Origin of the sequence: Pseudomonas sp. GOM7 (assembly GCF_026723825.1) — a bacterium.
Lineage (GTDB): Bacteria > Pseudomonadota > Gammaproteobacteria > Pseudomonadales > Pseudomonadaceae > Aquipseudomonas.
On the sequence record NZ_CP113519.1, the window covers coordinates 2,895,447 to 3,010,789 of the forward strand.

The window sequence follows — 115,343 nt, forward strand, 5'->3', positions numbered from 1 at the left end:
ATGGCCTCCTCTTCAAGGAGTGGGGATTGGCCGTCAGGGTTTCATTTTTCTGCCTGGCAGGGATGGGCCTGTTCATATTGATCTGCTTAGGTGTTGGGCGCTGTGGGGGTTGCTGCTTTTGCCCTTGTGTTCTGGGGCCTTCAGAAACTCCGGGGTTGGCCCTCTCGGGCAGGCCGACCCGACAAAACCCCCGCTGCTTGTTCCGAATTGCCGCGTTTTTGCTGATGTTTTTGGTTTCGCCCTCCCGGGCGAGTCACTTTTGTAGGGCAAAAGTAACCAAAACCCTCCGCCCGGTCATCCGGCCCTGGCTTCGCCAGGGTTCGCTCACTCCATCGCCGTTCCAGAGGCCCGCCGCGAAGGGCCATCCCTGGCCCATCGCGGCTCTCGCGACATCCATGTCGCTCAACCTCTTCCACGACGATTCCGTTCGCCCTCCTGGGCGGGCTCTGCACGCGCCTGAACCAGCGGTAACCCAGAAGTAGCGCAGAGTGTTTGATAGGGCAGCCGTAGGGCGGACTCAGGAGCCTAAGCGAACAGTCCGCCGGGCCATGCCGAGCTCGGCACCATGGCTCACGAAGACATCAACAAAAACGCGGTAATTCGGAACAAGCATCGAACCCCGAAACAACCGAAAACCAGCACACGGCAGCAACGCCCGGCGCCAAACAAAAAACCTGAACATATCGAGCCCGCCCGAACTCAGTGCTTACAAGGGAATTACGGTGCCTCGCGCACCCGATCCAGGCCTGTGATCGAAATTCCCCCGGGGCCGCCGCATCGTCTCCCTCCTTCTCCTTGCGGCGGCTCCTTCTTTGTCTTTCCTGCCGAGGGCGTGAAGAGGCCGCGCTCGCATCGCCTCAGGCGGCCAGCCGCCAGGTAGCCGCTGACAACCAAAGGAGGCCAGCGCATTCCATGCCGCTGCTCAAACTGCTGCATCTGTCCACTTTGATCTGCTGGTGCGGTGCCCTGCTCTACCTGCCGGCGATGATCGCCGCCGGTACCCGCAGCAGCGATGACCTGTTCTACCGCGACCACGCGCATCTCACCCGCATGCTGTTCAACCTAGTGGCCACGCCGGCCGCCTTGCTGGCCATCGGCTCGGGCACGGCGCTGTTTCTGCGCGAGCAGTTATTCGACGCCTGGCTGATCGTCAAGCTCACCAGCGTGGCCGGCATGGTGGTCTGCCATGCCTTGTGCGGCGTGCTGATCCTGCGTATCGAGCGGGTGGCAGAGCCTTCGCTGCGCCGCCAATGCGCGGTGATCGGCGTGCTGATTCTGACCCTGATCGGCTGCACGCTGTGGCTGGTACTGGGCAAACCCTTCTGAACGAGGAGCCTCCCACGCATGCCCCCAGCCCCGCTCGCGCGCCACTCACGGCCGGGTATCGACGCCCACGCCATGTTCGTACACCAGGCGTCCGCCGAGGTAGGCCGCCAGGGCGATCAGCATGGCGGTGAGCAGCGACAGATAAAGCCCCCAGCGCTCCATGCCCTGCTCCGGGCCGGCATAGCGCAGCAGCCAGTTGAGCGACGCCAGCGACAGCATCATCACGGCGATGATGGCATGGCACCAGGCGGTGACCTTGCGGCGAATGCTGGTGACGCTGAGCAGATCCACCAGCCCGGCGATGCTGGCAACCCAGCCACCGAAGGCACCGACGCCCGCCAGCCAGAGGCTGGCACGGGCCCAGAACGGGTCGCCCAGCCAGAGGTAGGCCATATCGCTGGCCACCAGGCCGAGCAAGGCGGCCACGGGGAAGTGAATCATCATCGGGTGCAGCGGGTGGCCGGCAATGGCGGCGCGGCTGACGATAGGTTCGTTGCTTGGGGGCATCGCAGTTTTCCTGAGCAGATGAATGAAGGCGCCCGACACCGGCAAAGACGCCGCCCTCGTCTGAAATTGACCGCGCTGACCCTGGCAGTTCCGCTTATCTGTGCCTGCCAGGGGCCACAGTCGATGCTCGACCCGGCCGGCCCCATGGCGCGCGAAGTGGCCGTGCTGTGGTGGGTGATGTGTGGCTTCGCCAGCCTGGTGCTGTTACTGGTGACCGCGCTCTGGGTGCATGCCATGCGCCGTGCGCCGCGCGCGATGGACGAGGCCAGGGCGCGCACCATTACCCTGCGCTGGCTTGTCGGCGGTGGCCTGCTGTTGCCCAGCCTGAGCATCGTGCTGCTGTTACTGTTCGGTGTGCCCATCGGCCAGCACATGCTGCCCTTGCCGCTGAACGAGCCACCGCTGCGCATCGAGGTGATCGGCCACCAGTGGTGGTGGGAGGTGCGCTACCCGCAAAGCGGCGTGGTCACCGCCAACCAGTTGCACCTGCCGGCTGGGCAGCCGGTGGATCTGGACGTGAGCAGCGCCGACGTCATCCATGCCTTCTGGGTGCCGCGCCTGGGCGGCAAGATCGACATGATCCCCGGCCGGCAAAACCGCATCCGCCTGCAGGCCGATGCGCCAGGCGTGTTTCGTGGCCAGTGCTCGGAGTTCTGCGGCACCCAGCACAGCCACATGATTCTCGACGTGCAGGCGCACGCGCCCGAAGACTTCCAGGCCTGGCTGCAGGCCCGCCGTGAGCCACAGATCGCGGCGCTGCCGGGCGCAGCCGGCGCCACCTTCCAGGCCCGTTGCGGCCAATGCCATCGCGTCGCGGGTGTCAGTGCGGGCACGCGCGGGCCGGATCTCAGCGATGTCGGCAGCCGCGCCCAGCTCGGTGCCGGCGTGCTGGCCAACGAGCTGGGCGCCACTCTGCGCTGGCTGCAGCAGCACCAGCAGCTCAAGCCTGGCAATGCAATGCCGCACCACGACGATCTCGACCCCGATCACCTCGGCGCCATCGCCGACTGGCTGGAGACCCTGGCACCGTGAGCCACGACAAAGCCGACGCGACACTCGACGCGCAACAGCTACACGACCAGTTCAACGAGGTCTGGGGCAACCCGCGCGGCTGGAAGGCCCTGACCATCGTCAACCACAGCACCGTCGGCGTGCGCTTCATGCTCACCGGCCTGGGCTTCTTTCTCTTCGGCGGGCTGCTGGCGATGCTGATTCGCACGCAACTGGCGCTGCCTGGGCGGGATTTCCTCACGCCGGATCTGTACAACCAGGTCTTCACCATGCACGGCACGGTGATGATGTTCCTGTTCGCCGTGCCGATGATGGAAGGCCTGGCGGTCTACCTGATCCCCAAGATGCTCGGCGCGCGCGACCTGATGTTCCCCCGGCTGTCGGCGCTGGGCTACTGGTGCTATCTGTTCGGCGGGCTGATCCTCTGTGCCAGCCTGCTGCTGGGCATTGCCCCCAAGGCCGGCTGGTTCATGTACACGCCGCTGTCCAGCGCGGCCCACACGCCGGGGCCGAACTCGGATTTCTGGCTGATCGGCATCACCTTCGTGGAGATTTCCGCGGTGTCGGCCGGCGTCGAGCTGGTGGTGTCGATCCTGCGCACGCGGGCCGAGGGCATGGCCCTGAACAGGATGCCGATCTACGCCTGGTACATTCTGGTGATGGCCATGATGATCGTGGTCGGCTTCCCGCCGCTGATTCTCGGCAGCATTCTGCTGGAGCTGGAACGCGCCGCCGGCCTGCCCTTCTTCGAGGTGGCCCGTGGCGGCGACCCGCTGCTCTGGCAGCATCTGTTCTGGCTGTTCGGCCACCCCGAGGTGTACATCATCTTCCTGCCAGCCGCCGGCATCGTCTCCACCCTGCTGCCGGTGTTCTGCCAGCGCCCGCTGGTGGGCTACCGCTGGGTGGTGCTGGCAATCCTCAGCACTGGCTTCATCAGCTTCGGCCTGTGGGTGCATCACATGTTCACCGTGGGCATCCCGCAACTGGCGCAGGCCTTCTTCTCGGCGGCGAGCATGCTGGTGGCGGTGCCGACGGCGATTCAGGTGTTCGCCTGGATCGCCACCCTGTGGCTGGGGCGCCCGCGCTATCACGTACCCATGCTGTGGCTGCTGGGCTTTCTGGTGATCTTCGTCTGTGGCGGCCTGACCGGGGTGATGCTGGCCCTGGTGCCGTTCGACTGGCAGGTGCACGACACCCACTTCGTGGTGGCGCACATGCACTACGTGCTGGTGGGTGGCATGTTCTTCCCGCTGCTGGCCGGCGTGTATTACTGGCTGCCGCACTTTTCCGGGCGCATGCCGTCGCTGCGTCTGGGCAGATGGGGCTTCTGGCTGGTGTTCAGCGGCTTCAACCTGACCTTCCTGATCATGCACTGGACCGGCCTGATGGGCATGCCCAGGCGCATCTACACCTACCAGGGCGAGCTGGGCTGGGACTTGCCGAACCTGCTGTCATCGATCGGCAGTTTCATCATGGCCATCGGCATCGCCACCGTGCTGCTGGATATCGTCCTGCACTTTCGCTTCGGCCTGCCGGCCGCCGACAACCCCTGGCAGGCCGATACCCTGGAGTGGGCGACGCACCTGCCACCGAGCCCCTACAACTTCGTCAGCTTGCCGCGCATCGACAGCCGCCATCCGCTGTGGGATGCGCCGCAACTGCCGCACAGCATCGCCCGTGGTGAACACGCGCTGACGGTGATCGACCACGGCCGCCGGGAAACCTGGGGCGTCGAGCCGCTGACCGGCAAGGTGCGCGAGATCATCCACCTGCCCGGCAACAGTGCGCTGCCCTTTCTCGCTGCCCTGGCTATCGCCGTGCTGTGCCTGGGGCTGCTGTTCAAACTGTACTGGGGCGCCCTGCTCGCCTGCCTGGTGGCGCTGGCGCTGCTGCTGCGCTGGAGCTGGGAGAACGGCGCACATCCGCGCGCCGCGCCGGATGCCCGCACCCAACCCGGCGAGCCGCCGCTGCACTCGCGCACCTGCGATGGGCCGGGCCTGTGGGGCATGGGGGTGACGCTGCTGGCCAACGGCGCGCTGTACCTGTCGTTGCTGTTCGGCTGGTTCTACCTGTGGACGGTGGCGCCACACTGGCAGGCGCCGCCGCAACCGGTCTTCGACCAGCGTCTGGTGCTGGCCAGCGGCGTGCTGCTCAGCCTTGCCGTGCTCTGGCAACGCCCGCTGCTACAGCGCCTGCGCAAGGGCCAGGGCGAGCCGACGGCGTTGCTCAGGTGCTTCAGCGGCATCGCCCTGCTCGGCCTGCTGCAATCGGCGTTGCTGCTCTGGGCCATGCTCGGTGGGCAACTGGCACCGCGCGCGAACGCACACGATGCCGTGACGCTGGTGCTGCTGGGCTACAGCCTGGTGCATGGCCTGCTGGCCTCGGTGCTCAGTGCCCTGCAGGCGCTGCGCGTGCACCACGGCTACGTGGGCCGTCAGGCACCTTACGAGCCACTGGTGGTCGCCCAGCTCTGGCACTACAACCTGGCGGTGCTGTGGATCAGCTACTGCGCCCTGGTGCTATTCCCGCCCACCTTCGGAGGCCTTTGATGCAATCCTTGCGCTCCCCCTACAACCCGCTGCACATGGTGCTCGGCCTGGTGCTCTGGAGCCTGTGGTTCGTGGCGCTGTACAGCGGGCTTTCGCTGGGCTGCGCAGCCGCTCCGCCACCTTCGGCGCAAGGCCCGTGGAACTGGCTCAATGCTCTGCTTGGGGTGATGAGCCTGCTTACCCTGCTGGTGCTGCTGTGGCTGGCGCGGCGTTTTCAGCTAGCGGCCAGGCGCAGCGCCGCGGGCTCGGCGCAGGGCTTCGTCGCGCGGCTGGCCGCCAGCGTGCATCTGGTAGGGGCGATCGCCACGCTGTTCATCGGCCTGACCACCCTGCTGCTGCCGCCATGCATCTGATCCTCGCCCTGCTTGCCCTGCTGCCTGGCCAGGTATACGCCCATGGCGTACTGACCCCCGAGTTGAGCCTGGACGAGCGCCTGCCCCTGCTGCTCGCCGCGCTGCTGCTCGGCACGGCCTGGCTGCTCTATGGCCTCGGCTCGCGCCGGGTACGCCCGCACGGGCGCGAGGCCTGGTGGATGCACCTGGCCATGCTGATCACCCTGCTGGCGGTGTTCGGCCCCCTGGACGAGTGGGCCGAAACCAGCACCAGCCTGCACATGGTGCAGCACATGCTGTTCATGATCGTCATTGCGCCGCTGTGGGCACTGGCGCGGCCCTTGCCGCAATGGCGGGCGATGCTCGGCCACTGGCCGCGCCCGGTGTTCGACGCGGTGCTGCGCAGCGGCCGTTACCCGGTGGCGCTGGCCATACTGCATGGCGCGATGATCTGGATCTGGCACAGCCCCAGCCTGTACCTGCTGGCGCTGCGAGATCCCGCCTGGCACGCCGTCGAGCATGCCTGCTTCCTGTTCAGCGCCTGGCTGTTCTGGTGGTCGTGCCTGCATGCCAGCCCCAGGCGCGTACCAGAGGCGCTGATGGCGATACTGCTGACTCTGATGCACACCGGCCTGCTGGGGGCGCTGCTCACCTTCGGCAATCGCTCCTTCTATGGCGCCGAGCGAGCCATTGCCGATCAGCAATTGGCAGGGCTGTTGATGTGGGTGCCGGGCAGCCTGGTCTACCTGGCTGCCGCCGCCTGGATCACCTGGCGCTGGCTGAGCCGTATCTGGCGTCGCCAGCCGCAGACGGGCTGAACTTCGAGCCAGTCCGAGAATGAAGTATGGCTAAATGCAATCAACTTTGGAGTTGTTTTATTGTCACTTTCCCAATCGTATTACTCGCCCTACTCAAGTGACGGAAAAAAATCAATAAAACCTTTCTCCCAGGTGTGCTTGAATTTTTTATTTGTCGACACCGTCAATTATATGCAACACAACTTCAAAGTCATTTGATATCAAATTGATAGAAATTCCGACCATTCGTCCTGCCGACTGGACGGGCAGAAAGATATCGCTATGTTTCATTGTTGTTCCCAACAAGGAGGCAACAATGAAAGCGGATATAGATAGAATCAAGTCAGCACTCTCTTGCTATGCAATCGATGAAACTCATCGCCCCGATGGCAGTGTGGTGTTGACGGTAAAACACGGAGAAAAAAAGATCGTTCGGGTCATCGAACCGAACAGTGACCCTGAACAGACCGTGCGTCTCATCAAGTTCGACATGACCTTGGACGAGACTGACGAGGCGATCAACGAAGCGGTCAAATACTGCAATTGCACTCAACTGCCGACGTACTCGCGCGAGCCCATCTTCCGGACGCGTCACGCCCGGTTATGGGCCCTCAGAAAGATTACCAATCCATGAGGAGCCGACGTTATGCCGACACCCCTAGACTCACTGTCCCATCCACGTATCCAGGCTCTGTCTCGCTGCGCCAGCCGGCATGCGGCCTGTAGCCTGCACCTCCCTGATGAATGGCCATACATGGCCTGTTCGACCTGCCTGGTGGCGCTGCTGATCCTGCATCCCTTCGGCTCGTCCTCGGCAATCGCTACGCGGCCCGATGCAAGCCTTGCGGGCCACCGCTCGCTGCAGGAGATAACCGCCGATTGCCTGCAGGATCAGGGGCGTAGCACGGTCAGCAGCGCGGAGCTCGCAGAGCCTGCGGATATCGATGACCCACGCTTCAGCCGCTCGCTTCTCACCTGCCGCAGCGACAGCGTCGTACCGGGAATGTATCCGGCACACAGCCATGTACAGAACCGGATCATCCAGGCGGCGCCCGTCAGCAGAAGCTTCTGAAGGCTCTGGCCTGGCCGCCCTTTGGCCAGGCTTGCCCGCCCCCTTTTCTTACCCACCCCAAAGGATCACCGGATCATGCCGGACGCACTCGTCTATTTCTGGATCGCGCTCGCCGTGATCATCGCGCTCATTCACCTGTGGGCCATCGTCAACGTCTTTCGCAGTGACAAGCCATTGCCCAGCAAGACTCGCTGGGCATTGTTCATCGGACTCGTACCGGTCATTGGCCTGGTTGTCTGGGGTATTGCCGGGCCGCGTGGACATGATGACGGCCCACAATCACCGGAACATAGCAAGTGATAAACAAATACTTATCACCTGATATTCTCAAGTTATCTGTTGCTGCTCATGGAGCGAGATATTAGTCGAACTATAGTGGCAATTGAATATTGCACTTCCGAAAACCTTTACACCACCTGTACAGGAGAATGGAGAGATGAAAGATGCGTATAATCATGTGAATGAAATAATGACATACAACAGTTGCGCCGATGCTTGCGAACATTGTATTGCCCTGTGCCTCAGCGAAAAGAACGCCGCCTATTTTCGCTGTATCGAACTGTGCCGTGACTGCGCCGATCTTTGTCGGCAGACGGCAACTTTCATGTTACGAAACAGTGACTACGCGGATGTCTGTGCACAACTTTGCCGGGTCGCCTGCCTGGCCTGCGCGGAAGAATGTCTCAGCCATGACGCCGCGCATTGCCAGGCATGCGCGCAGAGCTGCCAGGCCTGCGCCGACGAGGTGCTGATCAACGATCCAGGCAACGAGGATCCAGGCTCGCTGATCGAGGACGAGCGCGCGCCGTCGTGAGACCTCCGCACCCTTGAGGCAAATTCTCCCTGAACCAAGACCATGAGTTGGCCTTCTACCCCCATGAATGCATAAACACAGGAGAAACGACCATGCGTCCATTCAAACCACTGAGCTTGCTGGCCCTCCTCGCTCTGGCCCTGTTTGCCGTTGGTAGCCTGCAGGCTGCCGATCAGGTCGAGGCGATCGACACCGAGGACTTCGTCGAGGAAGCCTCGGCCAAAGGCATCGCCGAGATCGAGGCGGCCAAGCTGGCGTTGGAAAAAGCCCGTAGCGAAGACGTCAAGGGCTTCGCCCAGATGATGATCGACGACCACGGTCGGGCCAATCAGCAGCTCAAGGAACTGGCCCAGCGCAAGAACCTGGACGTGTCCGACGATGCCGAGCTGATGAACAAGGCCAAGGCCATGGTGTTGAAGATGCGTGACGAGGACAGCTTCGACAAGGCCTACATGAACAACCAGGTCGCCGCCCACCAGGAGACCATCGAGCTGTTCAAGCGTGGCGTGAACGTGGAGGATCAGGACATCGCCGCCTTCGCCCGGGAAACCCTGCCCAAGCTCGAGAAGCACCTGGAGCGGGCTCAGCGCATCAACGGTGAACTGCCCGAGAACTGATCCTGAACGGTGACTGGCTCGCCTTCCTGTCCTGGCCGGCACGCGGTGCTACTGGCGGCAGGTCTGGCGAGCCTTTTCGTGACCATCCTGCCCTTTGCCCATGCAGGCAGTTTTTCAACGTCCTGGCTCAGGTAGCACGCAGGCGCTCGTAGTAATACGGCAGTTGCAGCAGGGCGTAGCGCGCCGTTGCCGCACGCACCTCGTTGCGCTCGCCGCTGAACTGCAGCGTTTCGCTGACGATGCCTTCGTGCTGGTGCAGGCGGATGGCGCAAGCGATGCATTGCAAGCCATCGCGCTCGTCCTCGGCTTCGGCCAGCCCGGTATTGGCCAGGGCGATGTCGGCGTTGCTGCGTTGCAGCATGCCCAGGGCCATTTCCCGCGCCACTTCTTCACTGGTCAGCCCGTAGCGCTCGATGGTCTGCGCCGATATGCCGAGGCAGCGCTGCTTGGCCTCGGGCGAATAGACCACGAAGCCGCAGTCGAGCACCGCGCCGCTGCCGGGCACATCCGCCACCATGGCGGCGATCAGCCCGGCGGTGCAGGATTCCGCCGTGCTCAGGCGCAGCTTGTACTTGCGCAGAAAATTCACCACCTGCTCGACACTGTCCATCAGGCGTTCTCCTCGGTTGTGCTGGCTTGCCTAGTGGAAGCCGGTGCCGGTGGCAAAGTTCAACCTTTCGGGGTGTGTGATTGACGCTGGCGGGGGACTTCTTGGGTATTTTTGGTGTTCGGGACGCCGCTGCGGTGTTTTCTGAAACTCCGGGTTTGGCCCTCACGGGCGAAACCAAAAACATCAGCAAAAACGCGGCAATTCGGAACAAGCAACGAAGGTGTCGGCTACTTTTCCGGCAAAGCCCGAAAGCGACTCGCCTGAGGAGGCGAACCCCGGAATATCTGACACACCGCAATGGCGTCCAGAAACCCCAACGAAGCCCCCAAACTCGCTAGCCCACCACCAAGCCCATTCACCCTCAATCCCCAGCGCCCCACGCAAAAAAAGGTCGAACCTTTATCCGCCGTGCCCCGTCAGCAAAAGAGTGTGGGATGCGCCCTCTTCCGGGCTTTCCGAGATCCCACGCACCTGCCATCGGCAGGTCAAGGATCGTCTACACACCCGAACGATGGAGAAAGACATGGCAAGCGCTGCAGCCCCCGCCCGACTACAACCCGAGCCCCACCTTCCGGCAGCCGCCAAATCGCCACTGCGCATGCAGAGCCAGCATCCACAGCGCAAGCGCGTACTGTTCGTCACCTCCGAGTTCGCTGACCTGGTCAAATGCGGCGGCCTCGGCGATGTCTCCGCTGCACTGCCACGGGCACTGTCGCCCCAGCACGACATCCGCATCCTCATCCCGGGCTACCGCCAGGTGCTCGAGAGCGGTCGGCCCATTCGTATCGTCGGCCAGATGCCGGGCCTGGCGGCCCTGCCGCCGTGCCGCATCGGGCGCATGGATCTGGCGGATGGCTTGATCGTCTACGTGCTGCTCAACGCCGAGCTGTACGACCGCGAAGGCACCCCCTACGTCGACCCACAGGGCCATGACTGGGCCGACAACCACATCCGCTTCGCCCGCCTGGGCCTGGCGGCGGCCGAGATGGCCGCCGGCAATGCCGATATCCAGTGGCGACCGGAACTGGTGCATGCCAATGATTGGCCCGCGGCCATGGCACCGGCCTACATGGCCTGGCAGCAGGTCAAGGTTCCGACACTGCTCACCGTGCATAATCTGGCCTATCAGGGCCTGTGCGACATGGCCTGCAGCAGCGAGCTGGCGGTTCCCATGGAGGCCTGCGGCATGGACGGCATGGAATTCCATGGCCGGCTGTCGTTTCTCAAGGCCGGTATCGCCTATTGCAGCCATGTCACCACGGTCAGCCGGCGCTACGCCTTGGAGATCACCACCGAGCGGCTCGGCTGCGGGCTCCACGGCATGCTGCGCCGCAAGATGGCGAGCGGCCAGTTGAGCGGTATCGTCAACGGCATCGACGAAAGCTGGCAGCCACAGGGCGACCCGCACCTGGTGCAAGGCTTCGCCCCGCGCGACTGGGCCGGCAAACAGGCCAATGCCGAGCATGTGGCGCAGTGGCTGGGGCTCGAAGGCAATGGGCCGCTGTTCGCGGTGGTCTCGCGCATGGTGCAGCAGAAAGGCATCGACCTGACCCTGGCGGTGGCCGAGCATATCGTCGCTCATGGTGGCCGCATCGCCGCCATCGGCCTGGGCGAGCCGGCCCTGGAAGCCGCCATGGCTGACCTGGGCCGACGTCATCCCGGACGCATCGGCGTGCACATCGGCTTCACCGAGGGCGCGGCGCGGCGCATCTATGCCGGCAGCGACTTCTTGCTCATGCCCTCGCGCTTCGAGCCTTGCGGCCTCAGCCAGATGTATGCCCAGCGTTACGCCTCGCTGCCCATCGCCCGGCGCACCGGCGGTCTGGCCGACACCATCGACGATGGTGTCAGCGGCTTTCTCTTCGACGAAGCCGAGGTGGAGGATTACCGCGCGGCCATCGACCGCGCCCTGCAGGTGCATGCCCACCCCGAACTGCTGGAGGCGATGCGTTGCCGGGCCATGCAAGCCCCCCTGTACTGGCAGCAGGCGGTGCAGCCCTATGACCGCCTCTACCAACGCCTGCTGAGCCACACCCATGCGCGCCGGGAAGCGTGCTGATGTTCAGTCACGGAGCCCGGCCCGTGGCCGATGGTCGGGTGCGCTTCGCCCTCTGGGCACCGAGCGCGCAGCAGGTGGATCTGGAGCTGCAAGGTGGCGAGCTCTGGCCGATGGTGGCGCAGAGCGAAGGCTGGTACGTGCTGCTGTTCGACTGCCCGGTGGGCACGGCCTACCGCTACCGCATCGACGGCCAGTGGTCGGTGCCGGATCCGGCCTCGCGCCAACAGCTCACCGATGTGCATGGCTTCAGCCTGGTGGTCGACCATGCCACCCACGACTGGGCACATCCCGAGTGGCAGGGCCGGCCCTGGCACGAGACCGTGCTCTACGAGCTGCATGTCGGTCTGTTCGGCGGTTACCAGGGTGTGATCGAACACCTGCCGCACCTGGCGGATCTGGGCGTGAGCGCAGTGCAGCTAATGCCGTTGAACGCCTTTTCCGGCACGCGCAACTGGGGCTACGACGGCGTGCTGCCCTTCGCCCCGGCCAATGCCTATGGCACGCCCGAGCAGCTCAAGCAATTGATCGACGCCGCCCACGCCCTGGGCCTGATGGTGTTCGTCGACGTGGTCTACAACCACTTCGGCCCGGACGGCAACTACCTGGGCCTGTATGCGCGGCAGTTCTTCCATGAAGAGCGCATCACCCCCTGGGGTGCGGCCATCGATTTCGACCGCCCCCAGGTGCGTGACTTCTTCTGCGAGAACGCCCTGATGTGGCTGCTGGACTATCGCGTCGACGGCCTGCGCTTCGATGCCGTGCATGCCATCGACAACAGCGGTTTTCTCCGCGAGCTGGCCGCCCGCGTGCACGCGGCACTGCCCGCGCAGCGCCAGGTGCATCTGGTGCTGGAGAACGAGCACAACGCCGCGCACCTGTTGCGCGACGGCTTCGATGGGCAATGGAACGACGACGGCCATAACACCCTGCACGTGCTGCTCACCGGCGAGAACGAAAGCTACTACGCCGACTACGCCCAGGCGCCGACGCAAAAGCTGGCCACCCTGCTGGAGCAGGGTTTCGTCTACCAGGGCCAGGCCAACCGCCAGGGCCGCGCGCGTGGCGAGCCCAGCGCCGACCTGCCGCCGCATGCCTTCGTGCTGTTCCTGCAGAACCACGACCAGGTGGGCAACCGCGCCTTCGGCGAGCGCTTGACGCTGCTGGCCGATGCCGATGCGCTGAAGGCCGCCACCGTGCTGCTGTTGCTGTGCCCCATGGTGCCGCTGCTGTTCATGGGTGAGGAATGGGGCTGCACGCGCCCTTTCCTGTTCTTCACCGATTATCACGACGAGCTGGCCAATGCCGTGCGTGAGGGGCGGCGCAATGAATTCGCCGAGTTTTCCCAGTTCAGCGCCGGGCATGCCCGCGAGGCCATCGCCGACCCCAATGCCCTGGCCAGCTTCCAGCGTTCGCAGCCGGATCTGGCGCCGGCGCTGGAACCTGAACAGCGCGACTGGCTGGCGTTCTACCGAGGCCTGCTGCAGGTGCGCCGCACGCGCCTGCAGCCGGGCTTGCAGGAGGCGCGTAGCCTCGGTGCCCAGGTACTGGGGGACGGCGCGGTGCTGGCCCGCTGGCGCCTGGGGCACGGCCCGGCGTTGACCATCGCCCTCAACCTGGGCAGCAGCGCCGTGCACCTGCCCGCTTCCGATTCCCGCGCCGAACGCCTCTACACCTGGCGTATCGACGACGCCGATCTGCGCCAGGAGCAGCTACCCGCACACAGCGCCCTGGTCACCCTGGAGCCCGCCCAATGAGCGATCAATTACTGGCCGAACTGGCCCAGGCCGCCGACCTGAGCATCGACTGGGTCGATGCCCATGGCCAGGCGCAACGCGTCACCCCCGAAGCGCAACGCACCCTGCTGGAGGCGCTCGGTTATCCAGCGCAGAGCCCCGAACAATTGCGGGCCAGCCTGGCCGCTCTGGTGCAACAGCGCCATGTGCCGGAAGACGCCGCGCTGCTGTTCCAGGATCAGGGCCAGCCGCTGACCCTGACCCTGTACCCGGCCGACAGCCCCTATCGGCTGACCGACGAGCAGGGCAATACCAGCGAAGGCCGGCTGGACGCCAATGGCCATCTGCCTGCGCACCACCAGCCCGGCTACTACCAACTGGAGATCCGCGACACCCAGCACCGCCTGGCCGTGGCCCCGGCTACCTGCCTGTCGGTGCAGGAGCTGTGCGGCAAGCCGCGCATCTGGGGGCTCGCCGTCCAGCTCTACGGCCTGCGCCGCGAGGGCGATGGTGGTCTGGGCGACACCCAGGCCGTGGCCGATCTGGCCCGGCATGCCGCCGACCAGGGTGCCGATGCCCTGGCCCTGAGCCCGGTGCACGCGCCGTTCGGCGCCGAGGTGCAGCGCTTCGGCCCCTACTCCCCTTCCAGCCGTCTGTTCTTCAACAGCCTGTATGCCGCACCAGCCATGCTGCTGGGCCAGGAGCGCGTCGACCGCGCCATCCAGCGTGCCGGCCTGGCGGCGGAAATGGCACGCCTGCAAGCCCTGGAACTGATCGACTGGCCCGCCGTGGCCACGGCCCGGCAACGCCTGCTACGCCAGCTCTATGCGGATTTCCGCGAGGCGCCTGGCGAACTGCTGGGGCGGTTCGAGGCCTTCTGTCAGCAGGCCGGCGAGCCCTTGCAACAGCATTGCTGCTTCGAGGCCATCCATGCCCAGCGCCTGCGCGAGGGGGCCAGCGGCGACTGGCGCACCTGGCCCGAGGCCCTGCGCAGCCCCACCCAGGGCGCGGTGATCCGCTTCACCATGGAGCATGCCGACGAACTGCGCTTCCAGGCCTTCTGTCAGTGGTTGATCGCCCATGGCCTGGAATGCGCTCAGGCCACCGCCAGTGGCGCCGGCATGGGCATCGGCCTGATCGCCGACCTGGCGGTAGGCGCCGATTGCGCCGGCAGCCAGGCCTGGTCGCGCCAGGCCGAGCTATTGCCCTCGGTCACCGTCGGCGCGCCGCCGGATATCCTCAGCCGCCAGGGGCAGAACTGGGGCGTGGCCGCCTTCTCGCCGCAGGGGCTGCGTCAGCATGGTTTTCGCGCCTACATCGAGATGCTCCAGGCCAACCTGGCCCATGCCGGTGGCATTCGCATCGACCATGTCATGGGCCTGCAACGCCTGTGGGTGATCCCCGAGGGCGCCGAGCCGCTGCAGGGCGCCTACCTGCGCTACCCGCTGGACGACCTGCTGCGCCTTTTGGCTCTGGAGTCACACCGCCACCGTGCGCTGGTCATCGGCGAAGACCTCGGCACGGTGCCCGAAGGCCTGCGCGACAAGCTTGCCGCGCGCAATATTCTCGGCACCCGGGTGTTGCTGTTCGAGCAGGACGACCTGGGTTTCGTGCCCGCGCCGCGCTGGCCGGACAACGCCCTGGCCACCACCACCACCCACGACCTGCCGACCATCAAGGGCTGGCTCGCCGGTCGCGACCTGGAATGGCGGGTGCGCGCCGGGCATCGCGACGCCAGTTTGTTGGAGGCCGATCATGCCGAACGGGCCGGCGAGCGCGTGGCCCTGCGCCAGTTGCTGGAGCACCAGGGCATGGCTGTCGGTCTGGACGACGACGCCAGCCTGCTGGCCTGCATCGAGCACATCGGCCGTACCCCGGCGCCACTGGCCCTGTTGCCGCTGGAGGACGTCTGCGGCCTGGAGCAGCAGCCCAACCTGCCCGGCCCCGGCGACCTGCACCCGAACTGGCGACGGCGCTACCCACTGGCGGTGAACGAACTGCTGGAGCAGCCGGCCGCCCGCCAGCGCCTGGCGACTCTGGACAAGGCACGCCGGGAGGCCAGCGATGACTGAACTACGCGCCACTCAGCGCCTGCAACTGCACAAGGGCTTCACCCTGCACGATGCGGCCACCCAGGTGCCTTATCTGGCGCGGCTGGGCATCAGCCACCTGTACGCCTCGCCGATTCTCACCGCACGGCCGGGCTCGCAGCACGGCTATGACGTCATCGACCCGAACCGGGTCAACCCCGAGCTGGGTGGCGAAGCGGCACTGGAGCAGCTAGTGGCCTGTCTGCGTGAGCACGGCATGGGGCTGATCCTGGATATCGTGCCCAATCACATGGCCGTCGGCGGCGATGGCAACCCCTGGTGGCTGGACGTGCTGGAATGGGGCCAGGCCAGCCCCTACGCGGCCTTCTTCGACATCCAGTGGCAATCCCACGACCCGCTGCTCAGCGGCCAGTTGCTGGTGCCCTTCCTGCGCAGCGATTACGGCGAGGCCCTGCGCGACGGCACCCTGGAACTGGTCTTCGAGGCCGACAGCGGGCGCATCCATGCGCGCCATTTCGAGCATCGCCTGCCGCTGACGCCACCCAGCTACGGCTGGATCCTGCGTGCCAGCGAGGACCCGGTCCTGCGCGAGCTGGGTCAGCGCTTCGCGCGCCTGCGCAGCGATGCCGCCGGCCGCGCCGAGGCCCGGCGCCTGTGCGCCGAACTGGCCAGCCAGGCGCAGCAGGTGCCAGCGTTGCTCGCGCGCTTCCAGGGCCGCGACGAGGCCAGCCAGCAGCGCCTGCACCAGTTGCTCGAACGCCAGCATTACCGCGTCGCCAGTTGGCGCACCGCCGCCGACGACATCAACTGGCGACGCTTCTTCGACATCAACGAACTGGGCGCCCTGCGCGTCGAGCGCCTGGAGGTGTTCGAGCAGACCCATGCCAAGGTCTTCGAGCTGATCGAGCGCGGCCTGATCGACGGGTTGCGCCTGGATCACATCGACGGCCTGGCCAACCCACGGGCCTATTGCAGCCGCCTGCGCCGGCGCGTCACGCGGTTGCGCGGCGATGCGCACTTCCCCATCTTCGTGGAGAAGATTCTCGGCACCGGCGAGCAACTGCCGGAGCAATGGCCAGTGGATGGCAGCACGGGCTACGAATTCATGAATCAGGTGTCGCTGCTGCAGCACGACCCGCATGGTGAGCTGCCACTGGCGACCCTGTGGCAACAGCTCAGCGGACGCCCTGCGGCGTTCGCCGAAGAAGTGTTGCAGGCACGCCGCCTGGTGCTGGACGGCTCGCTGGCCGGTGATCTGGAGGAAGTGGCCCAGCGCCTGCTGCAGGTGGCGCGCCACGACATCGCCACCCGCGACCTGACCTTGGGGGCGATCCGCCGGGCCTTGCGTGAGCTGATCGTGCATTTTCCGGTGTACCGCACCTATGCCCAGGCCTGCGGCCGCTCGCTACAGGATCAGCAATTCTTCCAGCAGGCCCTGGACGGCGCGCGACAAACCCTGGCCGAAGCCGACTGGCCCTTGCTCGCGCACCTCGACGACTGGCTCGGTGGTGCTCGCCTGCGCCAGTTGCCCCCTGGTCGAGCGCGGCGCCTGCGCGCCCAGGCGCTGACGCGCTTCCAGCAACTGACCTCGCCAGTGGCGGCCAAGGCGGTCGAGGACACCGCCCTGTACCGCGCCGGGGTGCTGCTGTCGCGCTATGACGTGGGCTTCGATGCCGAGCATTTCAGCGCCAGTGTCGAGCAGTTCCACCAGGCCTGCGCGGAGCGCGCGGCTCGTCATCCGCTCAATCTGCTGGCCACTGCCACCCATGATCACAAGCGCGGCGAGGATTGCCGCGCCCGCCTGGCAGTGCTCAGCGAACGCGCCTCCTGGTACGCCGAACGCGTGCGCCACTGGCAGCAACTCGCCCAGCCACTGCACCTGAGCCAGATACGGCCGGTACCGGACGGCGGCGAAGAGGCCATCCTCTACCAGGCGTTGCTCGGCAGTTGGCCGCTGTCGCTCGAGGCGGACGACGCAGCCGGCCTCGACGCCTACCTGCAGCGCCTGCTCGGCTGGCAACGCAAGGCCCTGCGCGAAGCCAAGCTCAACAGCACCTGGAGCGCGCCGAACGATGAGCACGAGGCCGCCTGCGCGGACTTCCTGCGGCGCCTGCTGTGCGAACCCACGGGGCTGGCCATGCGCCGGGAGTTGGTCAGCGCCGTTGCCGCCGTGGCGCCGGCCGGTGCGCTGAACAGCCTGGTGCAATGCCTGCTGCGCATGACCACGCCGGGCGTGCCCGACCTGTATCAGGGCTGCGAATTCTGGGACTTCAGCCTGGTCGACCCGGACAACCGCCGGCCGGTGGATTTCGCCGCGCTCTCGGCCGCCCTGCAGGCCGAGGATGGCCCGGCCAGCAAGTTGCAGAGCTGGCAGGACGGGCGCATCAAGCAATGGCTGATCCAGCGCGTGCTCGGCCTGCGCGCCGCGCAGCCGCAACTGTTCGCCGAGGGTCACTACCGGCCACTGGGCATCAAGGGAGAACAGGCGGGCCACGCGCTGGCCTTCCTGCGCAGCCTGGGCAACCAACACCTGCTGGTGATCGTGCCGCGCCTAGCTGCCGGGCTGCTGGGCGAGCACCCCTTGCCGCACGTCCCCGCGCAGCGCTGGGGCGACACCCGGGTGGTGCTGCCTGGCGATCTGCAGGTCTGCCAGGTCGAAGGCCTGCTGGCCCCATGCGCTGCGGGCGATGGGCGCTGCATCGCCCTGAGCGCCGCGCTGGCCGAGTGCCCCGTCAATCTGCTTCGTCTTACCCCACGGTCATAGGAGTCACCTCATGAACATCGATGAACAGCGCATCCGCGAATTCGCCTTCCAGATCTGGGAATCCGAAGGCCGGCCAGAGGGGCAGCACGAACGGCACTGGCGCATGGCCTGCAAGCTGGCCGAGGCGGAGACGGCCGCCGTCCCTGCTGCGCCGGCCAAGCCCAAGCCACGGCGCATCAGCAAGCCCAAGACGGTGCCGCTCGAGGAGCCCGAAAAGCCGGCCCTGCTGAAGAAACCGCGCGCGCCGCGCACCCCGAAAACGCCGAAAGCCTGAGGTGGCCCACATGCGCAAGACTCAGCGCTCACGCATCAGCGAAGGCAGCCCTTTTCCGCTCGGTGCCAGTTGGGATGGCCTGGGGGTCAATTTCGCCCTGTTCTCCGCCCACGCCACGCGAGTGGAACTGTGCCTGTTCGACGAACAGGGCGAGAAGGAAATCGAACGCATCGAGCTGCCCGAATACACCGACGAGATCTGGCATGGCTACCTGCCCGATGCCCGCCCAGGCCAGGTCTACGGCTACCGCGTGTACGGCCCTTACGAGCCGGAGGCCGGGCACCGCTTCAACCCCAACAAGCTGCTGATCGACCCCTATGCCAAGCAACTGGTGGGCAAGTTGCAATGGTCCGAAGCCCTGTTCGGCTACACCATCGGCGACCCGGACGGCGACCTGAGTTTCGACGAGCGCGACAGCGCCCCCTTCGTGCCCAAGAGCAAGGTGATCGACCCGGCCTTCACCTGGGGCGAGCAGCCACGCATCCGCATCCCCTGGGAACGCACGGTGCTCTACGAAACCCATCTGCGCGGCATCAGCATGCGCCATCCGGCCGTGCCGGAGCGCCATCGCGGCACCTGCGCCGGGCTGACCCACCCCGAGCTGCTGCGGCACATCCGCGAGCTGGGCGTGTCCAGCGTCGAGCTGCTGCCGGTGCATGCCTTCGTCAACGACCAGCACCTGCTGGAAAAGGGCATGAGCAACTACTGGGGCTACAACAGCATCGGCTTCTTCGCGCCGCACCCGGCCTACCTGGCCAGCGGGCGCATCAGCGAGTTCAAGGAGATGGTGGCGCACCTGCATGATGCCGGCCTGGAGCTGATCCTCGACGTGGTCTACAACCACACCGCCGAGGGCAACGAACGCGGCCCGACCCTGAGCATGCGCGGCATCGACAACGCCAGCTACTACCGCCTGATGCCGGACGAACGGCGTTACTACATCAACGACTCCGGCACCGGCAACACCCTGGATCTGAGCCACCCCTGCGTGCTGCGCATGGTCACCGACTCGCTGCGCTACTGGGCCACGGAGATGCGCGTGGATGGCTTTCGCTTCGACCTGGCGTCGATCCTTGGTCGCCATCCGCACGGCTTCGACGAACGCCACGCCTTTCTCGTCGCCTGCCGCCAGGATCCGGTGCTGAGCAAGGTCAAGCTGATCGCCGAGCCCTGGGACTGCGGCCCCGGTGGTTATCAGGTGGGCGGCTTCCCACCGGGCTGGGCGGAGTGGAACGACAAGTTCCGCGACAATCTGCGCGCCTACTGGAAGGGGGATCGCGGCGAGCTGGCCGAACTGGCCAGCCGCCTCACCGCCTCGGGCGACCTGTACAACCAGCGCGGCCGGCGGCCCTTCGCCTCGGTCAACTTCATCACCGCGCACGACGGTTTCACCCTGCGCGACGTGGTGTCCTACGACCACAAGCACAACGAGGCCAACGACGAGAACAACCAGGACGGCACCGACAGGAACCTGTCGTGGAACCATGGCTGCGAAGGCGCCACCGACGACCCCGCCATACGTAGCCTGCGCGTGCAGCAGATGCGCAACCTGCTGGCCACCCTGATGTTCGCCCAGGGCACGCCGATGCTGCTGGCCGGCGACGAGTTCGGTCGCACCCAGCATGGCAACAACAACGCCTATTGTCAGGACAACGAACTGAGCTGGGTGGACTGGAGCCTCGACGATGAAGGCCGTGCTCTGCTGGCCTTCGCTCAGCACCTGATCGCCCTGCGCCACAACTACCCGATCCTGCGTCGTCAGCGTTTTCTGGTCGGCCATTACAACGAGGAGCTGGACGTCAAGGACGTCACCTGGCTGGCCCCCGACGGCGAGGAGATGACCGAGCAGCACTGGCACGACGAGGAAGCCCGCTGCATGGGCATGCTCATGGACGGCCGCGCACAGCCGTCTGGGCTCAAGCGCAGCGGCGCCGACGCCACCCTGCTGCTGTTGCTCAACGCAGGGCACGAGCCATGCGAGTTTCAGCTCCCTGAGGTCAATGGCGGGCGCCATTGGTTGTGTTTGGTCGATACCCACAGCGGGCAGACCCGGCCCTCGCCGGTGCAGTTCGAGGCGGTGGAGTTGGCAGGAAGGTCGTTGCAGTTGTTGGAGTTGCAGAGGTGATTGGCAGAATGGGGTGTTTTTCTCGTTTGGGTGTGTTTTCGCCCCTGTGTCCTCGACTGCAAGAGCCAAAGAACCGCACCACAAAACAGGCATCTGCCAAGCAAGCAATGCTCAACGCACAAAAACCATCACTAGCAGCACCATGCTCAGCAATAGCAGGTACACCCTGGCATGAAGACGGTCAGGAATGCGCCCAATCCAGGTCGACGCCAAGCGGATACCGAGCCATGAGCCCACGGCAAGTGCCAGCAAGGCACGCAGGTCCACATAACCGGCATACCAGCCCCCTAACGCTGGATGATTTGCCGACAGCAACACATACGTCGCGGTGCCACTCACCGCCATGGGCAACGACAACGGATTGGCCATGGCAGTGGCCGCCGTCATGCTCGCGCCTCTACGGCGCATGAGCGGTACGGTCATCACGCTGCCGCCTACGCCCAGCAAAGCGGCCACTGCACCAATCAATGTCCCCGTCATCGCCGTTACCCCACGCCCCATAGGGCACACCTCACTCCCCGCCTGGCGCAGAAAACCGGGCCGCAGAACACCATCCGCAATCGTGATGCCCAGATAGCCGATAAACGCCCAGCGCACCCACTCGCCACTCAACGACACAGCAGCCGCCGCGCCCAGCACAGCGCCCACGGCGATATAGCCCACCAGCGGACGCACCAAATGCCACTGCACGGTCTGCCGTTGGTGGTGGCGCCATGTGGACAGGGAAGCAGCAAACACCATCAACGCCGTCGAGGTGGCCACTGCAATATGCATGGCTGCCTGACCGATACCACTATCCGGCCCATGGACGGCAATCAGCAGGGTATACAGCAAGGGAACTACCACGAACCCGCCACCGAAACCGAACAATACGGTGGTCACTCCCGCCCCCACGCCACAAAGCAGCAATACGCTATACACCGGCACGCTCCTGATGAAACCAAACAGCAGGGACTATATGCTGGCGAGGTTTGGCCGACATTCGTCATTCGGACAACCATCAACGCGTTTCAGCCAGGTTCACGCTAATGCTCAATACGCTCCTGTCAGAGGTGGATCACGTTGCACGTCCCGTGGTGGCCATCGGCACTGACTACCGCCCCGGCACCCTCCTCGACTTTCATACCCATCGCCGTGCCCAGTTTCTTTATGGGATGACAGGTCTTATGGAAGTCGACACGGATGACGGTACCTGGATGGTGCCCCCCTATAGCGGCGTCTGGCTACCTTCGGGCAAGCGCCATCAGGTACGCATGAACGGGGTGAGCACCCGCAGCCTGTATATCGAGCCCCACGTTGCGCCACGTACTTCGCGCAACTGTGAGGTGCTGGTCGTGACGCCTCTCCTGCATCACTTGCTGCTGGCTTCCGCCCACATCCCCGCGCTCTATGAAGAAAACGGCCGCGACGGTGCCCTGGCTCAACTACTTCTATACGAACTGGAACAGGCTCAGGCCCTGCCACTATTTGCGCCACTGCCCCATGACCTTGCACTTGCCAGCCTGTGCAGAGAGTTTCTCGGCCAGCCGAGCATTCACACTCTTCCGGAGGAGTGGGCGCAGCAGTTGCATTGCAGCCAGCGCACCTTCAATCGCCTGTTCCGTCAGCAGACCGGACTCTCCTTTGGTGTATGGCGCCAACAGGCCTGCCTGATGGCGGCTATTCCCAGGCTACTCTCGGGCAGTCCCGTTACCCAAACCGCGCTGGAACTCGGCTATGACAGCCCAGCTGCTTTCTCCAGCATGTTTCGCAAGGTACTCGGCCAATCTCCAACGGCCTTCATTCGGGCGGCGAGTCGCCAAAAGGAATAACGACCTCAACATAGCGGCGTCCAGAAACCCAATATAGAGCCCCCAGCCTGCCCCCTCCGAAGCCCCCCAAAAAATACCCTGAACCCTGTTTTCCCCCACCCACTCGAACAGTAAAGGCCTGGGGGCTGGCCTGCGGCCATGTAGCGTCCCCAGCGATAACCCATGCGCGCCGGCCCGCTGGCCGGCCACCGGGAGGCAAACATGAAAGCAGTGGTTTTCCACGATATCGGCGACATCCGCCTCGACGATGTACCCGAACCCGAGGTCGAAGCCAGCACCGATGCGGTCATCCGCATCACCGCTTCGGCCATCTGCGGCACCGACCTGCACTTCGTGCGCGGCACCGTGGGTGGCATGCGCAAGGGCACCATCCTCGGCCACGAGGCCGTGGGCATCGTCGAGGCGCTGGGCAGCGACGTGCGCAACCTGAACATCGGTGATCGCGTGGTGGTGCCCTCCACCATCGCCTGCGGCAACTGCGCCTACTGTCGCGCCGGCTACTACGCCCAGTGCGACGAGGCCAACCCCAATGGCAAGGAGGCCGGCACCTCCTTCTATGGCGGCCCGGAAATCACCGGTGCCTTCCATGGCCTGCAGGCCGAAATGGCGCGCATTCCCTTCGCCAATATCGGCCTGGTCAAGCTGCCCAGCGAGATCAGCGACGACCAGGCCATCCTGCTTTCGGACATCTTTCCCACCGGCTACTTCGGCGCCGAGCTGGCCGAGGTGGGCCCCGGCGACAGCGTGGCCGTGTTCGGCTGCGGCCCGGTGGGCCAGTTCGCCATCGCCAGTGCCAAGCTGCTCGGCGCCGCGCGGGTGTTCGCCATCGATCATCTGGATGATCGCCTGGACATGGCCCGCCGTCAGGGCGCCGAGGTGATCAACTTCGACCGCGAAGATCCGGTCGACACCCTGCGCCGCCTGACCAATGGCATCGGCGTGGATCGCGCCATCGACGCAGTCGGCGTCGACGCCCAATGCCCGGCCCACGGCCATGCGCACTCGGCCCGGCAATGGCAACCCGGCGATGGCCCCGAGCAGGCCCTGCAATGGGCCGTCGATGCCCTGGCCAAGGCCGGCACGCTGTCGATCATCGGCGTCTACCCGCAACAGGCGCGCGAGTTTCCCATCGGCCAGGCGATGAACAAGAACCTCACCATCAACATGGGCAACTGCAACCACCGCCGCTATATCCCGAAACTGATCGAGATGGTGCAGGCCGGGCGCATCGACCCGGCGAAGATCCTTACCCAGGTCAAACCCATGAGCGACGCCATTGAGGCGTTCAAGGCCTTCGACCGGCGCGACAGCGGCTGGATCAAGGTAGAACTGCAACCGGCTCGCCAGCCCGGTGACGGTGGCAGCGAGGAGCGGGTGCGTGGTGGCGAGGCGCTGGATCGCGTGATCGCCGAGGCCGATCCACTCAAGGAAGCCCGCTCCAAACGACCGGGCGACCTGTGATGTCGAGGCAATGGAGGGCGAGCCAAGCGTGAACACGACCATCCCCAACCCCGAGGTGATCATCGACCGGGTAACGCCGATCAAGTCCCTGCGCATGCTCACCATCAACACCCACAAGGGCTTCACGCTGCTCAACCGGCGTTTCATCCTGCCCGAGATGCGCCAGGCGGTGCAGGCCACTGGCGCCGATCTGGTGTTCCTGCAGGAGGTACTGGGCAGCCACGCGCTGCATGCCAAGCGCTTCAGTGACTGGCCGAGCATGCCGCAGTACGAGTTCCTCGCCGACAGCATGTGGCCGCAGTTCGCCTACGGGCGCAATGCCGCCTACCCGGCCGGTGACCATGGCAATGCGCTGCTGTCGCGCTTCCCCATCGTCGAGCAACGCAACCTCGACGTGAGCGTCAGCGGCACCGAGCAGCGCGGCCTGCTGCATTGCAAGCTGGAGATTCCCGGCAACCGCGAGGTGCATGCCGTGTGCGTGCACCTGGGCTTGCGCGAAGCGCACCGGCGGCAGCAGCTCGGCCTGCTGCTCGACCTGCTGGCCACCTTCGACGAGCAGGCGCCGGTGATCGTAGCCGGGGATTTCAACGACTGGCGGCAACGGGCCGATGCCCTGCTCGCCCCGCATGGGTTGGTGGAGGCGTTCGGCCAACACCTCGGCAAGCCGGCGCGCAGCTTCCCCGCACGCTACCCGTTGCTGCGCCTGGATCGCATCTACACGCGCAATGCCACGGCGCAGAAGCCGCAGGTACTGTCCACCCGGCCCTGGTCGCATCTGTCCGACCATGCGCCCCTGAGCGCGGAGATCCACCTATGAATGGTGCCTGGCGAGAGGGCAACCAACTGCGCCTGTTGATCAACGGCGAAGGCTTCTACACGCGCGCGTTCGAGTGCATCAGCCAGGCTCAGGTGGAAGTGTTGCTGGAGACCTTCATCATCTTCGAGGACAAGGTCGGCCTGGAGCTGCAGCGGGTGCTGGTGGACGCCGCCCGGCGCGGCGTGCGCGTGGTGCTGGCGGTCGATGGTTACGGCACCGCCGATCTCGGCCGCGACTACGTGGCCGCGCTGACCCGTGAAGGCATCCAGGTGCAAGTCTACGACCCCAGCCCCAAGCGCCTGGGGGTACGTACCAATCTGTTCCGCCGCCTGCACCGCAAGCTGCTGGTGATCGATGGCGAACGCGCCTTCGTCGGCGGCATCAACTACTCGGCCGACCATCTCGGCGATTTCGGCAAGATGGCCAAGCAGGACTATGCCGTGGAGGTACGCGGCCCTGTGGTGGCCGACCTGCATGCCGCCATGCTGGATTTCTTCAGCCCGGCCATCGCCGAACCCAGCCCGGCGCGCCCCGTCTTGGCACCAGCCGGTAAGGCGCGGGTCAAGCTGGTGGAACGCGACAACGAACGACATACCACCGATATCGAGGACGAACACCTGGCGGCCTTCGATGCCGCACGCCAGCGCGTGGTGGTGGCCAATGCCTATTTCTTTCCCGGCTATCGCGTGCTTCGCGCTCTGCGCAATGCCGCACGACGTGGCGTGGCGGTGACACTGATCCTCCAGGGCCAGCCGGACATGCGTTGGGCCCAGGCCTTCTCGCGCCTGCTCTACAACTACTTGCTGCGCGAAGGCGTGGCGATCCGCGAATACTGCCAGCGCCCGCTGCACGGCAAGGTAGCGCTGGTGGACGACGACTGGGTCACTGTGGGCTCCAGCAACCTCGATCCGCTGAGCCTGGCCTTGAACCTGGAGGCCAACCTGATCATTCGCGACCCTGATTTCAATCAGCAACTGCACGAGCACCTGCAACAGCTATCGACCCAACATTGCCGGGCGGTGACCCAGGAACGCGCGGTGCGCGGCTACTGGTGGCGAGCGCCGCTGATCTTCCTCTGCTTCCACTTCATCCGGCGCTTTCCGGCCATCGCTGGTTGGTTGCCGGGCCACAGCAAGAACCTCGAGCCCCTGCAGCCCGACGATGAGATGGATATCTACGAAAAGGAACAGCCACGATGAAGTTTCCCGTCCAAGGCCCCTGGCTACGCTGGGGCAAGCGCCTGCTGACCCTGTTTTTCCTGATCCTGCTGGCGGTGCTGTTGTACATGCTGCTGCGCAACCAGGACTGGGGCGAAGTGCGCCAGGCGCTGACCGCCTACAGCGGGCAGACCCTGCTCGTGGGTGTGCTGCTGGCGGCCGCCAGCTATCTGCTGTTCGCCTGCTACGACCTGCTGGCGCGGCGTTACAGCCGCCATCGCCTGCCCACGCAGCAGGTGCTCGGCGTGGCCATGGTGTGCTACGCCTTCAACCTCAACTTCACCACCTGGATCGGCGGCATGGCCATGCGTTATCGCCTGTACATGCGCCTGGGCCTGAGCGCCTCCACCGTGACCCGTATCCTCAGCCTGGGCCTGCTGACCAACTGGATCGGCTACATGGCGCTGGCCGGCAGCCTCTTCGCCCTGCGTCTGGTGCAGTTGCCGGAGAGCTGGGCGCTGGGCATGAGCGGCCTGCAACTGTTGGGCTTCGCCATGCTGGTGCTGGTCAGCGCCTATATCGGCATCTGCGCCTTCGCCCACCAGCGCGTCTGGCACTTCGGCGAACGCTCCATCACCCTGCCGTCGGCGGGCATGGCGCTGCTGCAACTGTGCCTGGGGGCGGCCAACTGGTCGCTGATGGCGGCGCTGATCCACTGGCTGCTGCCGGAGGGCGCCACCTACGCCTCGGTACTGGGGGTGCTGCTGATCAGTTGCATGGCGGCGGTGGTGGCTCACATCCCCGCCGGCCTGGGCGTACTCGAGGCGGTGTTCCTCGCCCTGCTGCAGCACCAGTACAGCCACGCCAGCCTGATCGCCGCCCTGCTCGTCTACCGTGTGCTCTATTACCTGCTGCCACTGGCGCTGGCCAGCATCAGCTACCTGGTGCTGGAAAAGCGCGCCCGCACGTTGCGCCAACAGGGGCAGCAGAGCGGAGCCAGGGAGGGCCTGCCGGGTTAGCCGCCGGGCCTGAGCGCCGCGGGTGCGCTACCGCCCGGCGGATGGTCGGAACTCGCAAGCGCCTGGCATGGGTCTATCCCACGTCACCCTTGAAACCTGGAGACACGAGATGGCCAAGCCCCTGCACCTGATCAGCTACATCCTGCACAACCAACCTCACAGCGTGGAGGTGGAGTCGAATCGCGAGCAGATCACGCCCGAGCAGGCACGCGTCTACCTGAGCGCGCTGCACACCTTCGAGTGGCCGAACGAATTCACCGACATCCAGGTCACGCGCATCCAGCACCCGAAGAAGCGCGGCACCACGCCGGCGCATCGCGTGCAGCGCTGAGCCGCCGCCCCCTAATTAATGGTTTTCTTCGCATTTTTTGGGGGAATGCTTGGTTGACACCGGACTGGCAAGTTTGTGTGTTGGTTTGGTGGCTTGTTGGGTGTTCTGGACGCCGCTGCGGTGTTTGCGGGGGACTCCTTGTTTCGCCCCCTCGGGCGACTCACTTTTCTTTGAACTGCGCAAAGAAAAGTAAGCAAAAGAAACGCACCCCCGCCATCCGGGTCTCGCTGCGCTCGACTTCCCTCACTCCGGCACCGCTCCGGGGTCGGCTTACAAGGGCCATCCCTGGCCCTTTAAGCCTCTCGCGGCATCCATGCCGCTCGCCCCCTGCGCAATGCCTACGTTCGGCCTCCTGAAGGGGGCATTCGCGCGCCTGAGAGGACAGATATGCCAGGTTAGTCCTGCGTGCTCTGGCGGCTGTGAAGTCACGATGTAGCCGCCGAATTAAACCGATAGTTTCATTCGCGTAGTTTCAGCGTGCCGGCCTGTGGCCGGCATCTCGGTCAGCCCTACGGCTGACCTCGTGTTCAAGCACTCCGCGCTAATTCTGGGTTACCTCGGGCTCAGGCGCGTGCAGAGCCCGCCCAGGAGGGCGAACGGAATCGTCGTGGAAGAGGTAGAGCGACATGGATGTCGCGAAAGCCGCGATGGGCCAGGGATGGCCCACCGCGGCGGGCCTCTGGAACGGCGATGGAGTGAGCGAACCCTGGCGCAGCCAGGGCCGGATGACCGGGCGGAGGGTTTTGGTTACTTTTGCCCGTCAAAAGTGACTCGCCCGGGAGGGCGAAACCAAAAACACCAGCAAAAACGCGGCAATCCGGAACAGGCATCAGAACAACCAACACACAAACTTGCCAGTCCAGTGTCAAGACTGACTTCCCCACGACTCCACGAAGAACCTAATTAATCGCGCGCGAGCAATGGCACCTGCCAGATATCGCGCGCGTATTCGCTGATGGTGCGATCGGAAGAGAACCAGCCCATGCGCGCCGTGTTCAGTACCGCGGCACGCCACCAGCGTTGCGGTTGCCGCCAGAGATGGTCGACCTCGCGCTGCGCGTGCCAATAGGCGTCGAAATCGGCGCACACCATGAAGCGGTCGTGGTAGTACAGCGCGTCGATCAGATCTGTGTAGCGTGTGGGATCCTCCGGTGAGAACACCCCGGCACGAATCGCTTCGAGCGCGGCGCGCAGGCGCTCCGAGGCGGCGATCTCCTCGCCCATGTTCTGCCCCTGGCGCAGGCGCCGCTGCACCTGCTGCGCGGTCATGCCGAAGATGAACATGTTGTCCTCGCCGACCCGCTCGCTCATCTCCACATTGGCGCCATCGAGGGTGCCGATGGTCAACGCACCATTGAGCGCGAATTTCATGTTGCTGGTGCCGGACGCCTCCAGGCCGGCAGTGGAAATCTGCTCGGACAGATCGGCCGCCGGGATGATCGCCTCGGCCAGACTGACGTTGTAGTTGGGCATGAATACCACCTTGAGCAGGCCACGCACGGTGGGGTCGTCATTGATGGTGCGGCTGATGTCGTTGGCCAGTTTGATGATCAGCTTGGCCTGGCGGTAGCTGGCCGCGGCCTTGCCGGCAAAGAGCTTGACCCGAGGCACCCAGTCGGTGGTCGGGTCGTTGCGGATGGCCTGGTACAGCGCCACGGTATGCAGCAGGTTGAGCAACTGGCGCTTGTACTCGTGGATGCGTTTGACCTGCACGTCGAAGATCGCCGTGGTATCCAGGGTGATGCCCAGTTGCTGCTGCACCCGTTCGGCCAGTGCTTCCTTGCTGCGCTGCCGACACAGGGCGTATTCGTCGCGGAACGGCTGTTGCTCGGCATAGGGCTGCAGTGCCTCGAGCGATGCCTCGGGGCGCTGTAGCAACGGCTCGCCCAGCACGTCCACCAACAGGTGGGTAAGCGCCGGGTTGACCTGGAACAGCCAACGGCGGAAGGACACGCCATTGGTCTTGTTGTTGACCCGCCCCGGGTATAGCCGATGCAGGTCGCGGAACACCGTCTCGCGCATCAGCCGCGTGTGCAGCGCCGACACGCCATTGATGCTGTGCGCGCCGATGAATGCCAGGTTGCCCATGCGCACCCGGCGGCCATTGTCCTCGTCGATCAGCGACACCGCGCGCAGCAGTTGGAAGTCATGGATGTCCTTGGCGCGCAGCGCATCGATATGCTCGGCATTGAGCAGGTAGATGATCTGCAGGTGCCGGGGCAGCAAGCGCTCCATCAACGCCACTGGCCAGGACTCCAGGGCCTCGGGCAAGAGCGTGTGGTTGGTGTAGGCCGTGCAGGCCACCGTCAATGACCAGGCCTGCGCCCAGGGCATGCGGTGCTCGTCCACCAGCAGACGCATCAGCTCCACCACGGCGATGGCCGGATGGGTGTCATTGAGCTGGATCGCCACCCGCTGCGGCAGTGCTTGCAGGTCGCCGTGCAGGCGCAGGTGGCGCTGCAGCAGATCCTGCAGCGAGGCCGACACCAGGAAATATTCCTGGCGCAGACGCAGTTCCTGCCCGGCCTCGGTGTCGTCGGCCGGATAGAGCACGCGGGAGATGCTTTCGGCCCTCACCTCGCCGGCCACCGCGCCGAAGTGATCGCCGGCATTGAAACGGTCGAGCTGCAGGTCTTCCTCGGCGCGCGCGCGCCATAGGCGCAGGGTATTGACCGAGGCGGCGCGCCAGCCCAGCACGGGGGTGTCGTAGGCGATGGCACGCACGCTTTCCTGGGGTTGCCAGAACTGCCGTGAGCCGCCTTCGTCTTCCAGGGTCACCACGCCGCCGCCGAAGCCGATGCGGTAGGCCACCTCCGGGCGCTCGAACTCCCAGGGGTTGCCGAAATCCAGCCAGGTTTCGGTCTGCTCGGCCTGCCAGCCGTCGACTATGGCCTGGCGGAACAGGCCATGTTCGTAGCGGATGCCGTAGCCATGAGCCGGCAGCCCCAGGGTGGCCATGCTCTCCATGAAACAGGCGGCCAGGCGGCCGAGGCCGCCGTTGCCCAGCGCCGCGTCCGGCTCCACCTCTCGGATGCGCTCCAGCGTCACCCCCAGCTCGGCCATGGCCTGGCGTGCCACGTCGAGCAGGCCGAGGTTGCTCAGGTTGTCGATCAGCAGGCGGCCGATGAGAAATTCCAGCGACAGGTAATAGACCCGCTTGCTGTCCTGGCGCGTGACCTGAGCACTGGATTCTTCCCAGTGATCGATCAGGTGGTCGCGGGTGGCCAGGGCCAGGGCCTCGAACCAGTCGTGGTCGAAGGCATTGGCCGGATCCTTGCCCACGGCATAACGCAGTTTGGCCAGGATCGCCGCCTTGAAGCCGGCAACCACGCCTTCGTCTCGTACTTGTGATTCGCTCATCTCGCCCTCCCTCTTCTCATCCTTCTGGCCGGCACGGCGAGGCCGGGCCCTACTCTTGTGGCTCCGGGAGGCGGTGCGAGTTCAGGGTTTTTCTGGAGGGCTGTGGTACCGAGCTGTGGCATGGACTGGCGGGAGTATTGGGCGTGAGTCGTGGTACCGAACTGGGCATGACCCGGCGGACTGTTCGCTTAGGCTCCTGAGTCCGCCCTACGGCTGCACCCATCAAGCACGCAGAGTCACTGGGAATAACCGTAGTTTCAGGCGCGTGCAGAGCCCGCCCAGGAGGGCGAACGGAATCGTCGTGGAAGAGGTTGAGCGACATGGATGTCGCGAAAGCCGCGATGGGCCAGGGATGGCCCACCGCGGCGGGCCTCTGGAGCGGCGATGGAGTGAGCGAACCCTCGCGCAGCGAGGGCCGGATGATCGGGTGGAGGGTTTTGGTTACTTTTGTCGGGCCGGCCATCCGGGGCAAAAGTGACTCGCCCGGGAGGGCGAAACCAAAAACACCAGCAAAAACGCGGCAATCCGGAACAAGCAACGGAGGTGTCGGCTACTGTCCCGCAAAAACCCGAAAGTGAGTCGCCCGAGGGGGCGAAACCCGAAATATCTGAAATCACCCAAAGCTGCGCCCGGAACATCAAAGCAAGCACAGAGCCCAGCCTCCATCCCAGTCATCCAAAACCCTGAACTTCCCCCGACACCCTGGCCTCCCTAGTCATGAAAGCCAATGTCGAGGAGAGCATCATGCAAGCTGCCATTCCCATTTTCGTGCTGGCTTGCCTGGCCGCCAGCGAGGCGCTGGCCGAGGCCTGCCATGTCATCGCCGAGCCCTCGAGCACGGCGGTGCCGGCCGTGGCCGAGGAGCTGTGCTACGAGTTCAGCGGCGTCGACGAAGGCACCATCGACTGGGCCTGCGGCGATCAGGGCGGCACGATGATCGACCAGCGCCAAGAGCGCGTGGCCAAGTGCGCCACAGGCAGCGTCGGCCGCTGCGAGGCGGCGCTGACCCAGGAAACGCTGAGCAACTACCGCTCCTTCGACGAGAATCAGGGCAAGCCGCGCCCGGCGGTGCCCAACGACGCCCGGGTGATCACTCACTACTACCGCGGCGACGATCTGAAGCAGGTGCGCATCGATTGCCAAAGCAGCGGCGGCACCTGGCGGGAGGAGCCATGAGCCTCTATCAGGGTCTGGCCCTGCTGCCAGGCACGGGGCGCCACATGGCCCACGAACGCGCCGTGCAGCGCCTGCTCGGCGAGAAGCTGGCAGTGCTGCTTGGTTGCCCCTTTCTCGGCCTCTACCAGGCCGACGAGCATGCCGCGAGCCAGTGCTATTTCCTCCCCGAAGACACCTTGGTGGGCGATCAGTCCGCGCTGGGCATCGCCGGGCCCGAAGACTTCTTCGGCGGCCAGGTGGGCCAGGCGTTCATGGCCACAAAGGCCATCAGCCATCCCTTGCCCGAGGGGGCCCGGTGCATGCCCAAGGGCTGGTCGCAGGCCTTGGGCGAACAGATCGCCAGCGTCACCCTGCCCGGCTTCAGCGTCTTCCACACCGAGGATGCTCGGCAAGCCGGGCTGCGCCTGCTGCGCGACGGCCCGCTGCGGCTCAAGCCGGTGAATGCCACGGCTGGCCGTGGGCAACAGGTGGTGCGCACGCTCGGTGAGCTGGAAGCGGCGCTGGCCAGCCTCGACGAGCAAGCCCTGGAGGCAGGCGGCCTGGTGCTGGAGGAAAACCTGCAGCAACCGACCACCTACAGCGTCGGGCAGATCCAGGTGGCGGGTACCACTCTGAGCTACTACGGCACCCAACAACTGACCCGCGATAATGCCGGGCAGCCGGTCTATGGCGGCTCCAGCCTGACCCTGGTGCGCGGCGACTACCTGAGGCTGATGAGCCTCGACCTGCCACGCGATGTACGTCTGGCGGTGCAACAGGCGCGCATCTTCGAGCTGGCCGCCATGGACGCCTACCCGAGCATTCGCGCGTCGCGGCGCAACTACGACGTGGCCCAGGGCCTGAACGCTATGGGGCGACCGCGCAGCGGCGTGCTGGAACAGTCCTGGCGCATCGGCGGGGCCAGCCCTGCGGAGATCTTTGCCCTGGCAGCCTTCATCGAGCAGCCCGAACTGCAACAACTGCAGGCCTCCACCCATGAGTTCTACGGCGCGGGGCTGCCGCCGGCAGGCGCCATCTGCCTGTACGAAGGAGAAGGCAGCGAACTGGGGCCGATCAGCAAATACGTGAAGGTGAGCCAGGCATGAGCGCCGTCAGCGAAAGCATCGAGATCAGGGTGGATGGCCAGGCCATCGCCGGCACCCTGCTGGAGCCGGCAGCCAAGGTACCCGGCGTGCTCTTCGTGCACGGCTGGGGCGGCAGCCAGCAACGCGATTTGGCGCGGGCCAAGGGCATCGCCGCATTGGGTTGCATCTGCCTGACCTTCGACCTGCGCGGCCATGAAAAGACCATCGCCGCGCGCGAAAGCGTGACCCGCGAACACAACCTGGCCGACCTCATCGCCGCCTACGACCGGCTGCTCACCCATCCGGCGGTGGACACTGCCAGCATCGCGGTGATCGGCAGCAGTTACGGCGGCTACCTGGCCACCCTGCTCAGTGCCTGCCGCGCCGTGCGCTGGCTGGCCCTGCGCGTGCCGGCGCTGTACTGGGACGAGCAATGGCACCTGCCCAAGCGCCAGCTCGACGTGGCGCGGCTGGCCCAGTACCGCCAGCGTGCCTTGAGCCCAAGGGACAATCGCGCGCTGGGCGCCTGCGCGCAGTTCACTGGTGATGTGCTGCTGGTGGAATCCGAACACGACGATTACGTGCCGCACGCCACCCTGATGAGCTACCGCGCCGCCTTCGAGCGCGCGCACTCGCTCACCCACCGCATTCTCGACGGCGCCGACCACGCCCTGAGCCAGGATCACGACCAGCAGGCCTATACACGGCTGCTGATCAACTGGGTCAGCGAAATGGTGATTGGCGCGCGCGTCGGCAACTATCCGCACCATCAGGTGCGTTATTCCTGAGCCGGCTCAGTGCCGGCGGCAGGTCATCGGGCATTCGCCCTTCACTCACGAGAGGGCACTTATAAAAACGTAGACGAGGCGGCAGCCAGCGCAAGGCAAAAACAGGCGAAAAAGCGCAGTTTACGCAGTGTAAATGAGCATTTTGATCGGACTCGCGCACGAGCCTGTTTTTAACGCAGCGATGGCAACGCAGGTAGTTTTTAGATGTGCCCTATAGGAGCGCAACCATGAAAATCAGCAAACTAATGACCCGTAACGTACAAACCCTGGAACCCGAGCGCAGCATCCGCGAGGCTGCCACGCTGATGGCGGACATCGACAGCGGCGCGCTGCTGGTCAACGAAGGTGATCGTCTGGTCGGCATGATCACCGACCGCGACATCGCCATCCGCGCCGTGGCCGCCGGGCTGGACGGCGACACGCCGGTACGCCAGGTGATGAGTGGCCAGGTGCGTTACTGTTTCGACGACGAGGATGTCGAGCATGTGGCGGCCAATATGGCCGACATCCAGGTACGGCGCTTGCCGGTGCTCAACCGTGAGAAGCGTCTGGTGGGGGTGGTGTCGCTGGGGAATATTGCCTCCGGGCATAGTCGCCAGGCCAATGACACCTTGTTGCGTGGGGTGTCGAGCGCGCATTGAGGTAGGCCCATGCCCCTTCCACAGATCTCGGGGTAATCGGTTTTGGCACCGGGCTGGCAAGTTTGTGTTTCGGCTTGCTGTTGTTCGGTGCCTGTTCCGAGTTGCCGCGGTTTTGCTGATGTTTTTGGTTTCGCCCTCCCGGGCGAGTCACTTTTGCCCCGGATGGCCGGCCCGGGAAAAGTAACCAAAACCCTCCGCCCGGTCATCCGGCCCTCGCTGCGCGAGGGTTCGCTCACTCCATCGCCGTTCCAGAGGCCCGCCGCGGTGGGCCATCCCTGGCCCATCGCGGCTCTCGGCTTTGGCATCCTGCGTCGCTCTACCTCCTGCATCCATGCAGTCGTCGCGACATTCATGTCGCTCGACCTCTTCCACGACGATTCCGTTCGCCCTCCTGGGCGGGCTCTGCACGCGCCTGAACTTCCGGTAACTCAGGTGTAGCTAGGAGTGCTCTGGCAAGAGCGACAGCGAACGACAGACCCGTCGAGTTAAACCGATAGTTTCAGGCGCGCGAATGGCCCCTTCAGGAGGGTGAGTGGAATCGTTGCGCAGAGGGGCGAGCGGCATGGATGCCGCGAGATACCGATGGCGGCCCCGCTTAAAGGGCCAGGGACGGCCCTTGTAAGCCGACCCTCGGAGCAGCGATGGAGCGAACGAACCCCGGCGAAGCCGGGGCCGGATGGCGGGGTCAAGCCTTTTTGCCTTCTTTTGTGGCGTTTGACAAAAGAAGGTCGCCGGGGGGCGAAACAGGAGACATCAGCTAAACACCGATAAGCAGCTTAAACACAGTTCATCCCAGCCCCAGCACCAAACTCCCCAACGGCGGCAATTGCAGGTTCAACGAATCCGCCTGGCCGTGGGCGGCCACCTGCTCGCTGTGCAGTTCGCCCTGGCTGCCCGCCCCCGACCCACACCAGCGACCTTCGTCGCTGTTGAGCAGCACCTGCCAGCGCCCCGCCTGCGGCACGCCGATGCGGTAGTCACTGAGTACCTGCGGCGTGCCGTTATGCACCACCAGCAGCGGCCGGCCGTCTTCGCCCCGGCGCAGCCAGGCGAACACGCTGTTGTGCGCGTCGTCGCCGATCAGCCACTGGAAACCCTCCGGCCGTTCGTCCCACTGGTGCAGCGCCGGCTCCTGGCGATACAGGCGATTGAGTTCGGCAACCAGCGCCTGCACGGCCGTGTGCTCGGGGTATTGCAGCAGATACCAGTCCAGTTGCTGGTCGTGGTTCCACTCACGCCACTGGGCGAATTCGCAGCCCATGAACAGCAGCTTCTTGCCCGGGTGCGTCCACATCAGGGCGAGGAACAGGCGCAGGTTGGCGAACTGCTGCCAGCGATCACCGGGCATGCGGCCGATCAGCGAGCGCTTGCCGTGCACCACCTCGTCGTGGGAGATCGGCAGGATGTAGCGCTCGGAAAAGGCATAGTGCAGACCGAAGGTGATCTGCTGGTGGTGATGGCGGCGGTACAGCGGGTCGTTCTGGAAGTAACGCAGGGTGTCGTTCATCCAGCCCATGTTCCATTTGTGGCTGAAGCCCAGGCCGCCTTCGCTCACCGGCCGGCTGACGCCCGGCCAGGCGGTGGATTCCTCGGCGATCACCAGCGCCCCCGAGACTTCGCTGCGCACCACCTCGTTGAGGTGCTGGAGGAATTCGATGGCCTCCAGGTTCTCGCGCCCGCCATGGCGGTTGGGGATCCACTGCCCTTCCTCACGGGAATAGTCGCGGTAGAGCATCGAGGCCACGGCGTCCACGCGCAGGCCGTCGATGTGGTACTCGCGCAGCCAGTACAGCGCGCTGGCCAGCATGAAGCCGTGCACTTCGCTGCGGCCGAGGTTGTAGATGCAGGTGTTCCAGTCCGGGTGGTAGCCCTCGAAGGGGTGCGCGTATTCGTACAGCGCGGTGCCGTCGAATTCGGCCAGGCCGTGGGGGTCGTTGGGAAAGTGCCCCGGCACCCAGTCGAGGATCACCCCGAGGCCGGCGCGGTGGCAGCGGTCGACGAAGGCGGCGAAGCGCTCCGGATCGCCCAGGCGCGCGGTGGGCGCGAACATCGACAGCGGCTGATAGCCCCAAGAACCGCCGAAGGGGTGCTCCATGATCGGCATGAGCTCGATATGGGTGAAGCCCAGGTGCTGCACGTAGGGGATCAGGCGCTCGGCCAGCTCGTCCCAGTTCGGCGTGCGCTCGTCCTGCCATTGCCAGGAACTGGCGTGCAGCTCGTAGATGGCCAGCGGCGCATCGGGCCGGTGGCGCTGCGCGCGCTCCTCCATCCACTGCGCGTCCTGCCAGGCGAAGGGCTCGCCGCGCGGCACACGCGAGGCGGTGGCCGGCGGCGCCTCGCTGGCCTGGGCCAGGGGGTCGGCCTTCTGTGGCAGCAGGCCGTGGGGGCCGAGAATCTCGTACTTGTAGCGCTCGCCCGCCGCCAGGCGCGGGATGAACAGTTCCCATACCCCCGCCGGGTAGCGCAGGCGCATGGGGTGGCGACGGCCGTCCCAGCTGTTGAAGTCGCCGACCACCGACACCCGCCGGGCATTCGGCGCCCATACGGCGAAGCTCACGCCGGGCACCCCCTCGTGCTCGCAGGGGCGCGCCCCCAGGCAACGCCACAGCTCGCGGTGGTTGCCCTCGGCGAACAGGTACAGATCCAGCTCGCCCAGAAGCGGCCCGAAGGCATAGGGGTCTTCCACTTCCTGCACGGCGCCGGGCCAGTGGATGCGCAGACGGTAGGCCTGCGGCTCGGCCAGCAGCCGCTCGAACAGGCCGTCGTCGTCGCGGCGGGTCATGGGGCCCAGCAGTTGCCCGGCCGCATCGAGCAGTTCGACAGCCTCGGCGCCGGGCAGCCAGACGCGCACCAGGGTGCCGTCGGCCTGCGCATGGGGGCCGAGCACGGCGAAGGGGTCGCCCTCCTCGGCCCGTCTGAGACGTTCGATTGATGCTTCGTTCACGGGGTTGCCTCGATCAGTTGGCGGGCCAGTCTTGCCAGCCCGTTGAGGGGAACGTCGATCCAGTCGGGGCGGTGCCCACTCTCATAGACGATTTCATAGGCGGCCTTTTCCAGGCAGAACAGTGCCAGGGCGGCGGACTCACCGTCGCGCGCGTGCCATTCGTGGGGCAGCCCGGCAGCGGCCAGGCGGTAGGCGTCGAGGAAGGCTTCGCAGGCCTGCTGGCGGTAACGGGCCAGTAGCTGCGCCGTCTGCTGCGATTCGGCGTTGCCGTCCAGGCCCCCGGCGTTGCGCTGCGCCACGGCGGCGGCGTAGTCGAAGGAGCGCAGCATGCCGGCGACGTCCTTGAACGGGCTGTGGCGCTGGCGGCGCTCCTCCAGAGTGCGGTTGGGCTCGCCCTCGAAGTCGATGATGTAGGCATCGCCCTGCACCACCAGCACCTGACCCAGGTGCAGGTCGCCGTGCACGCGGATGCGCAGGCCCCCGGCCACGCCCCGGCTCAGGCGCGCGACGGCCTGCTGCAGGGCCTCGGCGCGGGCCAGCAGCCAGTCGGCCAACTCGCGGCTGGCGGCCGGCAGGGCCTCGCGCTGGCGTTCGAGGGCCTGCAGGGCCTGCTGCAGTTGCGCGCCGATGGAGGCCTGCCAGGCGGCGCAGTCCGGCGTGTCGCTGAGCTGGCTGCCAAAGGCCGGGTTGTCCACCGGCCGGGCCAGCAGCGCATGCATCTCGCCGACGCGCTTGCCAAGCACCGCGCAGAAGGTGGCCAGTTCGCCCAGGGCATCCACCTCGGGCTCGCTCATGCCGGCGTTCAGCTCGTCGCGCAGCGCCCGCTCCAGGGTGTTGAGCGTCCACTGCCAGGCATCGCCCTGGTTGTCCAGGTAGCCTTGCAGCACCAGCAGGGTGTGCGGCTGGCCCTGCTCGTCGACCCGCAGCACTTCGCCCAGCAGCGGCGCGACATGGGCGAAGCCCTGCTCGCCGAGGAAGCGGCTCATCTCCACTTCCGGGTGGATGCCGGCGAAGCCGCGCCGCAGCAGCTTGAGCAGCACCTGCTCGCCCAGCAGCGCCGAGCTGTTGGACTGCTCGGCCGAGAGCAGCTTGAACGCGCTTTCATCCAGCACCTCCAGGGCCAGCAGCGCCGGTTCGGCGCGGAACTGGATCTCCCCGGCGGCGCTGTGCAGCACCCGTTGCTCGCGCAGCAGGGCGAGGATCGCCTGGCTGAACTGCGGCAGGCTGAAGGCGTCGGTCAAGAGTTCCACCCGACGGCCACGGCGCAGGCGCGCCAGGGCCATCTGCTGCGGCAGGTCGTTGCCGGCGGCGCGTTCCGGTACCGCGGCCAGCGGCAGGCGATAGTGCTCCACGCCGGCCTCCCCCTGCACTTCCAGCTCGGCCAGCATCGGCGCGTCGGCCTGGGCGCCCAGGGGCACGACGTACAGCAGCCGCACCGCGCCGGCCGCCAGGCGCCCGGCGGCGTACCAGCGCCGCTTGGGCAGGTACAGCGGCAGCGATTCGCGTTCGAGGATCTGCCGCGGCCGGCCTTCGAGCACCTCGCTCAGGTTGCGGCTCAGCACCAGGGTCTGCAGCTCGGGCATGCGCTCTACCGGTTTGAGGTGCCAACTGGGCATCTGCGAGGCATCGGCCAGGTAGAACCAGTAAAAGCCGTAGGGCGGCAGCGTCAGCAGGTAAGGCAACTGGCCGATGGGCGGAAAGGAGGCGCCGCCGACCATTTCCACCGGCACCCGGCCGTGGTAGTCGGCCAGCTCCAGTTCCACCGCCTGCGCCGCGCTGGACAGGTTGGCCACGCAGAGGATGCGCTGCTCGAGGCCATCGTCGGTGGTGTACAGGCGCAGGTAGGCGAGGATGCGCCGGTTGCTCGGGGTCAGCATCTCCAGGCTGCCACGGCCGAAGGCCTTGTGCTGGTTGCGGATGGCGAGCATGCGCCGCGTCCAGTTGAGCAGCGAATGCGGGTCGCGTGACTGGGCCTCGACGTTGATGGTCTGGTAGCCGTACAGCGGGTCCATGATCGGCGGCAGCACCAGGCTGGCCGGGTCGGCGCGGGAAAAACCGCCGTTGCGGTCCACCGACCACTGCATCGGCGTGCGCACGCCGTCGCGGTCGCCGAGGTAGATGTTGTCGCCCATGCCGATCTCGTCGCCGTAGTACAGCGTCGGCGTGCCGGGCATCGACAGCAGCAGGCTGTTGAGCAGCTCGATGCGCCGCCTATCGCGCCCCACCAGCGGCGCCAGGCGCCGGCGGATGCCTAGGTTGAGGCGCGCGCGACTGTCGGCGGCGTAGTAGTTCCACAGGTAGTCGCGCTCGTCGTCGGTGACCATCTCCAGGGTCAGCTCATCGTGGTTGCGCAGGAAGATCGCCCACTGGCAGTTGGGCGGGATCTCCGGGGTCTGGCGCAGGATGTCGGTGATGGGAAAGCGATCCTCCTGGGCGATGGCCATGTACATGCGCGGCATCAGCGGGAAGTGGAAGGCCATGTGGCATTCGTCGTCTTCGCCGAAGTACGGGCGAGTGTCCTCCGGCCACTGGTTGGCCTCGGCCAGCAGCAGGCGGTCGGGGTAGCGCGCGTCCAGTTCGGCGCGGATGCGCTTGAGCACCGCGTGAGTCTCCGGCAGGTTCTCGCTGCTGGTGCCGTCGCGCTCGATCAGGTAGGGGATGGCATCCAGGCGCAGCCCGTCGACGCCCATGTCGAGCCAGAAGCGCATCACCCCGAGCACCGCTTCAACCACCCTGGGGTTGTCGAAGTTGAGGTCCGGCTGGTGCGAGTAGAAACGGTGCCAGAAGTACTGCCCGGCCACAGGATCCCAGGTCCAGTTGGACTTCTCGCTGTCGATGAAGATGATCCGCGTGCCGGCGTACTTGTCGTCGCTGTCGGACCACACGTAGTAGTCGCGCGCCTTGGAGCCCTTCTTGGCACGGCGGGCGCGCTGGAACCAGGGGTGCTGGTCGGAGGTGTGGTTGATCACCAGTTCGGTGATCACGCGCAGGCCGCGCCGATGGGCCTCGGCGATGAAGCGACGGGCGTCGGCGAGGCTGCCGTAGTCCGGGTGCACGCCACGGTACATGGCGATGTCGTAGCCGTCGTCGCGCCGTGGCGAGGGATAGAACGGCAGCAGCCAGAGGGTGTTGACGCCCAGTTCGGCGATGTAGTCGAGCTTGTCGATCAGCCCCTTGAAGTCGCCGATGCCGTCGTTGTTGGCGTCGAAAAAGGACTTCAGGTGCACCTGGTAGATCACCGCGTCCTTGTACCACTGCGGGTCGTTGAGGAAGGTCTTGGCGGCTTTGCGTCTGGCCATGTCGGCCGCTCCTTGTTCAGTGAAGGGCGCGGATGCGCCAGATGCCGAATGGCAGGTGCCAGGGTTCGATGCGCATCCACTGCACCTTGCCGTGCCAGGTCCAGCGGTGGCCGTTCATCAGGTCCTCGCCGTCGAGCGCGGCATCGTCGGGCAGGCCCAGTTCCCACAGCGGCAGCTCGAAGTGCGCCTCCTGCGCGTCGTAGGGGTCGAGGCTGACGGCCACCAGGATGAAGTTGCGCAGATCCTCGGTGCGCTTGCCGAAGTACAGGATGTTGTCGTTCCAGGCGCTGTAGGCGGCGAAGCCCAGGTGGCTGTGCAAGGCCGGGTTGTCGCGGCGGATCTGGTTGAGCCGGGTGATCTCGGCGTTGATGTTGCCGGGGGCCTGGTAATCGCGCGGGCGCAGTTGGTACTTCTCCGAGTCGAGGTATTCCTCCTTGCCCGGCACCGGCGCCGCCTCGCACAGCTCGAAGCCCGAATACATGCCCCACAGCCCCGAGCCCATGGTGGCCAGGGCGGCGCGGATGAGAAAACCCGGGCGCCCGCTACGCTGCAGGAAATAGGGGTTGATGTCCGGCGTGTTGACGAAGAAGTTCGGCCGGTAGCAGTCGCGCCATGGCGGCTGGTTGAGCTGCTCGAAATAGGCCTGCAGCTCGGCCTTGGTATTGCGCCAGGTGAAGTAGGTGTAGCTCTGGCTGAAACCGAGCTTGCCCAGGCGCGCCATCATCGCCGGGCGGGTGAAGGCCTCGGCGAGGAAGATCACCTCCGGGTGGCGTGCGCGCACATCGGCGATCAGCCATTCCCAGAACGGCATCGGCTTGGTGTGCGGGTTGTCGACGCGAAACAGCGTCACGCCCTGCTCCACCCAGCCCAGCACCACGTCGCGCAATGCCAGCCAGAGGTCGGGGATGGTCGCCTCGGCGTAGAAGTCGACGTTGACGATGTCCTCGTACTTCTTCGGCGGGTTCTCGGCATGACGGATGCTCCCGTCCGGGCGCCAACTGAACCAGCCGGGGTGCTCCCTGAGCCAGGGGTGATCCGGCGAGCACTGCACGGCGAAATCCAGCGCCACCTCCAGGCCATGCTCGCGGGCCACGCGCACCAGCGTGCGGAAGTCTTCCAGGCTGCCCAGCTCGGGATGCACGGCGTCGTGGCCGCCCTCCTCGCTGCCGATGGCGTAGGGGCTGCCGGGGTCGTCCGGCCCGGCGCTCAGGCTGTTGTTCGGCCCCTTGCGATGGCTGCGGCCGATGGGGTGGATGGGCGGAAAATACAGCACGTCGAAGCCCATGGCGGCGATCTCGGGGATGCGCGCCTGCACATCGGCGAAGGTGCCGTGGCGCCCCTCCTCGCCCAGCGAACGGGGAAACAGCTCGTACCAGCTAGCGAATTCGGCCAGGGTGCGCTCCACGTCCAGCGGGTAATTGGCCGTGCGCAGCAGGTGGGGGCGGTATTCGGCGCGGCGCATCAGCTCGTTGACCGCCGGGTCGATCAGCACCGCCTCGCGCTCGGCCTGCGATTGCGCGGCCTCCATGCGCTCGACCAGCGCCGCCACCTCGCCACGCAGGTGTTCCGGGGCCTGGGCGCAGATGCGCCTTACCAGGTGCGCGCCTTCCTGCAGTTCCAGCTCCACCGGTACGCCAGCACCGAGCTTCTTCACCAGCTCCTGGCGGAAGCTGGCGTAGACGTCCAGCCAGGCTTCGATGGCGAATTCGGCGCGGCCCGGCTGGTCGATGCGCAGCGTGGCGCGCCAGTGGTCGTTGCCCAGCGCCTGCATGGGCACGCGCTGCCAGGAAGCCTGCCCGGCGCTGCGCCAGAGGAGATCGGCGGCGAGCTGATCATGGCCGTCGGCGAAGATCACCGCACTCACCGGCAGCGCCCGACCGCACAGGCACTTGGCGGCGAAGCGGCCATGTTCGAGCACAGGTTGCACGGCCTCGATGGCCAGGCGTGGTTGGGTCAGCGCCTTGGCGAGGGTGTCGTCGATGGAGTGCGGGGGCAGCATGAATCCTGGCTCCTCTGCGCCTGGCAAACGGCGTGTTCGCGCGGTGGAAACGAGCGCCCCGGAAAACCCGGGGCCTGAAATTCCGAGGCGGCGCCGAGGCCTAAAGTTCAGGGATTTTTTGCGGTTCTTCCCATTCTTTGGGGGGAGTGCTTGGTTGGTACCGGACTGGCAATACGGTTGTCGTTTTTTTGGGGGGCTTGTTCCGAATTGCCGCGTTTTTGCTGATGTTTTTGGTTTCCCCTCACGGGCGAGTCACTTTTGACGGGCAAGTAACCAGCGTTTCTTTTACTTACTTTTCTTTGCGCACTTCAAAGAAAAGTGAGTCGCCCGAGGGGGCGAAACAAGGAGTTTCCGAACACACCGAAGCGGCGTCCAGAACACCAACACAAGCCAACACACAAACTTGCCAGTCCGGTATCAACCAAAGCATTCCCCCTAAGCTGCAATCAACCCAAAATAATCCCTCACGGGGGGGATTGGCAGAATCTCGACTCGACGCTAGTCTTCGCCACGCGTGACGCCGGGCCCCTCTGGCGGTGAGCCTCTCACCGTGATGTCGGAGTCACTGAGTGAATTCTTTCGACTCAGGCAGACATTGGGAGAGCTCATGGACGCTCCACTTGCCTTTTTCACATCCCCCATCTTCGGCACACCTGGCTGGTTCTGGCTGGCCTTTCTGCTGCTGATCATCTTCCTGTTGGTGCTCGATCTCGGCGTGCTGCATCGCGATCAGCATGAGATCGAGATGCGCGAAAGCCTGCTGCTGTACTCAGGCTATTTCAGCGTCGGCGTCGCCTTCGGTGGCTGGATCTGGTGGCAGCTAGGCGCCATCAAGGCCATGGAGTACTACACCGGTTTTCTGGTGGAACAATCGCTGTCGATGGACAACGTATTCGTCATGGCGATGATCCTCGGTTACTTCAACATCCCTCGCCGCTATCAGCACCGTGTGCTGTTCTGGGGCGTTCTCGGGGTGATCGTGCTGCGCGCCATCATGATCGGCCTAGGCACGGCTCTGGTGCAGCAGTTCGACTGGATCCTCTACCTGTTCGGCGCCTTCCTGCTGTTCAGCGGCATCAAGATGCTGCGCAGTGGCGACGAGGAGAGCCATCCGAACCTGGCGCAGAACCCAGTGATGCGCTTCGTGCGCAAGCACGTCCGCGTCAGCGACGAGCTGCATGGTGGCCGCTTCCTGGTGCGTCTGCAGGATCAGGCCAGCGGCAAGGCGTTGCTCTATGCCACACCGCTGCTGTTGGCCCTGGTGCTGATCGAGCTGGCCGACTTGGTGTTCGCCGTGGACAGTGTGCCGGCGGTACTGTCCATCTCGCAGGATCCGTTCATCGTCTACACCTCGAACATCTTCGCCATCCTCGGCCTGCGCGCACTGTACTTCGCCCTGGCGGCGCTGATGCACCGCTTCGTCTACCTCAAGTACGCACTGGCCCTGGTGCTCATCTACATCGGCGGCAAGATCTTCCTCCACGATCTGTTCAAGGTGCCTGCCCTGCTCTCCCTCGCCGTGACCCTGGGCCTGCTGGGCGGTGGCGTGCTGCTGTCCCTGCTCAAGACACGCGACCAAGGGCAATCGCCCCAGCACTGACCCTAGCGAAAATGGCGAGGCCCGCAATCGCGGGCCTCGTCCTGTTCAACGGCTGGCTTTCATCATCTCGCGGGGCACGTACTTGCCGATCTCGTACTTGCCGATGGCCGCGCGGTGCACTTCGTCCGGGCCGTCGGCCAGGCGCAGGGTGCGCTGCATGGCGTACCAGTAGGCCAGCGGGAAGTCGTTGGAGACGCCGGCCCCGCCGTGCATCTGGATCGCCCGGTCGATCACCTTGAGCGCGACGTTGGGCGCCACCACCTTGATCTGGGCAATCTCGCTGGCGGCGATCTTGTTGCCCACGGTATCCATCATGAACGCTGCATTGAGCGTCAGCAGACGCGCCTGGTTGATTTCCATGCGCGAGTCGGCGATATGGTCGATATTGCCGCCCAGGCGTGCCAGCGGCTTGCCGAAGGCGGTACGGCTCACGGCGCGCTTGCACATCAGCTCCAGGGCACGTTCGGCCATGCCGATCGAACGCATGCAGTGGTGGATACGGCCTGGGCCGAGGCGGCCCTGGGCAATCTCGAAGCCGCGCCCCTCGCCCAGCAGCACGTTGTCGTAAGGCACGCGCACGTTCTCGAACAGCACCTCGGCATGGCCATGCGGGGCGTCGTCGTAACCGAACACCGGCAGCGGGCGCAGCACGGTGACGCCAGGGGCATCCATCGGCACCAGGATCATCGAATGCTGCTGGTGACGGGGGGCGTCCGGGTTGGTCAGGCCCATGAAGATCATCACCTTGCAGCGGGGGTCGCAGGCGCCCGACGTCCACCACTTGCGGCCGTTGATCACCCATTCGTCACCCTCGCGACGGGCGTTGGCCTGCATGTTGGTGGCGTCAGAGGAAGCCACACCCGGCTCGGTCATGGCGAAGGCCGAACGGATGGTGCCGTCGAGCAACGGCTCCAGCCACTGCTGCTTCTGCGCCTCGTTGCCGTAGCGCACCAGCACCTCCATGTTGCCGGTATCCGGCGCGGCGCAGTTGAACGGCTCCGGACCGATCAGCGATCGCCCCATGATCTCGGCCAGCGGCGCATACTCGGTATTGCTCAGGCCGGCGCCATAATCCGACTCGGGCAGGAACAGGTTCCACAGCCCCTCGGCCTTGGCCTTGGCCTTGAGCTCTTCCATGATCGCCGTGGGCTGCCAGCGATCCCCTTCGGCCACCTGCTGCTCGAACAGCGCCTCGGCCGGATAGACATGCGCCTCCATGAACGCCGTGACGCGCTCACGCAGTTCTTGAACCTTGGGGGAGTAAGCGAAATTCATGGCGATACCTTCCGAGAGAGCTGTAGGTGAAGTCGTGAAAATCATGCTAGAGCAGCATAGAAAATTTATCGAACCTATTTTCAGCGTGTATGAACATTCATAACCGATATATGATCGCCCCATAACAAGACCCTCTGGAGCGCTTTCGGCATGAACCTGACCAAGGTGGATCTCAACCTTTTCATCGTATTCGACGCCATCTACACCGAAGCCAATCTGACCCGAGCCGGACAGATCGTCGGCATCACTCAGCCGGCCGTCTCCAACGCCCTCGCCCGCCTGCGCGAAACCTTCAACGATCCGCTGTTCGTGCGTACCGCCCAGGGTATGGTGCCCACCCCCATGGCGCAGAACATCATCGGCCCGGTGCGCAACGCGCTGCAGCTCCTACGCGTGTCGGTGCAGGAAAGCCGAACCTTCAACCCGCAGCAGGCCGGCAAGACCTACCGCATCAGCATGACCGACCTCTCCGAGCAGATTCTCCTGCCGCCGCTGTTCCAGCGCCTTCGCCGCCTGGCGCCGAACGTGTGCATCGAGAGCTTTCTCGCCAAGCGCCGCGAAACCACCAAGGAGCTGGCCGCCGGGCGGCTGGATTTCGCCGTCGACGTGCCCCTCAACACCGACCCGCAGGTGCGGCATGTCAAGCTGCTGGAAGATCGCTACGTCTGCGCCATGCGCCTCGGTCACCCGCTGGCCAAGGAAAGGATCAGCCTCGACGAGTACCTGTCGCTGACCCACATCCACATCTCCAGCCGGCGCAGCGGCCTGGGTTACGTGGATCTGGCCCTGGGCAAGATGGGCATTCAGCGCCGTATAGCCCTGCGCTCACAGCACTACCTGATGGCTAGTAGCGTGATGCAGCAGACCGACATGGTCATGACCGTGCCATCGCGCTTCGCCCGCCGTCACAACCTGCACCACGTCGAGCTGCCGGTGAATGATGTGCCCTCTCTGGAAACTCACCTCTACTGGCATGAAAGCACCGACCAGGATCCGGCCAACCGCTGGATGCGCGAGCAGATGATCGAGCTGGCCCAGCACGTCACCGCCCAGGAGAAAAAGGCCGAACAGGCGTAGGGTGCGCTATGCGCACCGCACATCTACGCCCTCACCATCCCCTCCTGAACGCAAGAGGCCCGCACAGGGCGGGCCTCTTCGCAGCATTAGGCTTTGTACGAAAAGTGCCTGCGCTCGGTGATGCTGCGTTGAAATCGCTCTCAGAATGCTCATTTACAACGCGTAAACTGCGCTTCTTCGAGTGATTTCGCCTTGCCTGACCTTCGCTCGACGACTCTTCGTACAGAGCCTAGGGAAATCAGCGGGCCAGCTTGCCATCCAGCGACAGCTTGCCAGCGCCCTCGAACACCAGCGCAACGCTGATGGCCAGCAGCGCCAGGGCGAATTCGTAGCCGTTGTTGCTCATGAAGAAGCCATTGGCCAGGTGCACGCTGAAGATCGCCACCAACATGGTCACCCCCAGCACCGCCGCCGCCGGGCGTACCAGCAGGCCGATGATCAGTGCCAGGCCACCGAAAAACTCGGCACTACCGGCCATCAGCGCCATCAGGTAGCCCGGGGCCAGGCCGATGCTTTCCATCCACTGCGCCACGCCCGCCAGGCCGTAGCCGCCGAACCAGCCGAAAAGTTTCTGCGAGCCGTGAGCGGCGAAGATGAGGCCGGTGACGATACGCAGCAAGGTGATGCCAAAGCCGGCCTGGGTCGCGGTGATGTTCTTGAGCAGTGCGTTCATTGCGGGAGTTCCTTGGTGGATGGGGTTGACGGAGCCTAGAATCATCCAACTCTATCGATAATAAAAACGGAAAATACCGCTAAAAAATATCGATAAATTAGATTCTTACTTGGCCGTGACTCGCCGCCCCTGCGGCTCCAACGAATAACGCTCCCGGTCATAGGCCAAGTAGTACTTGTTGACCGCATTGACGTAGCTCACCACGCCCATGCCCATCTGCTCCATGGCCACCCGCTCCACCTGGAAGAACCACTGGTTGGGGTTGAGGCCGCGCCGCCGCGCCTCAGCGCGCAGTCCCTGCACCCGCTGCGGACCGAGGTTGTAGGCGGCCAGGACGAAGGCCATGCGTTCGCGCTCATTGAGCTGAGCACTGTTGAAGAAGTTGCGCCGGATCTTCGCCAGGTACTTGCTGCTGGCCTGGACGTTGCCGGCCAGGCTCTGAATATTGCTGACACCGACACTGCGCGCCGCCGCCGGAGTTATCTGCATCAGCCCCGTGGCGCCGCTGGCACCACGGGCCGCCGGGTTCAGGGTCGACTCCTTGAAGGCCAGCGCTGCCAGCATCAGCCAGTCGAGATCGTTCTGCTGAGCATGATGCTGCAACACCGGTCGCACTTTCTCCAGGCGCTGCCGCTCGGTGCGACCGAACGGCGAATGCACCTTGTACAGACGACGATAGACACGCTGGAAGGTGGCGTCCTGATCGGCCGGCGCCTGATAGCCAGCGAGGAAACGGTCGATGCTCGCGCGCAGCATGGGCGCATCCGGGCGCACGAACCACTTCATCTCCCCCTCACTGGCAAACACCAGATGGCGGTCGACGCGCAGCTTGGGCATCACCTTGGCCCAACGTTCTGCGATCGGCAGCTCCACGGCGGTACGCTCGAAGATGCCCGCCTGCACCATCTCCAGCACGTCCTCCACCGCCAGGCTGGGGTCGACCCACTCCACCACGATAGGCGGCAACTTGCGCTCGACCAGGCGCTGATTGATCTCGCGCAGCGACTCGCCCACGGCGCTACCGGCAGGCAGCGACAGGCTGCGTCCGGCCAACTGCTCGAAGCTGCGGTAATGCCGGTTGCCCTGTTTGGATACCAGCACCAGCGGTACCTCGCGACGAATCGCCTTACTGGCACTGACATCATGCCCGGTACGCACGCTGAGCAACTCGCCGGGCGCGACCAGATCGCCTTCGCCTCGCTGCAAGGCGGCCAGGAGCTGATCCTTGGCCTTGGGTATCACCTTCAGGGTCAGGCTGCGTCCATCGCGCGCATTACGGTTGAGGTACTGCTCGAAGGCCCGCAGTCGATGGTACTCGACGCCAATGCTCTGTCCCTTGACCGAACCCGAGCTGTTGCGGCTCTGGTTGACCAGCACACGCAACTCGCCGCTGCTGCGAATCGCCGGCAGATCGCGACTCTGGCTAGGCTGACGACTGACCTCTGGCGGCCCGGCCAGGCGCGCGCTGGCGGGCAGCGGCAAGAGCGCCAGAAGGCAGAGGATCAGCAGCAGGCGCAATAGCGGTCTCCATGGGTGCCGACGAAGGCTTCGCCGGCCAGCGAAAAGGTGGCGGAGGGTCGCACAGCTTGGGTGAACTGCGCCACCTCGAAGCTCTCTCCAACCTTAAAAACACGACACAAGTTCCTGTAAATGATGGCTTTTCTGAGCGGCGGAGGAGATCTGTTATGCTCCGCCCAGGTAATGCTCAGGTGGCACCATGCAGCTCATCGATATCGGCGTCAATCTCACCCACCCCAGCCTGGCTCCGCAGGCCGAGGCCTTGTTGGAACGCGCGCAGGCAGCCGGTGTCTGCCAGTGGGTGCTGACCGGCACCAGTGTCGCCGAAAGCGAGGCCAGCCTGGCGCTTTGCCGACAGTTGGACGCTGGCGGCCAGCGCCTGTTCAGCACCGCCGGGGTGCACCCGCACGATGCCAGTAGCTGGAACGCCGCGACCGCCAATGCCCTGCAGGATCTGCTCGCCGAACCCCAGGTGCGCGCCGTTGGCGAATGCGGCCTGGATTTCGACCGTGACTTCTCACCCCGCCCCTTGCAGGAAAAGGCCCTGGAGGCGCAACTGGCGCTGGCGGCACAGTTGCGCAAGCCGGTGTTTCTCCACGAGCGTGCTGCTAGCCAGCGTCTGCTGGAGATACTGCGCGACTACCGCGACCATCTGCCGGCTGCCGTGGTGCATTGCTTCACCGGAGAGCGCAAGGCGCTGTATGCCTATCTCGACCTCGACCTGCACATCGGCATCACTGGCTGGGTCTGCGACGAACGGCGCGGCACGCACCTGCACCCACTGCTCAAGGACATACCCGGCGCGCGCCTGATGCTGGAAACCGATTCGCCCTTCCTGCTGCCCCGCACGCTGCGGCCCAAACCCAAGAGCGGGCGCAACGAACCGGCCTTCCTCACCGAGGTGCTGCGCGAGGTCGCCCTGCACCGCCAGCAAAGCCAGGAAGCACTGGCCAAACAAACCAGCGCAACCGCTCGCGACTTCTTCGCATTACCGACCATACTTGAGGTTGCCGCAGCCGACCTTTGATTGACGTCAAGCCGCCGACAGATGCCTGAGGCATAATGATGGCAAATAGCTAGGGTCTGTTGCCGTTTCGCGCACGGCCGCGACGGAGCCAGTTTTTGCGTGGGGCTAGGCGCGAGACGCGAAGTTTGGTCGCCCAAATGAGCCGTCGAGTAACGACGCACCACGCAAAAACTGGCCCGTCCCTGCGGGTTGCGCGGTAAATTGCGCCATGCGTCGTTGTGGGATTTGGCAAGGGAACGACCATTACCTGCATCCCACGCCTCGCGGAACGCCGCCCGGCCATGGCGCAATTTGGCGCAGCAACGCGGCTCGCGTCGAAACGGCAACAGACCCTAATAATCATCGCAAGAAAATGGACTCTATGAGCATGGGCGCCTGGATCAGCAATCTTTCCCTCAAATACAAGTTCTGGGCGGTGAACGCCGTCGCCTTCGCCATCACCCTGATGCTGGTACTGTTCGCCTTGCATATCGAACGATCGGCCCGCATCGACGACGCCCGTCAGGCCGCCAGCCAGCAGGCACGCCTGCTGCAGCAATGGCCAGCGCAAAGCCCCCTGCCGCAACTGGCCGAACTGAAAGTCCTCGACCAGGCCACTGGCCAAGCCGATACCAGTGGCTGGCAAGCGCTGCAGCATGATGCCTGGTTCAGCGACTCACCGAGCATTGGTACGCAGCGGTTCAAGTTGGCCGACGGCCGCCAGGCTGCGCTGCAGGTCAAGGCGCCAAGTCTGCTGCAACTGTTCGGCGAGCATGCCGCCAGCTATGCACTGGCCGTCGCCCTGCTGATGCTCCTGCTGCTGGCGGCCTCGCAACTGCTGATCCGCTTTCTGCTCAGCCACCTCAACACGCTCAAGGACGTCATGCTGCAGGCCGAGCGCAGTGGCGACCTGTCCCTGCGTGTACCGCTCTCCAGCCGCGACGAAGTAGGCCAGATGGCCGCCGCCTTCAACGCCATGCAGGCCGGTTACCAGCGCGTGGTCGGCACCGTGGGCCAGGTGGCTGGTGAACTGGACAGCGGCACCAGCAGCCTGGCGCGACACATGGGTAGTGTGCGCCAGGGCATGCTCGCCCAGCAGAGCGAAACCGACCAGGCCGCCACCGCGATCAACGAGATGTCCGCCACGGTGCAGCACATCGCCGAACACGCCAGCACCACCCGTGACCAGTCGCTCAGCGCCGATCAGCTCGCCCGTGCTGGCCAGCAGGTGGTCGAGCGCGTCGAGCAATCCATCGACGCCCTGTCGCAAGGGGTACGCCAGAGCGCCGGCAGCATCGAGCGCCTGGCCGAGGACAGCCAGCGCATCAGCCAGGTGGTGGCGGTGATCCATGGCATCGCCGAGCAGACCAATCTACTGGCACTCAATGCTGCCATCGAGGCGGCGCGGGCTGGCGAAATGGGTCGCGGCTTCGCCGTGGTGGCCGATGAGGTGCGTAATCTGGCCAAACGTGTGCAGAGCTCAACCGATGAGATCACCCAGATGATCGGCAACTTGCAAGGCGGCACCCGCGATGCCGTGGAGTTCATGCGCGAGAGTTCAGAGAACGCCACCCATTGCGTGCAGCTTGCTCAGGAAGCGGGCGAGTCGCTGGCTGCGATCACCGCGGCCGTTGCGCTGATGCGCGAAAGCAACACGCAAATCGCTGTGGCGGCCAACCAGCAGAGCCAGGTGGCCGAGGAAATGAGCCGCTCGGTGGTGGGCATCCGCGACGTCACCGAGCAGACCGTGGGGCAGACCCTGGAGTCCGCCGCCACCAGCCAGCAACTGGCCGAACTGGCGGGCCAGCTCAGCCGCGCCATCGGTCAGCTCAAGCTGTGATCAGCCGAACACCGTGACCGTCTGCCGGCTCAGTGCGATCAACTCGCCGCTCGGGCTCCACAGCCCGGCAGCGACATGGCCGTAACCATCGCGCGCGTGCTCGATCTCAGCGTGGTACAGGCACCATTGCTCGGTGCTCAGGTCATGCAGCGGCTGGACGAACTCGATGGTCCAGGTCAATGAACTACCCGGAGCCGGGCTCTTCAGATGCTGCAGCACGGCAGGTGGCCAGGCGTCGACCAGGGCCAGCAGGTGCGCCTCGGTAAGCGCTTGCGCTTCGGTTTCGCCCTTCAGACGCACCCAACCGCCCATCTGCCGTGAGGGGTTGTTGCTGAAGGGCATGCCGCCGATCCCCCAGCGCATGGCCAGGTAACGGGTGAATTCGGGGGTGACATTGCGGATGTAGGGCAGCTCCTGGCACTGCTCCACCGCCTTCATGCTCGGTGCCGATAGCGGCGCCACTTCGATTGCAGACTCTCTCGCCGCACCGAAGCTGCCCTGCACCAGGGTCACCACCTGCCCCTCCTGGGTCGCGCGCAGGGCCATCTGGCTGACCGCCTTGCCCTCACGCAGCACCTCGGCCTCGAAGCATACCGGCACCTCAGGCACCACCGGTCCAACGAAGGTGATGGCCAAGGAACGCACAGGGCGCCCTACCGGCACCTTGGCGCACATCACCTCGTAGGCCAGCGCGGCGACCAGGCCGCCGAAACCGGCACGGCCCTGGGCCCAGGTAGCGGGGATCAGCAATGCGTCGGGTTGGTTGCGCACAGCTTGCAGCAACTCGGAAAAGGTCATGAATACCTCGAATACGGGAAAGGCTCTGATCTTAGGGCATGTGATGCCCTGGCCAGCAGGCCACATCGGCCAAACAGACGGGGAAAATATCACCGTCGCGCCCAGTGCGAACCCAGCCTAGGTTCGGCGCTCAGTCGGCCAGAACAAAGTCCACCCGCAATACCAGGAGGCTGTCGTCGGCTTGCTGCTCGGCGGCCTGCATCGCCGCTTGCCAGACTGCCCGGTAAGGCGCGAGCGCAGATTCCGTTTCCGCCAGGGCCAGCCATTGCAGGTTGTCGTGCCAGTCACCCAGCGCGCCCTGCGCGTGCTTCAAATGCGCCAGTGCACGGCGGCTCAGCCCAGACTCCCGCGGGTAGGCCTCGGCGGCGTAGCGTACCCGCTTGATCAACAGGCGCAGCCGATGGCGGTCGTGCGCCGGGTCGCGCAGGGCCAACGCCAGACGCTGCTGCTGGCGCTGCAAGCGGCGCTGGATGCGACGCGGCAGGTGATCCAGCTCGGCATTGGCAGCGGCCTGGCGCCAACGCTGTGGCCAGGCATCGAGCAATGCCAGCAGATCCTCCAGTTCCCGGGTAAGGGCCACCTCGGCCCGCCGTGGCGCCAGCTCGCGGACCATGGCATCGGCCGGGGCGCCCGCGCCGAGCTGGCGCAACTGCGCCTGCAGCACCTCGCGGTCACGCAATGGCCCGGTCAGGCGCCCCAAGGCGGCAGCGGCCTGTTCCAGGGTGTCCACCGTGGGCAGGCCACGCAAGGGCCTGAGCAGGCTGCGCATCCGCCGCAAGGTAACCCGCAGATCGTGCAGGGCCTCATCGTCGGTGGCCTCTACCAGGCGCGCACGACAGGCATACAAACGCACCTGCAGCGCCAGAAGCTGCTCGACAGTGCTATCGACGAAAGCGCTCATCACCTCACTCCCTCTCTTTGGCTACAACACGGCGACGCCATGGCAAGGCCCGCCTCAGCTCACGCAAGATCCGTCGCAACACCGCAGCCGGTATGGCCTGCCCGGCATAACGCTGGCGCTCGTATTGCTCGGCGAAGGTGCGAATCAACACCGCCTGTTCGGGTAGAGCGCGCTCGGCACGCGCAGCATAGCTGCGCATGCCCTCGCCCGCAGTTGGCATCACCCCGTGGCGCGCCAGCATACGCTGGAAGCGACGCCAGAGCTGGCGCTGCGGATCCTCCCGGCGCTGCCAGGGCTTCAGCAGCCAGAGTGCCAGAAGCCCGACGAGCAAGGCTCCGCTACCGACCAGCGCCAGTGCCAGGCGCTGCCAATCCAGGCTGCCGAACCAGCGCTGCAACACCTGCACCTGCTGCTCGCCCTGGTAGCCCAGCACCCAGCGCTGCCAACCATAGTTGAGGCTATCCCATTGCAGGCGCAACTGATTGAGCCAGGTCAGGTTGCGATAGCGCAATGGCGAGAAGGGCTGATCCTCGAGAAAGGCTTCGTCTTCTCCCAAAGCCTCTGCGAGCCCTTGCTCGACCCGCTCCGGCGCCACCTGGAAGGTCGGGTCGACGCTGCGCCAGCCCTGCCCTGGCTGCCAGTACTCGACCCAGGCGTGGGCATCGAGCTGACGCACCAGCAGGTAATTGCCGCCGGGGTTCAGCTCGCCACCCTGATATCCGGCCACCACCCTTGCGGGAATACCGGCGGCGCGCAGCACGAAGGTCATGGCCCCGGCATAGTGCGCGCAGAAGCCGGCACGAGTGTCGAAGAGAAAAGCGTCGATGGCATTCTGGCCCAGGGGTTGCGGGCGCAGGGTGTAGTGATAGGGCTGGCGCTTGAAATGCTGCAACAGCGCCGCGACCAGCGCATCGTCCTGCGGATACTGGCGCCTGAGCTGCTCGGCCCATTCACGGGTGCGCGGCTCCCCCTCTGACGGCAGTTGCAGGTCGCGCCGCAACAGTTGCGGATCGGCCTGTGCCTCGCGCAGCGCCTGTGGCCAGGAGCGCGCCTGGTAGAGCAAGGGACGATCCACCGGGCTGCGCCGCTGCCAGCGAAAATCGCTCATCATGCGGCTGTCTTCCGGATTGATCTGGGCCACGTCCAGAGTGAACAGCCAGGGCCTGTTGCTCGGCTGCATGACGATACTGTACTCGACCGTCTCACCACGGGCCTGCCACTGCGGGGCACGAGGGATGGCCGCCTGGCCGGACTGCGACCAGCGCCGACCGTCGAAATGCTCCAGGGTCAGGGCGCGCCAGTAGAGTTCGCTGCGTGGCGGCATGGGGCCGTCGAAGCTGGCGCGAAAGGCCAGCGCCGGGGAGCGGCTGAGCTCGGCGATATCCCCTGGTGTCATGCTCTCGGCCAGCCCGGTGATGCCCTTGTCGCTGGGCATTGGCAGTGACCATAACGGCCCCAGGCGCGGGAAGAACAGGAACAACAGCAGCATCAGAGGCACGGCCTGCAGCATCAGGCTGGCCGCCAGGCGCAAGGTGGCCCAGGGGCGCCGGGCAAAGGCGCTCTGCTGCAGGCCAAGCAGCGCCGCCAGCAATGCCAGAACCGGCAGCAGGCTGTACAGGGCGGCAACAATACCGTCCTCGAACAGGTAGGAGGTCACCACGCAGAAGAAACCGAGGAAGATCAGCACCAGGGCATCGCGCCGGCTGCGCATCTCCACCAGCTTGAGGATGAAGGTGCAGATCAGCAGCACGGTGGCCGCTTCCATGCCCACCAGCGTCCCCCGTGAGGCGAAGATGCCGCCGATCACCGCAGCCAGCAACAGGCCCTTGGCCAGATTGTCGGGATGGCGCAGGCGCATGCGAAAGATCTGCACCCGCCAGAATGCCGCGACCAGCCACAGCCCCGCCACCCACAGCGGCAGATGCAGCAAGTGCGGGGCGATCACCAGCACCTGTGCCACCAGCAGCCAGGTCAGGGCGATACGCGGGATCAGTGGCTGGCTCATCACTTGCTCCCAAACAGCGCCAGGGCACGCAGACAACGTTCGCGGTGCGCGTCACCCTGCCCAACTTCGATCACCTGCCCGGGCAGGTGCAGGCCGAACGGCTGCTGCCGAGCACTGAGCTGCAGCACCCAGTGGCAGAGCAGCGACAGGCGCCTTTCCAGGTCGCCGCCCAGGCTGTCGAAGTCCAGCCATGGCTCGCGCCCGCTGAGCGTGGCGAACTCCTTGACCTGCAAGCCATGGCCACGGGAATAGGCCTTCCACGCCAGGCGGCGCTTGGAGTCACCCGGCTGATAGCTGCGCAGCCCTTGGAAGTCGTCGGCACCCTGGCCGCGCACCTGCTGCCCGTCCTCTTCCTCTTCGGCCAGCCCTGCGGCCAGCGGCAGCTCACCTTCCAGCGGGCGCGGGTAGACCAGCACCGGCTGATCCAGGTCGACCCAGCTCCAGGCCACCAGCAGCCCCAGCGGAAAGCGACTCTCGACACGCAAGCGCGGCGGTCGTAACCAGCCGCGCCGTTCGGTGGCGAGGCTCAGTTCCAGCTCCACCTGCCCCTGCGCCGGCACGTCGGCCAGTTGCAAGGCGGCCGGTGGCCAGCCCAGGGCCACGGCCTGGTGCTCACGGCCCTGGCTGTGCAGGCGCAGGCGAAATGCGGCCTGCTCACCGACGAATGCCGCCGCCGCGCCACCGGCTCTGAGCTCCAGGCCGGCCAGATTGCGATAGGTATGCAAGATGGCGACGACGAATACCGCCGCCAGCAGAAAGGTCAGGCCATAGGCCAGGCTGTTCTGGTAGTTGATCGCCACCAGCAACATCAGCAGCAGCACCAGGGCGAAAATGCCGCCCACCGCGCTGGGCAGAATGAAGATACGCCGCTGATCGAGACGCACGCTGGCTGCCGGCGGAATGCGCCGGGCCAACCAGCGTGACCAATACGGTTTGAGCAGGCGGCGCATCAGAGCGCAGGCACTTCACGCAGCAGCCATTGCACCAGGCTGCCGCCGCCATGCCCAGTTGGGTCGGCGCGCTCGCGCAGGCGGTGCCCCGCCACGGCCGGCAATACCGCCTGCACATCTTCGGGGATCACGTAGTCGCGCTCGGCCAGCAACGCCCAGGCCCGTGCCGCCGCGAGCAAGGCCAGGCTGGCGCGCGGCGACAGGCCCCAGGCGAACTGCGGCTGACTGCGCGTTGCCTCGACCAGGCGCAACACGTAATCCACCAGGGCGTCACTGGCACGCACCTTGGGCACCTCGGCCTGCAGGCGGGCCAGTTCGGCATGATCGAGGATAGGTTCAAGGCGCGGCAGCAGATCCCGCCGTGCATCCCCCAGCAACAGCGCCCGTTCGGCAGCCTGCGCCGGATAACCCAGCGACAAACGCATGAGGAAGCGGTCGAGCTGCGATTCCGGCAGGGCGAAGGTGCCGCCGCTGCTCACCGGGTTCTGCGTGGCGATGACGAAGAACGGCTCGGGCAAGGGCCGGGTGGCACCTTCGATGGTGACCTGGCCCTCCTCCATGGCTTCAAGCAGCGCGCTCTGGCTCTTGGGCGTGGCGCGGTTGATCTCATCGGCCAGCACCAGCTCGGCGAAGATCGGCCCGGGGTGGAAGACGAACTGGCCGCTTTCCTTGTCGAACACCGAGGTGCCGAGAATGTCGCCGGGCAACAGGTCGGAGGTGAACTGGATCCGCTGAAAGCTCAACCCCAGCACGCGCGCCAGGGCGTGGCTGAGGGTCGTCTTGCCCATCCCGGGCAGATCCTCGATCAGCAGGTGGCCACGGGCCAGGAGGCAGGCCAGTGCCAGGCGCACCTGCCCTTCCTTGCCCAGCAGCACCTGATTGACCGCATCGAGACAGGCATCCAGTTTACTTCGCATCATCGGCTCCTCGCGTCCAGGCTGCCGATGCTACTGGGCTGCCCGAGCCGGGCAAAGCGCCATGTAACCTTTGCTCACGAAACTGTGACGGCCCAGTCCTTTGCCGCCCGTCACCACCATTCAGAGCCTGAACTGCCCGGCCATGCCCTGCAGCTCGCGGCCCAGCTCGGCCAGTTGGGTGCTGGCCGCCGCCGTCTCGTCCATCGCCACGGCCGACTGGTCGGCGATGTCGCGGATGGAGGTGACGCTGCGGTTGATCTCCTCGGCCACGGCGGTCTGCTCCTCGGCGGCAGCGGCGATCTGCTGATTCATGTCGAAGATCTGCGCCACCGCTTCGGAAATGGCCGACAGCGCGCTTTCGGTCTGGTTGGCATCGGTCACCGCGTGGGTTACCAGGCTGGCGCTCTGCTGCATGTCCTGCACGGTACGCTGGGTACCCTCACGCAGCGTGGCAATCAGCGTCTCGATCTCGGCGGTGGATTGCTGGGTACGCCGGGCCAGGGCACGCACCTCATCGGCGACCACGGCGAAACCACGACCCTGTTCGCCCGCTCGCGCTGCCTCGATGGCCGCATTGAGCGCCAGCAGGTTGGTCTGCTCGGCCACGCTCTTGATCACGTCGAGCACCGCATCGATGCGCTGCGCATCCTGGCTCAGGCGCTCGATGCTGGCCGTCGTGGTATTCATCGCCTTGGCCAACTGGTCGACACGCTGCAGCGTCTGCCCGACCACCTGGTTGCCCGCGCCAACTCGCTCCTCGGCGTTGCGCGTGGCGGCGGCCGCCACCTCGGCGTTGCGCGCCACCTCATGCACCGTGGCCGCCATCTGACTCATGGCAGTCGCCACCTGGTCGGTTTCCGCTTTCTGCCCATTGACGCCCAGACGCGTCTGCTCGGTGACACCGGAAAGCGCCTGGGCCGCCGCGGAGATCCGCTCCACCCCGCCCTGCAGGCGCCCCACCATGTTGCGCAGATTGCTGGCCATGCTCTGCATCGCGGCGAGCAGTTGACCCACCTCATCGTCACGCGACACATCCAGTTGTACGCTCAGATCACCGGCGGCAATGCGCTCGGCCTGGGTGATCACCTGGCGCAGCGGACGCACGATCAGCTTGCTGATCAGCAACGCGGCACACAGCCCCAGCAGCAGGGCCAAGGCCGCCACCAGGATGATCAAACCACTGCTGGTGCGTTGCTCGCCGTGCATCACCTCGCGCTGTAGGCTCTGTACGCGATCGAGCTGGGTAAGCATGGCCTCGGCGGTGCTCACCAACTGCTGATAGACCTTTTTCTGCTGCAGCAGCAGCGTGGAATATTCCTTGAGGCGTTCGGTGAAGGAATCGACGTTGACCACCACATCGGCCAACACCGCTGCATAGCCGGGATCCTCCAGGGCGTCGCGCAGGCTGGCCGCGAGTTGCTGTGCCTCGACGGCCTCGGCAATCTGCTCGTCGGCGGCCTCGCCATCACGACGACTGGCCTCCAGGCGTTTGCGCGCCTCCCCCATCGCCTGCAGCAGCAATTGATGGATCTTGCCCACCTGCACGGCCTGCTGCACCGAAAGACCGCCTTGCTGCCCCTGGCTCGACTTGAGCAGATCGACGCCGTCCTCGGTCATGCCCTCCTGCAGCAGATCCAGGCTGTTGGCGGCGCTGACCACCAGCCAGTCGGCGGCATCCAGCGCGAGCTGCATGCCATCGGTCTGCTCCACGTAATGCTGAAAGGCGGTGCGGTACTGGTCGAGCAGCGGCTCGAGTTGCGTCAAAGCCTCGGCGCTGTCGCCCCCCAGTTCGCTGCGCAGCGCCTGGCTGCTCTGCAGGATGCTCTCGACCTGCTGCTGCAGGCGCTCGGCCTGCGCCTTGTCGCCGTTCAGGGCGAATCCCTGCTCCGTGGTGCGCATGCGCAACACCTGATCGCCCAGCACAGCCATGCGTTCCAGGCGCTCGGCCCCAGCATTGACCTCCCGCAGGGCCAGCAGGCCGGTCAGCGCCACCAGTACGGTGAGTGCCAGCACCAGAGAAAATCCCAGCATCAGTTTGGTGACCGTGCTAAGACTGGCCAAACGACCACTCAACGACCTTGCCATCGACCACTCCCCAGAACGAACGTCCAAACGTTGACAGTAGGAGTGTAGACCTGCAAGCGACAAGCCAGCCGGCAGGCGATTGGCCTGAACAGCTAAGAAGATGTCGCTTTTGTGCTATCAGGGGCGCTGCAGATGGAACAGCTCGGTCGTACGGCAGTAAGCACTGCCGCCCAGGCGCCCCACCAGGTCGAGCCGCAGTGGGTCGATGCGCCCCTGCTCATTGAGCACGGCGTCGTCGATATGTGCCAACAGCACTTCGGCGAAGATCAGGTGGCAGTTGGGCCGTTCAGGCGGATACGGCTGGATCTGCGCCACACGGCACTCGAAGGTCACCGCTGCTCCCGCGACGCGCGGCACGTCGATACGTTCGCAAGGCAAGCTGGCAATGGCGCCGTGCGCGAACTCGCTGACCTCGGGCGGCAGAACCGCTGCGCTGGCATTCATCGCTTCGGCCTGCGCGAAGCTGACCAGTTGAATCGCCAGTTCACCGCTGGCCTGGGCATTGCGCAGGCTGTCCTTGAGGCTGCCATCGTCACGGGTATTGACGTTGACCAGCACGGTGGCGGGATTGTCGCTGATGATCTGGAAGAAGCTGAACGGTGCCAGGTTGGCCACGCCCTCGGGCGAGCGGGTGGAGACCCAGGCGATGGGTCTGGGCGTGATGCTGGAGGCCAGCCAGCGATAGGCCTCCAGCGGGCTGAGCGAAGCGAAATCGAGCTGCATCAGCGCCCTGCTCGCGATTCGCGAATATAGAAGCGCGCCCGCTCGGCCTTGCTGACGCAGCCCTCATAGGCCTCGAACTGCTGCTGAGTCTTGGCCGCAGTCAGCAACGACAGCGCCTTGGAGTAGCTCACCGTACCGGCGAAGCCCTCGGCCTCGGCGATGCTCAGTTCCTTCCAGGCGGCATCCAGTTGGTTGGCACAGGTATCCCGGTAAACGGTCTTGCCGGCGCAGCCACTCAGCGCGACCGCCAGCAGCGGCAAACAGATCCAGTGTTTCATCGACCACACTCCTCGAACGGATATGACTACGGACTTGGCCCAGCCTATGACGCTGCAACACAACGAAAGTGCCCGGCTCACTCGCCGTTTCGTTCACGCAAGTATTGCACCACGGCTTGCTGCTCACCGGCGAATTCGATACGCCCCGCCTTGCTCTCGCGCTGGAACACGTACATGGGATCGTAATACTCCACCAGCAGAGCTTCGATCCAGCCACGGTGAGTGTCTACCTGGCCGTCGGCTTCCTGCTCGACCAAGGCCTGATCCATGATCGCGGCGAGGCGCTGGTAACGCTCGCCGCCCAGGCGCCGGGTGATGTTGGCCAGGCTTTCGCGCAAGCGCGCGGCATAGGCGGCAAAGCCCGCCTCCTCGCCCTGTTGCGCGACGAACTCCGCGCACAACTCCACCACGTAGGCCTGGAGGATACGCTCGATGCGATTCTGCAGACTGTCTTCCAGCCATACCAGCGGGTAATGCTGCATACCCTGGTGCAGCGGCAACGGCAAGGAGCAACGGCCGATCAGGCGCGCCTCGTCCTCCAGCACGAACTGCTGCTGGCCGCGAGCACGACGCTTGAGCAGGTCGATGGCCAAGGCATTCTCGAAGTCGATCTGCGCCGGCTGGGCGCTGGCCCGCTTGCCGAAGCTGGAGCCACGGTGGTTGGCGTGGCCTTCCAGATCCACGGCATTGGCCAGTTGCGCGATCACCTCGGTCTTGCCGGTGCCGGTCATGCCGCCGACCAGCACGAAAGTGCACTCCTGCAGCGCCTGTTCGGTGGTATGCAGGAGGAAGCTGCGCAGCGCCTTGTAGCCGCCGACCACGCGCGGGTAGTCGATGCCGGCCTCGCTCTTGAGCCACTGCTGGACGATCTGCGAACGCAGACCACCGCGGAAGCAGTACAGATAACCCTCGGGATTGGCCTTGGCAAACGTTACCCAGGCCTCGATACGCTCGGCCTTGGTGCGCCCGCTGACCAGTCGGTGGCCCAGTTCGATGGCCGCCTGCTGGCCCTGCTGCTTGTAGCAGGTGCCCACCTTCTGCCGCTCGATATCGGTCATCAGCGGCAAGTTGATCACCCCCGGAAAGGCGCCTTTGGCGAACTCCACGGGAGCACGCGTATCCATCAGCGGCCGGTCATGCAGGAAAAGTTCGCGGTAGTCGGTGCAATCGTCGCGCATCAGTACACCTCGACCGCGTGACGCTGTCGCTCCACCAGCTCGCCGATGGGCGACAGCTCCAGCCCCAGCTCGGCAGCCGTGGCGAGAAACTCGGCCTCGCCTTCCGGCATCACCGCGATCAGCAGGCCGCCACTGGTCTGCGGATCACACAGCAGCAACTTGACCAGCTCGGGCAGCGGTGCGATGCGTTCACCATAGCTGTCGAAGTTGCGCAACGTGCCACCAGGGATGCAGCCCTGCTCCAGGTAATGTTCCACGCCGGCCAGACGCGGTACGCGAGCGAACTCGACGCGGGCGCTGAGGCCGCTGCCATCGGCCATTTCCACCAGATGGCCGAGCAGGCCGAAACCGGTCACATCGGTCATGGCGCAAACCCCTTCGAGCTTGCCGAAACGGCTGCCGGGCTTGTTCAGGGTGCACATCCAGTCACGGGCCAGGCCGACATCTTCGGCACGCAGCCTGGCCTTCTTCTCGGCGGTGGTGAGAATGCCGATGCCCAGCGGCTTGGTCAGGTACAACTTGCAGCCGACGCTGGCGGTATCGTTGCGTTTGAGGTGGCGTTTTTCCACCAGGCCGGTCACGGCCAGGCCGAAGATCGGCTCCGGGGCATCGATCGAATGGCCGCCGGCCAAGGGGATGCCGGCTTCGTCGCAGATGGCGCGGCCACCCCGAATCACCTCGCGCGCCACTTCCGGGGCCAACACGTTGACCGGCCAGCCAAGGATGGCAATGGCCATCAGCGGGTCACCACCCATGGCGTAGATGTCACTGATGGCGTTGGTGGCGGCGATACGGCCGAAATCGAAGGGATCGTCGACGATGGGCATGAAGAAATCGGTGGTCGAGACCACCCCGCGTTCCTCGTCGATGGCGTAGACCGCCGCGTCGTCACGCGAGGCATTGCCGACCCACAGACGCGGGTCGAGATGCTGTGCGCCGCTGCCGGCCAGTATCACTTCCAGCACCTTGGGGGAAATCTTGCAGCCGCATCCGGCACCATGGCTGTATTGGGTCAAACGGATCGGCTCGCTCATTGCATGCTCCGGCAGGGACGACTTGGCGGCGAATTCTAGCAAAAGGTGCCTTGGCGCCGCACACGGCGAAGGGTAAGGTCGGGGCTGAATTCGGGGGAAACAGTGATGAGCAAGAGAGTCGCACTGGTACTGGGCTCCGGTGGTGCGCGTGGCTACGCACACATCGGCGTGATCGACGAACTGCAAGCACGCGGCTACGAAATCGGCTGCATCGCGGGTTGTTCCATGGGGGCGGTGGTCGGCGGCATTTTCGCCGCTGGCAAGCTCGACCAGTATCGCCAATGGATCGAAAGCCTGGATTATCTCGACGTGCTGCGCCTGCTCGATGTCAGCTTCCGTCTCGGCGCGATTCGCGGTGAACGGGTGTTCGGACGCATCCACGAGATCGTCGGCGACATCGATATCGAACAGCTATCGATTCCCTTCACGGCCGTGGCCACCGACCTCACCAACCAGCAGGAAATCTGGTTCCAGGAAGGCTGCCTGCACCAGGCCATGCGCGCCTCGGCCGCCATCCCCAGCCTGTTCACGCCGGTGATCCAGGGCAAGCGCGTGCTGGTCGATGGTGGCCTGCTCAACCCGCTGCCGATCGTGCCGGTGGTGTCCAGCCATTGCGACCTGATCGTGGCGGTCAACCTCAACGCCACCAACCAGTTGCGCTACAGCCTGCCGGTGATCGAGCGCCCGCCTGCACTCAAGGGGCGTATCGACCTGTTGATGGCCTCGCTCGGTGCCCGCCTGCCCAGTTTCAAGCGCAAGGACGATGACAGCCTGCTGCTGGCCGACGAACAGCGTCAGGCCAACGCCACCAGCGTGCCGGCAGCCCCCAGCCAGACCGAGGACAGCCCCGCGCCCAAGTCTGCCAGCGGCTCGCGCATCGCCGAGTTCAGCGGCCCGGCGTCGTTGCTCGAGCTGATCAACCAGAGCGTCGAGGTGATGCAGACCTCGCTGGCGCAATACAAGATCGCCGGTTACCCGCCGGACATCCTGGTCAACGTGCCCAAGCGCGTCTGCCGCTTCTTCGAGTTCTACAAGGCACCGGAGCTGATCATGCTCGGCCGCCAGATCGCCCGGGACACGCTGGACAAATACGAACGCGAGCAGGGCTGATCAGCCACGCGACTCCTCGCTGGGCAACGCCTTTTCTGTCATGGCCTCGCTGGTTGGCGCCTTGTCCGCCACCCAGTCGCTGAGCAGGCTGTAGGCCACTGCCAGCAGGGTCGGGCCGAGGAACAGGCCCATGAAGCCGAAGGCCAGAATGCCGCCGAACACGCCGAGCAGCACCACCACCAAGGGCAGGTTGCCGCCACGGCTGATCAGATAGGGCTTGAGGATGTTGTCCACGCCGCTGATCACGAAGAAGCCCCAGATGCCGAGGAAGATCGCCATGCCGATCTCGCCCTGCCACACCAGCCAGGCCACGGCTGGCCCCCAGATCAGCGGCGGCACCATGATCAGGCTGCAACCGAAGGTCAGCAGCCCCAACAGCAGTGCGCCCGGTACGCCTGCGATGAGAAACCCGACATAGGCCAGCAGCGCCTGCGCTGCGGCGGTGCCGATCACGCCGTTGACCACGCGCTGCACCGTACCGGCTACCAGCTCCAGATAATGATCGGCGCGTTCGGCGATCAACCGCTCCAGCAGGCTGCGCACGAACACCGCCAGACGCGGGCCGTCACGGTAGAAGAAGAACACCAGCACCAGGCTCAGGGCCAGCTCGAGCATGCCTCCGCCGATTCGTGCGCTGCGCGCCAGCAGCCAGTTACCGACCTGCCCCAGATAAGGGCGCAGGGTATCGAGGAAGGCCACCCCCTGCTGATCGATGGTGCGCCATAGCTCCGCCAGGCTCTGGCCCACCAGCGGCAGGCTGTCCAGCCAGCTAGGCGGCGGTGGCAGGCCGTCGACCTGCAGATCCTTGATCAGGGCATTGGCATCCTTGATGTGGTCGGCCAGATTGAACCCCAGCAACACCAACGGCACCGCCACCAGCAACACCCAGCAGCCGGTGAGAATACCGGCTGCCAGGGACAGACGCCCACCCAGCAGCAGGCTCAGCCTACGCATCAGCGGCCAACTGGCAAACGCCAGCAGCGCGGCCCAGAACAACGCCGACCAGAAGGGTGCGAGCACCCAGAGACTGGCGGCCAGCAGGCCAAGCAGCAGTATCTGCACCAGCAGCCGATCATTGGTGGCCATGGCGACGAACTCCTCGATTGATCATATCAACGACAGAGCGCCCGACTCGGGCGCTCTGGGGGGAACCTGGGAAACGAACCTGGCGATATTAGCAGGCCGTTGAAAAAAGTAGGCGACGACTGCATGGACGCAGGAAGCCAAAGCCGAAGTAGTCTTTCAACGGCCTGCTAGCGCAATAGCCTGACCTGCAATGTACCTTCCTGCCCCTCGCCCAGTTCCAGGCGGGCCTCACGTACGCGCTGAGCAATCAGCGCCTCACGCCAGTCCTCAGCCCGGGCGCCGCTGAGACTGACGCGCAGGGTGCTGTCGAGATTGAGGGTACGCGCCAGCAGGCGGCTCCACTCGGCATCGGGTGTGGCGTCTTGCGACAGACTCAACACGCCCTCGCTGCGTAGCTGACGCAGCAAGGTGGCGGGCGTCGACAACAGCCTGCCCAGAGCGCTTTTGGCGTCGAGCTGCTCGGCATGCAGGTAGGCGCGGCGATTGCCGCGGGTGATGCTGTACAGCGCCACCAGGCTTTCATGCCGAGGTTCGGCCAGGCGCAACAGGGCATAGGCCTGCTGGTTGTCCGAGCCGTACAGCGTGGCATCGCCGAACACTGCATTGGCCCACAGGCTGCTCGACCCGCATTCACGGCCCTGACACCAGTACAGCAGCTCGGCACCGCCTGCCAGCAGAGCCTTGCGCGCCTGGTCAAACACCTGGTCAGCACTGTGGGTACTCGGCAGTTGGTAGGTCACGGCCTGTAGCTGCCCTTCCGCCAGCACTTCACGCTCGTAGCGCAAACGACCGCTGATACGGCGAACGGCGCCTTGCGGATAGATACGCTCTACGTCCGGGGTACTCCGATAGGCAACGATCTGGCTCGCCGGGAAGCGTGGCAACACCTCGAGATCCTGGCTGCCCGGCACGTCCGCCGCCCAGATCCAGCTACTGCAGAACATGGCGATCGCCGCGGCCAGCCAAGCTAAAGGTTTCGTGGAGGCCCGCGCGCCGGATGCTACAGCCAGGCGCTGCGTGTGGCAGATGAAGGGGCTGACGATCATGCAATTCTCCATGGCAGACCGCCACACCTTTCCTCAAGGGCCTCCATCAAGTCAAGGCGAGCCCAGGAATGGATTGAAACAATCCGCTACACGCTGGGCCCCGGTTTCATCGTTCAGATGCAGGTGATGGCCGCCAGGCAGACGATGGATGTCGAATGGCAGACTTGCCAGCAAAGTTTCCAGTTGCGGCTGGGCCAGCACCATGCCCTGCTCGGCCAGCACCAGGCTCACCGGACACTGCAGCGCACGCACGAAGGCCTCGGCATGGGCACGACTCAGGCGCAGCGGCGAAGGCAGGGTCAGCCGCGCATCGCTGCGCCAGGTATAGCCACCCGGCACCGGCATCAGACCGCGGCGGGCGAGCAGTTCGGCGGCCTCGTAGCTGACCGCTCCGATGCCGGTCATGCGCGCCTTCACTGCACGCTCCAGGTCGGCATAAACCGGTTTGCGCTTGCCTTCCAGAGCCAGCTTGGCACGCAAGGCGTCACCCAGTTTGGCCGGCGCTTCATCCGCCTCGCTGGTATAGGGCAGCAAGCCGTCGATCAGCGCCAGGCGCTCGATGCGCTCGGGCACGGCAGCGGCCAGCAGTACGGCGGTGATGGCGCCCATGGAATGACCGAGCATGGAGAAACGCTGCCAGCCGAACTGTTCGGCCACCATCAACACGTCATGGGCGTAAGCCCAGAGCGCGTAATCCGTCCCTGCTGGACGATGGTCGGAATGGCCGTGCCCGGCGAAGTCCAGAGCGACGATGCGCACCCCGTGCAGGCGCGGCGCCAGGTGCGCGAAGGTGGCGGCGTTGTCCAGCCAACCGTGCAGGGCGATCACCGGCCTGCCATCCTCCGGGCCATACAGATGGGCGGCCAGCTCGATATGCGGCAGGCTCAGACGCACTTCCTCGAATGCCAGGCTCATGCGCACACCTCCTCGGCGGCGCTCCAGCGCGCGAACAACTGGCGCAGCAGCGCTGCGGTGTCCTGCGGGCGCTCCAGGGGAAACATGTGCCCACCCGGAAGCTGGTGGTATTCGGCGCGCGGCATGCGCCGTACCGCGCGGGTATGGTGCGGCAACACCACACGGCTATGCCGGCCTCGCACCATGGCCAGCGGCACGGCGAGATGACGCGGTTTGCCCGGTGCAACGTGCGGCACACTGCGGTAGATGCTGATTTCCGTCGCAGCGTCGAAACGCAGGCGCAGGCCCTGCTCCACCGGCTGCAGGCCATGCTCGACATAGGCATCGAGGCACTCGGGGTCGAAACGTCTGAACAAGGTCTTGCCAGCGAAATAGGCGCGGGCCTCGGCCAGGTCGGCGAACGCCTCGCGCCGGCCCAGGGTTCGCCCTGCCGGGGTGATGCGATCGATGAAGCCGAAGCGCTTGGCCGCGCGGATCACCACGCGATCGGCCAGGGTCAGGATGGGCGAGTCGAGCATCACCACGCCGCGGTACAGCTCCGGGCAACGCAGCGCGGCATGGTAATGCAGCACGCCACCGAGCGAGTGGCCGACGCCCCAGACCCGCTCGCCGCCCTTGCGCAGATGGTGGATCAGCTCCTCCACCAGATTGCTCCAGTTGTCATCCACCGGAAACGCCGGGTCGTGACCATGCTGCTGGAGATGCAGCACCCGGTAGTCCGGTGCCAGCGCGGCGAACAGCTTGCCGTAGGTGGCAGATGGAAAGCCATTGGCATGGGCGAAGAAGATCGGCTGCGACATGCGCGATTCCTGCAAGAGAACATGCGGCAATTCTCCAGCAGCCTCGCCAGGCCGGCAATGAGCGTAACCGCCATGGATGACGGCGCAATGGCCAGGCCTATGACGCCAGGTGTCCGACGATGCTCGCGGCCACCAGTAGAAACACCAGGCCACAAACGAAATCGACGGTCGGCGCCACCTGCAGCAGCCGCTGACGCATCGCCGGGCGACTCAGGGTCAGGCCCAGCAAGCTGAACCAGAACAGACTGAGGCCGAACAGGAGCGCGGCACAGGCCATCTTGCCTGGCAGCGACATGTCCGCCGGCACCAGGCTGCTGAGCAGCGCCAGGAAGAATACCAGCGCCTTGGGATTGCCCAGGTTGGTCAGCACTCCGCGCAACCAGGGGCCGAATGCCGAAGGGGCCAGCTCGCCGTCCAGGCGCCGGCTGCCCGTGTCGCCGCGCCACCAGGCCTGTACCGCACCGATACCCAACCAGCCCAGGTAGAGCGCGCCAGCGACCTGCACCAGCTCGAACAACCAATGGGTGCGGCTGAGCAGCAAGGCCACGCCGCTGAGCACCAGGGTGCCATGCAGGAGAATGCCGCAGGCCAGCCCCAGGGCACTGAGCAGACCGGCCCGGCGACCCTGGTGCAAGGCGGTACGCACCACCAAGGCCACGTCCGGCCCGGGACTGACAAGGGCCACCGCGAAGACGGCAGCGAGCGACAGCAAGACGGATGTCTCCTGCATTGTGTTCTCCAGATGAGAGGAAGGTAGCGCAGCGTTTGCCGGTATCAGCCCTGGCGCAGGCGCGCCGGCGGCAGCCCATAGGTACGACGGAACAACCGCGAGAAATGCGCCTGATCGTAGAAGCCCAGGCGCAGGGCGATCTCGCTCAGTGGCTGGCCTGCCAATACCAGCGGCAACGCACGTTGCAGGCGCAGCTGGGTGAGCCACTGGTGCGGTGGCAGACCGGTGTGCTGACGGAAACGCCGCAATGCCTGCCAGGGACTCATGGCGCAGAAGGCGGCGAGTTCTTCCAGTGATGGAGGATCGTCCAGGCGGCTCTCCAGCCAATCGCGCAGACGCTGCCAGGTTTGCCTGTCGAATGCCCGATTCGGCTCACTGATGCGCAAGCTCGAACCCATTTCCAGCAACTGCGCCAGGGCCTGCCAGAGCGCGCTTTCCTGAGCCAGTGGCGAGCCCCCGAGCATGGCGGCATGAAAGTGCTGCAGGCGCTGCGCCAGCAAGGGATGACGCAGACTCGTGGTGGTCAGCCTCGGCGCGCCCTGGCGCCCTTCGCTCAGGCTGCGGCTGGCCTCGTCGAGCCAATGCGGATCGAACGCCATGACCCGAATGCGATAGCCCGCACCATCCAGGCAGGCACCGTCGTGGATGCCCTCCGGCGCCATCAGCAGCACATCCCCTGCCCCGGCCTGACGCCGCTCGCCGCCATAGACATAGCGGTGCTGCCCCTGCACCAGCAGGCCGACGTGATATTCGAGGTGGAAATGCCGGGGAAAGGCGAAGCGATGGTACTCGGCGTCGATCAGGCGGACGCCGGGCAAACTGCTCTGGATGTGAGTGATCTGTTCCATGGCGCCCACTCTAGCGCCATGGCTCGGCTAAAGCTTGGATGAAATTGCAGCCTTACTCAGCGCCCTGGCGGCTGCTCACCCAGCGGCACGATGGCCACGGTCAGGCGTGAGATGCAACTGGGTTTGCCATCATCGCCATGCAGGCGAATGTCCCAGACATGGGTGCTGCGCCCCAGGTGCACGGCGCGCGCGACCGCATGAACACGCCCGCTGCGCAAGCCACGCAGGTGATTGGCGTTCACCTCCAGACCCACGCAATAGAAACGCTCGGGATCGATGCACAGGTAGCTGGCCATCGAGCCCAGAGTTTCGGCAAGCACCACCGAGGCGCCGCCGTGCAGCAGGCCATAAGGCTGATGGGTACGAGCATCGACCACCATGCTGGCGCTGATCGAGTCGTCGTCGAAGGCCTCGAAACGGATGTCGAGTACTTCGCCGATGGTATTGCTCAGGCTTGCATTGAGTGCGTCGAGATCAGGCGTACGCTGCCAAAGGCTCATGGAAATATCCTTGCGCTGGAAATACCGGGCCAGCATGCGCCAGCCCACCACAGGCTTCAATCGTGCCAGAGCACCACTTCGCCACGCTGCTGCCATTCGCCGAAGCGCTCGCCGTAGATGCCTTCGATCACCGCACGCTTGATCTTCAGCGTCGGCGTGAGGAAGCCGTTATCCACGCCCCAGACCTCCTTGACCAGCACCAGCCCCTGCAGGCGCTCGTGTTGGTCGAGACGCCCGTTGATCTCCTCGACCAGCGCACGCAGACTGCTTTCGAGGCCTGCGCGTGCCTCGTTGGCCGACTCCTGGCGACCGATATCCGACAGCACGCAGAGCGCGATGGGCTGCGGCAGGCCATCGCCCACCACGCACACCTGTTCGATCCGCGGGTGCTCGCCCAGACGGTTCTCGATGGGCGCTGGCGCCACGTACTTGCCCTTGCTGGTCTTGAAGATCTCCTTGATCCGCCCGGTCAGACGCAGATTGCCCTCGGCGTCCTGCTCGCCCTTGTCGCCGGTACGCAGGAAACCATCGTCGGTGATGGCTTCAGCGGTCTTCAGCGGCTCCTTGTAATAACCCTGCATATTGGCCCCACTGCGCACCTGCACCTCGCCGTCCTCGGCGATGCGCACCTCCACGCCCGGGTTGTTCTGACCAATCCAGCCCTGCTTGAAACGACCGGGCCGGCATACATGGGAGTAACCACAGTTTTCGGTCATGCCGTAGACCTCCTGGATTTCCATACCCAGGCGGCGATACCAGTTGAGCAGCGCCTCAGGCACCGGCGCGGCGCCGGACAGCGCGTAGCGCACGGCATCGAGACCCAGGCCGGCCAGCACCTTGCGCCCGACGATGCGGCCGATGATCGGCAACCTGAGCAGACGCTCGAGCTTGTGCGCCGGCATCTTGGTGTACACGCCCATCTGGAACTTGGTCCAGATCCGCGGCACGCCGAACATCACGGTGGGGCGCGCCCGCTTGAGGTCATCGAGGAAGCTGTCCAGGCTCTCGGCGAAGAACACCGTCTGCCCGCCATAGAGCGAGGCCAGTTCGACGAACATGCGCTCGGCCACATGGCACAGCGGCAGGTAGGAAATCACCCGGTCGTCTTCGTTCACGCCGAACAGGCCGGTGGCATTGCTGGCGGCGAAGCCCAGATTGGAGAAGCTGTGCATCACCCCCTTGGGCATACCGGTGGTGCCGGAGGTGTAGATGATGGTGGCCAGTTGGCCGGGGGCCGGCTTGGGGTCGTCCTGGATCGGCGCACTGCACTGCAGGTCGTCCCAGCGGTAATCGAAGCTGCCCAGCGGATGCAGCGGCAGGCTGATGGTCGGCACACCTTCGGGCAGGCCCGGCGCCATGCTCGGCCAATCATCGAGCTTGCCGATGAAGGCCAGGGCCGCCTCCGAGTGCACCAGCACCTGACGCAGCGAATCCGCGGTGAGGTTGGGATACAGCGGCACCGAAACATGCCCGGCCATCCAGATCGCCAGGTCAGCGATGATCCAGTGCGCGCAGTTCTTGGAAACGATGGCGATACGGCTACCAGGGGGCAGTTCGCGGCTACGCAGCCAGTTGGCCGCGCGTCGCGCCTGCTCCCCTACATCCGCCCAGCTCAGCTCGAGCAGTTGACCGCCGGGCAGCGGTTGAACCATGTAGCGTTTGTTCGGGTGCCTTGCTTCACGCTCATAGAACAGCTCGAGCGGCAAACGGATCGCATCAGCCACAGGGCGTCCTCCTTGTTGTTTTTGTAGGGGTCAACCAAGCACTTGCTTGGTTGACTATTCCACGCACATCGAGGAGGCGCAAGTTAAGAAATGTTTCTGCTTCAGGCGGCAGGCGGATCAGCCTGTGCGAGACCCAGTGCCCCTAAAGGCTTTTGCTTGCAGCTTGTGGCTTGCAGCTTGAAGCTGCTCAATACGGATGAATCAGCGCCAACAGCTCCATCAGCCCGGCTGCCGGGATATCACCTTCCAGTTCCGCCAGGCTGGCCGTACGCATGGGCAGCGGCTCCTGACAGTGGCCGTGCACCAGCAACCCACCCAGAGCACCGATCAGCGGCTGGTGACTGACCAGCAACACCTCGACACCCTCTCGTCCATCGAGGTGTTTCAGGACATCCCGCGGGTCATTGTCCGGTGTCAGCCAGGGCACGGTATCTATCTGGCCGGCGAAGGCCAGCTCGCTGCGCACCAGCTCCGCCGTCTGCTGCGCACGCACGTAGGGGCTGGCGATGATGGCGCTCAGCGGCCGACCGGCCAGTTGCGCGGCAGCCTGCCGCACTTCCTTGCGACCGTGGGCGGTGAGCTCGCGGGCGGCGTCGCTGGCCGCCTGCGGCTCGGCCTCACCATGGCGCAGCAGCCACAGCCTCACAGCTTGGGCTCCTCGTCACGCACCGGGTGCGGCGCTGGCGGGATGCTGTGCGCCACCTCGCCTTCCGGAGCGCGCGGCGTCGGCCAGTCGGCGAAAGGCCAGGGTTTTTCATCGGTATTGAAGGTGCCGAAGCGGCCGATCTGCGCCAGGTACTGGCTGAGGCTGTCGCCAAACCCGAGCAGGCTGGCGTTCGGTGCGCCGTAGAACAGGCGATAACCCAGTTGCAGCAGCACCACGGCCCCCAGCAGCAGCTCCGCCAGTTGCCAGACGATGACGAAAATCACCATCCAGAGGATGCGCAGCAGTATCGATTCGCGCGCCAGTTCCCGTTGTTCGTCGCTCATGCTCTGCTCTCCTTCAGAAACCTGCGGTGGGGATGAAATCGACATCGGTTTTCGGTTCGCCGGTCATCAGCAGCTCGATCACCTGGGCCAGGGTGCGCCCCTCGAACAGTACGGCATGCAGCCCGGCGACCAGGGGCATATAGACGTCCAGCTCCTCGGCCCGAGCCTTGAGTACGCGCAGGGTGTTGACCCCTTCGGCCACCTCGCCCAGGCGCTCCACCGCCTCCTCCAGGCTCAGCCCCTCGCCCAGGGCGAAGCCGACCTGATAGTTGCGGCTTTTCGGTGACGAACAGGTAACGATCAGGTCGCCCACCCCGGCCAGACCAAGGAAGGTCATGGGGTTGGCGCCGAGCTTGACCGCGAAACGGGTCATCTCCGCCAGGGCACGGGTGATCAGCATGCTCTTGGTGTTCTCGCCCATGCCCAGGGCGGCAGCCATGCCGGACATGATGGCGTAGACGTTCTTCAGCGCGCCGCCGAGTTCGACGCCGAAACGGTCGGCACTGGCGTAAACGCGGAAGGTTCGACCGTGCAGGGCCTCCTGCACACGCAGGCAAAGCGCCTCGTCCTCGCTGGCGATGACCGTCGCGGTCAAGGCGTGATCGGCCACTTCCTTGGCCAGGTTCGGCCCGGACAGCACACCGATGCGCGCCGCCGGGGCGATTTCCTCGAGAATCTGGCTCATCAGCTTGAAGCTCTTGGCCTCGATGCCCTTGGTGGTACTGATCAGCATCTTGCCAGCCAGGAGCCCGGCCACTGGCTGCAGGGCCTCGCGCAGCGCGCTGGAAGGCAAGGCCACCAGCACCAGTTCGGCCTGCTCCAGGGCCATCTGCATGTCGCTGGTCGGCTCGATGCCGGGATGCAGCTTGACCCCCTTGAGGTAGCGTGGATTCTCGCCATTGCGGCGCATCTGCTCAGCCTGCTCGGGGTCGCGCATCCACTGCAGGACACGCTGACCGTTTTCCGCCAACAGGTTGGCCAGAGCAGTACCGAAGCTGCCGCCACCGAGCACGGCAATGGGAAGGGACTCAGTCATAAATCATCCGATTGAAGCCATCTAGGCTGGCGTTTTACAGGCATTATACGGAGCCGAGAGCCATCGGCCAGGGGCAAAAATGCCCAGGCCGGCCAGCCGACGAGGCGCAAGACTGTCGAGGCCGGAGCTTGAACCGGTTCTCAGACGCATTCGGCAAATGCAGGGCACCACTGGCAAAGACCTGCAGGTCGGTTACCATGCACGTTTGACGTTCATCGCCAAGGACGGAATCGTGCCTGCCGGTACTGCCCTGCTCCCCACCCAGAGTCTTCAGCCATGAGCCAACGCCGTGGTTGGAACATCCATACCCGGACCCAATTGATCAGCGTCGGTCCGGCCCTGTTGCTGACGTTGCTATTGACGGGTTTTCTCACTTTCACCCGGCTGCAGGATCTGCGTCAGGAACTCAACCACACCGGCCAGTTGATCGCCAATCAGCTCGCCCCTGCCACCGAGCAGGTGTTTCTCAGCGGCAATCTCGACGCCCTCGACCGCCTGCTGAGGGCCACGCTGGATACCCCGGACGTACGCTTCGCCGAGGTACGCGATCGCGACGACAATATCCTGGTCTACGTCGAGCGGCCCAAGCCGCATGGCCAGGGCACGGCGCACGTGGAGGTGTTCCAGGCCGCCATTCGCCTGCAGCGCCCGGCCGCCAACGTGCTCGGCACGCCAACCAGCCACAATGGCTATCTGGGCCGCGTGGTGGTGGCCATGTCCAACGACACCTTCAACGCCCGGCAGCAGGAGATCCTGCTCAAGGCCGCCGTGCTGTCGCTGCTCGCCCTGCTTCTTACCTTTCTCCTTGCCCGCCGCCTCGCCAGGCGTCTGGCGCAGCCGATCAGCGCCATGGGCCAGGCGCTGGAGCGTATCCAGGGCGGCGACTATAGCCAGCCCCTGCGCGAGGTGGGCAACGACGAGCTGACCGACCTCGCGCGGCATATCAACAACCTGGCCAGCACTCTGGATCGCAGCGGCCGTGAGCAACGCCTGGCCATCGAAGCGCTGGTGCAGGCGCGCGAGGAGTCGGAGCAGGCCAACCGCGCCAAATCCGATTTCCTGGCCATGATGAGCCATGAGCTGCGCACCCCGATGAATGGCGTGCTGGGCATGCTGCAACTGCTGGAGACCACCGAGCTCAACGACGAACAGGCCGAATACGCCGCCCTGGCTGCCGAATCCACCGAACACCTGCTCAAGGTGATCAACGACATACTCGATTTCTCGCGCATCGAACGCGGCGCCCTGGAGCTGGAGAGCATTCCCTTCAATCTGCCGGAACTGCTCGAAGGGTCAGTACAGGTGTTCCAACACAGTGCCCAACAACGCGGCCTGGAGCTTTCCCTGGAAATCCAGCCGGGCCTGGAACACCTGGAAATCAGCGGCGACCCCACGCGCATCCGGCAGATCCTGGTCAATCTGATCGGCAACGCGCTGAAGTTCACCGAAGAAGGCAGCATCGCCCTGCACGCCCAGTGGCAGATACTGGACGAGCAGGTGCTCTGGTTCACCTGCTCGGTACGCGACTCCGGCATCGGCATCGACAGCGAGCACCTCGGGCGCATGTTCGATGCCTTCGCCCAGGCGGACAACTCGATTTCCCGCCGCTATGGTGGCACGGGCCTGGGCCTGCCCATCGCGCGCACGCTGGCCGAACGCATGGGCGGCACCCTGAACGTGGAGAGTCAGGTAGGCAGCGGCTCGGTGTTCACCCTGGAGATTCCCCTGCCCTTCCGTCCAGCACAGGAACATCCGGCTGACATCGAGGGTCAACCTCTGGGTACAGGTGATGGCCAGCAGGTTCTGCTGGTGGAAGACAACCCGGTCAACCAGACCGTGATCGAAGCCATGCTGCGTAGTCTAGGCTACCGAGTCAGCCTGGCAGCCGATGGTCAGCAGGCCGTGCAACGCTTTGCAGAGCAGCCTTACGCGGCGATTCTCATGGATTGCCGCCTGCCGCTGATGGACGGCTACGAAGCCACCCGGCAGATTCGCCAGCAGGCACAAGGGCATGCGGTGCCGATCATTGCCCTGACCGCCAACGCGTTGCAGGGCGACCGCGAAACCTGCCTGGCCGCGGGCATGAACGATTACCTGGCCAAACCCTTCAAACGGGCGGATCTGCAGCGCATTCTGCAACGTTGGCTGCACCCTTGAGAGGGCAGGAACGGGCAAGACACAACGTACGCCGTTACATGCCGTGATGGCAGCCCTGTGACAAGCGCAGGCGAGCGGAGTACAACTGTACTCATCGCACTGTGACTTTCACCACAACGCAACAGTCTATGACTAGGCTGCCGGCATACACCCAGCGTTGGTGCCGGCCAGGACGATTCGCCCAGCCTTAGATGCATGGGGACAATTGAGGAGCTCGCATGACAAAACCAAACGCCTACTCTCGGGAAGATCTGCTCGCCTGCGGCCGCGGCGAACTGTTCGGCCCGGGGAACGCGCAACTGCCCGCCCCGAACATGCTGATGATCGATCGCATCGTTCATATCAGTGAAACCGGCGGCAAGTATGGCAAGGGCGAAATCGTCGCGGAGCTCGACATCAACCCGGACCTGTGGTTCTTCGCCTGCCACTTCGAGGGCGACCCGGTGATGCCAGGCTGCCTGGGCCTCGACGCCATGTGGCAACTGGTCGGCTTCTATCTCGGCTGGCAGGGCAACCCCGGCCGTGGCCGCGCGCTGGGCAGCGGCGAAGTCAAATTCTTCGGTCAGGTACTACCGACCGCCAAGAAAGTCACCTACAACATTCATATCAAGCGCACCATCAACCGCTCGCTGATTCTCGGCATCGCCGATGGCAACGTCAGCGTCGACGGCCGTGAAATCTACAGCGCTGAAGGCCTGCGTGTCGGCCTCTTCACCTCCACCGACAGTTTCTGAAGGACTTGCATATGCGTCGTGTCGTGATTACCGGTCTGGGCATCGTTTCCTGCCTGGGTACTGACAAAGAAACCGTTGCCAGCAGCCTGCGCGAAGGCAAATCGGGTATCCGCTTCAACCCGTCCTACGCGGAAATGGGCCTGCGCAGCCATGTTTCCGGCTCCGTTAACCTGAACCTGGAAGAGCTGATCGACCGCAAGATCATGCGTTTCATGGGCGACGCGGCCGCCTTCGCCTACCTGTCCATGGAGCAGGCGATCAAGGACGCCGGCCTGACTCCGGAGCAGGTTTCCAACCCGCGTACCGGTCTGATCGCAGGCTCCGGCGGCGCTTCCACCTTCAACCAGATGGAAGCCCTGGACATCCTGCGCGAGAAAGGCGTCAAGCGCATCGGCCCATACCGCGTCACCCGTACCATGGGCAGCACCGTTTCCGCCTGCCTGGCCACGCCCTTCCAGATCAAGGGCGTGAATTTCTCCATTTCTTCGGCCTGTGCCACCAGCGCGCATTGCATCGGCCAGGCCATGGAACAGATCCAACTGGGCAAGCAGGACGTGGTCTTCGCCGGCGGCGGAGAAGAGGAACACTGGAGCCAGAGCTGCCTGTTCGACGCCATGGGCGCCCTCTCCACCCAGTACAACGAGACACCGGAAAAGGCCTCGCGTGCCTACGACGCCAAGCGTGACGGTTTCGTCATCGCTGGCGGTGGCGGCATGGTGGTGGTCGAGGAACTGGAACACGCCCTGGCCCGTGGCGCCAAGATCTACGCCGAGATCGTCGGCTACGGCGCCACCAGCGACGGCTACGACATGGTCGCCCCGAGCGGTGAAGGCGCGGTGCGCTGCATGCAGCAGGCGCTGGCCACCGTCGACACCCCGATCGACTACCTCAACACCCACGGCACCTCGACGCCGGTGGGCGACGTGGCGGAAATCCGCGGCGTGCGCGAAGTGTTCGCGGACAAGGCGCCGAAGATCAGCTCCACCAAGAGCCTCTCCGGCCACAGCCTGGGCGCTGCCGGCGTGCAGGAAGCCATTTACTGCATGCTGATGATGGAAAACAACTTCATCGCCGGCTCGGTCAACATCGACGAACTCGACCCGGAAGTGGCCGATATGCCGATCGTGCGCAAGACCGAAGAAAACGCCAAGATCGACACCGTGATGAGCAACAGCTTCGGTTTCGGCGGCACCAACGCCACCCTGGTGCTCAAGCGCTGGGCTGGCAAGTAACGGCTATAGCTGTGAAGAGAAACGGCGCCTGCGGGCGCCGTTTTCATTTAAGGGTTATTGCATTTTAGGGGGAATGCTGGTTGACACTGGACTGGCAAGTTTGTGTATTGGTTTCGGTCGTTTTCGGTGTTCAAGCTGCTTATCGGCGTTCTGCTGATGTTTTTTGGTTTCGCCCTCCCGGGCGAGTCACTTTTGTAGGGCAAAAGTAACCAAAACCCTCCGCCCGATCATCCGGCCCTGACTGCGCCAGGGTTCGCTCACTCCACCGTCGCTCCAGAGGCCCGCCGCGGTGGGCCATCCCTGGCCCATCGTGGCTCTCGCGGCATCCATGCCGCTCAACCTATTCCACGACGATTCCGTTCGCCCTCCTGGGCGGGCTCTGCACGCGCCTGAACCTGCAGTAACCCCCTGATCCAACGGCGTACTTAGCGAGTACGCCCTACGCGCTGCTGTATAGAAAACGGCGCCTACGGGCGCCGTTTTCGTTTGTCGCATCCGAGCTGTCAGACCTTGAAGCGCGCCACCAGGCTGTTGAGATCCACCGCCAGACGAGACAGCTCCTGACTCGCAGCAGTGGTCTGGTTGGCCCCAGCCGAAGTCTGCATCGACAGATCGCGGATATTGACCAGGTTGCGATCCACCTCTCGCGCCACCTGCGCCTGCTCTTCAGAAGCACTGGCGATCACCAGATTGCGCTCGTTGATCGAGGCAATGGCCTCGGTAATCTGCTCCAGCGCCCCGCCGGCGGCCTGCGCCACCTCCAGTGTCGAGCGCGTGCGCCCATTGCTGCTTTGCATGGCGCTGACAGCGCGCTGAGTACCACTCTGGATGCCGCCGATCATCTGCTCGATTTCCTGGGTCGATTGCTGTGTGCGCTGCGCCAGCAGGCGTACCTCATCGGCCACCACGGCGAAACCACGGCCCTGTTCGCCGGCACGAGCGGCCTCGATGGCGGCATTGAGCGCCAGCAGGTTGGTCTGCTCGGCGATGGAGTGGATCACGTCGAGCACCTTGCCAATCTCCTGCACCCGTTGCGCCAGTTGCTCCACCTCGCCGACGGTACTGGCCACATCAGTCGCCAACTGACTGATGGACTCCACCGTCTGACGCACCTGTTCGCGACCCTGGTGGGCAGTCTGGGTGGAAGCGCGCGAGGCTTCCGAGGTGCTCACGGCATTGCGCGCCACCTCCTCCACTGCGGCGGTCATTTCATTGACCGCCGTAGCCGCCTGTTCGATCTCGGTGTTCTGCTGATGCAGGCCACGGGTGGCGTCTTCGGTGACGGCATGCAGCTCTTCGGATGCCGAAGCCAATTGATTGGACGAGTCGGCGATGCTCTGAATGGTGCTGCGCAGGCTACCCTGCATTGCCTTCAGGGCGTTCAGCAGACGCGCCGGCTCGTCCTTGCCTGCAGCATGAATGGCCTGCGTGAGATCGCCAGACGCAACGAATTCGGCGGCCTGTACCGCCTCACCAAGCGGCGCGACGATGCTGCGGGTCAGCACCACGGCGAGCAAGATGGTAATGCCGAGCGCCAGGGCAATGGCGACGAAAACACCGTAGCGGGCCTCGCTATTGGCACGCGCGATGGACTCGGTTGCCGCCTTGACCCCCTCGTCGTTCAACTTCGCCAGCGCGGTCAAGGACGTGGCCAGCGCATCGGCATGGCGATTGAGCACATCCGTCTCGAAGCGGGCCATGGCCGCATCGAAATCGCCCGTCTGCGCCAGACGTAGCACCTCGGCGCGCTCTGCCAGGTAGCTTTTCTCGGCCGTGCGGAACTGCTCGAATAGCTGCCGCTCCTTCGTGGAAGAAATACGCGACTCATAAGCCTCATAGACATTCTGGACATAGTTCAGCAACTCGTCCGCCCGCTTGAGGGTCAGTTCGGACTTGGCCACGTCGCGGTCGACCAGTACGCGCAGGGTCAGCGCGCGTACCCGCAGCACCGTCTGCGACAGATCGTTGAGTGCCAGAATGCTGGGTACCCAGTTGTCTTCCACCTCCTGTGACTGTTGATTGATGTTTTGCAGCGTGACGAGCATCCATATGCCCATCAGCAAGACCAGCAACGCCACCAGACCGAACCCCAGACCTGCACGGGGAGCAATGGACATATTGCGCAGCGACATTCGATTCACCTGTTTCGGTTGTGCGCCGCCCCTGGCGATTCTGTGAATGCCCGAGGCGCTCGGCGCGTTTGTGCCTGAGTTCTCGAACGGTCACATGCACAGCTTCTACAGCATGACGACTGACCCCTTCAGGAGCCTAGTTCAGATATCCGGAGTTTGGACGAAGGTACGAAAAAGTGATCGGCACGCTGCGGAAAGACCCTAGCGATTCAGCGCCTTGGCCATCGCCTGATCGACGTGGTGACGCCATTCGCGATCGCGCCAGTCCTGCTCGCTGCTCACATGCCAGTCGTCACGTTGCTGGCTCTGCTCGCACTGGCGAAAGCCATCGTCCCACCCTTGCGTGTACAGAGGCTCGGACTGATAGCGGCTGAGCGCCTTGGTGTAACCGCCCAGCGGGCCGGCGGCTGCCCGTCCACTCTGGCAGCCCGCCTCGAAACCATCGACGAAGGCTGGCGGGTAGTCGGCGGCCAGCATGCTCTCACGCAGGCTCTGGCAGGCCACGAGCGTGACCAGCACCCCCCCCAGCAGCATCCGTCGGTACAGGTTCATGTCAGGCACCGGCCATCCAACCAGACAACGCCGCCTTGAGCTGGCACAGCGCCCAGGGGCTGGTGCTGCAGGCACCGCTCTCCAGAGCGGTGCGCAACGCGCCGATGTCGGCACCGCGAATGTAGCGTTCGGCATCGCCCATGCGATCCTCACCACCGAAGCCGCCGCCGGCCATCTCGGCCAGCGCCTGCTCCTTGCTCCAGTCCTGATAGATGATTCGATACATCGCGGCGATCAGCCCCGTACGGTTCTGTCCGTGCTTGCAATGGATCAGCACCGGGCCTTGCGCCTGGGCCTGGCGGATGCTGCGCATCACCTCGATCACGTCGCTGTCGTCGATACGGTCGGTGTGCAACGGTAAATGAACCTGGCGCACACGCGGGTCGCGCAGCCATTGCCCGTCACCCTGCTGATAGAAGTTGATCACCGTGGTAACGCCGAGGTGCTGCAGTTGCGGCCAGTCCTGCGCCTTGGGCAAGGCGCTGCGATACAGATCGGACGCCATGCGATAGAGGTTGATGTGCTTGTCCAGCGGCTGCGCCCAGCCGGCCGGCCGCACCGGCATGGCCGGCGCAGCGGGATTGCTGGCGCCCCAGGCCATGCTCAGGGGCAACGCCAACAGAGCACCCAGGAATACAGCAGCGGCGATAACCACGCGTAACATCTGCAACAAACCTTTCATTACCCCTGCCCTCCCCATGCCAGTTGTTCTTGCTGCGCCTGTACGGCAGGTGCCCGATACAGCACCAGACGGTAGGTCACCAGGCAGATGACCCAATCGATCAATAGCGTCCACAGGTTGTGTGAAAGAAAATGCGCGCCCTGCAGCATGCGCCCCAGCGAGAACAGCGAGCCGAGACCGAGCGCCACCATCAGCGCGACACGGGCGGCACGCGGCCTGCGGTCGCGCAAAACGAAGAACAGCGCGATCAGCGAGAACCCGGCCGAGGCGTGGCCGCCCGGCCAGCAGCGCCCCGGATTGGCAGTGGGCGCGCGCTCGGCGAGCAGCGCTGTGAACTGCTCATGGCCGCCGAACTCGCTGAGACTCCAGGGGCAATGCATGCCGGTCAGGGTCTTCAGCGGCGTGACTACCGAAGTGGAAAGCCCCAACGCCAGCACCAGATAGCCCAGCGCACGGCGCCAAGGCCGCAACCGCGTCGGCAACAGGCTGAGCAGGAAGCCGGCGATGGCCAGCACACCGACGACGATGACCGCCTGCTTGGCGCGGTCATGCAGGATGTCTTCCAGCCAGAAACTGTGGCGACCGATAAAGCCCTCGCCAGGCTGGTAGAACAGATGCTCGATGGCAAAGTCCAGGGGGCTGGGGTCAATCGCCAGCAGCAAGGCCATCATCAGCAGCGGGACGCCCAGAGCCAGCGGGAAGTTGAAGTAACGTGACCTCATGCTCGGCTCCTCAGCGCTGGCTCAGTTGAGAATCGGACTGCCCGCCGGGATGCCAGGCGATCAGGCGCTTCTGAAAGGCGTGGCTGGCACCCTGGTAGTAGGCGATGTCACGACGCATCAGCGGATCATCGCTGTCGACGCGTGTCTCACGGCTGAGCCCCAGGGCATCCACGTGGCGGCGCATGCCCTGGCGCGGACTGAGAATGGCCAGGTCGTGGCCGTCGAACAGCCCCAGATGCTGGTAGTTACCCAGCAGCGCACGGCCTTGGGCGTGATCCTCGCGCAGCAGGTTGCGGCCGAAGAAGGTGGACACGTAGTCCATGTTCATCAGCCCCAGCAACGTCGGCGCCACGTCGATCTGGCTGGCCACGTCGGCGTATTCGGCCGGGTTGATGTGTTTCGGCGAGTAGACGAACAGCGGGATGTGGTAGTTGGCCACCGGCAGGTCTTCGCGCCCGGCGCTGCCGGCGGTGTGGTCGGCGACGAAGACGAACAGGGTGTCGTCGAACCAGGGCTTGCTGCGCGCCTCGGTGAGGAACTGGCCGATGGCATAGTCGGTGTACTTCACCGCCCCCTCACGCCCCTCGCCCGACTTGATGTCGATACGACCATCGGGATAGGTGTAGGGACGGTGGTTGGAGGTGGTCATCAGTTGCAGGAAGAAGCGCTTGCCGCTGGCATGGTCGGCATCGGCCACCTTCAGCGCCTGGCGGTAGAGATCCTCGTCGGCCATGCCCCAGGCGTTCTGGAAGCTCATGTCGGCGTCGGCGACGCTGCTCTGGTCGACGATGCGATAGCCATTGCCGCCGAAGAACGCATTCATGTTGTCGAAATAGCCACGACCGCCGTAGATGAACACGCTGTCATAGCCCTTGGCAGTCAATTGCTGACCCAGGCTGGCATAGCCGGCCTCGCGACCGATGCGTTTGACGATGGAGCGCCCCGGCGTCGGCGGCATGGACAGGGTGATCGCCTCCAGGCCACGGTCGGTACGGGTACCGGTAGCGTAGAAATGGGTGAACACCAGGCTGTGCTTGCGCAGCTCGTCGAGGTTCGGGGTCAGTCCACGGCTATCGCCGAAACTGCCCAGGTACTTGGCACTGAGGCTTTCGATGGTCACCAGCACCACATTGAGCGGCTTGGGCTGGCCCGGGTTGTCGATCACCCGGCGGATGTCCTCCGGATCGCTGCCGATGAAGCGCGCATTGGGTTCGCTCACTTCCTCACGCAGCAAGCTGGCCACGGCCTGATCCGGCAAGGTGGCGTAGAACTGCCGATAATCCAGCTCGTTGTTACGGAAGGCGGCGAAGAACTGGTACGGCCCGTTGCTCGCCAGTTCGCGCTGATAGGTGTTGCCCCCCAGCCCGCGTGGCGCATCCTGGCCGACCAGGGCAAGACACAGGCCCACCAGCAAGGCCAGCAGCATCACGCCAGGCACCGCGCGCTTGAATGGCAGACGCGGCGCCTGCAGCGCATCATGCAGGGCACGCCGCAGGACGAAAGTCAGGCCAATCGCCAGGGCAGCCAGCAACGCCAGCAGCGGGTAGATCGGGTAGGACTCGAGGATGTTGTCCACCACCTCCTTGGAGTACACCAGGTAATCCACGGCGATGAAATTGAAGCGAACCCCGAATTCGTCCCAGAACAGCCACTCCGCCACGGCGGTGAAGAACATCACGAAGATGCTGACGGCGGCCACGCCCAGCAGCAGCCGCTGATGCCAGCGCCGCTGCCACAGCCAGGACGGGCACAGCAGCAGGTACAGGGTCATGGGCGTGGCGGCGTAGAGCAGAAAACTCAGGTCATAGACCAGGCCGACCCCGTACAGCCCCAGCAGATTGGCCGGCGTGACGCCGGCATCGCCCAGGTGGCTGACCAGCAGCACGCTACGGGTGAGGAAGAACACTGCCAGCCAGACCAGCAGAATGATCGACAGATAACGAAGTTGCGCGTAATGAAGCCGAGGCATCGTATGATCCTTTCAGGATGAAACGTGCCTCAGTCTGCTCAGGGCTGCGTGAGCCGCTCGTCAAAGCCATGTGAAAAAATCGTCAAACCCGGGACACCACCAATGCGCATTCTGGTCATCGAAGACAATCGGGACATCCTCGCCAACGTGCTCGACTACCTGCAGCTCAAAGGCTTTACCGTGGATTGCGCCCAGGACGGTTTGAGTGGCCTGCACCTGGCCAGCACCGGTCATTACGACCTGATCGTGCTGGACATCATGCTGCCAGGCATCGACGGCTATCAGGTGTGCAAGCGCCTGCGCGAGGATGGCCGCAACGAGGTGCCAATCCTCATGCTCACGGCCCGCGATGCCCTCGATGACCGCCTGCAGGGCCTCAATGCCGGCGCCGATGACTACCTGATCAAACCCTTCGCCCTGTCCGAGCTGGTGGCGCGTATCGAAGCCATCCTGCGCCGCAGCCAGGGCAGCCGCAAACGCCAGTTGCAGATCGCCGACCTGATCTACGACCTCGACACCCTGCACGTCAGCCGCGCCGGCCAGCCGCTCAAGCTCAATCCGCTGGGCCTCAAGCTGCTGGCCATCCTCATGCAACGCAGCCCGGCCGTGGTGCGCCGCGAGGCGCTGGAGGAGGCGCTGTGGGGCGACGATTGCCCGGACAGCGACAGCCTGCGCAGCCACGTCCACCAGTTGCGCCAGGTGCTCGACAAACCCTTCCCCGCCCCTCTGCTGCATACCATCCACGGTGTCGGCTATCGCCTGGCGGAGACTGCCCATGCTGGCTAAGCAACCCTTCGAGCGGCGCATTCTCATCGCCTTCGTGCTGATGACCGTGGTGGTCAGCGGCCTGTTTTCCCTGAGCATCGTCGCGGTGGTGCACTTCATCGAAGAACACCTGGTCTCCCAGGAGCTGAGTCGTGAGCTGAGCGAAACCCTGAGGGAGGACATCAGCCAGGGCCACGCGCCACGCCTGGACAGCAGCACCCGCTTCTTCTCTTCGGCTCACCCCGAGTACGCCATTCCCCAGGCGTATGAAGGTCTACGAGAAGGCTTCAACGAGTTGTTCAGCGGTGATGAGGCGTATTACGTCTACGTGCAGCAGATCAACGGCCAGACCTACATGCTGGTGGAGGATCAAGAGGAGTTCGAGGCCCGCGAGAATGCCCTGTTCAACGTGGTGCTGGCCGGTTTTCTGCTCACCGTGCTGGCAGCCTGGGGCCTGGGCCTGATCACCGCCCGCAAGGTCATGGCACCGATCACCCGCCTGGCACAACAGGTGCGCCACCGCGACCAGTTGCACCCGCTGGCGCCGCCACTGGCACCGGATTACCCGGATGACGAGATCGGCCAACTGGCGGCAGCCTTCGACAGCACCCTTGGTCAGGTACGCCAGTCACTGGAGCGCGAGCGCCTGTTCACCAGCGATGTCAGCCATGAGCTGCGCACCCCACTGATGGTCATTGCCTCCTCCTGCGAACTGCTCGCCGAGGCGCCGCTGGCCCCGCGCGAAAAGGAACAGGTGGCACGCATCGCCCGTGCCTGCGAGGAGATGCGCGAACTGGTGCAGACCTTCCTGCAACTGGCACGCGACAAGAGCAACGCGGCGGCGTTCGTCGGCGATCGCTCGCTGGCCAGTGTCGCCGAGGAACAGGCCACGCGTTGGGGAGCACTGATGCAGGAGAAGGGTCTGGACTTCCAGATGCGCATCGAAGGCCAGGACGAGGGCCAGTACAACGCCACCTTTCTCGCCACGGTGATGGCCAACCTGCTGCGCAATGCCCTGCACTACACCGAGCGCGGCAGCGTGCGCCTGATCCTCGAACGCGGCGCCTTCCGCATCGAAGACAGCGGTGCGGGGATTCCTGTCGAACAGCACGAGCAGATCTTCCAGCCCTTCGTCCGCGGCCCTCAGGCCCGTGGTGAAGGCCTCGGTCTGGGCCTGTCGCTGGTCAAGCGAATCTGCACCAAGCAGGGCTGGAAGGTCAGCCTGCAGAGTGAACCTGGGGGGGGCACCCGTTTCCGGGTGGAACTGGCGGCCGCGTCTTGACGAAATTTTCACAGCCCTTTGACGTGAACTTGATGCCCTGACCACTAGGGTAGCGAACGTAACCCATTGCCGGACGTTCGCCATGCACAAGCCAAGCCCCATCGAACTGGAATTCTCCCGCAAGTACGACCTCGACCACGCCCAGCAGTACCTGCACAAGCATCAGGACGGCCTGGCCAGGCGCCTGTCGCATTGGCGCGACATCCAGGTGGCACGACGCGCCCTGAAGCTGGCCGAGCAGCCCAACCTGGTACTCGACCTGCCCTGCGGCGCCGGGCGCTTCTGGCCCATGCTCTGCGAACAGCAGAACCGGGTGATCCTCGCTGCCGACAATTCCGCCGACATGCTCGCCACCGCCCGCGCCGCCCAAGCACGCGAAGTCGTGGCACGGGTCAACAGCTTTCGTACCTCGGCCTTCGCCATCGACCTGGGTGCCAACGCGGTGGACTGCATCTTCTGCATCCGCCTGCTGCACCATATCGAGTCGAGTGAGCATCGCCTGGCCATCCTGCGTGAATTCCATCGGGTCAGCCGCGACAGCGTGATCGTCTCGCTGTGGGTCGACGGCAATTACAAGGCCTGGAAGCGCCGCCGCCTGGAAGCGCGTCGTGCCGCCGCTGGCCGCGCCACGCAGAACCAGAATCGCTTCGTGGTGCCGCGCGCGGTGATCGAGGGGGAGTTCCATCAGGCCGGTTTCGATATCGTCGGTCACCTGGACTTCCTGCCCGGCTATGCCATGTGGCGCACCTACGTGCTGCGCAAGGAGGTCTGAACATGGGCATCCTCAGCGAAAAAGCCTTCGTCGCCCTGCCCTCCAGCGAATTCGAGCGCTGGTGGCACAGCCCAGGTGAATGGGTCGAAGAAGCCAACCAGCGTCGTGGTGGCGAAAGCGGCGTGCGCCTGCTGCAAGCCTGGGACAGCAGCCGCCCGCCGCTATACTGCAAGCGCCAGACTGGCCACCTGCACCGCTCGCCACGCCATCCGCTCGGGCGGCCGACCATCCTGCGCGAGCTGCAGGCCTACCGCGCCTTCGCCCGGCTCGGCATCCGCACACCCAATATCATCTACTGCGCGGCACGCAAGCAGGCCGGCCAATGGCAGGCCCTGCTGGTCACCGAAGCGCTGAGCGGCTTCGTCAGCCTCGAAGACTGGTATGCCCAGCCTCATGCGCAGGCGCTCGAGCATGCCGTGCTGCAACAGGTGGCCGTGACCCTGGCGCGCCTGCACCTCGGCGGCTGGCAGCATGGCTGTTGCTACCCCAAGCACCTGTTCGTCAAGGTGCGCAGCGACGGTGACGTGGATGTGGCCCTGCTCGATCTGGAAAAGAGCCGACGGCGCTGGTTGCTGCGTCAGGCACAGCGCGACCTCGGGCAATTGCAGCGGCATCGCGGCGCCATCCCGGAAAGCGCCATCGTCTACCTGCAGCAGGCTTACCAGCATGCCCTGCACAACCCCTGGGGAGTGCTGCAGCCGTGAATCCCAGCCCGCGACTGGATGCCCTTGACCTCAAGGGGCGCCGAGGCCTGCGCCGCATTCTCGATGCCAGCGGCTATTCGCTGGCTGGCCTGCGCGCGGCTTACACGGGTGAAGCCGCGTTCCGCCAACTGGTCTGGTTGAACCTGCTATTGCTGCCGCTGGCCTGCCTGGTGGACGTGAGCCGCACCGAACGGGCGCTGCTGATCCTGGTACCCATGCTGGCGCTGGTAGTGGAGCTGCTCAATTCCGCCATCGAGGCGGTGGTCGATCGCATCTCCCTGAGCCTGCATCCGCTGTCCAAGCAGGCCAAGGACATGGGCAGCGCGGCCCAGATGGTCGCGTTGCTGATGATCGCCCTGACCTGGGCGATCATCCTGCTCTGATCAGCGCACCTCGAAGCGCTGTTCGGCCAGCTTGCGATCGCCCTGATAGACGATGAAGTGCCACTCGCCGGGCACCACCTCATGGTGCTCGGTGAACTCGAAGGCCATCACGTCCTGCGGCGCGCCGGGCACCAGCTTCTGCACCACCTCGAACTTGTCGTGGCGCTGGCCGTCCGGGGTGACCACGCCTGGGGTGAGATAGAGCAACGTCAGCGGCGTATCCCCCTCGCGCTTGCCAGCCAGGCTGTAGCGCATGCCGAACTTGGTGCCGAGCTTGGCGGGAATCCGGTCGGTGACCTGGATATCCTGACTGCTGCGCGTCAGTACGCGTTCGCCGGGCTGGAAGTCCTGATAATCCGTGGTGAAGATGCCGTACTCCACCGGCCCTTCAACCCGTACGTCCGCCTGAACCAGGCCGGTGAAAGCGAACAGACCGGCAAGCAAAACCTTGGAAATATGCTGCATGACGCGCTCCTCGTTGAGATGAGCGCGAGCCTATGACCCTGCGGTGACAAACTGATGACAGCTCTACTGCGGTAGCTCCGCCCTTACCTTGCGCGGCAGCACCGAGAGGAAGTTGTCCCGCGCCACCTTGTGCGCCACGTCCTCGGGCAAGGCGTCGAGGAAGGGGTCGAAACCATGCATGTACTCGCCCAGGCTGCCAAAACGGCCGACCACGTCCGAGCCGATCATGAAACGCTCGGGATAGCTGCTGACCAGGTGCACCCAATCCGGGTCCGGTTTACCGTTTTCGTCCAGCAGATAGGGGCGCAGTACAGTCCAGGACAGGTCGATATACAGGTTGGGGTAGTCGCCCAGCATGCGTTCCAGGGTCGGCAGGAGGAAGTCCAGTTTTTCCTGGTGGCGATGAATTTCCGCGCTGGTGCCGGCATGTGCCCAGATGAAGCGCACATGCGGATGATTGCGCAGCGGTTTTTCGATCTCCTGCAGATAGAGCGGATTGCGCTCGCGCTTGGAAGTGATGTTGGAATGCAGCATCACCGGCAGGTCGTATTCGGCGGCCAGGTGGAACACCCGCGCCAGCGCCTCGTTGTCAGCCCTCGGCGCACGGCCGTGGATCAGTGCGGTGAGATCGTCGTGGCGAGTGAAGATTTCGCCGATGCCCTGCCATAAACCCGGATCGAGTTCGAGCATGCGCCGGATGTGCGCGTCGGCATTCTTGTCATTGGGGTTGAAGCCGGACAGGAAGGGGTGAAAACGACGGCGCTGCTCGGCTGGCAGCCGCTTGTAGGCCTCGGCAACGAACACGTCGGTGGCGCTGTACCAGTAGGCATTGGCGTCGTCGCCGGCATAGTAACGTGGGCGCTTGGGTTCGTCCTCGTCCCATTTCTTGACCACCGGAATGCCGGAGAACATCACGTGATCGACGTTGTTCTGCGCCATCTTCTCCAGCAGCTCATCCATGCCGGCGCTTTCCTGGAAGAAATCCACGTAGTGCAAATGGGCATCGCTGTAGCGGTATTCACGGGCCTGGGCGGCGCCGTGGGCGAGCATCGCGCCGAGGGCCAACAGCAATGGCATCGAACGAAGAGTGAGCAAGGCGAGTCCTCCTGACGGTATGGCAGCATAGACCGCCGCGGCAGGCGGCAAGTTCGCCGCCTTCGCCCTGCGCTGGAGCGTGAAGAGCATGACTGCACCAACACTGCACGGCAGACGCTCGCTCGATGCCCTGCCAGTGCAATGGCTACGCCGGAGCGGTAATGGCACTTGGCTTGCAACACTCCAGGCAAAACAAAGGGGGAACAGCCATGATGCAGTTGCTGCGCAAACCAACCCGCAAAGCCCAGAATGAGGCCGCTCTGGAGGCCCTGTTCCAGGCACACGATCTCACCATTCGCCTGCCAGAACAGCAGCAATGGATGACCCGCCTGAATCTGTTCAGCGCCGGCCTGCAGCAGCGCATCCGCAGCAGCCTGACAGCCGCCGTCGGCATCGCTGCCCATGCGCCGCAACTGGCGAGTATCGCCGCCGCCAATCAGCAGAGCGGGCAAACCCTGGCGCAGTCTTCGGAGTTGATCGCCAGCGCCAGTGAACAGGTCACCACCACCCTCGATGCCGAGCTGGTACCCGGTGCCGGCGAGGTCGCCCGGCTGTCCAGCGAAGTTTCCGCCACCCTGCATCGCTGCCAGGAAAGCGGCAAGGCCGTGCTAGACCAGGTCGAGGTGATCGATGCCAGCGAGGCACAACTGATCCAGGTGATCGGGCAACTGACCGCACAGCTCGACGAGGTGAGCAAGGTCATCGGCGTGATCGCCAGCATTTCCCAACAGACCAATCTGCTGGCCCTCAATGCCGCCATCGAGGCCGCACGGGCCGGCGAGCATGGCCGTGGCTTCGCCGTGGTCGCCGAAGAGGTACGACGTCTGGCGGGCCGTACCACCGAAGCCACTGGCCAGGTCAGCGATATCATCGAAGGCTTCCGCACGGGCATGCAACAACTCAGCGATGCCAGCCAGCAGATGCACCAGGCCGTGGCCGATGGCCGTTGCGGCATTCTCGCCGTCAGTTCAGGGCTGGACAGCACGCGCCAGGTCATGGATCGCCTGGACGCTCAGGTCGGGCAGATCGCCGCCGGCACCGAACAGATCGGCCAGGCCGTGCGCTCCATCAATGGCGACGTGCAAGACATCGCCCGTGTGGCCGGCGATCTGCTCGGCAAGGCTGGCCAGGTGCTGCACCATAGCCAGGCCGTGCGCGAAGACGGTGACCATCTGCTCGCCGGGCTCGGCGACTTCCGCCTGGAGATCCACAACGCCGTACGTGCCAGTGTCGAGCAACTGGCGCAGCGCCCCGAACTGGGCGGCGAGGTGGCCGCCGCCGAACGCCTGCTCGAGAGCACTCTGGCACGCGACAATCGCTTCGAGCTGTTCTACCTGGTCGACCAGCGCGGCGTGCAGATTTCCGAGAACATCTTCGCCGCCGACCTGGCTCACGAGCAGCAGAGCAGTTGCCGAGGCTGCGACTGGAGCCAGCGCCCCTGGTTCCGCGCCGTGGCTGAACAGAAGGCCAGCCATATCACCCAGGTCTACCGTTCTTCGGCCACCGATGATTTCTGTTTCACCGTATCGGTGCCCATCCTCGATGGCCAGGGGCGTCTACTGCGCGTTCTGGGTGCCGACGTGCGCCTGTCGGCACTGGTGTGAAGGGCCCTGCCTGGGCTAGGCTTGCGACCATTGCCGTCACGCCTTCCGGGAAGCGCCATGATCCGCATTCATAGCAGCAAGGGTCTGCAGCAACAGATCAGCATCGACGCCCACCAACTGCTCGGCGACGTAGCTCCCGAACTGGGCGGCGACGGCGCCGGGCCTGATCCTCACGATCTGTTCGACGCCTCGCTCGGCACCTGCAAGGCCATGACCCTGCTGCTCTATGCGCGCCAGCGCGGCCTGCCGCTGGAGGGTATCGACGTCAGTGTCGAGCGCGACGACAGCGAAGAACGCGAGGGCAACTACCACCTGATCGTCGAGCTGTCGCTCAAGGGCCCTCTGGACGAGGCCCAGCGCCAGCAACTGCTGCGCATCGCCGACAAGTGTCCGATCCACAAGCTGATGACCAGCACCGATATCCAGATCGAAACCCGCCTGACCGGGGCCTCGGCATGAGCGGCCTGCAACTGATCCAGCCGCGCGCCGAAGACATTTCCGGCCAGCCGATCCTGCGTCCGCTGCCCTCGGCGCGTGCCCGCAGCATCGGCCCCTTCGTCTTCTTCGACCATATGCTGGAACAGGACTACCCAGCCGGCAGCGGCATGAACATCGCCCAGCATCCGCATATCGGCCTGTCCACCCTCACCTACCTGTTCGAGGGCCAGTTGCAGCACAAGGACAGCCTTGGCTCGGATCAGTTGGTCGAACCCGGTGACGTCAGTTGGATGACCGCTGGGCGCGGCGTCGCCCATGTCGAACGCACACCGCCCGGGCAACGCGGGCAGCACAAGCGTCTACATGGCTTGCAGGTCTGGCTGGCCCTGCCACAGTCGGAGGAAGACTGCGCCCCCAGCTACAAGCATCATCCCGCCGTCTCTCTGCCACGCAGCGAGGCCATGGGCGTAGGCATTACCCTGATCGCCGGCAGAGGTTTCTGCCTCGAATCACCCGTGCCGGTACGCTCCCCCACCCTCTACGCCGAGCTGCGTCTGACCGCCGGCGCCAGCCTGCTGATCCCGACCGAGTACAGCGAGCGTGCGCTCTATCTGATCGATGGCGAGGCCGAACTGGACAGTGAAGCCCTGCCCACCCATACCATGGCCGTCATTCCGGCCGGCGAGACACCGCTGCTTCGCGCCTGCGGCGAATGCCACCTGGCGCTGATCGGCGGTGAGCCCATCGGCCCACGGCGGATGAACTGGAATTTCGTAGCCAGCACCCCGCAATTGATCGACCAGGCGCGCCGACGCTGGGCCGCTGGCGACTGGCCGCAGGTGCCGGGAGAAACCGAGCGGATCGAGTTGCCCGGCTGAAATCCATCCCTAAACACCGGTACCAGGCGGTGCCTTTCATAGCAAAGGACTGCCATCTTGCCCTCGTATCGCACCCTCTCAGGCCTTCCGTTGTTGCCCGCGTTGGCCCTGGCCGATCTACCCAGTTTCAAACCTGAGCCCAGGCAGCACGCTCAGGTACAACAGCAAGGCGAAGGCTATTTTCTGCAGCGCGTACGGACTGCGGCAACCCTGAGACGCGCGTCGCAAGCACAAAAAAGGCTGCAGCCAAGGGATGCAGCCTTTGAGGAAAGCCCGTATCACTGCTCGGCAAACACCTCATCGAACAGATCGTTCATGGCCCTGAAGGCCCGCGCGGCCACCACCGGATGGTACTGATTAGAGCCCGGCACGTTGGCCTTAGGGTTGGTGAACGAGTGCACCGCACCGCCATAGCTGACCAGTTGCCAGTCGGCCTTGGCCGCCTTCATCTCGGCGATGAAGCCGTCGACCTGCTCCTGTGGCACGGCCGGGTCGTCCGCGCCGTGCAGTACCAGCACCGGCGCCTTGATGTTCTTGGCATCGGCAGGATTGGGGGTATCCAGATTGCCATGAAAGGAGACGAAGCCCTTCAGCGGCGCGCCCGAACGCGCCAGCTCCAGCACGGTGCCGCCACCGAAGCAGAAACCGATGGCACCCAGCTTGCTGACATCCAGCGCCACCTCGCTGCTCTGCGCCTTGAGCACCTCGACCGCCGCCTGGGCGCGCTTGCGCATCAGCGCGCGGTCGCTGCGCACCGCCGTGGCGGCCGCCTTGGCTTCGTCGGCATTGCTCGGGCGAATGGACTTGCCGTACATGTCGGCAAGAAACACCACGTACTTGTCCCCGGCGGCGCGCGCCGCCTTCTTCACCGTGTCCTCGTTCACCCCCATCCAGTTGGGCACAGCCAACAAACCGGGGCGTGGGGTGCTGACCGAATCGTCATAGACCAGCACGCCCTCGAAGGCTTCACCGTCGATTTCGTAGGGTATGGGCTTGGCCACGACCGCCGCCTCTGCCAGGCCACCGAGCGTGGCGCACAGGAGCGGAGCCAGGGTTTTCTTCTGCATGGGTAAGCATCCTCAGTGGTGAATGGATGAGCCACATGGCCCGTCGGCCACGCCTTGGCCGAGTAACCTTGTACAAAATGATCAGGCACCCTGTTCGGCCCAACGTTCCTTGATCTGCAGGATTTCCGGCAGACAGCCGATGAACAGCTCCACCAGGCGCGGGTCGAAGTGGCGGCCGCTCTGCTCGCGCAGGAAGGCAACAGCCTCTTCCACCGGCCAGGCCTGTTTGTAGGGACGCACGCTGGTCAGGGCATCGAAGACATCGGCAATGGCGACGATACGCCCCTCCAGCGGGATGTCCTCGCCGCTGAGGCCGTTGGGGTAGCCAGTGCCGTCCCATTTCTCGTGGTGCGACAGGGCGATGCGCTGGGCGGTGCGCAGCAAGCCGGAGCTGTGTTCGCCGATGATGCGCGCGCCGATCTCGACGTGCTGACGCATGATCTGCCATTCCTGTTCATCGAGCTTGCCCGGCTTGCGCAGCACCGCATCGGGTATGCCGATCTTGCCGACATCGTGCATGGGCGCGGCGTTGAGCAACTCCTCGGCCGCGCTCTCGCTGAAGCCGGCGGCCAGGGCCAGAACCTTGGAGAAATGACTCATGCGGATCACATGCAGCCCGGTCTCGTTGTCCTTGTATTCGGCCGCCATGCCCAGGCGCTGGACGATCTGCAGGCGCGTGCGCTTGAGCTCGTCGAGGCGCACCAGGGACAGGTGCGTGCGCACCCGGGCGCGAACGATCGAGGGGCTGACCGGTTTGGTGATGTAGTCCACCGCACCCACCGCAAAGCCATGGGCCTCGTCGTCGATATCGGCCAGGGCGGTGACGAAGATCACCGGGATCGACTGCAACAAGGGGTCGGCCTTCAGGGTTTCGCACACTTCATAGCCGGTCATGCCGGGCATCATCACATCGAGCAGGATCAGGTCAGGCACTTCCCGCGCCGCCATTTCCAGTGCACGCGCCCCTTCCTTGGCGAACAGCAGGCGGTAATCGTCCTGCAGGATATGGCGCAGTACCTGCAGGTTGGTCGGCTCGTCATCGACCAGTAGCAGCAGCGGACGGGTATCGTTGGTCTGGGTCATGATTCGGGTATTTCCTCGTCCTGCAGTTGCAGCAACAGTTCATTCAGCTCGGCAAGTGCCAGATCGAAGTCGAAATCGTCCAGGGCCTGGCGGATGCGCGCCACGCTCGCCACATCGCTGCAGCCGCTCTCCAGTATCTGCATGGCGGCATCGTTCAGACCGCCTCGCAGCATGGCTTGACGCAATTGCAGGCCAGCCAGGTGCAAGGTGGCGCTGTCGAGTGGCTGCACAGGGGTGACCGGTGCCAGACCTCCCGGCGGCAAGGGTACGGCAGCGGCGATGGCCTGCAAGGTCTGCTCGACACGCCCGGCCAGCTCCCGCAGCGTTGCCTCGTCCTCGGACTCGAAACCCTGTTCGAGGCGCAGTGCCAGCTCCGCCAGGCCGGTCAATGCCAGGTTGCCGGCCACACCGCGCAGACGATGCGCCAAAGCCCGACCGGCCTGCCAGTCTTGAGCGCCGAGCACCTCTTCGAGCCGTGCAGGCAGGTCTTTCTGTTCGGCGACGAAGGCATGAATGGCCTCAGCCATGCGCAGCGCACCGCCCCAACGCAGGCTGCCCCGTGCCCAGTCGAACAGGCCATCGCCGTTGTGCAGATGGCTGACGCTGGCCGGTACCTGGGTCAGGCCGCGCACCCGGGCAATTTCCCAGAGCAGTGCCTGCATGTCCAAGGGCTTGGCGGCGAAGGCATTCATGCCGGCATCCAACGCCGCCTGGCGGTCATGGTCGAGCACACTGGCAGTCAGGGCGATGATCGGTACTGCCGGGCGTGCCTGCTCGAGTTCCAGCGCACGAATGCGCCGCGAGGCTTCCAGCCCATCCATGCCGGGCATCTGCACGTCCATCAGAATCAGGTCGAAGCTGCCTTCGGCGAATGCGGCGAGCACCTGTTCGCCATCGCCAACACAGTGCACGCGGTGCCCCAGGCGTTGCAGGTTGATTTGCAGCAGCTCAAGGTTCTGCGGCACGTCATCGGCAGCAAGGATGGACAGGCGCCCCAGCTCCGGCAATGCCACGTGCTGCGGCGATATCCTCTGCTTGCCGGCACGCAGTGGCAGCTCGACACTGAAGCAACTGCCCTGCCCCTCGATGCTCTCCACGCGCAATCGACCGCCCATCAGCTCGACCAACTGTCGCGAGATGGTGGTACCGAGGCCATTGCCACCGAAGCGACGGCTCATCGAGGCATCGGCCTGGGCGAAGGGCTCGAAGATCCTTTCCAGGCGATCAGCGGCGATGCCGATGCCGGTGTCTTTCACCGCCAAACGCATCGCTTCTGGCTCACCGGAAACCGTCAGGCACACTTCGCCCTCGAGGGTGAACTTGACCGCATTGCCCAGCAGGTTGGTCAGCACCTGCTGGATGCGCAGCGAGTCGCCGCAGAAGAATTCAGGCACCGTTTCCGGGTAATCCAGATGCAATCGCAAGCCCTTGCTCTCGGCCGCCAGGCGCTGGGTGGCGCAGACCTGCTCGCATAACTCGCGCAGGGAGAAATCTAGGGCCTCCAGCTCGACGGCGCCGCGGTCGAGCTTGGCCGTATCGAGAATGTCGTTGAGCAGCCCCAGCAATGAGCGCGACGCGTCATGCACGGTTTTCAGGTGACGCCGCTGCTCGCTGGACAGCGAGGTGTTCAGCAGCAGCTCGGTAAACCCGATGATGGCGTTCATCGGGGTGCGGATTTCGTGGCTCATGTTGGCCAGGAAGCTGCTGCGTGCGGCGGCAGCGGCCTCGGCGCGGTCACGGGCAGCACGCAGTTCCTGCTCCATCAAGCGCCTTGGGGTCAGGTCGGTGGCCAGCTTGACCACCTTGAAGGGTTTGCCATCGCTATCGAGAATCGGGTTGTAGCTGGCCTGGATCCAGCATTCGCGCCCGCCCTTGCCAAGCCGCCGGTACTCGCCCATACGGAAATGCCCGGCACGCAGTTCCTCCCAGCCCTGCCGGTAGGACTCGCTGGCCACCAGCTCAGGGTCGCAGAACATGGCATGGGGCTGGCCAATCACTTCTTCGCGCGCGTAACCGAACAGCGCCAGAGCATTGTCGTTGATCTCCAGCACCCGGCCATCGAGGTCGAACTCCACCATGGCCATGGCCTTGCTGATGGCCGTGACCTTGCCCTCGTACTCGGCGTTGCGCTGCTTGGTTTCGGTCTGATCGAGCAATACGCCATCGATCCAGCGCGTCACACCCTCCGCGTCGCACACCGCACTGCCGCTTTCCCAGATCCAGTGCTCACGGCCATCGCGGTCGAACAGGCGGTACTCCACCGTGTAGTTGCGTTGCTGCTCGATGGCTCGGTTCACCTCATCGGCCACACGCTGGTAGTCATCCGGGTGATACAGATCGGCGATGGAGCAACGCCGGGAGATGAAATCCTCGGCACTCCAGCCCGTCAGCGTCTGCACCGCATCGCTGATGAACAGCATGCTCCAGTCGCGATCGAGCAGGCAGCGGAACGACACCCCGGGAATGTTGCCGATCAGCGAGCGGTATTGCAGTTCGCTCTCGCGCAGCGCCTTCTCCATGTGTTGCCGCTCGCTGATATCGCTGACGAAGACCACGAACAGGGGGCGATGACCGGCATGGGTGATGCCGACGCTGATCCGCACCGGTTTTTCCTCGCCGTCATGGCTCAGGCAAATCAGTTCCCGTTCGCCGTTGGCCATGGAGAGCTGCCCGCAGCGCAGATAATCGGCGAGCAGTTGCTCGATCTCTCCCACCAGGCGCTGGGGCACCAGAGTACTCATGTGCATGCCCACCAAGCTCTGCGGCGCCCAGCCGAATAGACGCGTGACCGAGCGATTGGCCGAACGCACGATGCCCCGATGATCGACGGTGACGATGGCATCCAAAGCCGTATCGAAGATCGAGCGCAGATGCTGCTCGCTGGCCTTGAGCTGCTGACTCATGCGGCGATAACGCAGCATGGTATTCACGGCCACCACGCAGACGGTCAGGGTGACGGTCAGCAGGGTGATGGCTACGGCGATATAGCCACTGTCCATCACCCCCGTGGGTTCGGCGAACTCGGGCGTGCCGACAAAACGCGCAGCCGCCATGCCGGTATAGTGCATGCCGCTGATGGCCAGACCCATGACCAGCGCGCTGATGGCCAGGGTCCAGAATGCGGGTAGCCGCCCCTCCAGGCCGAAGCGTATCCACAAGGCGAGTATGGCCAGAGCAACGGCCACGATGATCGACAGTGCGAACATCCAGGGGTCGTAACGCAACAGCGGCGCCATCTCCATCGCGGCCATGCCGCTGTAGTGCATGGCGCCGATGCCCGCACCGACCAGCACGCCCCCTACGCAGAGTTGCAGCAGGCTCAGATCACGCCGTGCCAGCAGACTCAACGCCACCCAGGAAGCCCCCAGACTGGGCAACAGGGACAGCAGGGTGATGCCCAGGTCGAAATGCACGGTGGCGCAAAGCTCGAAGGCCAGCATGCCGAGAAAATGCATGGCCCAGATGCCACCACCGAGCGCCAGTGAGCCGGTGAGGATGGTGACGTGGCGGGCCATGGGCTGGGTACTGTTACGCGCCTCGCCAGCCAGTTGCAGGGCCATGCCGGCAGTGAACACGGCGATGGTCAACGACAGCAGCACCAGACCGGGGTCGTAGTTGCTGAGAACCAGAACGGCAGGATCCGCGCCCATGATGAAGAGTAGATCGAAGAGCGCCATAGAACCCCGAAGCACGCAATTGAAGGCAAAGCGCCACCATCACAGCCGACAACCCTCTCCCTGTCAATCTATGGGGCTGATAGCAAAGCCTCGCGCACACGGCGCTGGAGCTGCCCTGGGTAATGGGCAAGTGCGGCTGACGAAGCGGTCTTGCGGATAAACCTAGACAATAAAAACGCCGCGTTCCAATACGGAGCGCGGCGTTTCTTGAAACGGGCTGGGAGCAGGCTCCCAGCATTCGGAGTCAGGCGGAAAGCTCGACCAGCAGCTTGTTCAGGCGCTGCACGTAGGCAGCCGGATCCTTCAGGCTGTCGCCGGCCGCCAAAGCCGCCTGATCGAAGAGGATATGCGAGAGGTCGGCGAAGCGGTCTTCGTCGGGCTCGGCATCCAGACGCTCGATCAGCGGATGCTCCGGGTTGAACTCGAAGATGGGCTTGGAGTCCGGCACCTTCTGCCCGCTGGCCTCGAGGATCTGGCGCATCTGCAGGCCGAGATCCTGTTCGCCAATGGCCAGGATCGCCGGCGAATCAGTGAGGCGGTGGGACACGCGCACCTCGGCCACCTGCTCGCCCAGCGCACCCTTGAGGCGCTCGATCAGCCCCTCCTTGGCCTTGGCCACTTCCTCCTGGGCCTTCTTGTCCTCTTCCGAGTCCAGCTTGCCCAGATCCAGGTCGCCACGAGCCACATCGACGAACTGCTTGCCGTCGAACTCGGTCAGGTAGCTCATCAGCCACTCGTCGATGCGATCGGTGAGCAGCAGCACTTCGATGCCCTTCTTGCGGAAGACTTCCAGGTGCGGGCTGTTCTTGATCTGCGCGTAGGATTCGCCGGTGAGGTAGTAGATCTTGTCCTGGCCGTCCTTGACGCGGCTCAGGTAGTCGGCCAGCGACACGCTTTGCTCGTCGCCCTCGCCAGCGGTGGAGGCAAAGCGCAAGAGACCGGCGATCTTCTCCTTGTTGGCGAAGTCTTCCGCCGGGCCTTCCTTGAGTACCTGACCGAAGGCTTTCCAGAAGGTCTTGTAGTCGTCCGGTTTGTCCTTGGCCAGCTTCTCCAGCATGTCCAGCACACGCTTGGTCAGTGCCGACTTCATCGAGTCGATCACCGGATCTTTCTGCAGGATCTCGCGAGAAACGTTCAGCGACAGGTCGTTGGAGTCCACCACGCCCTTGATGAAACGCAGGTACAGCGGCAGGAACTCATCGGCCTGATCCATGATGAACACGCGCTGCACGTAGAGTTTGAGGCCCTTGGGCGCTTCGCGGTGGTACAGGTCGAACGGCGCACGGCCCGGCACGTAGAGCAGCGAGGTGTACTCCAGCTTGCCCTCGACCTTGTTGTGGCTCCAAGTCAGCGGGTTCTCGAAGTCGTGGCCGACGTGCTTGTAGAACTCCTGGTACTCCTCGTCCTTCACTTCGCTGCGTGGGCGGGTCCACAGGGCGCTGGCGCGGTTGACGGTTTCCCACTCGGGCTCGGCGGGCTTGTCCTTCTCATCGCCATAGTGCTCTTTCGGCAGCTCGATGGGCAGGGCGATGTGGTCGGAGTATTTCTTGACGATGTTGCGCAGACGCCAACCATCGGCGAACTCTTCCTCGCCCGCCTTCAGATGCAGGACGATACGGGTGCCACGCTCGGCTTTCTCGATAGTGGCCACCTCGAATTCACCCTCGCCCTGCGATGACCAATGCACGCCCTCGGCAGCCGAAAGACCGGCGCGACGGGTGAACACCTCCACCTTGTCGGCGACGATGAAGGCCGAGTAGAAGCCCACACCGAACTGGCCGATCAGGTGCGAATCCTTCTTCTGATCACCGGAGAGGTTCTTGAGGAAGTCGGCGGTGCCGGACTTGGCGATGGTGCCCAGGTGCGCGATGACCTCATCGCGGCTCATGCCGATGCCGTTGTCCTCGAGGGTAACGGTCTTGGCCTCCTTGTCGAAGGACAGGCGGATCTTCAGCTCGGCGCCGCCCTCGAGCAGCTCGGGCTTGGCCAATGCCTCGAAACGCAACTTGTCGGCGGCATCGGAGGCGTTGGAAATCAACTCGCGCAGGAAGATTTCCTTGTTCGAGTACAGGGAATGGATCATCAGGTGAAGCAGTTGCTTCACCTCGGTCTGGAAGCCCAGGGTTTCTTTTTGAGTTTCCACACTCATGGTCGTCTAACTCCACATGCTGGTCTGAGCCGCCGGGCGGCGGATGACCTACAGATGGGGCCAGTACGATGGATTTCAAGGGCTTAGGGTCTGTTGCCATTTGGCGCAGCAACGCGGCTCGCGTCGAAACGGCAACAGACCCTAGCGTGCAGCTAGGGCTCCAACAGTTCCAGGCGGCCGATTTCCTCCGGCGCGAAGCTGAAACTGGCCTGCCCGCCGCCGCTGCCCATCTGCTGGCTTAGACGAATGCTGCCGTCGCTGTCGATGCCGACGAAGCGCCCCTCCACCGTACCGCCATTGGCCCGAACCAGGCGCATACGCAGGTTACGGTACAGCTCCGGGCTTCGCTGCAGGCGCGTCAGACTGAAGCGTTCACGACGATCCAGCGGCCGGCTGACTCGGGGTTCCTCGACGACCTGGGGGTTCTCGGCCACCGGCTGGGCATCCGCCGCCGGCAAGGGTGGGAAGTGATCGGCCTCGACCACCCAGCCCTGCGCGCCCTTGTTCAGCGTGACCGGCAAACGCTCGAGCCGCGTACCGATCCGTGCCTCGACCTCCAGCTCCAGGCGTTCACCCTTGAAACTGAAGGTCGGCAGCCTGGACAGCTCCACCGCCTCGGTGGCGAAGCGTCGCTGCACGTAATCACGGAGCACGTAGGCAATGGTGTCACGCGAGTCGAAGCTGCGATCCACCCGGCCGTCACGGTAGCGCAGGCGATCTGTGTACAGTTCCACGCGGCCACTCAGGCTGGTCTTGAAACGCGGCGGCAGCACCAGATGAAAGTCACCGATCAGGCGGTTCGGCGCCTCTGGGCGCAGATCCAGGTGCAGGGTATAACCACGAGCGAGGCGGCGAGCCTCGGGCAGATCCTGCTCCGGCAGCAACCAGCTCAGTTCCACCTCCGGCAAGTTGCCGGTGTCTTGCGGTAGCACATCGACGCGCACCGGGCCGCTCACAGGCTGCGGCAGGCGAATGGTCAGCTCGCGCAAGGCGAAGAAATCCATGCCCTCACGCAGCCGCAGCACACCCTCGATCAACTCGCCCTGTTGCGGCTGGAACGGCAGGCCGTTGAGTTTGCCACGCAGATCGATGGCCAATTCGCGCGGTGCCTGTACCTCGGGCTGCAACCAGTCCAGACGCAAGATGGCCGCGAGCCGGTCAGCATCCTTGCTGGCCAACAGCGTCATGCCCACCACCAGCGGGATGATGCCCAGCCCCACCAGCATCAGGGCGCTGCGCGCCTTGGCCCAGTGCCGCAGGATATACAGCAGCGTCAGGAGGGGGATCAGGCTGCCCCAGCCCCACAGCAAGCTGGTGGAGAAAGCGCGCATGACCAGCCAAACCAGGCCTGCCAGGATCAACAGCAAGCCCCCGATAATCAGTAACGCATCCATCCAGCAGTTCCTTGTCTTCTATAGCGTGCGCAGGCAAAGCGCATCATCGCCGCAAGCCGTCGTGCGACCGTGCACCACGATAATGGCCGCTCCCCGAGTAATCCACCAAGGAGTCGATGATTTTCAGCAAATCTGTGCACCCTCTCATCCGGTGCGCCCCTCAACCTTGGATAGGGCCAGCGCCGGGAACTTCGTGGTGCTCGGTTGGCTCCAAGCAATGCGTATGGGCCCTGCCCCGCACCATAACTCTCAGACATGGAGTGCTATCGTGAAAAAACATCTGACTTACGTCCTGCTGCTTGCCACCGCTCTGGGTCTGGCCGCCTGCGAGAAGAGCCCGGAAGACAAGATGGAGTCGGCCAAGGAGTCAGTCTCCGAAGCCATGGACAACCTGGGCGATGCCGCCAAGGAGAGCGGCGAGGCCATCGAACAGAAAACCAACGAAGCCCTGGGTAACGAACCCACCACTGGCGAAAAGATTCAGAACGCTGCCGATGATGCAGCAGACGCCGTCGAGGATGCCGGCGATGAAGCCAAGGATGCCGTCGACGGCAACTGATCGCCCTCTCGAGCACGCAACGAGGCCCGCTCTGCGGGCCTCGTTCGTTTCATAGCGCCGGGCTGAGCATCAGCAGCAGGCTGCTGGCCAGACCGACGATCCATACCAGGCTGCGCTGCCAGTGCAGATCCCACCAGTACAGCAGCAGATAGAGCACGCGGCTGACCACGAAGGTAATCGCCAGAACGTCCACAAGTAGCCCATTGGTCTGGCTGACGTGAGCCATCAGCACTCCGGCGACGAACAGCGGAAAGGCCTCGAAGCTGTTCAGATGCGCTGCCAGGGCACGCGCGCCGAAGCCGGTCAGGCGTGCCTGCTGAGCGCGCGGATGATGGTTGTCGTAGCGTCCACTCCCCTCCTCGGCCATGGCCTTGGCCACCGGCGCCTTGGCGATGAAGATCAGCAAGGCACTGATGAAGATGCACCAGAACGGTATCGTCATTCGCTTTTCTCCTTGGCCGCCTCGGCGGCCGGTGTTGGGGTGTAGACCATCACTTCCAGCACGTCCGAGTGGAATTCGCGGTGATACAGCACCAGCACCACACCGGTGGTGACCAGCATGAAGAACCAGGGGTTGATGAACCAGGCCAGGGTGGCCATGCCGAAATAGTAGGCACGCAAGCCGAAGTTGAACTGGTTGGCGGCCATCGAAATCACCCGTGCAGCTCGTTCGGCGAAAGCCCTGCGTTCCGGCTCGGTGACGTGCCGCTCACCCACCATGGGCGCCGAGCCCACCAGCACCGCAGCGAAGTTGTACTGGCGCATGCACCAACTGAAGGTGAAGAAGGCGTAGACGAAGATGATCCCCAGGCACAGCAGCTTGATCTCGGACAGGCCACGGCTGACCGGCTGCACGAAGGGAATGTCCGCCAGCAACGACAGGGCGCGGTCGGAGGCGCCCAGCACGGTGAGAATACCGGCGAGGATGATCAGTGTGCTGGAGGCGAAGAACGAGGCGTTACGTTCCAGGTTGCCGATCACGTTGGCATCGGCGATGCGGTTCTCGCGTAGCAGCATGCGCCGCATCCAGTCCTCGCGATAGAGGTGCAGGACACTGGCCAGGCACGGTGTGGTACGGCCCTTCCAGGAAGCATAGCGGGTATAGCCGCCCCAGCACAGAACGAACCAGAGCGCGGCGAGAAAATGGGGCAAAAGTGTGTTGCTGGTGGGCATGCCAACTCCTTGTATGACTGCCGCGAATTATAGCCGGAGCGCAGGCTTGCTGGTTCGACAAAAGGCAAAGAGAAACGCCGCGATTTCGCGGCGTTTCGTCGATTCAGGCGGCGCTGGTCTGCCGGCTGCCAAGGATGCGGTCGAGCAAGGCGACCAGTGCCAGGGTGACGAGTACCGGCACCAGCCAGCCCAGGCTCTGCCCAGCCAGCGGCAATTGGCCGAACCAGGCTGGTACATGCTCAGCATAGGCCGATGCGGCCAGACCGTCGGCCACACCGAAGACCAGGGTCACGGCCATCACCGGCACGAACACCAGCGCTTGCGAGCACCACAGGCGGTTGGCCAGGCTCAGGGCGACCAGAACGATGGCCAGCGGATACAGCCCCACCAGCACCGGAACGGAGAAGCTGATCAACTGGGTCAACCCCTGGTTGGCGACCACCAGGCTGAACAGCCCGAACAGGATCACCACCAGACGATAGGAAACCGGCAGCAGCTTGCTGAAGAACTCGCCACAGGCCGTCAACAGCCCCACCGCGGTGGTCATGCAGGCCAGGGTAATGACCACGGCCAGCAGCAGGCTGCCGGTGATACCGAAGGTATGGTTGACGTAGGTGGTCAGCACCTGCACACCATTTTCCGCATCACCGGCGATGCCCTGGCTGGTGGCGCCAAGATAGAACAGCGCCAGATACACCAGCGACAGGCCAATGGCCGCGATCATCCCGGCGATCATCGAGTAGCGTGTTACCAGAGCGCTGTCGCTGACACCGCGATCACGAATGGCACTGGCGATGACGATGCCGAACACCAGCGCACCCAGGGTATCCATGGTCAGGTAGCCCTGCAGGAAGCCCTGCACCAACGGTGCGTCACGGTAGCTGTCGCTGACCACACCGATCTCGCCGGCCGGCGCGAACAGCGCCGCACCACCGAGCACCAGCAAGGCACTGAGCAGCACCGGGGTGATGAATTTACCGATGCGATCCACCAGGCGCCCCGGATTGAGCGAGAGGAACAGCACCACGGCAAAGTACGCCAGGGTGTAGAGCAGCAGGGACAGCGCCTCGTCGCCCGTGAAAGGCGCGACGCCCATCTCGAAAGACACCACGGCGGTGCGCGGCGTGGCGAACAGAGGGCCGATGGCCAGATAGACGGCGACCGCCAGCAGCGTGCCGGCGACCTTGCCCAGCGGCGCGGTCAGGCTGTCCATGCCACCGCCGACACGGGCCAGCGCCACGACGGTGAGCAACGGCAGACCCACGCCCGTCAGCAGAAAGCCCAGGGCGGCAGGCAGTAGATTGGCCCCGGCGGCCAACCCGGCACTGGGCGGGAAGATGATGTTGCCGGCGCCGAGAAACAGCGCAAAAGTCATGAAACCAAGGGCCAGGACATCCAGGCCTTTCAAACGAGTCATAGCGGGAAATACCACAGGCAGGAATTCAGAAAGTCGCGCAGGTTTCCTTCAGGGATCAAGGGAAACGTCGCCCGAGCGTTTGGCTCGAACCACTGGGGGCGTCGCCCGGCGCTTGTGGCGCCACGGACAGGGTTAGCGGGCCATGGTAACGAAAACGGCCCTACAGCAGCTCAGGATGGGGCAAAGCTGTCGAAATGCCGCAATTCGCTGTCGCATGCGTGATAGTTGCAGGACTCCACATGACGACCACCCTGCCCCGTATACCTTCCCACCCTCATGGTTTGGCAGCTCCCGCAAAACAAAAAAGGCCACCCGAAGGTGGCCTCTCTCGATCCGCCAAGAACGCTTAGGCGTTCTTGACTTCCCAGCCGGTCAGCTCGGCCAGGGCCTTGCCGATGTCAGCCAGGGAACGCACGGTTTTCACACCAGCGTCCTGCAGGGCAGCGAACTTCTCGTCTGCAGTGCCCTTGCCGCCGGAGATGATGGCGCCAGCGTGGCCCATGCGCTTGCCGGGCGGAGCGGTCACGCCAGCGATGTAGGAAACCACCGGCTTGGTGACGTTGGCCTTGATGAAGGCAGCCGCTTCTTCCTCGGCCGAACCGCCGATCTCACCGATCATGACGATCGCTTCGGTCTTCGGGTCTTCCTGGAACAGCTTGAGGATGTCGATGAAGTTGGAGCCCGGGATGGGGTCACCGCCGATGCCCACGCAGGTGGACTGGCCGAAGCCGGCGTCGGTGGTCTGCTTCACGGCTTCATAGGTCAGGGTGCCCGAACGGGACACGATGCCGACCTTGCCTGGCAAGTGGATGTGACCCGGCATGATGCCGATCTTGCACTCGCCGGGAGTGATCACGCCTGGGCAGTTCGGGCCGATCAGGCGTACGCCCAGCTCGTCGCACTTGACCTTGGCTTCCAGCATGTCGATGGTCGGGATGCCTTCGGTGATGCAGACGATCAGCTTGATGCCGCCGTTGGCCGCTTCCAGGATCGAGTCCTTGCAGAACGGAGCCGGAACGTAGATCACCGACGCTTCGGCGCCAGTGGCTTCCACGGCTTCCTTGACGGTGTTGAACACCGGCAGGCCGAGGTGGGTGGAACCGCCCTTGCCGGGGGTCACGCCGCCAACCATCTTGGTGCCGTAGGCGATGGCTTGTTCGCTGTGGAAGGTGCCCTGCGAGCCAGTGAAGCCCTGGCAGATGACCTTGGTGTCTTTGTTGATCAGGATGCTCATTACTTACCCTCCGCGGCCTTGACGACCTGCTGGGCAGCGTCGGTCAGGCTGGTTGCCGCGATGATGTTCAGACCGCTTTCGGCCAGGACCTTGGCGCCCAGCTCAGCGTTGTTGCCTTCCAGACGGACGACGACCGGGACTTTCACGCCGACTTCTTTCACGGCGCCGATGATGCCTTCGGCAATCATGTCGCAACGAACGATGCCGCCGAAGATGTTCACCAGAACGGCAGCCACGTTGCTGTCGGACAGGATGATCTTGAACGCTTCGGTCACACGCTCTTTGGTAGCACCGCCGCCAACGTCGAGGAAGTTGGCCGGCTTGCCGCCGTGCAGGTTGACGATGTCCATGGTGCCCATGGCCAGGCCAGCACCGTTGACCATGCAGCCGATGTTGCCTTCCAGCGCGACGTAGTTCAGCTCCCACTTCTGCGCATGGGCTTCACGAGCGTCGTCCTGGGACGGGTCGTGCATGGCGCGCAGCTTGGGCTGACGGTACATGGCGTTGGAGTCGATGTTGATCTTGGCATCCAGGCAGTGCAGGTTGCCGTCGGCCTTGATCACCAGCGGGTTCACTTCCAGCAGGGCCAGGTCGTAGTCCTGGAACAGCTTGGCCAGGTTGACGAAGATGTGGGTGAACTGCTTGATCTGATCACCTTCCAGGCCTAGCTGGAACGCCAGCTCGCGACCCTGGTACGGCTGTGCGCCAACCAGCGGATCGATGGTGGCCTTGAGGATCTTCTCAGGGGTTTCGTGAGCCACTTTCTCGATGTCCACGCCACCTTCGGTGGAGGCCATGAACACGATACGACGGCTGGAACGATCGACGACCGCGCCCAGGTACAGTTCCTTGGCGATGTCGGTGCAGGATTCGACCAGGATCTTGCTGACCGGCTGACCATTGGCGTCAGTCTGGTAGGTCACCAGACGCTTGCCCAGCCAGTTGGCGGCGAACGCCTTGGCGTCGTCCTTGCTCTTGACCAGCTTTACGCCACCGGCCTTGCCGCGGCCACCAGCGTGGACCTGAGCCTTGACGACCCACTCGCTGCCGCCGATTTTTTCGCAGGCCTCTGCGGCTTCTTCCGGGGTGTCCACCGCGAAGCCCTTGGATACAGGCAGGCCGTATTCAGCGAACAGCTGCTTACCCTGATACTCGTGAAGATTCATGCTTGTCTACCGTCTTCGTTTAGGTATTGCGCATTCGGCGCTGTACTTGTGATACCGCGCCACCTGTGACTGCCGGAGCAGTCCGCCGGGCATTCCGCAACCGGTTGAGCAACCGGCTGCGGGCCTTCCGACGTGGTTCTGCATTGCAGGGCCGACAGGATGAAGGGGCGAGAAGCCCCATCTGTCGATGACCCTGCACGAAACTCGAAGTGGCCGAACCAGTCGGCCACTGTCACGCTTAGCGCTTCTTGCGGTTGGCGATATGAATCGCGCCACCGTTGACCGCCAGGGCAGCTTCGTGCAGCGCCTCGGACAGGGTCGGGTGGGAGAAGACCATCATGCCGAGGTCTTCGGCGCTGGTGCCGAATTCCATGCCGATCGCGCCTTGCTGTACCAGCTCGGCAGCGCTCGGGCCAATCACGTGAACGCCCAGCACGCGGTCGGTGTTGGCATCGGCGATGACCTTGACCAGACCACCGGTATCGTTGGCAGCCATGGCACGGCCGCTGGCCGCGAAGGGGAAGGTACCGATATTGACGGCAACGCCTTCGGCCTTCAGTTGCTGCTCGGTCTTGCCGACCCAGGCGATTTCCGGGTGGGTGTAGATCACCGACGGGATCAGGTCGTAGTTGATCTGCGCCTTGTGCCCGGCGATGCGCTCGGCCACCATCACGCCCTCTTCCGAGGCCTTGTGCGCCAGCATCATGCCACGCACCACGTCACCGATGGCGTAGACGCCCGGAACGCTGGTTTCGCACTGGTCGTTGACGTAGATGTAGCCACGCTCGTCCAGATCCACACCGCTGTCGGCGGCCAGCAGATCGGTGGTCACCGGGCGACGCCCCACAGCCACGATCAGCTTGTCGAATACCATCTTCTGCTCGCCATTGGCGTCGGTGAAGGTGACGGTCACCTGCTTCTTCTTGACTTCGGTAGCCGTGACGCGAGCGCCCAGGCGGATGTCCAGGCCCTGCTTGGTCAGGGTCTTCTGGGCTTCCTTGGCGATCTGCTCGTCGGCGGCGACGAGGAACTTGTCCATGGCCTCCAGCACGGTGACTTCCGAACCCAGGCGGGCCCATACCGAGCCCAGCTCCAGGCCGATCACGCCAGCACCGATCACGCCCAGCTTCTTCGGTACGGCCTGGAATTCCAAGGCGCCGGTGGAGTCGACGATCACGTCCTGATCGACCGGGGCCGGCGGGATCTCCACCGGCTTGGAGCCGGAAGCGATGATCACGTGGGCGCCTTCGACCACCTGGGTCTTGCCGTCGCTGCCGGTGACTTCCACCTGCTTGCCAGCCAGCAGCTTGCCGTGGCCTTCGAGCAGGGTCACGCCGTTGGCCTTGAACAGCGCGCCGATACCGCCAGTCAGGTTCTTCACGATGTTGGCCTTGCGCCCGATCATCGCCGGCACATCGATGGTCACGCCCTTGGCCTCGATACCGTGAACGGCGAAGCCTTCCTTCGCTTCGTGATACTTCCAGGAGCTGTCCAGCAGCGCCTTGGAGGGAATGCAGCCGACGTTCAGGCAAGTGCCGCCGAGGGCGATCTTGCCGTCCTTACCCTGATACTTCTCGATGCAGGCGGTTTTCAGACCGAGTTGCGCTGCCTTGATGGCGGCGACGTAGCCACCTGGGCCGGCACCAATGACTACCACGTCGAATTTCTGGGTCATAAAAGATTCCTTTTCAGCTTCAAGCTTCAGTTTCAAGCTGCAAGGCGAAGGCTTCTACTTGAAGCTTGGCGCTTGCAGCTCGAGGCTGGTGTATTAGATGTCCAGCAGCAGGCGGGCCGGATCTTCGAGCAAGTTCTTGATGGTCACCAGGAAGGTCACGGCTTCCTTACCATCGATCAGGCGATGGTCGTAAGACAGCGCCAGGTACATCATCGGGCGGATCACCACCTGACCGTTGATCGCCATCGGGCGCTGAATGATGTTGTGCATACCCAGGATGGCAGCCTGCGGCGGGTTGACGATCGGCGTCGACATCATCGAACCGAAGGTACCACCATTGGTAATGGTGAAGGTGCCGCCGGTCATTTCCTCGATCGACAGTTTGCCGTCACGGGCCTTCTTGCCGAAGGTGGCGATGCCGTTCTCGATTTCCGCCAGGCTCATCAGCTCGGCATTGCGCAGTACCGGAACCACCAGGCCACGATCGCTGGACACGGCCACGCCGATGTCGGCATAGCCGTGGTAGACGATGTCGTTGCCGTCGATCGAGGCGTTGACCGCCGGGAAGCGCTTCAGCGCCTCGGTGGCGGCCTTGACGAAGAAGGACATGAAGCCCAGGCGCACGCCGTTGTGGGACTTCTCGAACAGATCCTTGTACTTCGAGCGCAGGGCCATGACTTCGGTCATGTCCACTTCGTTGAAGGTGGTCAGCATGGCCATGGAGGACTGCGCCTCGACCAGACGCTCGGCGATCTTGGCGCGCAGGCGGGTCATCGGCACGCGCTTCTCGGTGCGGTCGCCAGTGGCGACTACCGGAGCAGCGGCAGCAGCCGGAGCAGCGGCAGGCTTGGCAGCCGGAGCGGCCGGGGCACTCTTCTTGGCTTCTACGGCGGCGACCACGTCTTCCTTGGTCACGCGGCCACCCTTGCCGGTGCCGGCGATGCTGTTCGGGTCGATGCCGTTCTCTTCGGCCAGCTTGCGCGCGGCCGGCGAGAGAATGGCGTCGTCGCCAGCAGCGGCAGCCGGAGCAGCAGCCTGGGCCGGAGCAGCGGCAGCGGCCGGAGCGGCAGCCGGAGCAGCGGCGGCAGCGCCACCTTCGGTCAGCTTGCCCAGCAGCTCGTTGGAGAGAACGGTGTCACCTTCGTTCTTGATGATCTCGGCCAGAACGCCGTCGGCCTCGGCCAGGACTTCGATCACCACCTTGTCGGTTTCGATGTCGACGATCAGCTCATCACGTTTGACCGCTTCACCCGGCTTCTTGTGCCAGGTAGCGACGGTGCCGTCGGCAACCGATTCCGGGAAGGTTGGGGCTTTGATCTCGATAGCCATTGTGTGCGTTTCCTTAAATTCGGTTTAACCGGGAGGTGGCACCTGCCACCTCCCGGATGAAGGCGTTAAACAGTAAAGGCGTCCTGCAGCAGTTTTTCCTGCTGCTCGGCGTGCATCGACGCGTAACCGCAAGCAGGGGCTGCCGAAGCGTCACGGCCGGCATACTCGAGGAACAGGGTTCTCTTGTGTGCGGAGGTCACGCGACGCATGTGGTGCTGGCTGCAGTACCAGGCGCCCTGGTTCATGGGCTCTTCCTGGCACCAGACCACGTGCTTGAGGTTCTTGTACGGCGCCAGGGCCTCGGTCAGATCTTCTTCCGGGAACGGATAGAGCTGCTCGATACGCACGATGGCGATGTCTTCGCGACCTTCGGCTCGACGCTTCTCCAGCAGGTCGTAGTAGACCTTGCCGCTGCACAGGATCATGCGCTCGACCTTCTTCGGATCCAGCGAATCGATCTCGCCGATCACGGTCTGGAAGGAGCCTTCGGCCAGTTCTTCCAGGGTCGACACGGCCAGCTTGTGGCGCAGCAGCGACTTCGGCGTCAGCACCACCAGCGGCTTGCGCAGCGGGCGGATCACCTGGCGACGCAGCATGTGGTAGACCTGCGCCGGGGTGGTCGGCACGCACACCTGCATGTTGTGCTCGGCGCACAGTTGCAGGTAACGCTCCAGACGCGCCGAGCTGTGCTCGGGGCCCTGGCCTTCGTAGCCATGCGGCAGCAGCATGGTCAGGCCGCACAGGCGGCCCCACTTGGTCTCGCCGCTGGAGATGAACTGGTCGAATACCACCTGGGCGCCGTTGGCGAAGTCGCCGAACTGGGCTTCCCAGATCACCAGCGCGTTCGGCGTGGTGGTGGCATAGCCGTACTCGAAGGCCAGCACCGCTTCCTCGGAGAGGTAGGAGTCATACAGCTCGAACCTGGGCTGACCCTCGTAGAGGTTCTTCAGCGGAACGTAGGCCGATGCGTCCTTCTGGTTGTGCAGCACCGCATGGCGGTGCGAGAAGGTGCCACGGCCGATGTCCTGACCGGTCATGCGGATCGGATGGCCCTCGAACAGCAGCGTGGCGTAGGCCATGGTCTCGGCGAAACCCCAGTTGATCGGCAGGCCACCGGCCCCCATCTTCTGGCGATCTTCGAGAATCTTCGAGACCTGACGCTGCACCACGAAGCCTTCCGGTATCTCTAGCAGCTTGGCGGACAGATCCTGCAAGGTCTTCAGATCGAAACGGGTGTCGTGACGCGCGGTCCAGGCGTGGCCCAGATACGGGCGCCAGTCGACGAACAGCTCCTTGTTCGGCTCCTTGACCAGGCTCTTGACCACGTGCTGGCCATTGTCCAGCGCGGTACGGTACTCATCGACCTTGGCCTGCACGTCATCACTGGTCTGCACGCCGGCAGCCACCAGAGCATCGGCATACAGCTCACGAGTGGTGCGCTGCTTGGCGATCTGCTGATACATCAGCGGCTGGGTGCCGCTCGGCTCGTCGGCCTCGTTGTGGCCACGGCGGCGGTAGCAGACCAGATCGATGACCACGTCACGCTTGTATTGCATGCGGTAGTCGACGGCTAGCTGAGTGACGAACACCACCGCTTCCGGGTCGTCGCCATTCACATGGAAGATCGGCGCCTGGATCATCTTGGCCACGTCGGTGGCGTACTCGGTGGAGCGCGAGTCCAACGGGTTGCTGGTGGTGAAACCGACCTGGTTGTTGATCACGATGTGGATGGTGCCGCCCGTCTTGTAACCACGGGTCTGCGACATCTGGAAGGTCTCCATGACCACGCCCTGCCCTGCGAAAGCGGCATCACCGTGAATGGAGATCGGCAGTACCTTGTCGCCGGTGGCGTCGTTGCGACGATCCTGACGGGCACGCACGGAACCCTCGACCACCGGGGAAACGATCTCCAGGTGCGAGGGGTTGAACGCCAGCGCCAGGTGCACTTCGCCGCCCTGGGTCATGACGTTGGAGGAGAAACCCTGGTGGTACTTCACGTCACCGGAGGACAGGCCTTCGGCCTTCTTGCCCTCGAACTCGTCGAACAGATCACGCGGGTTCTTGCCCAGGGTGTTGACCAGCACGTTGAGGCGGCCACGGTGGGCCATGCCGATGACGATTTCCTTGGTGCCGTAGGAGCCCGAACGCTGGATGATCTCATCCATCATCGGGATCAGGCTTTCACCGCCTTCGAGGCCGAAACGCTTGGTGCCAGGGTACTTGGTGCCCAGGTACTTCTCCAGCCCCTCGGCCGCGGTCACGCGCTCGAGGATGTGGCCACGCAGCTCAGGCGAGAACTGCGGACGACCGCGCACGCTCTCCAGACGCTGGGCGAACCAGTTGCGCTGGCCGGAATCGACGATGTGGGTGAACTCGGCACCGATGGTGCGACAATATGTCTGCTGCAGCGCATCGCGGATTTCGCGTAGCGTTGCTTCTTCCTTGCCGATATACAGCTCGCCGGTACGGAAGGTGGTGTCCAGATCGGCGTCGGTCAGACCATAGTGATTGATCGACAGGTCGGACGGCGCAGTGCGCTCCCACAGCCCCAGCGGGTCGAGCTGAGCTGCCTGATGACCACGCATGCGATAGGCCTGGATCAGGCGCAGCACTTCCACCTGCTTCTTTTCGTGCTCGCTGCTCACAGCCCCGGCGGAAACCGGCTGAGCACGGCGCGAATTCTTGGCGAGCAGAACGAAATGATCACGGATGGTCGAGTGCGATACGTCCGTGGTACCGCTGCCATCGGTCGGCAGTTTCTGGAAGTAAGTGCGCCACTCTTCTGGCACAGCGTTGGGATCGTGCAGGTAGAGCTCATAGAGCTCTTCCACGTAGGCAGCGTTACCACCGGATAGGTGGGCGCTTTCCCACATGCGCTGCATCACGCTTTCTTGCATGCTTGGTCACCCTCGGTAAGGGGACACCACCGGCGTGAATACCGCATGGCTCCAATCAAAGTCACGTTGACTGCGACTCGAATAAAGCCACTCGGGTTCCCGCAGATAGTCCGGGTACCAGCCCGGATGCCCCTGCTGGTCGTCATGTTTTTCAAAATGTGAATCACGGCTTTTTGGGCTGTGATTCCGGCTTTTGCTGCAATACCGGCCGAAGCCGGTACTGCAGGTGCTACAGGTACAGCGATTTGCGAATCAGGTGCCGCTCTGCAGCAGCATGTTACGCACGTGACCGATGGCCTTGGTCGGGTTCAGACCCTTGGGGCAAACGTTCACGCAGTTCATGATGCCGCGGCAACGGAACACGCTGAACGGATCATCCAGCGACGCCAGACGCTCGGCGGTCTTGGTGTCACGGCTGTCGGCCAGGAAACGATAGGCCTGCAGCAGCGCAGCGGGACCGAGGAACTTGTCCGGATTCCACCAGAAGGACGGGCAACTGGTGGAGCAGCACGCGCACAGGATGCACTCGTACAGCCCGTCGAGCTTCTCGCGATCTTCCGGGCTCTGCAGACGCTCGATGGCCGGAGCCGGGGTATCGTTCTGCAGGAACGGCTGCACCTTCTCGTACTGCTTGTAGAAGATGCTCATATCGACGACCAGGTCACGAATCACCGGCAGACCCGGCAACGGACGGATCACCAGCTTGCCGCCTTTCAGCCCCGCTGCGGACAGCGGGGTGATGCAGGCCAGGCCGTTCTTGCCGTTGATGTTCATGCCGTCGGAGCCGCAAACGCCTTCACGGCAGGAGCGACGATAGGAGAAACCTTCGTCCTGCTCCTTGATCAGCGCCAGCACGTCGAGAACCATGACGTCCTTGCCGCCGGTATCAACCTGGAAGTCCTGCATGAAGGGCGCAGCGTCCTTCTCCGGGTTGTAGCGATAAACACTGACTTGCAACATATCGGTCACCCTTAATAAGTCCGAACCTTGGGTTCAAATGCCGGAACGGTCTTCGGCGCGAAGTTCACGTCACGCTTGGCTACGCGCTTCTCGCCCGGGAAGTAGAGCGAATGGCACAGCCAGTTCTGATCGTCGCGCTCCTCGAAGTCTTCGCGAGCGTGCGCACCGCGCGACTCTTTGCGAGCCTCGGCAGCCACAGCGGTCGCTTCGGCGACTTCGAGCAGGTTTTGCAGTTCCAGCGCCTCGATACGCGCAGTGTTGAACGCCTGGCTCTTGTCGGAGATCTTCACCTTGGCGATACGCTCGCGCAGGTCGGCCAGTTGTTGGATACCCTTCTGCATGTACTCGCCAGTGCGGAACACGCCGAAGTAGTTTTGCATGCACTGTTGCAGCTCGCGCTTGAGCGGAGCGACTTCTTCGCCCGTGCTGCGCTCGTTGACGCCAGCCAGGCGAGCGAGCGACTGCTCGATGTCGGTTTCGCTGGCGCCACGGACTTCCACGCCTTCTTTCAGCGCTTTTTCCAGGTGCAGGCCAGCGGCGCGACCGAACACCACCAGATCCAGCAGCGAGTTGCCGCCCAGACGGTTGGCACCGTGTACCGACACGCAAGCCACTTCGCCCACGGCGAACAGGCCTTCGATGATGGTGTCCTTGCCGTTGGCATCCTGGGTGATGGCCTGGCCATGGATGTTGGTGGCAACGCCGCCCATCATGTAGTGGCAGGTCGGGATGACCGGAATCGGCGCGACCACCGGGTCGACGTGCGCGAAGGTCTTGGACAGTTCGCAGATACCCGGCAGGCGACTGTGCAGCACTTCTTCACCGAGGTGATCGAGCTTGAGCAGCACGTGATCCTTGTTCGGGCCAACACCGTTGCCGGCGATGACTTCCTTGACCATGGAACGGGCAACCACGTCGCGACCGGCCAGGTCCTTGGCGTTCGGCGCGTAACGCTCCATGAAGCGCTCGCCATGGGCGTTGATCAGGTAACCACCCTCACCACGGCAACCTTCGGTGACCAGTACACCGGCACCGGCGATGCCAGTCGGGTGGAACTGCCACATCTCGATGTCCTGCACCGGCACGCCGGCACGCAGGGCCATGCCCACGCCATCGCCGGTATTGATCAGGGCGTTGGTGGTGGAGGCGTAGATACGACCGGCACCGCCAGTGGCCAGAACCACGGCCTTGGAGCGGATGTAGACGGTTTCGCCGGTCTCGATGCAGATGGCGATGATGCCGACGATGGCGCCATCCTGGTTCTTCACCAGGTCAACGGCGTACCACTCGTTGAGGAACGAGGTGCCAGCCTTCAGGTTGGCCTGGTACAGGGTGTGCAGCAGCGCGTGACCGGTACGGTCGGCAGCGGCGCAGGTACGGGCAGCCTGGGTCGGATTGTCCGGCCCCTTGGACTGGCCACCGAACGGACGCTGATAGATGCGGCCCTGCTCGGTACGGGAGAACGGCAGGCCCATGTGCTCGAGCTCGAACACCGCTTCCGGGCCGACGGAGCACATGTATTCGATGGCATCCTGGTCACCGATGTAGTCGGAGCCCTTGACGGTGTCGTACATGTGCCAGCGCCAATCGTCGTTCGGGTCGGCCGAGGCGATGGCGCAGGTGATGCCACCCTGAGCGGAAACGGTGTGCGAACGAGTCGGGAACACCTTGGTGACCACGGCAGTCTTGTGACCGCCCTGAGCCAGTTGCAGCGCGGCACGCATGCCGGCGCCGCCGCCACCTACGATGATGGCGTCATAGGAAAGAGTACGGATGCTAGCCATGAATCAGAAACCCCACAGAATCTGCACGCCCCAGACGAAAAACGCGAACATGGCGATGCCAC

General features: G+C 64.5%; 97 protein-coding genes and 1 pseudogene (1 of these 98 only partly in view). 44 read left to right on the forward strand and 54 right to left on the reverse strand.

Annotation, left to right across the window (positions count from 1 at the left end; all coding sequences use genetic code 11):
- The first annotated feature begins 912 nt into the window (after positions 1–912).
- The gene (locus OU800_RS12680; protein ID WP_268177637.1) at positions 913–1,326 is read left to right on the forward strand and encodes a CopD family protein; all 414 of its coding nucleotides are present in this window, start codon (positions 913–915) and stop codon (positions 1,324–1,326) included.
- A gap of 45 nt (positions 1,327–1,371) precedes the next feature.
- Here the strand turns inward: OU800_RS12680 and OU800_RS12685 are convergent, their stop codons facing one another.
- Positions 1,372–1,833, reverse strand: a complete 462-nt coding sequence (locus OU800_RS12685; protein ID WP_268177638.1) for a DUF2231 domain-containing protein — start codon at positions 1,831–1,833, stop codon at positions 1,372–1,374.
- A gap of 144 nt (positions 1,834–1,977) precedes the next feature.
- Between OU800_RS12685 and coxB the strand changes: the two genes are divergently transcribed.
- The 9 genes from coxB to OU800_RS12730 all read left to right on the forward strand — a co-directional run bounded on the left by coxB (position 1,978) and on the right by OU800_RS12730 (position 9,025).
- Positions 1,978–2,865 carry a cytochrome c oxidase subunit II gene (coxB, locus tag OU800_RS12690; protein ID WP_268184306.1) on the forward strand — a complete coding sequence of 296 codons (888 nt, stop codon included), beginning with the start codon at positions 1,978–1,980 and terminating at the stop codon, positions 2,863–2,865.
- Complete coding sequence (gene ctaD / locus OU800_RS12695; protein ID WP_268177639.1) at positions 2,862–5,393, forward strand: cytochrome c oxidase subunit I; 2,532 nt, start codon at positions 2,862–2,864, stop codon at positions 5,391–5,393. Before coxB ends, ctaD begins: the two co-directional genes overlap by 4 nt.
- Positions 5,393–5,746: a hypothetical protein gene (locus tag OU800_RS12700; protein WP_268177641.1), complete on the forward strand. Its 354-nt coding sequence runs from the start codon at positions 5,393–5,395 to the stop codon at positions 5,744–5,746. Before ctaD ends, OU800_RS12700 begins: the two co-directional genes overlap by 1 nt.
- Positions 5,737–6,543: a cytochrome c oxidase assembly protein gene (locus OU800_RS12705; RefSeq protein WP_268177643.1), complete on the forward strand. Its 807-nt coding sequence runs from the start codon at positions 5,737–5,739 to the stop codon at positions 6,541–6,543. Before OU800_RS12700 ends, OU800_RS12705 begins: the two co-directional genes overlap by 10 nt.
- Before the next feature lie 295 nt (positions 6,544–6,838).
- The gene (locus tag OU800_RS12710) at positions 6,839–7,156 is read left to right on the forward strand and encodes a hypothetical protein (protein ID WP_268177644.1); all 318 of its coding nucleotides are present in this window, start codon (positions 6,839–6,841) and stop codon (positions 7,154–7,156) included.
- Between the two features lie 120 nt (positions 7,157–7,276).
- Positions 7,277–7,594: a hypothetical protein gene (locus tag OU800_RS12715; protein ID WP_268177645.1), complete on the forward strand. Its 318-nt coding sequence runs from the start codon at positions 7,277–7,279 to the stop codon at positions 7,592–7,594.
- 75 nt (positions 7,595–7,669) lie between these two features.
- Entirely contained in the window at positions 7,670–7,894 is a 225-nt protein-coding gene (locus tag OU800_RS12720; protein ID WP_268177646.1) for a PLD nuclease N-terminal domain-containing protein, read from the forward strand.
- Between the two features lie 136 nt (positions 7,895–8,030).
- Entirely contained in the window at positions 8,031–8,408 is a 378-nt protein-coding gene (locus OU800_RS12725; protein WP_268177647.1) for a four-helix bundle copper-binding protein, read from the forward strand.
- A gap of 92 nt (positions 8,409–8,500) precedes the next feature.
- Complete coding sequence (locus tag OU800_RS12730; protein ID WP_268177648.1) at positions 8,501–9,025, forward strand: DUF4142 domain-containing protein; 525 nt, start codon at positions 8,501–8,503, stop codon at positions 9,023–9,025.
- Positions 9,026–9,152: 127 nt separating this feature from the next.
- Here the strand turns inward: OU800_RS12730 and OU800_RS12735 are convergent, their stop codons facing one another.
- Positions 9,153–9,635, reverse strand: a complete 483-nt coding sequence (locus OU800_RS12735; RefSeq protein ID WP_268177649.1) for a CinA family protein — start codon at positions 9,633–9,635, stop codon at positions 9,153–9,155.
- 523 nt (positions 9,636–10,158) lie between these two features.
- On the opposite strand from OU800_RS12735, the gene glgA reads away from it, so the two are divergent.
- Genes glgA through glgX form a run of 6 tightly spaced genes read left to right on the forward strand, consistent with a single transcriptional unit; the run spans position 10,159 to position 20,641 of the window.
- Complete coding sequence (glgA, locus tag OU800_RS12740; protein WP_268177650.1) at positions 10,159–11,694, forward strand: glycogen synthase GlgA; 1,536 nt, start codon at positions 10,159–10,161, stop codon at positions 11,692–11,694.
- Positions 11,694–13,448 (forward strand): malto-oligosyltrehalose trehalohydrolase, encoded by a 1,755-nt coding sequence (gene treZ, locus OU800_RS12745; protein WP_268177651.1) that lies wholly within the window; start codon positions 11,694–11,696, stop codon positions 13,446–13,448. Before glgA ends, treZ begins: the two co-directional genes overlap by 1 nt.
- Entirely contained in the window at positions 13,445–15,499 is a 2,055-nt protein-coding gene (malQ, locus tag OU800_RS12750; RefSeq protein WP_268177652.1) for a 4-alpha-glucanotransferase, read from the forward strand. Before treZ ends, malQ begins: the two co-directional genes overlap by 4 nt.
- Entirely contained in the window at positions 15,492–18,242 is a 2,751-nt protein-coding gene (locus OU800_RS12755; RefSeq protein ID WP_268177653.1) for a malto-oligosyltrehalose synthase, read from the forward strand. The genes malQ and OU800_RS12755 overlap by 8 nt, the downstream gene beginning before the upstream one ends.
- Before the next feature lie 10 nt (positions 18,243–18,252).
- Entirely contained in the window at positions 18,253–18,516 is a 264-nt protein-coding gene (locus OU800_RS12760) for a DUF2934 domain-containing protein (RefSeq protein WP_268177654.1), read from the forward strand.
- A gap of 10 nt (positions 18,517–18,526) precedes the next feature.
- On the forward strand, positions 18,527–20,641 hold the full coding sequence (glgX, locus tag OU800_RS12765; RefSeq protein ID WP_268177655.1) for a glycogen debranching protein GlgX: 2,115 nt from the start codon (positions 18,527–18,529) through the stop codon (positions 20,639–20,641).
- 111 nt (positions 20,642–20,752) lie between these two features.
- Here the strand turns inward: glgX and OU800_RS12770 are convergent, their stop codons facing one another.
- A complete protein-coding gene (locus OU800_RS12770; protein WP_268177656.1) occupies positions 20,753–21,562 on the reverse strand; it encodes a sulfite exporter TauE/SafE family protein in 810 nt (269 codons plus the stop codon).
- 107 nt (positions 21,563–21,669) lie between these two features.
- Here OU800_RS12770 and OU800_RS12775 point away from each other — a divergent pair, with 107 nt between their 5' ends.
- The 6 genes from OU800_RS12775 (at position 21,670) to OU800_RS12800 (ending at position 27,237) form a co-directional block, all read left to right on the forward strand.
- A complete protein-coding gene (locus OU800_RS12775; RefSeq protein ID WP_268184308.1) occupies positions 21,670–22,452 on the forward strand; it encodes an AraC family transcriptional regulator in 783 nt (260 codons plus the stop codon).
- A gap of 201 nt (positions 22,453–22,653) precedes the next feature.
- A complete protein-coding gene (locus OU800_RS12780) occupies positions 22,654–23,913 on the forward strand; it encodes a zinc-dependent alcohol dehydrogenase (RefSeq protein ID WP_268177658.1) in 1,260 nt (419 codons plus the stop codon).
- Positions 23,914–23,941: 28 nt separating this feature from the next.
- Positions 23,942–24,730 carry an endonuclease/exonuclease/phosphatase family protein gene (locus tag OU800_RS12785; RefSeq protein WP_268177659.1) on the forward strand — a complete coding sequence of 263 codons (789 nt, stop codon included), beginning with the start codon at positions 23,942–23,944 and terminating at the stop codon, positions 24,728–24,730.
- The gene (gene clsB, locus OU800_RS12790) at positions 24,727–25,929 is read left to right on the forward strand and encodes a cardiolipin synthase ClsB (RefSeq protein WP_268177660.1); all 1,203 of its coding nucleotides are present in this window, start codon (positions 24,727–24,729) and stop codon (positions 25,927–25,929) included. The genes OU800_RS12785 and clsB overlap by 4 nt, the downstream gene beginning before the upstream one ends.
- On the forward strand, positions 25,926–26,906 hold the full coding sequence (locus tag OU800_RS12795) for a lysylphosphatidylglycerol synthase domain-containing protein (RefSeq protein WP_268177661.1): 981 nt from the start codon (positions 25,926–25,928) through the stop codon (positions 26,904–26,906). The genes clsB and OU800_RS12795 overlap by 4 nt, the downstream gene beginning before the upstream one ends.
- Positions 26,907–27,015: 109 nt before the next feature.
- Positions 27,016–27,237, forward strand: coding sequence for a hypothetical protein (locus tag OU800_RS12800; protein WP_268177662.1), 222 nt, complete (start codon positions 27,016–27,018; stop codon positions 27,235–27,237).
- A 903-nt stretch (positions 27,238–28,140) separates the two neighbouring features.
- Here OU800_RS12800 and OU800_RS12805 read toward each other — a convergent pair.
- The gene (locus OU800_RS12805; protein WP_268177663.1) at positions 28,141–30,597 is read right to left on the reverse strand and encodes a glycogen/starch/alpha-glucan phosphorylase; all 2,457 of its coding nucleotides are present in this window, start codon (positions 30,595–30,597) and stop codon (positions 28,141–28,143) included.
- Between the two features lie 744 nt (positions 30,598–31,341).
- Between OU800_RS12805 and OU800_RS12810 the strand changes: the two genes are divergently transcribed.
- The 4 genes from OU800_RS12810 (at position 31,342) to OU800_RS12825 (ending at position 34,266) form a co-directional block, all read left to right on the forward strand.
- Complete coding sequence (locus OU800_RS12810) at positions 31,342–31,773, forward strand: hypothetical protein (RefSeq protein WP_268177664.1); 432 nt, start codon at positions 31,342–31,344, stop codon at positions 31,771–31,773.
- Positions 31,770–32,858 carry a DUF3182 family protein gene (locus OU800_RS12815; protein WP_268177665.1) on the forward strand — a complete coding sequence of 363 codons (1,089 nt, stop codon included), beginning with the start codon at positions 31,770–31,772 and terminating at the stop codon, positions 32,856–32,858. The genes OU800_RS12810 and OU800_RS12815 overlap by 4 nt, the downstream gene beginning before the upstream one ends.
- Positions 32,855–33,625 carry an alpha/beta hydrolase family protein gene (locus OU800_RS12820; protein WP_268177666.1) on the forward strand — a complete coding sequence of 257 codons (771 nt, stop codon included), beginning with the start codon at positions 32,855–32,857 and terminating at the stop codon, positions 33,623–33,625. The genes OU800_RS12815 and OU800_RS12820 overlap by 4 nt, the downstream gene beginning before the upstream one ends.
- 227 nt (positions 33,626–33,852) lie before the next feature.
- Positions 33,853–34,266 carry a CBS domain-containing protein gene (locus OU800_RS12825; protein WP_268177667.1) on the forward strand — a complete coding sequence of 138 codons (414 nt, stop codon included), beginning with the start codon at positions 33,853–33,855 and terminating at the stop codon, positions 34,264–34,266.
- Positions 34,267–35,053: 787 nt separating this feature from the next.
- Here the strand turns inward: OU800_RS12825 and glgB are convergent.
- Genes glgB through OU800_RS12840 form a run of 3 tightly spaced genes read right to left on the reverse strand, consistent with a single transcriptional unit; the run spans position 35,054 to position 42,508 of the window.
- Entirely contained in the window at positions 35,054–37,210 is a 2,157-nt protein-coding gene (glgB, locus tag OU800_RS12830; protein ID WP_268177668.1) for a 1,4-alpha-glucan branching protein GlgB, read from the reverse strand.
- Positions 37,207–40,509, reverse strand: a complete 3,303-nt coding sequence (treS, locus tag OU800_RS12835; RefSeq protein WP_268177669.1) for a maltose alpha-D-glucosyltransferase — start codon at positions 40,507–40,509, stop codon at positions 37,207–37,209. The genes glgB and treS overlap by 4 nt, the downstream gene beginning before the upstream one ends.
- 16 nt (positions 40,510–40,525) lie before the next feature.
- On the reverse strand, positions 40,526–42,508 hold the full coding sequence (locus OU800_RS12840) for an alpha-1,4-glucan--maltose-1-phosphate maltosyltransferase (RefSeq protein ID WP_268177670.1): 1,983 nt from the start codon (positions 42,506–42,508) through the stop codon (positions 40,526–40,528).
- A 607-nt stretch (positions 42,509–43,115) separates the two neighbouring features.
- Between OU800_RS12840 and OU800_RS12845 the strand changes: the two genes are divergently transcribed.
- Entirely contained in the window at positions 43,116–44,108 is a 993-nt protein-coding gene (locus OU800_RS12845) for a TerC family protein (protein ID WP_268177671.1), read from the forward strand.
- A gap of 45 nt (positions 44,109–44,153) precedes the next feature.
- Here OU800_RS12845 and OU800_RS12850 read toward each other — a convergent pair whose 3' ends face one another.
- Positions 44,154–45,383 (reverse strand): acyl-CoA dehydrogenase, encoded by a 1,230-nt coding sequence (locus OU800_RS12850; RefSeq protein ID WP_268177672.1) that lies wholly within the window; start codon positions 45,381–45,383, stop codon positions 44,154–44,156.
- Positions 45,384–45,533: 150 nt separating this feature from the next.
- Between OU800_RS12850 and OU800_RS12855 the strand changes: the two genes are divergently transcribed.
- Entirely contained in the window at positions 45,534–46,460 is a 927-nt protein-coding gene (locus OU800_RS12855) for a LysR family transcriptional regulator (RefSeq protein WP_268177673.1), read from the forward strand.
- A gap of 238 nt (positions 46,461–46,698) precedes the next feature.
- Here OU800_RS12855 and OU800_RS12860 read toward each other — a convergent pair whose 3' ends face one another.
- Together OU800_RS12860 and OU800_RS12865 are read right to left on the reverse strand one after the other, a co-directional pair.
- Positions 46,699–47,133, reverse strand: a complete 435-nt coding sequence (locus OU800_RS12860; RefSeq protein WP_268177674.1) for a DoxX family protein — start codon at positions 47,131–47,133, stop codon at positions 46,699–46,701.
- A 105-nt stretch (positions 47,134–47,238) separates the two neighbouring features.
- Positions 47,239–48,651 carry a transglycosylase SLT domain-containing protein gene (locus tag OU800_RS12865; RefSeq protein ID WP_268177675.1) on the reverse strand — a complete coding sequence of 471 codons (1,413 nt, stop codon included), beginning with the start codon at positions 48,649–48,651 and terminating at the stop codon, positions 47,239–47,241.
- A gap of 199 nt (positions 48,652–48,850) precedes the next feature.
- Here OU800_RS12865 and OU800_RS12870 point away from each other — a divergent pair, with 199 nt between their 5' ends.
- Together OU800_RS12870 and OU800_RS12875 are read left to right on the forward strand one after the other, a co-directional pair.
- Entirely contained in the window at positions 48,851–49,678 is an 828-nt protein-coding gene (locus OU800_RS12870) for a TatD family hydrolase (RefSeq protein WP_268177676.1), read from the forward strand.
- 787 nt (positions 49,679–50,465) lie between these two features.
- Complete coding sequence (locus OU800_RS12875) at positions 50,466–51,497, forward strand: methyl-accepting chemotaxis protein (protein WP_442964779.1); 1,032 nt, start codon at positions 50,466–50,468, stop codon at positions 51,495–51,497.
- Here the strand turns inward: OU800_RS12875 and OU800_RS12880 are convergent, their stop codons facing one another.
- The 10 genes from OU800_RS12880 to selD all read right to left on the reverse strand — a co-directional run bounded on the left by OU800_RS12880 (position 51,498) and on the right by selD (position 62,366).
- Positions 51,498–52,295 carry an acyl-CoA thioesterase gene (locus OU800_RS12880; RefSeq protein WP_268177678.1) on the reverse strand — a complete coding sequence of 266 codons (798 nt, stop codon included), beginning with the start codon at positions 52,293–52,295 and terminating at the stop codon, positions 51,498–51,500.
- A 130-nt stretch (positions 52,296–52,425) separates the two neighbouring features.
- Positions 52,426–53,196, reverse strand: coding sequence for a CHAD domain-containing protein (locus OU800_RS12885; protein WP_268177679.1), 771 nt, complete (start codon positions 53,194–53,196; stop codon positions 52,426–52,428).
- A 4-nt stretch (positions 53,197–53,200) separates the two neighbouring features.
- Complete coding sequence (locus tag OU800_RS12890; protein WP_330221387.1) at positions 53,201–55,204, reverse strand: transglutaminase TgpA family protein; 2,004 nt, start codon at positions 55,202–55,204, stop codon at positions 53,201–53,203.
- Positions 55,201–56,151, reverse strand: coding sequence for a DUF58 domain-containing protein (locus OU800_RS12895; RefSeq protein WP_268177681.1), 951 nt, complete (start codon positions 56,149–56,151; stop codon positions 55,201–55,203). Before OU800_RS12895 ends, OU800_RS12890 begins: the two co-directional genes overlap by 4 nt.
- Positions 56,151–57,068 (reverse strand): AAA family ATPase, encoded by a 918-nt coding sequence (locus tag OU800_RS12900; RefSeq protein WP_268177682.1) that lies wholly within the window; start codon positions 57,066–57,068, stop codon positions 56,151–56,153. Before OU800_RS12900 ends, OU800_RS12895 begins: the two co-directional genes overlap by 1 nt.
- A 120-nt stretch (positions 57,069–57,188) precedes the next feature.
- Entirely contained in the window at positions 57,189–59,153 is a 1,965-nt protein-coding gene (locus OU800_RS12905) for a HAMP domain-containing methyl-accepting chemotaxis protein (RefSeq protein WP_268177683.1), read from the reverse strand.
- A gap of 117 nt (positions 59,154–59,270) precedes the next feature.
- Positions 59,271–59,876, reverse strand: coding sequence for a flavin reductase family protein (locus OU800_RS12910; protein ID WP_268177684.1), 606 nt, complete (start codon positions 59,874–59,876; stop codon positions 59,271–59,273).
- Positions 59,876–60,154 carry a hypothetical protein gene (locus OU800_RS12915; protein ID WP_268177685.1) on the reverse strand — a complete coding sequence of 93 codons (279 nt, stop codon included), beginning with the start codon at positions 60,152–60,154 and terminating at the stop codon, positions 59,876–59,878. The genes OU800_RS12910 and OU800_RS12915 overlap by 1 nt, the downstream gene beginning before the upstream one ends.
- 77 nt (positions 60,155–60,231) lie before the next feature.
- Positions 60,232–61,332, reverse strand: a complete 1,101-nt coding sequence (mnmH, locus tag OU800_RS12920) for a tRNA 2-selenouridine(34) synthase MnmH (RefSeq protein WP_268177686.1) — start codon at positions 61,330–61,332, stop codon at positions 60,232–60,234.
- The gene (gene selD / locus OU800_RS12925; protein ID WP_268177687.1) at positions 61,332–62,366 is read right to left on the reverse strand and encodes a selenide, water dikinase SelD; all 1,035 of its coding nucleotides are present in this window, start codon (positions 62,364–62,366) and stop codon (positions 61,332–61,334) included. The genes mnmH and selD overlap by 1 nt, the downstream gene beginning before the upstream one ends.
- Positions 62,367–62,471: 105 nt before the next feature.
- Here selD and OU800_RS12930 point away from each other — a divergent pair, with 105 nt between their 5' ends.
- The gene (locus OU800_RS12930) at positions 62,472–63,476 is read left to right on the forward strand and encodes a patatin-like phospholipase family protein (RefSeq protein ID WP_268177688.1); all 1,005 of its coding nucleotides are present in this window, start codon (positions 62,472–62,474) and stop codon (positions 63,474–63,476) included.
- Here the strand turns inward: OU800_RS12930 and OU800_RS12935 are convergent, their stop codons facing one another.
- The 11 genes from OU800_RS12935 to OU800_RS12985 all read right to left on the reverse strand — a co-directional run bounded on the left by OU800_RS12935 (position 63,477) and on the right by OU800_RS12985 (position 73,151).
- Positions 63,477–64,562: an AI-2E family transporter gene (locus tag OU800_RS12935; protein ID WP_268177689.1), complete on the reverse strand. Its 1,086-nt coding sequence runs from the start codon at positions 64,560–64,562 to the stop codon at positions 63,477–63,479. It abuts the gene before it with no gap.
- A gap of 167 nt (positions 64,563–64,729) precedes the next feature.
- The gene (locus OU800_RS12940; protein ID WP_268184311.1) at positions 64,730–65,506 is read right to left on the reverse strand and encodes a DUF4892 domain-containing protein; all 777 of its coding nucleotides are present in this window, start codon (positions 65,504–65,506) and stop codon (positions 64,730–64,732) included.
- A 153-nt stretch (positions 65,507–65,659) separates the two neighbouring features.
- Positions 65,660–66,523, reverse strand: a complete 864-nt coding sequence (locus tag OU800_RS12945) for an alpha/beta fold hydrolase (RefSeq protein WP_268177690.1) — start codon at positions 66,521–66,523, stop codon at positions 65,660–65,662.
- Positions 66,520–67,323 (reverse strand): alpha/beta fold hydrolase, encoded by an 804-nt coding sequence (locus OU800_RS12950; RefSeq protein WP_268177691.1) that lies wholly within the window; start codon positions 67,321–67,323, stop codon positions 66,520–66,522. Before OU800_RS12950 ends, OU800_RS12945 begins: the two co-directional genes overlap by 4 nt.
- 97 nt (positions 67,324–67,420) lie before the next feature.
- Positions 67,421–68,053, reverse strand: a complete 633-nt coding sequence (locus OU800_RS12955) for a LysE family translocator (RefSeq protein WP_268177692.1) — start codon at positions 68,051–68,053, stop codon at positions 67,421–67,423.
- Between the two features lie 44 nt (positions 68,054–68,097).
- Positions 68,098–68,901, reverse strand: a complete 804-nt coding sequence (locus OU800_RS12960) for an AraC family transcriptional regulator (protein WP_268177693.1) — start codon at positions 68,899–68,901, stop codon at positions 68,098–68,100.
- A 56-nt stretch (positions 68,902–68,957) separates the two neighbouring features.
- Positions 68,958–69,401: a hotdog fold thioesterase gene (locus tag OU800_RS12965; protein WP_268177694.1), complete on the reverse strand. Its 444-nt coding sequence runs from the start codon at positions 69,399–69,401 to the stop codon at positions 68,958–68,960.
- 56 nt (positions 69,402–69,457) lie between these two features.
- Positions 69,458–71,125 carry an AMP-binding protein gene (locus OU800_RS12970; RefSeq protein ID WP_268177695.1) on the reverse strand — a complete coding sequence of 556 codons (1,668 nt, stop codon included), beginning with the start codon at positions 71,123–71,125 and terminating at the stop codon, positions 69,458–69,460.
- Between the two features lie 187 nt (positions 71,126–71,312).
- Positions 71,313–71,771, reverse strand: coding sequence for a phosphohistidine phosphatase SixA (sixA, locus tag OU800_RS12975; protein WP_268177697.1), 459 nt, complete (start codon positions 71,769–71,771; stop codon positions 71,313–71,315).
- Positions 71,768–72,115, reverse strand: coding sequence for a DUF4389 domain-containing protein (locus OU800_RS12980; protein WP_268177698.1), 348 nt, complete (start codon positions 72,113–72,115; stop codon positions 71,768–71,770). The genes sixA and OU800_RS12980 overlap by 4 nt, the downstream gene beginning before the upstream one ends.
- Before the next feature lie 13 nt (positions 72,116–72,128).
- A complete protein-coding gene (locus tag OU800_RS12985) occupies positions 72,129–73,151 on the reverse strand; it encodes an NAD(P)H-dependent glycerol-3-phosphate dehydrogenase (protein ID WP_268177699.1) in 1,023 nt (340 codons plus the stop codon).
- Between the two features lie 276 nt (positions 73,152–73,427).
- Between OU800_RS12985 and OU800_RS12990 the strand changes: the two genes are divergently transcribed.
- From OU800_RS12990 to fabB, 3 genes are all read left to right on the forward strand, one after another.
- Positions 73,428–75,308, forward strand: coding sequence for a response regulator (locus OU800_RS12990; protein WP_268177700.1), 1,881 nt, complete (start codon positions 73,428–73,430; stop codon positions 75,306–75,308).
- Positions 75,309–75,526: 218 nt separating this feature from the next.
- Positions 75,527–76,042, forward strand: a complete 516-nt coding sequence (gene fabA / locus OU800_RS12995) for a 3-hydroxyacyl-[acyl-carrier-protein] dehydratase FabA (RefSeq protein WP_268177701.1) — start codon at positions 75,527–75,529, stop codon at positions 76,040–76,042.
- 11 nt (positions 76,043–76,053) lie between these two features.
- Positions 76,054–77,274: a beta-ketoacyl-ACP synthase I gene (fabB, locus tag OU800_RS13000; protein ID WP_268177702.1), complete on the forward strand. Its 1,221-nt coding sequence runs from the start codon at positions 76,054–76,056 to the stop codon at positions 77,272–77,274.
- A gap of 503 nt (positions 77,275–77,777) precedes the next feature.
- Here fabB and OU800_RS13005 read toward each other — a convergent pair.
- The 5 genes from OU800_RS13005 to OU800_RS13025 all read right to left on the reverse strand — a co-directional run bounded on the left by OU800_RS13005 (position 77,778) and on the right by OU800_RS13025 (position 83,331).
- Positions 77,778–79,406, reverse strand: coding sequence for a methyl-accepting chemotaxis protein (locus tag OU800_RS13005; protein ID WP_268177703.1), 1,629 nt, complete (start codon positions 79,404–79,406; stop codon positions 77,778–77,780).
- 201 nt (positions 79,407–79,607) lie between these two features.
- Positions 79,608–79,958 carry a hypothetical protein gene (locus OU800_RS13010; protein WP_268177704.1) on the reverse strand — a complete coding sequence of 117 codons (351 nt, stop codon included), beginning with the start codon at positions 79,956–79,958 and terminating at the stop codon, positions 79,608–79,610.
- 1 nt (position 79,959) lies between these two features.
- Positions 79,960–80,640 carry a phosphatase domain-containing protein gene (locus OU800_RS13015; RefSeq protein ID WP_268177705.1) on the reverse strand — a complete coding sequence of 227 codons (681 nt, stop codon included), beginning with the start codon at positions 80,638–80,640 and terminating at the stop codon, positions 79,960–79,962.
- Positions 80,640–81,362 (reverse strand): phosphatase PAP2 family protein, encoded by a 723-nt coding sequence (locus OU800_RS13020; protein ID WP_268177706.1) that lies wholly within the window; start codon positions 81,360–81,362, stop codon positions 80,640–80,642. The genes OU800_RS13015 and OU800_RS13020 overlap by 1 nt, the downstream gene beginning before the upstream one ends.
- A 10-nt stretch (positions 81,363–81,372) precedes the next feature.
- A complete protein-coding gene (locus tag OU800_RS13025; protein WP_268177707.1) occupies positions 81,373–83,331 on the reverse strand; it encodes an LTA synthase family protein in 1,959 nt (652 codons plus the stop codon).
- A 102-nt stretch (positions 83,332–83,433) separates the two neighbouring features.
- Here OU800_RS13025 and OU800_RS13030 point away from each other — a divergent pair, with 102 nt between their 5' ends.
- The 5 genes from OU800_RS13030 to OU800_RS13050 all read left to right on the forward strand — a co-directional run bounded on the left by OU800_RS13030 (position 83,434) and on the right by OU800_RS13050 (position 87,237).
- On the forward strand, positions 83,434–84,117 hold the full coding sequence (locus tag OU800_RS13030; RefSeq protein WP_268177709.1) for a response regulator transcription factor: 684 nt from the start codon (positions 83,434–83,436) through the stop codon (positions 84,115–84,117).
- Positions 84,107–85,378, forward strand: coding sequence for a sensor histidine kinase (locus OU800_RS13035; protein WP_268177710.1), 1,272 nt, complete (start codon positions 84,107–84,109; stop codon positions 85,376–85,378). Before OU800_RS13030 ends, OU800_RS13035 begins: the two co-directional genes overlap by 11 nt.
- 82 nt (positions 85,379–85,460) lie before the next feature.
- Entirely contained in the window at positions 85,461–86,150 is a 690-nt protein-coding gene (locus OU800_RS13040) for a class I SAM-dependent methyltransferase (RefSeq protein ID WP_268177712.1), read from the forward strand.
- Between the two features lie 2 nt (positions 86,151–86,152).
- The gene (locus OU800_RS13045; RefSeq protein WP_268177713.1) at positions 86,153–86,854 is read left to right on the forward strand and encodes a lipopolysaccharide kinase InaA family protein; all 702 of its coding nucleotides are present in this window, start codon (positions 86,153–86,155) and stop codon (positions 86,852–86,854) included.
- On the forward strand, positions 86,851–87,237 hold the full coding sequence (locus OU800_RS13050; RefSeq protein ID WP_268177714.1) for a diacylglycerol kinase: 387 nt from the start codon (positions 86,851–86,853) through the stop codon (positions 87,235–87,237). The genes OU800_RS13045 and OU800_RS13050 overlap by 4 nt, the downstream gene beginning before the upstream one ends.
- Here OU800_RS13050 and OU800_RS13055 read toward each other — a convergent pair whose 3' ends face one another.
- Complete coding sequence (locus OU800_RS13055) at positions 87,238–87,702, reverse strand: DUF3859 domain-containing protein (RefSeq protein ID WP_268177715.1); 465 nt, start codon at positions 87,700–87,702, stop codon at positions 87,238–87,240.
- Positions 87,703–87,765: 63 nt separating this feature from the next.
- Positions 87,766–88,779: an amidohydrolase family protein gene (locus OU800_RS13060; RefSeq protein WP_268184313.1), complete on the reverse strand. Its 1,014-nt coding sequence runs from the start codon at positions 88,777–88,779 to the stop codon at positions 87,766–87,768.
- 716 nt (positions 88,780–89,495) lie between these two features.
- Here OU800_RS13060 and OU800_RS24370 point away from each other — a divergent pair.
- The 4 genes and pseudogenes from OU800_RS24370 to OU800_RS13075 all read left to right on the forward strand — a co-directional run.
- A pseudogene (locus OU800_RS24370) lies at positions 89,496–89,837 on the forward strand (methyl-accepting chemotaxis protein); the annotation flags it as partial.
- A gap of 411 nt (positions 89,838–90,248) precedes the next feature.
- Entirely contained in the window at positions 90,249–90,401 is a 153-nt protein-coding gene (locus OU800_RS24375) for a PDC sensor domain-containing protein (RefSeq protein WP_442964780.1), read from the forward strand.
- Between the two features lie 57 nt (positions 90,402–90,458).
- Positions 90,459–90,860 (forward strand): OsmC family protein, encoded by a 402-nt coding sequence (locus OU800_RS13070; RefSeq protein WP_268177717.1) that lies wholly within the window; start codon positions 90,459–90,461, stop codon positions 90,858–90,860.
- The gene (locus OU800_RS13075) at positions 90,857–91,717 is read left to right on the forward strand and encodes a pirin family protein (protein ID WP_268177718.1); all 861 of its coding nucleotides are present in this window, start codon (positions 90,857–90,859) and stop codon (positions 91,715–91,717) included. Before OU800_RS13070 ends, OU800_RS13075 begins: the two co-directional genes overlap by 4 nt.
- 278 nt (positions 91,718–91,995) lie before the next feature.
- Here the strand turns inward: OU800_RS13075 and OU800_RS13080 are convergent, their stop codons facing one another.
- From OU800_RS13080 to OU800_RS13100, 5 genes are all read right to left on the reverse strand, one after another.
- On the reverse strand, positions 91,996–92,784 hold the full coding sequence (locus tag OU800_RS13080; protein WP_268177719.1) for a dienelactone hydrolase family protein: 789 nt from the start codon (positions 92,782–92,784) through the stop codon (positions 91,996–91,998).
- A gap of 81 nt (positions 92,785–92,865) precedes the next feature.
- Positions 92,866–93,867, reverse strand: a complete 1,002-nt coding sequence (locus OU800_RS13085) for an HD-GYP domain-containing protein (protein ID WP_268177720.1) — start codon at positions 93,865–93,867, stop codon at positions 92,866–92,868.
- Positions 93,864–97,544 (reverse strand): PAS domain S-box protein, encoded by a 3,681-nt coding sequence (locus OU800_RS13090; protein WP_268177721.1) that lies wholly within the window; start codon positions 97,542–97,544, stop codon positions 93,864–93,866. Before OU800_RS13090 ends, OU800_RS13085 begins: the two co-directional genes overlap by 4 nt.
- 244 nt (positions 97,545–97,788) lie before the next feature.
- Positions 97,789–99,693, reverse strand: coding sequence for a molecular chaperone HtpG (htpG, locus tag OU800_RS13095; protein ID WP_268177722.1), 1,905 nt, complete (start codon positions 99,691–99,693; stop codon positions 97,789–97,791).
- A 152-nt stretch (positions 99,694–99,845) separates the two neighbouring features.
- A complete protein-coding gene (locus tag OU800_RS13100; RefSeq protein ID WP_268177723.1) occupies positions 99,846–101,087 on the reverse strand; it encodes an MFS transporter in 1,242 nt (413 codons plus the stop codon).
- Positions 101,088–101,355: 268 nt separating this feature from the next.
- Between OU800_RS13100 and OU800_RS13105 the strand changes: the two genes are divergently transcribed.
- The gene (locus OU800_RS13105; protein WP_268177724.1) at positions 101,356–101,646 is read left to right on the forward strand and encodes a hypothetical protein; all 291 of its coding nucleotides are present in this window, start codon (positions 101,356–101,358) and stop codon (positions 101,644–101,646) included.
- A gap of 49 nt (positions 101,647–101,695) precedes the next feature.
- Here the strand turns inward: OU800_RS13105 and OU800_RS13110 are convergent, their stop codons facing one another.
- The 11 genes from OU800_RS13110 to sdhD form a co-directional block, all read right to left on the reverse strand.
- Positions 101,696–102,088 carry an MAPEG family protein gene (locus tag OU800_RS13110; protein WP_268177725.1) on the reverse strand — a complete coding sequence of 131 codons (393 nt, stop codon included), beginning with the start codon at positions 102,086–102,088 and terminating at the stop codon, positions 101,696–101,698.
- Positions 102,085–102,819, reverse strand: coding sequence for a DUF599 domain-containing protein (locus tag OU800_RS13115; RefSeq protein WP_268177726.1), 735 nt, complete (start codon positions 102,817–102,819; stop codon positions 102,085–102,087). Before OU800_RS13115 ends, OU800_RS13110 begins: the two co-directional genes overlap by 4 nt.
- Before the next feature lie 103 nt (positions 102,820–102,922).
- Positions 102,923–104,236, reverse strand: a complete 1,314-nt coding sequence (gene brnQ, locus OU800_RS13120) for a branched-chain amino acid transport system II carrier protein (protein ID WP_268177727.1) — start codon at positions 104,234–104,236, stop codon at positions 102,923–102,925.
- A gap of 346 nt (positions 104,237–104,582) precedes the next feature.
- Entirely contained in the window at positions 104,583–105,470 is an 888-nt protein-coding gene (gene sucD / locus OU800_RS13125) for a succinate--CoA ligase subunit alpha (protein WP_003240843.1), read from the reverse strand.
- Positions 105,470–106,636 (reverse strand): ADP-forming succinate--CoA ligase subunit beta, encoded by a 1,167-nt coding sequence (gene sucC, locus OU800_RS13130; RefSeq protein ID WP_268177728.1) that lies wholly within the window; start codon positions 106,634–106,636, stop codon positions 105,470–105,472. The genes sucD and sucC overlap by 1 nt, the downstream gene beginning before the upstream one ends.
- Before the next feature lie 238 nt (positions 106,637–106,874).
- Complete coding sequence (gene lpdA, locus OU800_RS13135; RefSeq protein ID WP_268177729.1) at positions 106,875–108,311, reverse strand: dihydrolipoyl dehydrogenase; 1,437 nt, start codon at positions 108,309–108,311, stop codon at positions 106,875–106,877.
- Positions 108,312–108,404: 93 nt separating this feature from the next.
- A complete protein-coding gene (odhB, locus tag OU800_RS13140) occupies positions 108,405–109,640 on the reverse strand; it encodes a 2-oxoglutarate dehydrogenase complex dihydrolipoyllysine-residue succinyltransferase (protein WP_268177730.1) in 1,236 nt (411 codons plus the stop codon).
- A 65-nt stretch (positions 109,641–109,705) separates the two neighbouring features.
- On the reverse strand, positions 109,706–112,537 hold the full coding sequence (locus OU800_RS13145; protein ID WP_268177731.1) for a 2-oxoglutarate dehydrogenase E1 component: 2,832 nt from the start codon (positions 112,535–112,537) through the stop codon (positions 109,706–109,708).
- Between the two features lie 252 nt (positions 112,538–112,789).
- Complete coding sequence (locus tag OU800_RS13150; RefSeq protein ID WP_268177732.1) at positions 112,790–113,497, reverse strand: succinate dehydrogenase iron-sulfur subunit; 708 nt, start codon at positions 113,495–113,497, stop codon at positions 112,790–112,792.
- An 11-nt stretch (positions 113,498–113,508) separates the two neighbouring features.
- Positions 113,509–115,281, reverse strand: coding sequence for a succinate dehydrogenase flavoprotein subunit (sdhA, locus tag OU800_RS13155; RefSeq protein ID WP_159971346.1), 1,773 nt, complete (start codon positions 115,279–115,281; stop codon positions 113,509–113,511).
- 3 nt (positions 115,282–115,284) lie between these two features.
- On the reverse strand, positions 115,285–115,343 hold the 3' portion of the coding sequence (gene sdhD, locus OU800_RS13160) for a succinate dehydrogenase, hydrophobic membrane anchor protein (protein WP_268177733.1). It continues 310 nt past the right edge of the window; 59 of the gene's 369 nt are visible here — the last part of the coding sequence; the start codon falls outside the window, past its right edge; the stop codon is at positions 115,285–115,287.

What these genes read in the sequence shown, in the direction of transcription:
- OU800_RS12855 (WP_268177673.1), top strand. Translation starts at nt 45,534, where the DNA reads ATGAACCTGACCAAGGTGGATCTCAACCTTTTCATCGTATTCGACGCC.
- OU800_RS12805 (WP_268177663.1), bottom strand. Translation starts at nt 30,597, where the DNA reads ATGAGCGAATCACAAGTACGAGACGAAGGCGTGGTTGCCGGCTTCAAG.
- selD (WP_268177687.1), bottom strand. Translation starts at nt 62,366, where the DNA reads ATGAGCGAGCCGATCCGTTTGACCCAATACAGCCATGGTGCCGGATGC.
- OU800_RS13100 (WP_268177723.1), bottom strand. Translation starts at nt 101,087, where the DNA reads ATGGATGCGTTACTGATTATCGGGGGCTTGCTGTTGATCCTGGCAGGC.
- fabB (WP_268177702.1), top strand. Translation starts at nt 76,054, where the DNA reads ATGCGTCGTGTCGTGATTACCGGTCTGGGCATCGTTTCCTGCCTGGGT.
- OU800_RS12680 (WP_268177637.1), top strand. Translation starts at nt 913, where the DNA reads ATGCCGCTGCTCAAACTGCTGCATCTGTCCACTTTGATCTGCTGGTGC.
- OU800_RS13025 (WP_268177707.1), bottom strand. Translation starts at nt 83,331, where the DNA reads ATGCCTCGGCTTCATTACGCGCAACTTCGTTATCTGTCGATCATTCTG.
- OU800_RS13030 (WP_268177709.1), top strand. Translation starts at nt 83,434, where the DNA reads ATGCGCATTCTGGTCATCGAAGACAATCGGGACATCCTCGCCAACGTG.
- OU800_RS12955 (WP_268177692.1), bottom strand. Translation starts at nt 68,053, where the DNA reads ATGCAGGAGACATCCGTCTTGCTGTCGCTCGCTGCCGTCTTCGCGGTG.
- OU800_RS12705 (WP_268177643.1), top strand. Translation starts at nt 5,737, where the DNA reads ATGCATCTGATCCTCGCCCTGCTTGCCCTGCTGCCTGGCCAGGTATAC.
- OU800_RS12965 (WP_268177694.1), bottom strand. Translation starts at nt 69,401, where the DNA reads ATGAGCCTTTGGCAGCGTACGCCTGATCTCGACGCACTCAATGCAAGC.
- OU800_RS12715 (WP_268177645.1), top strand. Translation starts at nt 7,277, where the DNA reads ATGGCCTGTTCGACCTGCCTGGTGGCGCTGCTGATCCTGCATCCCTTC.
- OU800_RS12780 (WP_268177658.1), top strand. Translation starts at nt 22,654, where the DNA reads ATGAAAGCAGTGGTTTTCCACGATATCGGCGACATCCGCCTCGACGAT.
- OU800_RS12910 (WP_268177684.1), bottom strand. Translation starts at nt 59,876, where the DNA reads ATGCAGCTCGATTTCGCTTCGCTCAGCCCGCTGGAGGCCTATCGCTGG.
- glgX (WP_268177655.1), top strand. Translation starts at nt 18,527, where the DNA reads ATGCGCAAGACTCAGCGCTCACGCATCAGCGAAGGCAGCCCTTTTCCG.
- treZ (WP_268177651.1), top strand. Translation starts at nt 11,694, where the DNA reads ATGTTCAGTCACGGAGCCCGGCCCGTGGCCGATGGTCGGGTGCGCTTC.
- OU800_RS12985 (WP_268177699.1), bottom strand. Translation starts at nt 73,151, where the DNA reads ATGACTGAGTCCCTTCCCATTGCCGTGCTCGGTGGCGGCAGCTTCGGT.
- OU800_RS12960 (WP_268177693.1), bottom strand. Translation starts at nt 68,901, where the DNA reads ATGGAACAGATCACTCACATCCAGAGCAGTTTGCCCGGCGTCCGCCTG.
- OU800_RS12945 (WP_268177690.1), bottom strand. Translation starts at nt 66,523, where the DNA reads ATGAGCCTGGCATTCGAGGAAGTGCGTCTGAGCCTGCCGCATATCGAG.
- OU800_RS12860 (WP_268177674.1), bottom strand. Translation starts at nt 47,133, where the DNA reads ATGAACGCACTGCTCAAGAACATCACCGCGACCCAGGCCGGCTTTGGC.
- clsB (WP_268177660.1), top strand. Translation starts at nt 24,727, where the DNA reads ATGAATGGTGCCTGGCGAGAGGGCAACCAACTGCGCCTGTTGATCAAC.
- brnQ (WP_268177727.1), bottom strand. Translation starts at nt 104,236, where the DNA reads ATGACTCGTTTGAAAGGCCTGGATGTCCTGGCCCTTGGTTTCATGACT.
- treS (WP_268177669.1), bottom strand. Translation starts at nt 40,509, where the DNA reads ATGGCCAGACGCAAAGCCGCCAAGACCTTCCTCAACGACCCGCAGTGG.
- OU800_RS12775 (WP_268184308.1), top strand. Translation starts at nt 21,670, where the DNA reads ATGCTCAATACGCTCCTGTCAGAGGTGGATCACGTTGCACGTCCCGTG.
- OU800_RS12950 (WP_268177691.1), bottom strand. Translation starts at nt 67,323, where the DNA reads ATGTCGCAGCCGATCTTCTTCGCCCATGCCAATGGCTTTCCATCTGCC.
- OU800_RS13080 (WP_268177719.1), bottom strand. Translation starts at nt 92,784, where the DNA reads ATGCAGAAGAAAACCCTGGCTCCGCTCCTGTGCGCCACGCTCGGTGGC.
- glgA (WP_268177650.1), top strand. Translation starts at nt 10,159, where the DNA reads ATGGCAAGCGCTGCAGCCCCCGCCCGACTACAACCCGAGCCCCACCTT.
- OU800_RS12980 (WP_268177698.1), bottom strand. Translation starts at nt 72,115, where the DNA reads ATGAGCGACGAACAACGGGAACTGGCGCGCGAATCGATACTGCTGCGC.
- OU800_RS12815 (WP_268177665.1), top strand. Translation starts at nt 31,770, where the DNA reads ATGAGCCTCTATCAGGGTCTGGCCCTGCTGCCAGGCACGGGGCGCCAC.
- OU800_RS12915 (WP_268177685.1), bottom strand. Translation starts at nt 60,154, where the DNA reads ATGAAACACTGGATCTGTTTGCCGCTGCTGGCGGTCGCGCTGAGTGGC.
- OU800_RS12760 (WP_268177654.1), top strand. Translation starts at nt 18,253, where the DNA reads ATGAACATCGATGAACAGCGCATCCGCGAATTCGCCTTCCAGATCTGG.
- OU800_RS12725 (WP_268177647.1), top strand. Translation starts at nt 8,031, where the DNA reads ATGAAAGATGCGTATAATCATGTGAATGAAATAATGACATACAACAGT.
- coxB (WP_268184306.1), top strand. Translation starts at nt 1,978, where the DNA reads ATGGCGCGCGAAGTGGCCGTGCTGTGGTGGGTGATGTGTGGCTTCGCC.
- mnmH (WP_268177686.1), bottom strand. Translation starts at nt 61,332, where the DNA reads ATGCGCGACGATTGCACCGACTACCGCGAACTTTTCCTGCATGACCGG.
- OU800_RS12880 (WP_268177678.1), bottom strand. Translation starts at nt 52,295, where the DNA reads ATGACCTTTTCCGAGTTGCTGCAAGCTGTGCGCAACCAACCCGACGCA.
- OU800_RS13020 (WP_268177706.1), bottom strand. Translation starts at nt 81,362, where the DNA reads ATGAGGTCACGTTACTTCAACTTCCCGCTGGCTCTGGGCGTCCCGCTG.
- OU800_RS12710 (WP_268177644.1), top strand. Translation starts at nt 6,839, where the DNA reads ATGAAAGCGGATATAGATAGAATCAAGTCAGCACTCTCTTGCTATGCA.
- OU800_RS12900 (WP_268177682.1), bottom strand. Translation starts at nt 57,068, where the DNA reads ATGCGAAGTAAACTGGATGCCTGTCTCGATGCGGTCAATCAGGTGCTG.
- OU800_RS12825 (WP_268177667.1), top strand. Translation starts at nt 33,853, where the DNA reads ATGAAAATCAGCAAACTAATGACCCGTAACGTACAAACCCTGGAACCC.
- htpG (WP_268177722.1), bottom strand. Translation starts at nt 99,693, where the DNA reads ATGAGTGTGGAAACTCAAAAAGAAACCCTGGGCTTCCAGACCGAGGTG.
- sucD (WP_003240843.1), bottom strand. Translation starts at nt 105,470, where the DNA reads ATGAGCATCCTGATCAACAAAGACACCAAGGTCATCTGCCAGGGCTTC.
- OU800_RS12895 (WP_268177681.1), bottom strand. Translation starts at nt 56,151, where the DNA reads ATGCGCCGCCTGCTCAAACCGTATTGGTCACGCTGGTTGGCCCGGCGC.
- OU800_RS12800 (WP_268177662.1), top strand. Translation starts at nt 27,016, where the DNA reads ATGGCCAAGCCCCTGCACCTGATCAGCTACATCCTGCACAACCAACCT.
- OU800_RS12810 (WP_268177664.1), top strand. Translation starts at nt 31,342, where the DNA reads ATGCAAGCTGCCATTCCCATTTTCGTGCTGGCTTGCCTGGCCGCCAGC.
- OU800_RS13005 (WP_268177703.1), bottom strand. Translation starts at nt 79,406, where the DNA reads ATGTCGCTGCGCAATATGTCCATTGCTCCCCGTGCAGGTCTGGGGTTC.
- OU800_RS12820 (WP_268177666.1), top strand. Translation starts at nt 32,855, where the DNA reads ATGAGCGCCGTCAGCGAAAGCATCGAGATCAGGGTGGATGGCCAGGCC.
- OU800_RS12730 (WP_268177648.1), top strand. Translation starts at nt 8,501, where the DNA reads ATGCGTCCATTCAAACCACTGAGCTTGCTGGCCCTCCTCGCTCTGGCC.
- OU800_RS12755 (WP_268177653.1), top strand. Translation starts at nt 15,492, where the DNA reads ATGACTGAACTACGCGCCACTCAGCGCCTGCAACTGCACAAGGGCTTC.
- OU800_RS13015 (WP_268177705.1), bottom strand. Translation starts at nt 80,640, where the DNA reads ATGAAAGGTTTGTTGCAGATGTTACGCGTGGTTATCGCCGCTGCTGTA.
- OU800_RS12840 (WP_268177670.1), bottom strand. Translation starts at nt 42,508, where the DNA reads ATGCTGCCCCCGCACTCCATCGACGACACCCTCGCCAAGGCGCTGACC.
- OU800_RS12700 (WP_268177641.1), top strand. Translation starts at nt 5,393, where the DNA reads ATGCAATCCTTGCGCTCCCCCTACAACCCGCTGCACATGGTGCTCGGC.
- lpdA (WP_268177729.1), bottom strand. Translation starts at nt 108,311, where the DNA reads ATGACCCAGAAATTCGACGTGGTAGTCATTGGTGCCGGCCCAGGTGGC.
- fabA (WP_268177701.1), top strand. Translation starts at nt 75,527, where the DNA reads ATGACAAAACCAAACGCCTACTCTCGGGAAGATCTGCTCGCCTGCGGC.
- OU800_RS12795 (WP_268177661.1), top strand. Translation starts at nt 25,926, where the DNA reads ATGAAGTTTCCCGTCCAAGGCCCCTGGCTACGCTGGGGCAAGCGCCTG.
- OU800_RS12850 (WP_268177672.1), bottom strand. Translation starts at nt 45,383, where the DNA reads ATGAATTTCGCTTACTCCCCCAAGGTTCAAGAACTGCGTGAGCGCGTC.
- OU800_RS13115 (WP_268177726.1), bottom strand. Translation starts at nt 102,819, where the DNA reads ATGCCCACCAGCAACACACTTTTGCCCCATTTTCTCGCCGCGCTCTGG.
- OU800_RS13035 (WP_268177710.1), top strand. Translation starts at nt 84,107, where the DNA reads ATGCTGGCTAAGCAACCCTTCGAGCGGCGCATTCTCATCGCCTTCGTG.
- OU800_RS13150 (WP_268177732.1), bottom strand. Translation starts at nt 113,497, where the DNA reads ATGTTGCAAGTCAGTGTTTATCGCTACAACCCGGAGAAGGACGCTGCG.
- OU800_RS13085 (WP_268177720.1), bottom strand. Translation starts at nt 93,867, where the DNA reads ATGACCCAGACCAACGATACCCGTCCGCTGCTGCTACTGGTCGATGAC.
- OU800_RS13110 (WP_268177725.1), bottom strand. Translation starts at nt 102,088, where the DNA reads ATGACGATACCGTTCTGGTGCATCTTCATCAGTGCCTTGCTGATCTTC.
- OU800_RS12885 (WP_268177679.1), bottom strand. Translation starts at nt 53,196, where the DNA reads ATGAGCGCTTTCGTCGATAGCACTGTCGAGCAGCTTCTGGCGCTGCAG.
- OU800_RS12935 (WP_268177689.1), bottom strand. Translation starts at nt 64,562, where the DNA reads ATGGCCACCAATGATCGGCTGCTGGTGCAGATACTGCTGCTTGGCCTG.
- malQ (WP_268177652.1), top strand. Translation starts at nt 13,445, where the DNA reads ATGAGCGATCAATTACTGGCCGAACTGGCCCAGGCCGCCGACCTGAGC.
- sdhA (WP_159971346.1), bottom strand. Translation starts at nt 115,281, where the DNA reads ATGGCTAGCATCCGTACTCTTTCCTATGACGCCATCATCGTAGGTGGC.
- OU800_RS13075 (WP_268177718.1), top strand. Translation starts at nt 90,857, where the DNA reads ATGAGCGGCCTGCAACTGATCCAGCCGCGCGCCGAAGACATTTCCGGC.
- OU800_RS13090 (WP_268177721.1), bottom strand. Translation starts at nt 97,544, where the DNA reads ATGGCGCTCTTCGATCTACTCTTCATCATGGGCGCGGATCCTGCCGTT.
- OU800_RS12870 (WP_268177676.1), top strand. Translation starts at nt 48,851, where the DNA reads ATGCAGCTCATCGATATCGGCGTCAATCTCACCCACCCCAGCCTGGCT.
- OU800_RS12990 (WP_268177700.1), top strand. Translation starts at nt 73,428, where the DNA reads ATGAGCCAACGCCGTGGTTGGAACATCCATACCCGGACCCAATTGATC.
- OU800_RS12940 (WP_268184311.1), bottom strand. Translation starts at nt 65,506, where the DNA reads ATGTTCTGCAGTAGCTGGATCTGGGCGGCGGACGTGCCGGGCAGCCAG.
- OU800_RS12905 (WP_268177683.1), bottom strand. Translation starts at nt 59,153, where the DNA reads ATGGCAAGGTCGTTGAGTGGTCGTTTGGCCAGTCTTAGCACGGTCACC.
- sucC (WP_268177728.1), bottom strand. Translation starts at nt 106,636, where the DNA reads ATGAATCTTCACGAGTATCAGGGTAAGCAGCTGTTCGCTGAATACGGC.
- OU800_RS12845 (WP_268177671.1), top strand. Translation starts at nt 43,116, where the DNA reads ATGGACGCTCCACTTGCCTTTTTCACATCCCCCATCTTCGGCACACCT.
- OU800_RS12720 (WP_268177646.1), top strand. Translation starts at nt 7,670, where the DNA reads ATGCCGGACGCACTCGTCTATTTCTGGATCGCGCTCGCCGTGATCATC.
- OU800_RS13070 (WP_268177717.1), top strand. Translation starts at nt 90,459, where the DNA reads ATGATCCGCATTCATAGCAGCAAGGGTCTGCAGCAACAGATCAGCATC.
- OU800_RS13055 (WP_268177715.1), bottom strand. Translation starts at nt 87,702, where the DNA reads ATGCAGCATATTTCCAAGGTTTTGCTTGCCGGTCTGTTCGCTTTCACC.
- OU800_RS12735 (WP_268177649.1), bottom strand. Translation starts at nt 9,635, where the DNA reads ATGGACAGTGTCGAGCAGGTGGTGAATTTTCTGCGCAAGTACAAGCTG.
- OU800_RS13040 (WP_268177712.1), top strand. Translation starts at nt 85,461, where the DNA reads ATGCACAAGCCAAGCCCCATCGAACTGGAATTCTCCCGCAAGTACGAC.
- OU800_RS13010 (WP_268177704.1), bottom strand. Translation starts at nt 79,958, where the DNA reads ATGAACCTGTACCGACGGATGCTGCTGGGGGGGGTGCTGGTCACGCTC.
- OU800_RS12930 (WP_268177688.1), top strand. Translation starts at nt 62,472, where the DNA reads ATGAGCAAGAGAGTCGCACTGGTACTGGGCTCCGGTGGTGCGCGTGGC.
- OU800_RS12875 (WP_442964779.1), top strand. Translation starts at nt 50,466, where the DNA reads ATGCTCCTGCTGCTGGCGGCCTCGCAACTGCTGATCCGCTTTCTGCTC.
- odhB (WP_268177730.1), bottom strand. Translation starts at nt 109,640, where the DNA reads ATGGCTATCGAGATCAAAGCCCCAACCTTCCCGGAATCGGTTGCCGAC.
- OU800_RS13145 (WP_268177731.1), bottom strand. Translation starts at nt 112,537, where the DNA reads ATGCAAGAAAGCGTGATGCAGCGCATGTGGGAAAGCGCCCACCTATCC.
- OU800_RS13045 (WP_268177713.1), top strand. Translation starts at nt 86,153, where the DNA reads ATGGGCATCCTCAGCGAAAAAGCCTTCGTCGCCCTGCCCTCCAGCGAA.
- OU800_RS13060 (WP_268184313.1), bottom strand. Translation starts at nt 88,779, where the DNA reads ATGCCATTGCTGTTGGCCCTCGGCGCGATGCTCGCCCACGGCGCCGCC.
- OU800_RS12685 (WP_268177638.1), bottom strand. Translation starts at nt 1,833, where the DNA reads ATGCCCCCAAGCAACGAACCTATCGTCAGCCGCGCCGCCATTGCCGGC.